Origin of the sequence: Providencia rustigianii, from assembly GCF_900637755.1 — a bacterium.
GTDB classification, from domain to species: domain Bacteria; phylum Pseudomonadota; class Gammaproteobacteria; order Enterobacterales; family Enterobacteriaceae; genus Providencia; species Providencia rustigianii.
Genome location: NZ_LR134396.1, coordinates 1 through 115,343 on the forward strand (window position 1 = coordinate 1; position 115,343 = coordinate 115,343).

General features: G+C 42.0%; 97 protein-coding genes, 3 tRNA genes, 3 rRNA genes and 3 pseudogenes (1 of these 106 running past the window's edge). 48 read left to right on the top strand and 58 right to left on the bottom strand.

Annotation, left to right across the window (positions count from 1 at the left end; genetic code table 11):
* From dnaA to EL244_RS00025, 5 genes are all read left to right on the top strand, one after another.
* Positions 1-1,398, top strand: a complete 1,398-nt coding sequence (gene dnaA, locus EL244_RS00005) for a chromosomal replication initiator protein DnaA (protein WP_006816150.1) — start codon at positions 1-3, stop codon at positions 1,396-1,398.
* 5 nt (positions 1,399-1,403) lie between these two features.
* A complete protein-coding gene (gene dnaN / locus EL244_RS00010; protein WP_006816149.1) occupies positions 1,404-2,504 on the top strand; it encodes a DNA polymerase III subunit beta in 1,101 nt (366 codons plus the stop codon).
* 9 nt (positions 2,505-2,513) lie between these two features.
* Entirely contained in the window at positions 2,514-3,608 is a 1,095-nt protein-coding gene (recF, locus tag EL244_RS00015; RefSeq protein WP_006816148.1) for a DNA replication/repair protein RecF, read from the top strand.
* A gap of 18 nt (positions 3,609-3,626) precedes the next feature.
* Entirely contained in the window at positions 3,627-6,041 is a 2,415-nt protein-coding gene (gene gyrB / locus EL244_RS00020) for a DNA topoisomerase (ATP-hydrolyzing) subunit B (protein ID WP_006816147.1), read from the top strand.
* Between the two features lie 252 nt (positions 6,042-6,293).
* Positions 6,294-9,281, top strand: a complete 2,988-nt coding sequence (locus tag EL244_RS00025; protein ID WP_126457845.1) for an autotransporter domain-containing protein — start codon at positions 6,294-6,296, stop codon at positions 9,279-9,281.
* A 70-nt stretch (positions 9,282-9,351) separates the two neighbouring features.
* Here the strand turns inward: EL244_RS00025 and EL244_RS00030 are convergent, their stop codons facing one another.
* The 3 genes from EL244_RS00030 to asd all read right to left on the bottom strand — a co-directional run bounded on the left by EL244_RS00030 (position 9,352) and on the right by asd (position 11,189).
* A complete protein-coding gene (locus EL244_RS00030) occupies positions 9,352-9,678 on the bottom strand; it encodes a type II toxin-antitoxin system RelE/ParE family toxin (RefSeq protein ID WP_126457849.1) in 327 nt (108 codons plus the stop codon).
* Positions 9,653-9,883, bottom strand: coding sequence for a ParD-like family protein (locus EL244_RS00035; protein ID WP_006816144.1), 231 nt, complete (start codon positions 9,881-9,883; stop codon positions 9,653-9,655). Before EL244_RS00035 ends, EL244_RS00030 begins: the two co-directional genes overlap by 26 nt.
* Positions 9,884-10,082: 199 nt before the next feature.
* Positions 10,083-11,189: an aspartate-semialdehyde dehydrogenase gene (gene asd, locus EL244_RS00040; protein WP_126457851.1), complete on the bottom strand. Its 1,107-nt coding sequence runs from the start codon at positions 11,187-11,189 to the stop codon at positions 10,083-10,085.
* Positions 11,190-11,513: 324 nt separating this feature from the next.
* Between asd and EL244_RS00045 the strand changes: the two genes are divergently transcribed.
* Together EL244_RS00045 and yidZ are read left to right on the top strand one after the other, a co-directional pair.
* Positions 11,514-12,698 (top strand): MdtL family multidrug efflux MFS transporter, encoded by a 1,185-nt coding sequence (locus EL244_RS00045; protein WP_126457854.1) that lies wholly within the window; start codon positions 11,514-11,516, stop codon positions 12,696-12,698.
* Positions 12,691-13,656, top strand: coding sequence for an HTH-type transcriptional regulator YidZ (yidZ, locus tag EL244_RS00050; RefSeq protein ID WP_126457857.1), 966 nt, complete (start codon positions 12,691-12,693; stop codon positions 13,654-13,656). The genes EL244_RS00045 and yidZ overlap by 8 nt, the downstream gene beginning before the upstream one ends.
* A gap of 73 nt (positions 13,657-13,729) precedes the next feature.
* Here the strand turns inward: yidZ and ykgO are convergent, their stop codons facing one another.
* Positions 13,730-13,855, bottom strand: a complete 126-nt coding sequence (gene ykgO / locus EL244_RS00055) for a type B 50S ribosomal protein L36 (RefSeq protein WP_006660624.1) — start codon at positions 13,853-13,855, stop codon at positions 13,730-13,732.
* Positions 13,856-14,027: 172 nt separating this feature from the next.
* On the opposite strand from ykgO, the gene nagK reads away from it, so the two are divergent.
* Entirely contained in the window at positions 14,028-14,939 is a 912-nt protein-coding gene (gene nagK / locus EL244_RS00060; RefSeq protein WP_126457860.1) for an N-acetylglucosamine kinase, read from the top strand.
* 15 nt (positions 14,940-14,954) lie between these two features.
* Entirely contained in the window at positions 14,955-15,518 is a 564-nt protein-coding gene (locus tag EL244_RS00065) for a rhomboid family intramembrane serine protease (protein ID WP_006816139.1), read from the top strand.
* Here the strand turns inward: EL244_RS00065 and EL244_RS00070 are convergent.
* Entirely contained in the window at positions 15,505-16,176 is a 672-nt protein-coding gene (locus EL244_RS00070) for a helix-turn-helix transcriptional regulator (protein WP_126457862.1), read from the bottom strand. The two genes, EL244_RS00065 and EL244_RS00070, sit on opposite strands and share 14 nt — an antisense overlap.
* Before the next feature lie 73 nt (positions 16,177-16,249).
* Here EL244_RS00070 and EL244_RS00075 point away from each other — a divergent pair.
* Positions 16,250-17,658, top strand: a pseudogene (locus EL244_RS00075) (MFS transporter).
* Positions 17,659-17,693: 35 nt separating this feature from the next.
* Here the strand turns inward: EL244_RS00075 and EL244_RS00080 are convergent.
* Positions 17,694-19,190 carry an MFS transporter gene (locus tag EL244_RS00080; RefSeq protein WP_126457865.1) on the bottom strand — a complete coding sequence of 499 codons (1,497 nt, stop codon included), beginning with the start codon at positions 19,188-19,190 and terminating at the stop codon, positions 17,694-17,696.
* Between the two features lie 93 nt (positions 19,191-19,283).
* On the opposite strand from EL244_RS00080, the gene EL244_RS00085 reads away from it, so the two are divergent.
* A complete protein-coding gene (locus EL244_RS00085; RefSeq protein ID WP_006816135.1) occupies positions 19,284-19,823 on the top strand; it encodes a TetR/AcrR family transcriptional regulator in 540 nt (179 codons plus the stop codon).
* A 52-nt stretch (positions 19,824-19,875) separates the two neighbouring features.
* Here EL244_RS00085 and EL244_RS00090 read toward each other — a convergent pair whose 3' ends face one another.
* Positions 19,876-20,529 (bottom strand): helix-turn-helix transcriptional regulator, encoded by a 654-nt coding sequence (locus tag EL244_RS00090; protein WP_006816134.1) that lies wholly within the window; start codon positions 20,527-20,529, stop codon positions 19,876-19,878.
* Positions 20,530-20,722: 193 nt separating this feature from the next.
* Between EL244_RS00090 and EL244_RS00095 the strand changes: the two genes are divergently transcribed.
* Genes EL244_RS00095 through EL244_RS00105 form a run of 3 tightly spaced genes read left to right on the top strand, consistent with a single transcriptional unit; the run spans position 20,723 to position 23,367 of the window.
* On the top strand, positions 20,723-21,100 hold the full coding sequence (locus tag EL244_RS00095; RefSeq protein WP_006816133.1) for a RidA family protein: 378 nt from the start codon (positions 20,723-20,725) through the stop codon (positions 21,098-21,100).
* Positions 21,101-21,115: 15 nt separating this feature from the next.
* Positions 21,116-22,369 (top strand): MFS transporter, encoded by a 1,254-nt coding sequence (locus EL244_RS00100; RefSeq protein ID WP_006816132.1) that lies wholly within the window; start codon positions 21,116-21,118, stop codon positions 22,367-22,369.
* A gap of 23 nt (positions 22,370-22,392) precedes the next feature.
* Positions 22,393-23,367 (top strand): sugar phosphate isomerase/epimerase family protein, encoded by a 975-nt coding sequence (locus EL244_RS00105; protein ID WP_112835799.1) that lies wholly within the window; start codon positions 22,393-22,395, stop codon positions 23,365-23,367.
* Between the two features lie 83 nt (positions 23,368-23,450).
* Here the strand turns inward: EL244_RS00105 and EL244_RS00110 are convergent, their stop codons facing one another.
* Entirely contained in the window at positions 23,451-24,527 is a 1,077-nt protein-coding gene (locus tag EL244_RS00110) for a nitrilase-related carbon-nitrogen hydrolase (RefSeq protein WP_112835800.1), read from the bottom strand.
* Between the two features lie 566 nt (positions 24,528-25,093).
* Between EL244_RS00110 and EL244_RS00115 the strand changes: the two genes are divergently transcribed.
* On the top strand, positions 25,094-26,386 hold the full coding sequence (locus tag EL244_RS00115; RefSeq protein WP_126457867.1) for an MFS transporter: 1,293 nt from the start codon (positions 25,094-25,096) through the stop codon (positions 26,384-26,386).
* A gap of 52 nt (positions 26,387-26,438) precedes the next feature.
* On the opposite strand, the gene EL244_RS00120 is transcribed toward EL244_RS00115, so the two are convergent.
* The 3 genes from EL244_RS00120 to EL244_RS00130 form a co-directional block, all read right to left on the bottom strand.
* A complete protein-coding gene (locus EL244_RS00120) occupies positions 26,439-27,086 on the bottom strand; it encodes a 3-keto-L-gulonate-6-phosphate decarboxylase UlaD (protein ID WP_006816128.1) in 648 nt (215 codons plus the stop codon).
* Positions 27,087-27,135: 49 nt separating this feature from the next.
* Complete coding sequence (locus EL244_RS00125) at positions 27,136-27,603, bottom strand: PTS sugar transporter subunit IIA (RefSeq protein ID WP_006816127.1); 468 nt, start codon at positions 27,601-27,603, stop codon at positions 27,136-27,138.
* 67 nt (positions 27,604-27,670) lie between these two features.
* Positions 27,671-29,446 (bottom strand): PTS ascorbate-specific subunit IIBC, encoded by a 1,776-nt coding sequence (locus EL244_RS00130; RefSeq protein WP_126457870.1) that lies wholly within the window; start codon positions 29,444-29,446, stop codon positions 27,671-27,673.
* A gap of 404 nt (positions 29,447-29,850) precedes the next feature.
* On the opposite strand from EL244_RS00130, the gene ulaR reads away from it, so the two are divergent.
* From ulaR to EL244_RS00155, 5 genes are all read left to right on the top strand, one after another.
* Positions 29,851-30,600, top strand: coding sequence for an HTH-type transcriptional regulator UlaR (gene ulaR, locus EL244_RS00135; RefSeq protein WP_006816125.1), 750 nt, complete (start codon positions 29,851-29,853; stop codon positions 30,598-30,600).
* A gap of 116 nt (positions 30,601-30,716) precedes the next feature.
* Positions 30,717-31,784 (top strand): L-ascorbate 6-phosphate lactonase, encoded by a 1,068-nt coding sequence (gene ulaG / locus EL244_RS00140; RefSeq protein ID WP_006816124.1) that lies wholly within the window; start codon positions 30,717-30,719, stop codon positions 31,782-31,784.
* 161 nt (positions 31,785-31,945) lie between these two features.
* Complete coding sequence (locus EL244_RS00145) at positions 31,946-32,632, top strand: hypothetical protein (RefSeq protein WP_126457872.1); 687 nt, start codon at positions 31,946-31,948, stop codon at positions 32,630-32,632.
* A 15-nt stretch (positions 32,633-32,647) separates the two neighbouring features.
* Positions 32,648-33,172, top strand: coding sequence for a sigma-70 family RNA polymerase sigma factor (locus EL244_RS00150; RefSeq protein WP_126457874.1), 525 nt, complete (start codon positions 32,648-32,650; stop codon positions 33,170-33,172).
* Positions 33,157-33,879, top strand: coding sequence for a hypothetical protein (locus tag EL244_RS00155; protein ID WP_039855839.1), 723 nt, complete (start codon positions 33,157-33,159; stop codon positions 33,877-33,879). The genes EL244_RS00150 and EL244_RS00155 overlap by 16 nt, the downstream gene beginning before the upstream one ends.
* A 57-nt stretch (positions 33,880-33,936) precedes the next feature.
* On the opposite strand, the gene EL244_RS00160 is transcribed toward EL244_RS00155, so the two are convergent.
* The 16 genes from EL244_RS00160 to asnC all read right to left on the bottom strand — a co-directional run bounded on the left by EL244_RS00160 (position 33,937) and on the right by asnC (position 50,459).
* Positions 33,937-35,232: an SLC13 family permease gene (locus EL244_RS00160; protein WP_126457877.1), complete on the bottom strand. Its 1,296-nt coding sequence runs from the start codon at positions 35,230-35,232 to the stop codon at positions 33,937-33,939.
* A gap of 253 nt (positions 35,233-35,485) precedes the next feature.
* The gene (gene glmS, locus EL244_RS00165; RefSeq protein WP_112835808.1) at positions 35,486-37,318 is read right to left on the bottom strand and encodes a glutamine--fructose-6-phosphate transaminase (isomerizing); all 1,833 of its coding nucleotides are present in this window, start codon (positions 37,316-37,318) and stop codon (positions 35,486-35,488) included.
* A 244-nt stretch (positions 37,319-37,562) separates the two neighbouring features.
* Entirely contained in the window at positions 37,563-38,933 is a 1,371-nt protein-coding gene (gene glmU, locus EL244_RS00170; protein ID WP_126457880.1) for a bifunctional UDP-N-acetylglucosamine diphosphorylase/glucosamine-1-phosphate N-acetyltransferase GlmU, read from the bottom strand.
* Between the two features lie 123 nt (positions 38,934-39,056).
* A complete protein-coding gene (locus EL244_RS00175; protein ID WP_006816117.1) occupies positions 39,057-39,482 on the bottom strand; it encodes a F0F1 ATP synthase subunit epsilon in 426 nt (141 codons plus the stop codon).
* Between the two features lie 21 nt (positions 39,483-39,503).
* Positions 39,504-40,886, bottom strand: a complete 1,383-nt coding sequence (gene atpD, locus EL244_RS00180) for a F0F1 ATP synthase subunit beta (RefSeq protein ID WP_006816116.1) — start codon at positions 40,884-40,886, stop codon at positions 39,504-39,506.
* Between the two features lie 34 nt (positions 40,887-40,920).
* Positions 40,921-41,784: a F0F1 ATP synthase subunit gamma gene (gene atpG, locus EL244_RS00185; protein WP_112835810.1), complete on the bottom strand. Its 864-nt coding sequence runs from the start codon at positions 41,782-41,784 to the stop codon at positions 40,921-40,923.
* A gap of 55 nt (positions 41,785-41,839) precedes the next feature.
* Entirely contained in the window at positions 41,840-43,381 is a 1,542-nt protein-coding gene (gene atpA, locus EL244_RS00190; protein ID WP_006816114.1) for a F0F1 ATP synthase subunit alpha, read from the bottom strand.
* Between the two features lie 14 nt (positions 43,382-43,395).
* The gene (atpH, locus tag EL244_RS00195; RefSeq protein WP_006816113.1) at positions 43,396-43,929 is read right to left on the bottom strand and encodes a F0F1 ATP synthase subunit delta; all 534 of its coding nucleotides are present in this window, start codon (positions 43,927-43,929) and stop codon (positions 43,396-43,398) included.
* A gap of 12 nt (positions 43,930-43,941) precedes the next feature.
* Entirely contained in the window at positions 43,942-44,412 is a 471-nt protein-coding gene (gene atpF, locus EL244_RS00200; RefSeq protein WP_006660651.1) for a F0F1 ATP synthase subunit B, read from the bottom strand.
* 58 nt (positions 44,413-44,470) lie between these two features.
* Positions 44,471-44,710: a F0F1 ATP synthase subunit C gene (atpE, locus tag EL244_RS00205; RefSeq protein ID WP_004393045.1), complete on the bottom strand. Its 240-nt coding sequence runs from the start codon at positions 44,708-44,710 to the stop codon at positions 44,471-44,473.
* 46 nt (positions 44,711-44,756) lie between these two features.
* On the bottom strand, positions 44,757-45,575 hold the full coding sequence (atpB, locus tag EL244_RS00210; protein ID WP_006816112.1) for a F0F1 ATP synthase subunit A: 819 nt from the start codon (positions 45,573-45,575) through the stop codon (positions 44,757-44,759).
* A 33-nt stretch (positions 45,576-45,608) separates the two neighbouring features.
* Positions 45,609-45,983: a F0F1 ATP synthase subunit I gene (atpI, locus tag EL244_RS00215; protein ID WP_006816111.1), complete on the bottom strand. Its 375-nt coding sequence runs from the start codon at positions 45,981-45,983 to the stop codon at positions 45,609-45,611.
* Positions 45,984-46,573: 590 nt separating this feature from the next.
* The gene (gene rsmG / locus EL244_RS00220; protein ID WP_126457883.1) at positions 46,574-47,197 is read right to left on the bottom strand and encodes a 16S rRNA (guanine(527)-N(7))-methyltransferase RsmG; all 624 of its coding nucleotides are present in this window, start codon (positions 47,195-47,197) and stop codon (positions 46,574-46,576) included.
* 1 nt (position 47,198) lies between these two features.
* On the bottom strand, positions 47,199-49,088 hold the full coding sequence (gene mnmG / locus EL244_RS00225) for a tRNA uridine-5-carboxymethylaminomethyl(34) synthesis enzyme MnmG (RefSeq protein WP_126457886.1): 1,890 nt from the start codon (positions 49,086-49,088) through the stop codon (positions 47,199-47,201).
* Between the two features lie 376 nt (positions 49,089-49,464).
* Positions 49,465-49,905: an FMN-binding protein MioC gene (gene mioC / locus EL244_RS00230; RefSeq protein ID WP_126457889.1), complete on the bottom strand. Its 441-nt coding sequence runs from the start codon at positions 49,903-49,905 to the stop codon at positions 49,465-49,467.
* 92 nt (positions 49,906-49,997) lie between these two features.
* Positions 49,998-50,459 carry a transcriptional regulator AsnC gene (gene asnC / locus EL244_RS00235; RefSeq protein WP_006816106.1) on the bottom strand — a complete coding sequence of 154 codons (462 nt, stop codon included), beginning with the start codon at positions 50,457-50,459 and terminating at the stop codon, positions 49,998-50,000.
* A gap of 160 nt (positions 50,460-50,619) precedes the next feature.
* Here asnC and asnA point away from each other — a divergent pair, with 160 nt between their 5' ends.
* Positions 50,620-51,612 (top strand): aspartate--ammonia ligase, encoded by a 993-nt coding sequence (asnA, locus tag EL244_RS00240; protein WP_126457892.1) that lies wholly within the window; start codon positions 50,620-50,622, stop codon positions 51,610-51,612.
* Here asnA and viaA read toward each other — a convergent pair whose 3' ends face one another.
* Positions 51,613-53,070, bottom strand: a complete 1,458-nt coding sequence (gene viaA / locus EL244_RS00245; RefSeq protein ID WP_006816103.1) for an ATPase RavA stimulator ViaA — start codon at positions 53,068-53,070, stop codon at positions 51,613-51,615.
* 2 nt (positions 53,071-53,072) lie between these two features.
* The gene (gene ravA / locus EL244_RS00250; protein WP_126457895.1) at positions 53,073-54,587 is read right to left on the bottom strand and encodes an ATPase RavA; all 1,515 of its coding nucleotides are present in this window, start codon (positions 54,585-54,587) and stop codon (positions 53,073-53,075) included.
* Between the two features lie 380 nt (positions 54,588-54,967).
* Between ravA and rbsD the strand changes: the two genes are divergently transcribed.
* From rbsD to rbsR, 6 genes are all read left to right on the top strand, one after another.
* Positions 54,968-55,387: a D-ribose pyranase gene (rbsD, locus tag EL244_RS00255; RefSeq protein ID WP_126457898.1), complete on the top strand. Its 420-nt coding sequence runs from the start codon at positions 54,968-54,970 to the stop codon at positions 55,385-55,387.
* A gap of 7 nt (positions 55,388-55,394) precedes the next feature.
* A complete protein-coding gene (gene rbsA / locus EL244_RS00260; protein WP_126457901.1) occupies positions 55,395-56,909 on the top strand; it encodes a ribose ABC transporter ATP-binding protein RbsA in 1,515 nt (504 codons plus the stop codon).
* Positions 56,906-57,868, top strand: coding sequence for a ribose ABC transporter permease (gene rbsC, locus EL244_RS00265; RefSeq protein WP_006816099.1), 963 nt, complete (start codon positions 56,906-56,908; stop codon positions 57,866-57,868). Before rbsA ends, rbsC begins: the two co-directional genes overlap by 4 nt.
* A 39-nt stretch (positions 57,869-57,907) precedes the next feature.
* Entirely contained in the window at positions 57,908-58,798 is an 891-nt protein-coding gene (rbsB, locus tag EL244_RS00270; protein WP_006816098.1) for a ribose ABC transporter substrate-binding protein RbsB, read from the top strand.
* Positions 58,799-58,901: 103 nt separating this feature from the next.
* Positions 58,902-59,825 (top strand): ribokinase, encoded by a 924-nt coding sequence (rbsK, locus tag EL244_RS00275; protein WP_006816097.1) that lies wholly within the window; start codon positions 58,902-58,904, stop codon positions 59,823-59,825.
* Between the two features lie 8 nt (positions 59,826-59,833).
* Positions 59,834-60,835 carry a ribose operon transcriptional repressor RbsR gene (gene rbsR / locus EL244_RS00280; protein WP_172597488.1) on the top strand — a complete coding sequence of 334 codons (1,002 nt, stop codon included), beginning with the start codon at positions 59,834-59,836 and terminating at the stop codon, positions 60,833-60,835.
* A 3-nt stretch (positions 60,836-60,838) separates the two neighbouring features.
* On the opposite strand, the gene mdtD is transcribed toward rbsR, so the two are convergent.
* Positions 60,839-62,227: a multidrug transporter subunit MdtD gene (gene mdtD, locus EL244_RS00285; protein ID WP_126457904.1), complete on the bottom strand. Its 1,389-nt coding sequence runs from the start codon at positions 62,225-62,227 to the stop codon at positions 60,839-60,841.
* Between the two features lie 45 nt (positions 62,228-62,272).
* Positions 62,273-62,974, bottom strand: a complete 702-nt coding sequence (locus tag EL244_RS00290) for a FadR/GntR family transcriptional regulator (RefSeq protein ID WP_006816094.1) — start codon at positions 62,972-62,974, stop codon at positions 62,273-62,275.
* A 532-nt stretch (positions 62,975-63,506) separates the two neighbouring features.
* On the opposite strand from EL244_RS00290, the gene EL244_RS00295 reads away from it, so the two are divergent.
* The 6 genes from EL244_RS00295 to EL244_RS00320 all read left to right on the top strand — a co-directional run bounded on the left by EL244_RS00295 (position 63,507) and on the right by EL244_RS00320 (position 69,580).
* Positions 63,507-65,047: ribosomal RNA gene (locus EL244_RS00295) — 16S ribosomal RNA — on the top strand.
* A gap of 65 nt (positions 65,048-65,112) precedes the next feature.
* Positions 65,113-65,189, top strand: a tRNA-Ile gene (locus tag EL244_RS00300).
* A gap of 130 nt (positions 65,190-65,319) precedes the next feature.
* A tRNA-Ala gene (locus EL244_RS00305) sits at positions 65,320-65,395 on the top strand.
* 313 nt (positions 65,396-65,708) lie between these two features.
* Positions 65,709-68,617, top strand: a 23S ribosomal RNA gene (locus EL244_RS00310).
* 134 nt (positions 68,618-68,751) lie between these two features.
* Positions 68,752-68,867: ribosomal RNA gene (rrf, locus tag EL244_RS00315) — 5S ribosomal RNA — on the top strand.
* Together the 16S, 23S and 5S rRNA genes with 2 tRNA genes alongside form the textbook arrangement of a ribosomal RNA operon.
* Before the next feature lie 287 nt (positions 68,868-69,154).
* Positions 69,155-69,580, top strand: coding sequence for a hypothetical protein (locus EL244_RS00320; RefSeq protein WP_126457907.1), 426 nt, complete (start codon positions 69,155-69,157; stop codon positions 69,578-69,580).
* A 151-nt stretch (positions 69,581-69,731) separates the two neighbouring features.
* Here EL244_RS00320 and EL244_RS00325 read toward each other — a convergent pair whose 3' ends face one another.
* The 7 genes from EL244_RS00325 to acs form a co-directional block, all read right to left on the bottom strand.
* Positions 69,732-71,087, bottom strand: a complete 1,356-nt coding sequence (locus EL244_RS00325) for a 3-deoxy-7-phosphoheptulonate synthase class II (RefSeq protein WP_126457910.1) — start codon at positions 71,085-71,087, stop codon at positions 69,732-69,734.
* Between the two features lie 230 nt (positions 71,088-71,317).
* A complete protein-coding gene (locus tag EL244_RS00330) occupies positions 71,318-71,725 on the bottom strand; it encodes a cupin domain-containing protein (protein WP_006814017.1) in 408 nt (135 codons plus the stop codon).
* 32 nt (positions 71,726-71,757) lie between these two features.
* Positions 71,758-72,285 carry a prephenate dehydratase domain-containing protein gene (locus tag EL244_RS00335; RefSeq protein WP_006814016.1) on the bottom strand — a complete coding sequence of 176 codons (528 nt, stop codon included), beginning with the start codon at positions 72,283-72,285 and terminating at the stop codon, positions 71,758-71,760.
* A 22-nt stretch (positions 72,286-72,307) separates the two neighbouring features.
* The gene (locus tag EL244_RS00340; RefSeq protein ID WP_126457913.1) at positions 72,308-73,006 is read right to left on the bottom strand and encodes an RraA family protein; all 699 of its coding nucleotides are present in this window, start codon (positions 73,004-73,006) and stop codon (positions 72,308-72,310) included.
* Positions 73,007-73,388: 382 nt separating this feature from the next.
* Entirely contained in the window at positions 73,389-75,038 is a 1,650-nt protein-coding gene (actP, locus tag EL244_RS00345) for a cation/acetate symporter ActP (RefSeq protein ID WP_006814014.1), read from the bottom strand.
* A complete protein-coding gene (locus tag EL244_RS00350; RefSeq protein ID WP_006814013.1) occupies positions 75,035-75,346 on the bottom strand; it encodes a DUF485 domain-containing protein in 312 nt (103 codons plus the stop codon). Before EL244_RS00350 ends, actP begins: the two co-directional genes overlap by 4 nt.
* Positions 75,347-75,519: 173 nt before the next feature.
* Entirely contained in the window at positions 75,520-77,475 is a 1,956-nt protein-coding gene (gene acs, locus EL244_RS00355) for an acetate--CoA ligase (protein ID WP_126457916.1), read from the bottom strand.
* 395 nt (positions 77,476-77,870) lie between these two features.
* Between acs and sodA the strand changes: the two genes are divergently transcribed.
* The 3 genes from sodA (at position 77,871) to EL244_RS00370 (ending at position 80,234) form a co-directional block, all read left to right on the top strand.
* Entirely contained in the window at positions 77,871-78,497 is a 627-nt protein-coding gene (gene sodA / locus EL244_RS00360; protein WP_006814011.1) for a superoxide dismutase [Mn], read from the top strand.
* Between the two features lie 144 nt (positions 78,498-78,641).
* Positions 78,642-79,322: a 6-hydroxyaminopurine reductase gene (gene yiiM, locus EL244_RS00365; protein ID WP_126457919.1), complete on the top strand. Its 681-nt coding sequence runs from the start codon at positions 78,642-78,644 to the stop codon at positions 79,320-79,322.
* Between the two features lie 6 nt (positions 79,323-79,328).
* Entirely contained in the window at positions 79,329-80,234 is a 906-nt protein-coding gene (locus EL244_RS00370) for a LysR substrate-binding domain-containing protein (protein ID WP_126457922.1), read from the top strand.
* A gap of 45 nt (positions 80,235-80,279) precedes the next feature.
* Here the strand turns inward: EL244_RS00370 and EL244_RS00375 are convergent, their stop codons facing one another.
* Entirely contained in the window at positions 80,280-81,155 is an 876-nt protein-coding gene (locus tag EL244_RS00375; RefSeq protein ID WP_115163796.1) for a pirin family protein, read from the bottom strand.
* A 265-nt stretch (positions 81,156-81,420) separates the two neighbouring features.
* Between EL244_RS00375 and EL244_RS00380 the strand changes: the two genes are divergently transcribed.
* Positions 81,421-82,098, top strand: coding sequence for a hydrolase (locus EL244_RS00380; RefSeq protein WP_006814007.1), 678 nt, complete (start codon positions 81,421-81,423; stop codon positions 82,096-82,098).
* 83 nt (positions 82,099-82,181) lie between these two features.
* On the opposite strand, the pseudogene EL244_RS00385 reads toward EL244_RS00380, so the two are convergent.
* A pseudogene (locus tag EL244_RS00385) lies at positions 82,182-83,188 on the bottom strand (T6SS immunity protein Tli4 family protein).
* Positions 83,189-83,291: 103 nt separating this feature from the next.
* Positions 83,292-84,950, bottom strand: coding sequence for an esterase/lipase family protein (locus EL244_RS00390; protein WP_126457925.1), 1,659 nt, complete (start codon positions 84,948-84,950; stop codon positions 83,292-83,294).
* Positions 84,951-85,234: 284 nt separating this feature from the next.
* On the opposite strand from EL244_RS00390, the gene EL244_RS00395 reads away from it, so the two are divergent.
* Complete coding sequence (locus tag EL244_RS00395; protein WP_006814004.1) at positions 85,235-85,777, top strand: toxin-antitoxin system YwqK family antitoxin; 543 nt, start codon at positions 85,235-85,237, stop codon at positions 85,775-85,777.
* Between the two features lie 55 nt (positions 85,778-85,832).
* Here the strand turns inward: EL244_RS00395 and trpS are convergent, their stop codons facing one another.
* From trpS to pilM, 11 genes are all read right to left on the bottom strand, one after another.
* On the bottom strand, positions 85,833-86,876 hold the full coding sequence (trpS, locus tag EL244_RS00400) for a tryptophan--tRNA ligase (RefSeq protein WP_126457928.1): 1,044 nt from the start codon (positions 86,874-86,876) through the stop codon (positions 85,833-85,835).
* Between the two features lie 82 nt (positions 86,877-86,958).
* A complete protein-coding gene (locus EL244_RS00405) occupies positions 86,959-87,645 on the bottom strand; it encodes a phosphoglycolate phosphatase (protein WP_006814002.1) in 687 nt (228 codons plus the stop codon).
* Positions 87,642-88,316: a ribulose-phosphate 3-epimerase gene (gene rpe / locus EL244_RS00410; RefSeq protein ID WP_126457931.1), complete on the bottom strand. Its 675-nt coding sequence runs from the start codon at positions 88,314-88,316 to the stop codon at positions 87,642-87,644. The genes EL244_RS00405 and rpe overlap by 4 nt, the downstream gene beginning before the upstream one ends.
* A gap of 36 nt (positions 88,317-88,352) precedes the next feature.
* Positions 88,353-89,183 (bottom strand): adenine-specific DNA-methyltransferase, encoded by an 831-nt coding sequence (dam, locus tag EL244_RS00415; protein WP_126457934.1) that lies wholly within the window; start codon positions 89,181-89,183, stop codon positions 88,353-88,355.
* 83 nt (positions 89,184-89,266) lie between these two features.
* A complete protein-coding gene (locus EL244_RS00420; RefSeq protein WP_115163798.1) occupies positions 89,267-90,181 on the bottom strand; it encodes an SPOR domain-containing protein in 915 nt (304 codons plus the stop codon).
* Positions 90,182-90,476: 295 nt separating this feature from the next.
* Entirely contained in the window at positions 90,477-91,565 is a 1,089-nt protein-coding gene (aroB, locus tag EL244_RS00425; RefSeq protein WP_112835823.1) for a 3-dehydroquinate synthase, read from the bottom strand.
* A 41-nt stretch (positions 91,566-91,606) separates the two neighbouring features.
* Positions 91,607-92,128 carry a shikimate kinase AroK gene (gene aroK / locus EL244_RS00430; RefSeq protein ID WP_006813997.1) on the bottom strand — a complete coding sequence of 174 codons (522 nt, stop codon included), beginning with the start codon at positions 92,126-92,128 and terminating at the stop codon, positions 91,607-91,609.
* Positions 92,129-92,634: 506 nt separating this feature from the next.
* Positions 92,635-93,675: a transporter gene (locus EL244_RS00435; RefSeq protein ID WP_126457937.1), complete on the bottom strand. Its 1,041-nt coding sequence runs from the start codon at positions 93,673-93,675 to the stop codon at positions 92,635-92,637.
* Positions 93,662-94,201: a hypothetical protein gene (locus tag EL244_RS00440; protein ID WP_126457940.1), complete on the bottom strand. Its 540-nt coding sequence runs from the start codon at positions 94,199-94,201 to the stop codon at positions 93,662-93,664. The genes EL244_RS00435 and EL244_RS00440 overlap by 14 nt, the downstream gene beginning before the upstream one ends.
* Positions 94,194-94,733: a PilN domain-containing protein gene (locus EL244_RS00445; protein WP_126457943.1), complete on the bottom strand. Its 540-nt coding sequence runs from the start codon at positions 94,731-94,733 to the stop codon at positions 94,194-94,196. The genes EL244_RS00440 and EL244_RS00445 overlap by 8 nt, the downstream gene beginning before the upstream one ends.
* 1 nt (position 94,734) lies before the next feature.
* Complete coding sequence (pilM, locus tag EL244_RS00450) at positions 94,735-95,562, bottom strand: pilus assembly protein PilM (RefSeq protein ID WP_126457946.1); 828 nt, start codon at positions 95,560-95,562, stop codon at positions 94,735-94,737.
* A 116-nt stretch (positions 95,563-95,678) separates the two neighbouring features.
* Between pilM and mrcA the strand changes: the two genes are divergently transcribed.
* Positions 95,679-98,216: a peptidoglycan glycosyltransferase/peptidoglycan DD-transpeptidase MrcA gene (gene mrcA / locus EL244_RS00455; protein ID WP_126457949.1), complete on the top strand. Its 2,538-nt coding sequence runs from the start codon at positions 95,679-95,681 to the stop codon at positions 98,214-98,216.
* A 98-nt stretch (positions 98,217-98,314) separates the two neighbouring features.
* Here the strand turns inward: mrcA and nudE are convergent, their stop codons facing one another.
* A complete protein-coding gene (gene nudE, locus EL244_RS00460) occupies positions 98,315-98,869 on the bottom strand; it encodes an ADP compounds hydrolase NudE (protein WP_126457952.1) in 555 nt (184 codons plus the stop codon).
* A gap of 299 nt (positions 98,870-99,168) precedes the next feature.
* Here nudE and EL244_RS00465 point away from each other — a divergent pair, with 299 nt between their 5' ends.
* The 4 genes from EL244_RS00465 (at position 99,169) to pckA (ending at position 104,470) form a co-directional block, all read left to right on the top strand.
* Positions 99,169-101,268 carry an IgaA/UmoB family intracellular growth attenuator gene (locus EL244_RS00465; RefSeq protein ID WP_112835827.1) on the top strand — a complete coding sequence of 700 codons (2,100 nt, stop codon included), beginning with the start codon at positions 99,169-99,171 and terminating at the stop codon, positions 101,266-101,268.
* A gap of 67 nt (positions 101,269-101,335) precedes the next feature.
* A complete protein-coding gene (gene hslR, locus EL244_RS00470; RefSeq protein WP_126457955.1) occupies positions 101,336-101,746 on the top strand; it encodes a ribosome-associated heat shock protein Hsp15 in 411 nt (136 codons plus the stop codon).
* A 28-nt stretch (positions 101,747-101,774) separates the two neighbouring features.
* Positions 101,775-102,647 carry an Hsp33 family molecular chaperone HslO gene (hslO, locus tag EL244_RS00475; protein ID WP_126457958.1) on the top strand — a complete coding sequence of 291 codons (873 nt, stop codon included), beginning with the start codon at positions 101,775-101,777 and terminating at the stop codon, positions 102,645-102,647.
* 203 nt (positions 102,648-102,850) lie between these two features.
* A complete protein-coding gene (pckA, locus tag EL244_RS00480; protein WP_126457961.1) occupies positions 102,851-104,470 on the top strand; it encodes a phosphoenolpyruvate carboxykinase (ATP) in 1,620 nt (539 codons plus the stop codon).
* Between the two features lie 90 nt (positions 104,471-104,560).
* On the opposite strand, the gene EL244_RS00485 is transcribed toward pckA, so the two are convergent.
* Positions 104,561-105,259 (bottom strand): pirin family protein, encoded by a 699-nt coding sequence (locus EL244_RS00485; RefSeq protein ID WP_126457964.1) that lies wholly within the window; start codon positions 105,257-105,259, stop codon positions 104,561-104,563.
* A gap of 449 nt (positions 105,260-105,708) precedes the next feature.
* Positions 105,709-106,911, bottom strand: coding sequence for a BaiN/RdsA family NAD(P)/FAD-dependent oxidoreductase (locus EL244_RS00490; RefSeq protein ID WP_126457967.1), 1,203 nt, complete (start codon positions 106,909-106,911; stop codon positions 105,709-105,711).
* Positions 106,912-107,287: 376 nt separating this feature from the next.
* Here EL244_RS00490 and pitA point away from each other — a divergent pair, with 376 nt between their 5' ends.
* The gene (gene pitA / locus EL244_RS00495) at positions 107,288-108,775 is read left to right on the top strand and encodes an inorganic phosphate transporter PitA (protein ID WP_006813984.1); all 1,488 of its coding nucleotides are present in this window, start codon (positions 107,288-107,290) and stop codon (positions 108,773-108,775) included.
* 127 nt (positions 108,776-108,902) lie between these two features.
* On the opposite strand, the gene uspB is transcribed toward pitA, so the two are convergent.
* A complete protein-coding gene (gene uspB / locus EL244_RS00500) occupies positions 108,903-109,238 on the bottom strand; it encodes a universal stress protein UspB (protein ID WP_039854671.1) in 336 nt (111 codons plus the stop codon).
* A gap of 416 nt (positions 109,239-109,654) precedes the next feature.
* On the opposite strand from uspB, the gene uspA reads away from it, so the two are divergent.
* A complete protein-coding gene (uspA, locus tag EL244_RS00505; RefSeq protein WP_006813982.1) occupies positions 109,655-110,089 on the top strand; it encodes a universal stress protein UspA in 435 nt (144 codons plus the stop codon).
* Positions 110,090-110,355: 266 nt separating this feature from the next.
* Complete coding sequence (gene gdhA / locus EL244_RS00510) at positions 110,356-111,690, top strand: NADP-specific glutamate dehydrogenase (RefSeq protein WP_006813981.1); 1,335 nt, start codon at positions 110,356-110,358, stop codon at positions 111,688-111,690.
* Positions 111,691-111,770: 80 nt separating this feature from the next.
* Here gdhA and rsmJ read toward each other — a convergent pair whose 3' ends face one another.
* Together rsmJ and prlC are read right to left on the bottom strand one after the other, a co-directional pair.
* Complete coding sequence (rsmJ, locus tag EL244_RS00515; RefSeq protein WP_126457970.1) at positions 111,771-112,541, bottom strand: 16S rRNA (guanine(1516)-N(2))-methyltransferase RsmJ; 771 nt, start codon at positions 112,539-112,541, stop codon at positions 111,771-111,773.
* A complete protein-coding gene (gene prlC, locus EL244_RS00520) occupies positions 112,534-114,576 on the bottom strand; it encodes an oligopeptidase A (protein ID WP_126457973.1) in 2,043 nt (680 codons plus the stop codon). The genes rsmJ and prlC overlap by 8 nt, the downstream gene beginning before the upstream one ends.
* A gap of 286 nt (positions 114,577-114,862) precedes the next feature.
* On the opposite strand from prlC, the gene EL244_RS17865 reads away from it, so the two are divergent.
* Positions 114,863-114,957, top strand: a tRNA-Sec gene (locus EL244_RS17865).
* Positions 114,958-115,131: 174 nt separating this feature from the next.
* Positions 115,132-115,343: pseudogene (locus EL244_RS00525) on the top strand (Arm DNA-binding domain-containing protein); its annotated part runs 13 nt beyond the window's last position; the annotation flags it as partial.

Genomic DNA, 115,343 nt, shown 5'->3' on the forward strand with positions numbered 1-115,343 from the left:
GTGTCACTTTCGCTTTGGCAGCAATGTCTTGCCCGATTGCAGGATGAACTACCTGCCACAGAATTCAGTATGTGGATACGACCTCTTCAAGCTGAATTAAACGACAATACACTGGCACTTTATGCCCCGAATCGTTTCGTCCTTGACTGGGTAAGAGATAAGTACATCAATAATATCAACGAATTATTGAATGACTTTTGCGGTTCAGATGCCCCTGCTCTACACTTTGAAGTAGGGAATAAACCGTTAACGGTTGCGCCAGTGAGTACTCAAACACGCGTTAGCAATAATAATGCAATGCCGTCGTTCACGATGCCATCAGCCCCCGTAAAGCCAAGTTGGGATAACTCAAACAAAGTACAACCCGATGTGGCTTATCGTTCAAATGTTAACCCTAAGCACACATTTGATAACTTTGTTGAGGGTAAATCAAACCAGCTAGCCCGTGCAGCCGCGAGGCAAGTCGCCGAAAACCCAGGCGGGGCTTATAATCCCCTGTTCCTTTATGGCGGGACTGGTTTAGGTAAAACTCACTTATTGCATGCGGTGGGTAATAGCATCATGCAGCACAAAGCTAACGCTCGTGTGGTGTATATGCATTCTGAACGATTTGTTCAAGATATGGTCAAAGCATTGCAGAATAATGCAATTGAAGAGTTTAAACGTTACTACCGTTCTGTTGATGCTTTACTTATCGATGATATTCAGTTTTTTGCTAACAAAGAGCGTTCACAAGAAGAGTTTTTTCATACATTCAACGCACTGCTGGAAGGCAATCAACAAATTATTTTGACTTCTGACCGCTATCCAAAAGAGATAAACGGGGTAGAAGATCGCTTGAAGTCGCGTTTCGGCTGGGGTTTAACGGTCGCGATAGAACCACCTGAATTGGAAACCCGTGTTGCCATTTTGATGAAAAAAGCAGATGAAAACGAGATTCAACTTCCGGGTGAAGTCGCGTTTTTTATCGCAAAACGCTTACGTTCCAATGTGCGTGAGTTAGAAGGTGCATTAAACCGTGTTATCGCTAATGCGAATTTTACGGGTCGTGCAATTACGATCGATTTTGTTCGAGAGGCGTTGCGTGACTTGCTAGCACTGCAAGAAAAACTGGTAACTATTGATAATATTCAGAAAACTGTTGCTGAGTACTATAAGATTAAAGTCGCTGATTTACTTTCTAAGCGTCGTTCCCGCTCTGTCGCTCGTCCGCGTCAGATGGCAATGGCGCTGGCGAAAGAGCTGACAAACCATAGTTTACCGGAAATCGGGGATGCTTTTGGCGGTCGTGACCACACTACGGTGTTGCACGCTTGTCGTAAAATTGAACAGTTACGAGAAGAAAGCCATGACATCAAAGAAGATTTTTCTAACTTAATCAGAACATTATCATCTTAATTGCTATGAAATTTATTATAGAACGCGAGCAGTTATTAAAACCGTTACAACAGGTTAGTGGTCCTTTAGGTGGACGTCCAACGCTACCCATTTTAGGTAATCTTTTACTTCAAGTAAAAGAGGGAGCCCTGCAACTGACAGGAACCGACCTAGAAATGGAAATGATGGCCAATGTTCCTCTCACCCGAGAGCATGAAGTTGGTGCAACGACGGTGCCTGCACGCAAGTTTTTTGATATTTGGCGTGGCTTACCTGAAGGTTCTGAAATTCAAGTCGAATTGAATGATGACAGACTGCTGGTCCGTTCCGGTCGCAGCCGTTTCTCATTATCCACATTACCCGCAGCCGACTTCCCAAACTTAGACGATTGGCAAAGTGAAGTAGAATTTTCACTTCCGCAATCCATCTTAAAACGTCTAATTGAAGCAACTCAGTTTTCAATGGCGCACCAAGATGTCCGTTACTACCTCAACGGCATGCTGTTTGAAACTGAAGGTCAATTACTAAGAACCGTTTCTACGGATGGTCACCGCCTTGCAGTGTGTTCTATGGATATTGGTCAGGAATTACCCTCCCATTCAGTGATCGTCCCGCGTAAGGGCGTCATCGAATTAATGCGCCTGTTAGATGGTGGCGATGCGCCATTACAGCTGCAAATTGGGAGTAACAATATTCGTGCGCATGTTGGCGATTTTATCTTTACGTCAAAATTAGTGGATGGTCGCTTCCCTGACTACCGCCGAGTATTGCCTAAAAATCCGGACAAAACATTAGAAGCCCGTTGTGATTTATTGAAACAGGCTTTTTCTCGCGCGGCGATTTTATCCAATGAAAAATTCCGTGGCGTCCGTTTATTCTTTAGTGAAAATCAATTACGCATTACGGCAAATAACCCTGAGCAAGAAGAAGCGGAAGAAATTGTTGATGTCAGCTACCAAGGTGGCGAGATGGAAATTGGCTTTAACGTCAGTTATATCCTCGACGTCCTAAATACGCTGAAAAGTGAAAATGTAACGCTCTTTTTAACCGATGCAGTTTCCAGTGTCCAAATTGAAGACTCGGCGAGTCGATCTGCGGTGTATGTTGTTATGCCAATGCGTTTGTAATTAGTCAGTATGATTCTTTCGCGTTTATTGATCCGCGATTTTCGTAATATTGAAGACGCCGATCTCTCCCTTGCAACGGGGTTCAATTTTCTTATTGGTCCTAATGGGAGTGGCAAAACCAGCATACTGGAAGCTATATACACTCTGGGTCATGGGCGAGCATTTCGCAGTATTCAAGCGAATAGAGTTATCCGCCATGACCAAGAACAATTTATTCTGCATGGTAAACTGGGACACTTAGATAGCGATCGCAAAGCGCTATCACTTGGTTTGAGTAAAAACCGCGAAGGTGATAGCAAAGTCAGAATCGATGGTACCGATGGGCATAAAATTGCGGAACTCGCAAAATTATTACCCATGCAGTTGATAACCCCAGAAGGGTTCACACTGCTAAATGGTGGTCCAAAATACCGACGAGCATTTATTGATTGGGGCTGCTTTCATAATGAAGCCTTATTCTTTTCTACTTGGTCGGACTTAAAACGTTTGTTAAAGCAGCGAAATGCGGCTTTACGACAAGTGACTCGTTATGAGCAAATCCGCCATTGGGATCAGCAACTCGCACCGATCTCAGAACAAATAAGCCAGTGGCGTGGCGAATATATTGCAGGTATAGCTGAAAACATTGAGCAAACCTGCCAACAGTTTTTACCCGAATTTTCACTTTCAGTATCTTTCCAGCGTGGTTGGGATAAAGAAATTGATTATTCAGAACAGTTAGAGCGGCAATTTGAGCGCGATAGAGCGCTAACCTATACGTCCTCTGGACCACATAAAGCTGATTTGCGTATTCGAGCTGATGGGATCCCCGTCGAAGATATGCTTTCACGTGGTCAGCTGAAATTGTTAATGTGCGCATTACGGTTAGCGCAGGGTGAGTATCTCACCCAACAGAGCGGGCAACGATGCCTGTATCTACTGGATGATTTTGCTTCAGAACTTGATTCTGGTCGCCGGCAGCTTTTAGCGACTCGTCTCAAGGCTACGCAAGCACAAGTGTTTGTAAGTGCTATTACACCGGCGCAAGTCAATGATATGATTGACGCCAACAGTAAGATGTTTAGTGTAGAGCAAGGCAAAATAGAAGTTCAACCTCAGGAATAGAAAGAGCAGGAAACGTTGATGTCGAATACATATGACTCCTCAAGTATCAAGGTATTAAAAGGACTGGATGCGGTGCGCAAGCGCCCGGGCATGTATATCGGTGATACCGACGATGGAACCGGTCTTCATCACATGGTCTTCGAGGTTGTGGACAACGCTATCGACGAAGCCTTAGCCGGTTTCTGTGACGACATCGTCATCACTATCCATGCCGATAACTCCGTCTCCGTACAGGATGATGGACGTGGTATTCCAACCGGTATCCACGAAGAAGAAGGTGTCTCCGCGGCAGAAGTTATCATGACAGTTCTGCACGCTGGCGGTAAATTTGACGACAACTCCTACAAAGTTTCCGGCGGTTTGCACGGTGTAGGTGTTTCTGTGGTTAACGCCTTATCTGAAAAACTTGAATTAGTGATCCGCCGTGATGGCAAAGTTCACGAGCAAATCTACAAACACGGCGAGCCGCAAGGTCCTCTGACTGTCGTTGGCGAAACAGACCAAACCGGAACTCGCGTCCGTTTCTGGCCAAGCATGGATACCTTCAAAGGTATCACTGAATTCGAATACGAAATTCTAGCGAAACGCCTACGTGAACTTTCATTCCTGAACTCTGGTGTTTCTATCCGCTTAATTGATAAGCGTGATGGCAAAGAAGATCACTTCCATTATGACGGTGGTATCAAGGCATTCGTTGAATACCTGAGCCGTAACAAAACCCCAATTCATCCATCGGTATTCTATTTCTCGACAGAGAAAGACGGTATCGGCGTAGAAGTTGCCATGCAATGGAACGATGGTTTCCAAGAGAATGTTTACTGCTTTACCAACAACATTCCTCAGCGTGATGGCGGTACTCACCTTGCTGGTTTCCGTGCAGCTATGACCCGTACTCTGAACAACTACATGGAAAAAGAAGGCTATCAGAAGAAAACTAAAGTCAGTGCTACCGGTGACGATGCCCGTGAAGGCTTGATTGCGGTTATTTCTGTGAAAGTTCCAGATCCTAAATTCTCATCCCAGACCAAAGAAAAACTGGTTTCTTCCGAAGTGAAAACTGCGGTAGAAACACTGATGAATGAGAAATTAGTTGAGTATTTATTGGAAAATCCAAGCGACGCAAAAATCGTCGTTGGTAAAATTATTGATGCAGCACGTGCCCGTGAAGCAGCGCGTAAAGCACGTGAAATGACTCGCCGTAAAGGTGCATTAGATTTAGCCGGTCTACCAGGTAAATTAGCAGATTGCCAAGAGCGTGACCCAGCATTATCTGAACTGTACTTAGTGGAAGGGGACTCTGCGGGCGGCTCGGCAAAACAAGGTCGTAACCGTAAGAACCAAGCCATTTTGCCACTGAAAGGTAAAATCCTGAACGTGGAAAAAGCGCGCTTCGATAAAATGCTCTCTTCACAAGAAGTGGCAACGCTGATCACCGCATTAGGTTGTGGTATCGGTCGCGATGAATATAACCCAGACAAACTGCGTTATCACAGCATTATCATTATGACGGATGCTGACGTCGATGGTTCGCACATCCGTACGTTACTGTTGACGTTCTTCTATCGCCAAATGCCTGAAATCGTTGAACGTGGTCATATCTATATTGCTCAGCCACCACTGTATAAAGTGAAGCGCGGAAAACAAGAACAATATATTAAAGACGATGAAGCGATGGACGATTATCTGATCTCTATCGCATTAGATGGCGCGGAGCTGCATTTAAGTGCCGACGCACCAGCGATGAAAGGTGAACAGCTAGAGAAGCTGGTTATTGAATATAATGCAGCTCACCGTATTATTCGCCGTCTTGAGCGTATCTACCCACCAGCGCTTCTCAATAGCTTAGTGTATCAATCGACATTAACTGAAGATGCTCTGAAAGATAAAGCACAAGTTGAAGAATGGGCGAGTACTCTGGTTAAACGCTTAGAAGAGAATGAACAAGCGGGCAGCTCTTACAGCTATATCATTCACGAAAATCGTGAACGTCAGCTGTTTGAACCAACCATTCGTATTCGTACCCATGGTGTAGATAGCGACTATAACCTCGATTTCGACTTTGTACATGGTAGCGAATATCGCCGTATCACCGAGTTAGGTGACATCATCGGTGGGTTAATTGAAGAAGGCGCCTATATTCAACGCGGTGAACGTCGCCAGAATATCGACAACTTTGAACAAGCGTTAGATTGGTTAAGCCGTGAATCTCGTCGTGGTTTAGCAGTGCAGCGTTATAAAGGTCTTGGTGAAATGAACCCAGAACAACTTTGGGAAACCACTATGAACCCGGATACTCGCCGTATGATGCGCGTAACCGTTAAAGATGCGATTGCAACTGACCAGTTATTCACAACTCTGATGGGGGATGCGGTAGAACCTCGTCGTGCCTTCATTGAAGAGAACGCACTGAAAGCAGCAAATATCGATATCTAATCAATCTGATTTTTAGATATTAAATAACCCTATATTTCGATATAGGGTTATTTTTTTGTTTAATTTTAAGTATCTATTTATTATTAATTACAATTAAAATTTCAATTAAATAAAATGACTAATTAAACTTAATTAACAGAATAAAGAATGAAAATAAAGTTTGTCTTATTTTACTTTTGATTTATAGAAAATTAAAATTACTGCATTAAGATGAAATAGGTTTTATCCTCTCTAAAAATCTATAGGTCTATAATGAACAGAATAACTCCCGCTGTATCACTCAGTCTATTTGCTTTATTTAACGCCCAAATTACCTTGGCAAACTCAGATTATATTGATGCCAGTAAATCTATCATTGATCAGCAAAATCAGCGATTTGACGAACTAAGAAATCAGGTAATTCCGCCGTATCCAACCCCACAGTCCCAAGCTGCACAATGGGATAAAGACGTTAGCCAGCAGGTAATGCAATTAACAGGAAAACGCAAAAAGAGTGCTGAAAAAGATAAACAAAGCACGCCAGAATATATTTTTAATATTTACCGAGAATACATATTTAATCAAAAAGGATTTAATTATAATGATTTTAAAAAAATTAAAGCCTATAACCGTTTAGAACATTTATTTCATTTAGCCACCTTTGCAAATGACCCAATTCAAAATAAAATTCGTTCAATAGATTTTATCCTCAAAGACTATTATTTACGTGGTCGCCCAAATCAAGTACTCGATCATAAAGGCGAATATCTCCCAAACTATGTCGGTATTACAGGTTCTTCTTACCCAAGTGGACATACTTGGAATGGATTTAAACAAGCCGCTATATTTGCCACGATTTATCCAGAAAAAGGCGCTCAATTCTTTGATAGAGCCATAGGCTATGGAGAAAGTCGGGTGATTGTCGGTGCGCATTTCCCAACCGATACCATAACCTCTCGCGCCGCCAATTATTATCTTCTCGCTCATTTACTGAAAGAAGATAAAACTGCCAATGTCATGATTAACTTAGCCAAAGAAGTGCGCCAAGATCTACAAAACCAATGCACCATCAGTAATAAAAAATGCAAACCACCGGTAGGCTCTCTCCCCTCTTTTAATGAAAACCTAGGTTATTACGCCAAGCAAAGTGAGCAGCCATCTCCGGCACTTCAAGTTGATCACGTTCCTGCTGACGCCGCGTATTTGCTACGCTCCCGCTTTGCCTATCTTAACAAATCCCAGTGGCAGCAAATTATTGCAGGCACAGCCTATCCCACAAACTCTTTAGCGGGCTGGGGAGTTAAACAAAATCAACCAGAAAGCCACTGGGGGCTGATTAACTTACCGAAAGCCTACAAAGGACCCACACATCTTGCTGAAGATTGGGTCGTCAATCAGCGGGTAACTCAAGACGATATTGCTAACGTCGGCATAGCCGATACTTGGAGCAATAATATTGAGGGCAAAGGGCGCTTAATTAAACAAGGGGAAGGGACCTTAACCTTAACAGGTACTAGCCGTTTTGCAGGGCTGGATATACAGCAAGGTCGTGTGATTTTAACGCAAGAAAACCACTTAACAGGCCCCATCAACATCAATGGTGGAGAGCTTAACGTCAAACATATTCTGCATGTGCCAGTCGACGTTACTAATGGCACATTACAGCTCAGTCACAGCATCAAAAATACGGTGACATTAAACCAAGGAGCCCGATTTATTGCTTCTGGCTCGGTTGATGACTTAGTGGTTAACAGTGGCGCTATCTTAATCCCTGGAGATAATACTAAAGACCCAACACGGCGTATAACAGTGAATAATACGGCCACCTTCCAACCCGGTAGTGAATTCCATGTGGATCTTCAAACAACAGACAAACAGGAATTTGATGCCCTGCAGTCTAGTGATACGGTGGTCATCAACGGCGGTAAGGTCAAAGTGTTCTTCGCTGAAAAATCACCGCCATTCAATGAACGTATACCGAATGAAGATGAAATTCAGGGTCGATTCCGCACCGAATATACAATTATTAGTGCTAAAAAAATCCAAGGGAAATTTGATGGTGTAGAACCAAACTACCTGTTCATCGGTACAACATTAGATTACGGTGAAGATCCTCGCTCGCCCACAACAAAACTGGTTACACTCAATGTCGGACGTAGCGACCTTGCATTCGATACATTTGCAAAAACGCCAAACCAAACTGCCGTTGCACACGCCCTTGAAAATCTCTCTCTTAGCAACACCCTGTATGAACGCTTAGTTCTCAGCAAAACCACCGTAGGGGTTAACGACCTTCTTCGCACACTATCACCACAAATTCATATCGATACTCTGGCTAGCCAGTTGAATAATCATCGCCAATATCACGGCGCGCTACTGCAACAAACTCGTATATCGGAAAATATCGTCAAAGAGCGTGGAGATAACCGCGGCAATATGTGGGTAAATATTCCCTACCATTGGGATAGAACCCAAAGCGATGGAAACGCTTCCGGTTTTACAAACAGCAATTATGGCGTGTTCTTAGGGGCTGATAAGCATTTCTTTAATGATGACTTTATCTTTGGAATAAGCACTGGTTTTACCAAAAATTCCGTATCAGGCGGTGTCGGTCATAGCCATAGCAACAATTATTATTTAGCGGCTTATGGCTCACTGCGATTAGCGCCAATAACCCTCCGTGCAGGGCTGGGGCACACATGGCACACCATCAAAACAGAGAGAACGGTCACCTCATCAGTCTATTCCGATCACAATACCGCTGATTATAAAGGCAAAACCAACCACCTGTTTATGGAAGCCGCTTACCCGTGGAAATCTTCCATCATCAATGCCGAACCGTTTGTTAACTTCGCTTTTACTAACGCTGAAAGTCACGGATTCCGTGAAAATGGGGAAAAAGCCTCACTGGTGACCGGTCGCCAATCCCTTGATACCACGACCACAACTCTGGGATTTCGTTTAGATAACCAATGGAAAGTGGGCAATACATCCTCAATCGATGTACACGGGGAACTCGGCTGGCAGCATCAATATGACAAGCGGGAGCGTGAAATGGCATTTCGATTCACCCACCGCAACCTGCTTGCACCACCGCTTAACTATTACGGCGTTAACGCACCACGGGATGGCATGGCAATCAAACTGGGGTCCAGCCTTCAGCTGACAGACAATACCAAACTGTCCATGGATTACAGCCAATTTACTGCCAAGGGGTATTTAGAAAATAATCTTGATGCCAAGCTGTTAGTGTCGTTTTAATCTATTTGATTAAGACAACGGCGTCTTAGCTTCTTCACTAAGACGCCGTTTATCTGAAAATATAACGTGTTTATAACATAATGAATTTCAAATCTGATTTAGATTGCTTCTTTTGATTACTATAGAAATTCTCATGAGAACCGATTCCTAGTAAATAAAGTTCTAATTTCCCTGCAATCCATGAATAGCCTAATAATACTAGCTGTGTATTTAGTTTAAATTTATGAACGCGAAGGTGAGAAAGATCCCCTTTTTTGAGCTCACCAATTAACGGATTTTCAATAATTTTATCAATCTCATTTTCTACTATGCACAACTCATTTTCTGACAATTTATCACATGATTTTCTAAAGCGGTTTGTTTGGAAAACCTCAACTACGTTTTGTTTTACGGACATATCGAGAAACCTTATTATTTTCGATTTCCGCCTGCGCCAATAACATTTCCTCAATGAAGCTATACGGCAAATCAGGGTTATCTTCAGCAATACGACCTATTTTAGCCCAATGCTCAATTTGCTTCGGAACACTACGACTTTTCGCTTCAGCATGGATCCTCGCATCCGCTACAAATTCATCATCAAGTCTGACTGAAATAGCCATATTTTCCTCTCATTATTAATTAAGTTAAGCGATGTTAACTTTTCACTCTTCTAGTTTTGAATACTGCAGCATTACATTGGATATAAATTCATCACTCACACACCCATAATGCGACAATTGATCGCATAACGCAACATAAAAACAAAAAAACCTGCACATCAAAAAATGTACAGGCTCAAAAATAATAACGCTATTTAAACTACAGCAGAATTCTCAACATACGGCGCAGAGGCTCCGCAGCCCCCCACAGTAACTGGTCACCCACAGTAAACGCTGACAGATACTCCGGTCCCATATTCAGTTTACGTAGACGACCCACTGGCGTATTCAGAGTGCCCGTCACTGCCGCAGGTGTTAGCTCACGCATCGTAATTTCACGGTCATTGGGTACTACTTTCACCCACTCATTATGGGATGCCAGTAATTGCTCGACGTCATTCAGTGGGATATCTTTTTTCAGTTTCAATGTGAATGCTTGGCTATGGCAACGCAATGCTCCCACACGAACACATAAGCCATCAACAGGAATAATATTGCTTCCTGTTGCGAGAATTTTGTTGGTTTCTGCCTGGCCTTTCCACTCTTCGCGACTTTGACCATTTTCAAGGGCTTTATCAATCCATGGGATCAAACTGCCTGCTAAAGGAACACCAAACGCATCTGTTGGCATTGAACCGCTGCGTGTAAAATCAGTGACTTTCTTTTCAATCTCTAAAATCGCGGAGGCTGGGTTTTGTAGCTCTTTCGCAACTTGAGCATGCAGAGATCCCATTTGTGACAGTAGCTCGCGCATATTTCTTGCACCCGCCCCTGATGCCGCTTGGTAAGTTGCGACGGACGCCCACTCAACCAAATCATTTGCGAATAAACCACCAAGAGACATCAGCATTAAACTCACCGTACAGTTACCGCCGACAAAGGTCTTAATGCCTTTATTTAAGCCGTCTTGGATATGCTGGTGGTTTACAGGGTCAAGAATGATAATCGCATCGTCTTTCATACGTAACGCAGAAGCCGCATCAATCCAGAAGCCTTTCCAGCCTGCTCCACGTAATTTTGGATAGACATCATTGGTGTAATCACCACCTTGGCAACTGATAATAATATCTAATGCGCTCAATGCATCGATATCAAACGCATCTTGCAATGTGCTGCGGTGGCCACCGAAAACAGGTGCTTCTTCACCTTGCTGGGAGGTAGTAAAAAAAACAGGATGAATAACGTTAAAATCCCCTTCTTCCACCATTCTTTGCATCAATACTGAGCCAACCATTCCACGCCAGCCGATAAACCCTACATTTTTCATTCTTTTCACCCTGTCTGTTTGCGTTCTTTACCCCAAAAATTTCCACATTCGACTCCATGAGTGAAGTTTCTATTGCATCATCACCATTAAAGAAGTCGAAACTGGAAATTTTTTGTGAGTATTAAACGTGACAAAATATGAACCAGTGTGCAAGTGAATTTCATCACTAATAGTAAGAAGATTAGTAATGACGCTAATAATACGAATAAATATATGATTTAGTGATTTCCATATTGGAAAATGCTATTTTCCAATTAATCCATACGCTATCTCATTTATCCCGATTAAAATTAGGGTGTTAATTCTCATAAAGCAGCTTATCTCATGACCAAATATGTCCTTTTTAGTTTCTGGATAGTTCTAATCTATCCTCTCGGCGTCGATCTCCATTTAACCGGTATTCCTTATATTGCTGCGGATCTGAACGCAACCGAAAGCCAGCTTCATGTAGCCTTTTCTATTTATCTCGCTGGAATGGCATCCACAATGCTGGTTGCAGGATGGTGTGCTGACCATATCGGCCGTAAACCTGTCGTATTAGTAGGCGCAACGGTATTTGCTATTTCCTCCATCATGGCGGGAAATTCCACATCGATTGATGTTTTCCTGATGGCGCGATTCCTACAAGGCATCGGTGCTGGCTTCTGTTATGTGGTGACTTTCGCGATTTTACGTGATGTTCTTAGTCCACAAAGACGAACAAAAGTATTGGCGGCAATGAATGGCGTGACCTGTATTGCACCGGTACTCGCTCCTGTGATTGGATTTGCGATTTTGCTCGCCTACCATTGGTCGATGATGTTTTACTTTATGGCAGCCTATGCGGTCATCAGTATTATTGTCTGCTTAGTGTCGATAAAAGAAACCAAACCTGTAGCTCGACAAGAAACCGATGAATCCACATCCCAACCAGAAACGCCTGAAAAAATCTTCAATCATTTCTTTGTCACTCGTTTAATTGTTTCGTGCTTTGGAATGGCAGTGATCCTGACTTATGTGAACGTCGCCCCGATTATTTTGATGGGCAATCTTGGCTTCACTACGGGGCAGTATTCTACCGCAATGACCGCATTGGCGATGGTGAGTATGGGAACCTCGTTCCTAATGCCGAAATTAATCTCACAGTTTAATAGCCAATCCCTGTTGAATACCGCGCTCGGCTTATTCTTGTTCAATGCTGTGATATTGTCCGTATACCTGTTTGCTTACCCAAATTTGGTGCTACTCTTTATTGTATTCGCTTTCTGTGGAATGGGTTTTTCGATGCAGTTCGGGATTATCATGAGCCAAGCATTATCCCCATTTGCCAGAAAAGCCGGCATTGCTAGCTCCATTCTCGCCATTTCTCAACTCAGCTTTGCCTCTTTGTATATTTGGGTGATGGGATCGATAGGCACCCCATCAATCAGTATGTTATTGATAATCTTGCTTGCCGCTGGGGTGATTGGCATGGCGTTACTGAGAATGCCAACGGCGCAAGCCAGCCAGAAGGTCGTTACATGTGAATAAACAATTGCATCGCTTAGATTTGAACTTACTGGTTATTCTGCAATATCTGATGGAAGAACGCAGTGTGAGTCTTGCCGCTAAGCGCCTTGCGATTACCCCATCCTCGGTGAGTAAATCATTGGCAAAACTACGCCAATGGTTTGATGACCCATTATTTATTCGTAGCCCGCAAGGGCTACTCCCTACCCCATTGATGCACCGCATTGAAAAATCATTACCTGAGTTTTTAAATTTATCCCACTATATTGCCGAGATCCGCGATACCGAAAAACCACGAGGCATGACGTTTCGGCTCATGATGGAAGCACCATTAAACCTCATTATGCTCCATGATTTATCCCTCAATATTCTCAACCAATATCCAGAGTCGGAAGTCATTGTACGGGATTGGGACTATAACTCGTTGGCGGCGCTGATTGCGGGGGATGCAGACATCGGATTAGTGGGGCGTGAAAGTTTTCATTTGTCAAAAGAGTCGATTAACCATTTACCGGATATTCTTAATTTCGAAGTATTATTTACCGATAGACCCCTCGCGTTTATTCGCAGTGACCATCCCATTTTGCAAGAGGAATGGACATTGGCGAATTATTTAAAATATCCCCATATTAGTACTGAATTTGGTAACCGCATTCCATGGGCATTGGATGATTTACTCGAAACCATGGGGCTTCATCGCCAAATTCATTTATCCTTCTCGACCTTTGAGCAATCACTGTTAATGGCTTCTCGCCCTGAACACAACCTTATCACCAGCTCTCCGGGTTATTGCCAACACTATGTTAATGATTTCAATCTTGATTTAGTCTGCCGTCCACTACCTGTAGATGATATTTTATATCAACAACTTGAAATTCCATTTTTAATGCTATGGCATAAGCGCAACTCCTATAATTCCAAAACCCTCTGGTTAAGAGAGCAAATCAAGAGCAGTATTCTTGAGTTTGTGAATACATAAAAAATGCCATGGCAAGGAGTATGAATTACCATGGCAAAAGCAAGGAACACTGAGATACAAAAATAACGGAGGACTACCCTTGAACAGCTTTAAAGCGGGGGTTGGTTTTGCAAATCACATAAATTCGACCGCGACGACGTACCACTTGGCAATCAGGGTGACGCTGTTTGGCGGTTTTTAATGAACTGAGTACTTTCATTGTAACTTCCTTTAAATGTAATGTTATAATATAACAATAAACTAATTAAATTCGTCTCGCAATCCTTTTATGGGAAACTTTTTGTATAATTAGAACATTGCACACTCTCAGTCATTATTTCTCAAATAGATAGGTATCTATTCGAGTCTTAGACCTATAAGAGGAAGATCTAATGTATTACGGCTTTGACATGGGCGGCACCAAAATTGAGCTAGCGGTATTCGACCACGATTTGAATCCTGTTTGGCAAAAACGTGTTCCAACCCCCAAAGATGACTATCAGGCATTATTGAATGTATTTAGTGAGTTAACAGCCGAAGCGGATGCCAAATTCAGTTGCCAAGGCAAAGTGGGCGTTGGTGTTCCCGGAATTGTGAACCACGCTGACGGAATTGTGTTTACTACCAATGTGCCCGCCGCAAAATATAAGCCCCTCGTCCACGATCTGGCTGAAACCTTAAATCGCCCCGTCAAAGTAGAAAATGATGCTAACTGTTTTGCCTTATCGGAAGCATGGGATCCTGATTTTAAGCGCTATCCAAGTGTGCTTGGTATTATTTTAGGTACTGGCGTCGGCGGTGGTTTCGTCATCAATGGCAAAGTGCTGTCCGGTAAAAACGGTATTGCAGGCGAAATTGGGCACATGAATATGAGTGTCAGAGCAGCAAAACTCTTGGGAGATACCGTTCCTGAAGTTCTTTGTGGCTGTGGGCAAACGGCTTGCTTTGAGACATATCTATCCGGCCCCGGATTTGAGCGTATTTATACCGCTTTTACGGGTGAAAAATGCCCTGCCATTGAAATTATCCAACGCTATCAGCAGGGTGATTTACACGCTAAACAACATGTTGAGCGCTATATGGCGGTGCTGGCAATGTTTATGGGACAAGTGATCACGGTGTTTGATCCTGATTTAGTTGTTTTTGGTGGCGGTTTATCACAATTTGATGATATCTATCGCTTATTACCTGAAATTCTACCGCAATACCTGTATGGGATCGCCAAATTACCCGCTATCGAAAAAGCTCGTTATGGGAATTCTGGTGGCGCACGAGGTGCAGCTTTCCTCAATTTAGTCGATTAACATCGGACATCAATAATGCAAACTTGGTTAAGCCCACGGATTAAATTACTGATAGCATTAGTGGGCTTACTGGTCATCATTCAAGTAGCCAATAGCCTCAGCGGTAATGCACTGGTAGGTTTTGGTATTATTCCAAGAACCCTAAATGGGTTAGTAGGCATTATTTTTGCTCCATTTATCCACGGAGATTGGGAACATTTACTTAGTAATCTCCCTCCGCTTCTAATCCTCAGCGCATTACTACTCCACGACTCTATCAAGGCTTACGCCCGAGCCTCTGCATTTATTATTCTGGTTGGGGGATTAATGGTGTGGATCATCGGAAGAAATGCCGTTCACATTGGTGCGAGCGGCTGGATTTTTGGGCTTTGGGGTTTGTTAATCGCCCAAGGTTTTCTACGCCGTAAACTGCTCGATATTATTATTGCTCTACTAGTTTTGTTCTATTTCGGCGCGATGGCGAGTGGTTTATTACCCGTCCATCAACGAATATCGACTGAATCCCATATTGCAGGTGCATTTTCTGGCATTCTGTACGCATGGTTAATTCATAAAAAATTTAGAATTAAAGCCTCTTAGCCGCTAAAGTCACTCGATAAACACAGCGCCCAGCACCATCCAAAAGATACTGTTCCCGCTCAATGTGAGCTTCCTCACCGATGACTTCACGAAATAGCGCTAGCTCAGAACGACAAAAGTTTTGGCATGCGGTTGCGGCAGCACAAATCGGGCAATGGTTTTCGATAAATAACCAGCTATCGCCATCTTGTTCAACTTTAGCCATATAGCCTTCTTCACTGCGAACTTCGGCTAACTCCGCCAAACGTTGTGCTAACGGTAAGTTTTTACAGCGCGCTAAATATTTAGTTCGGCTTTCTGCTTCACGCTGCTCGATCAGTTTCTCAAGCCCGTCATCACCAAAAATTGTTCTAACTGAATCAATCAACTGTAATGCCAGCTGAGCATGGGTATCTGGAAAGCGCTGATGCCCTAATTCGGTGAGAACCCAATTTTGCCGTGGGCGGCCAGCTCCTGATTGAGCGGCGCACTGCACCCCTTCCACCAGCCCCAACGAAGTCAGCTTCTGTACATGTTGACGAGCCGCTTCTCCGGTTAAATTTAGGTCATTTGCAATCACAGAGGTGGAGATTGGTCCTTTAGTTTTAATACAAAACAGGACTTTATCCACTGCCTGAGTAAGATTTAAATTATCAAAGTAATTACTTGCTTTATTCATAGTGTGATTTTATTATCCAAGACAATACTTGGATAATACCTTTTTACCTCTCTTTCGTCTAGCAGGCCTATATATGAGTGAACAACCCTCAACATTACCCCAAGGCACATGGGCCGACTTACTCAGTGGCACCAATGCATTACTTACCATAGCCCTGACCGGTGGCGTTGCATTACATGCTATCAATATTTATATCGTCACAACCATTTTACCCAGTGTGGTTAATGATATTGGCGGGCTCGAATATTACGCATGGAATACCACATTATTCGTTGCTACATCCATTATTGGCTCTGCATTATCAAGCAAAATATTAGACAGCTTCGGTCCCAAATTAGCTTACCTCAGTGCATTAACGCTTTTCTCACTTGGATCAATTTGGTGTGCCTCTTCGCCCTCCATGCTGATATTACTGGGAGGACGAGCACTGCAAGGATTCGGTGGCGGTATTTTATTCGCATTGAGTTATGCCCTAATCCGTATCGTATTCACGCCTAATTTATGGTCTCGTGCCATGGGTGTCGTTTCAGGAATGTGGGGTATTGCGACTCTTTGCGGCCCCGCAATTGGCGGAATTTTTGCACAAGGGGGTCATTGGCGCTGGTCGTTCTGGGCGCTACTGCCTGTCGCGATCATTCTGGCTCTCATTGTTATCAATCAGTTACCCGGGAAAAAAGCCCAGCAACCACAAACAGCTAAAATTCCATTCCTAGCCATTTCATTGTTGGTCATTTCAGTCCTCGTTATCTCCATTGGTAGTTTGTCAGACAGTTTACTGACTAATCTAGGGGGATTACTGGTCGGCATTGCACTGTTAATTACCATTGCCATGATCGATGGTAAACGCGGTAAACGCCTATTACCCACGGGGGCTTATTCGTTAAAAACACAGCTCGGGGTCATCTTCCTGACCATGTGTTTGTTAGTCGGCGGAATGACCACCGAAATTTATGTTCCTTACTTTTTACAGACCATTCACCAGTTTTCTCCATTAATTGCAGGCTATCTGACGGCGGTTATGGCTGCTGGCTGGACGATAGGGGCGCTACTGAGTGCCAATAAAACAGGCTCCATAGTCCTCCGTATTCTCAAAATTGGTCCGGTCATCATATTTGTCTCATTGGTTATTTTAGCGATACTCACACCAAACTTAGCATTAGTGAACTCAATACCTTTATTTGTTCTCTACTTATTGGCCATGACAGGGTCGGCTTAGGAATTGGTGTTTGTTGGCCACATTTGGTTCTACGGGTATTCAATGCTGCGCCAGAAGGGGAAGAGAACTTAGCTTCATCCTCAATTATTACCATTCAACTATATGCAACGGCACTGTCTGCTGCACTTGTCGGCGTGGTCGTCAATAACAGTGGTTTAATGAGTCCGGGTGGATTAGTTGGAGCGCAACAGGCTTCAGTCTGGTTATTTGCCCTATTTGCTATCAGCCCATTACTTGCCGCTATATTAATCCGCAAAGTGAAGTAAACGAAAAAGGGAGCCATTTGGCTCCCAATATTTATTTAGCTTGCGGCTATTTTCTTATTACGAAAGAAAAATGGCAGGATGATTAAGCTTAATGCTAAAACCACTGTCGTTGTCACCATCACCGATAAAAATGCATGGTCGAACGCGATATTAGCCTGACCGATCAGAATATTTGCGCTATCTGATGGTAATTTCTCTGCGACAATCAAAGCCTCATCGAGGCTATCATAGGCTTTATCAGCCACTGAGAATCCTTCAGGTAATGCGAGTTTAATGGTATACATCGCCGTCATTAATCCGCCCATAAAGGTTACGCCGAGAACACTACCTAATTCATAAGCCACTTCCTCAATTGAGGCCGCCATTCCGGCTTTATTATCAGGCGCATTCAACATGATAGTGGTTGATGCGGTGGTAAAAATCGCCCCGAGTCCAAAACCTATAAAAAATAAGAATGACAGTAATACGGCTCCGGTGGAAGTTTCAAACACCCAAGTCAGACCAACCACACCAATTAGCGTACAAGCAAAACCGAAAATCATCATCGATCTATCGCCAATTTTATGCAAATACATCCCCGCGAGTGGTGCAGCTAATACGGAAGCGAGTGGGATCGGAATGATGTACAACGCGGCTTCAAACGGGGTATATCCCAACACTAATTGCAAACGCTGGCTTAATAACAGCTCCACGCCCACAATCACCACTACGGATAAAATCGCCATGATAATTCCCGCACAAAATCGCGGATTAGCCATCAAGCGTAAATCCATCATTGGCATCTCAGCGGTAAGCTGACGGCGGACAAATATAATCAGAGAGACCACACCCACAGCTCCCGATATCACCATAGCCATCCAATCGATATTCAGTTTTCCCAGCTCTTTCAGTGAGTAAATTACACCTACCAATCCCACTAAAACCATTATTGAACCAATGAAATCAATTGGTTGATGGGATTGCCCTGCAATTTTAGGAATTAAACGCAGCGCAAATGGGATCACCAGTAAAACGACCGGAACATTGATGAGGAATACCGATCCCCACCAGAAATGGTTGAGTAATATGCCGCCAACCAGTGGGCCTATCGCTGCACCACCAGATGCGACGGCAGACCAAATACCGATGGCTAATGCCCGCTCTTTAGGATCTAAGAAAACTTGGCGAACGATTGCCAAAGTTGCAGGCATGCTGATTGCCGCCCCAACAGCCAAGAATCCTCGAGATAGAATTAAGCTGAATGCAGTTGGGGAGAATGCCGCACACAGGGACGCCAGTGCAAACAACGGCAATCCCAGTAAGAACATGCGCTTATGACCCACTTTATCACTCAACATTCCCGCCGCAGGTAATAACCCAGCAACAACCAGCGGATACGCATTCATAATCCAGAGTTTTTCAGACGAACTTGCACCCAAGTCATGAGTTAGCTTAGGTAGTGCGGTGTATAGCACCGTGACGTCGATGACGATAAGAAATAGAACACTCGACACTAATAGTAAGATAATCCAACGTTTATAATCTGCTATCATAAAATCTTCTCAATCTGTTTAGTCGATCACCGTGATAGATGATCGTGCTACAATATAATTCCATACGTGCGTATTGAAAAGAGGTTTTTCTAAATGGGACGTCAACGAAAAATCGATCGTGATAAAGTGCTAGAAGCCGCCGAAGAGATCGTTATCCATCAAGGTGCCACTGCACTGACTATCGATGCCGTCGCCAAAGCGATGGGAATTTCTAAAGGTGGAGTCCAATACTGCTTTGGCAATAAAGAGGCACTGATCGATGCGATGTTTGAGCGTTGGAGCCAGTCTTATGATGAGATTTTCAACCGAGCCGTTGAGCAGGATAATTCTCCAGAAGGTCTGGTTATTGCTCATGTAAAAGCCACTGCCGATCATGATAAAACCAGTATTGCCAAAGGTGCGGCATTAATGGCATCTTTGCTACAAACCCCTGAATATTTAGAAAGTACCCGAAAGTGGTATCGTGAACGGATTGAGAATTTAGATTTATCCACAGAAAGCGGTAAGCGAGCCCGAATGATGTTTTTAGCCGCCGAAGGCGCTTTTATACTGCGTTATTTTGGATTAATGGAAATTAATGACGAAGAATGGCAGTCAATCTTTATCGATATGATGACCGTATTTAAAAAGTAACTTTTTTCGCTTAGAGAGGCATATACGCCCATATGCCTCTTATTCATCATCTCTACTCTTGAGCGTTTATCTTGCGGATATGTTTATAGATCGTCGCCGAACTGATGCCTAACTCAACAGAAACTATTTTATGTGCCGCAGGGAATTCAAACATTCCACAGTCATGCAGCTCCTTAATGATTTCATAGTTCTTATTTTTGCTTGGGATATTTTTATTGGAATAAACCGTATTTTTGATCGGTTCAAGGTGGTCCATAATTAATTTGTTAATATCCTGAGAAAAATTTTCATTCTTTGAATTCTGGCTACTGCTCATTAAATCAACCATCGCATTCATTGGCATATCCAAGGCCCAGTTCATGCACACCATACCAATGGGTTGATTTTCTAAGTTAACAATCAATGTTGAGGAGGAACGGAAAGGTCGAATACTTTTAGTATTAAAATAGACATCCCACGACGAATGATTTTTTTTAAAGCCTGCCAATTTTTCCAATGCAATGTTTGTTACCGGTGCCCCTAGGGTTCTTCCGGTTAAATGTCCATTCGCTATGTGAATGACTGAGCTGTGTAAATCTTCAAAACTATGTAGAACAACTTCGCAATATGGCCCCAAAAACTCACCAAGGCACTCAATCATCGGAACATAAGACTGTAAAAGTTTACGATCTTGCTCCGTAAATACATGATTTATACTCGTTTCCATATTTGTTAGCCTGCTGCCAAAAATTTTATTAATCTTAGATAATTAAGTCAACTATTTCAATCCTAAAAACCAAAACACCTCACTGAGTAAACTATTTTTTTACTTAATCAAATATTAGACGCCTATCACGGTGTTGGATTTTTCCATGTGGTTAAATGCTGATCATCAAGTCGTGTCATTAAAGGAGTGAAAAATGATCATCTCAACCACCAATGCCCCAAAAGCTATCGGCCCTTATTCTCAAGCAAGACAAGTTGGCAACACGGTCTATATTTCTGGCTGCTGCCCTTTTCACCATGAAGATGGCTCGATTGTTGGAACGGATATTACTGAGCAAACACATCAAGTGATGAAAAATTTGCAGGCTATCGTTGAAGCCGCTGGATTGACAATGAATGACATTGTGAAAACCACCTGCTTTATCAGCGATATGAATAACTTTGTGACATTTAATGGGATCTACCAGTCTTATTTCTCTGAAGGCATCTACCCAGCTCGTTCATGTGTGGAAGTTTCTCGTCTACCAAAAGATGTGTTGATTGAAGTTGAGGCTGTCGTTGTAAAACAATAATAACAAGGCGGATGTATGAATAAGTGGATAAGACTTAGTTTTCTCATTCTTGGTGCTGGAACCATTTTCAAGTTATCCAGCATGAAAGATGTTTTCTATGTTCCTATGCAGCAAGATTGGGGACTAACTAATGCCCAAATTGGTTTTGGTTTTACTGTTTACACCATTGTCCAAACCATTGGTCTATTTTCATCGTTATATATTGCGGATAGATTTTCGAAAAAAATCCTTCTACCCGTGGGCTTAATTGGTGTTGGACTCTGTGGGGCATACTTATCCACTCTTCCTCCATTTACAGGTTATCTGATTGCGTTTGCCATCATGGCATTATTTGCAGATGTGATTTACTGGCCTGTACTACTTAAAGCCGTCCGTTTGCTGGGTGATAAAAAAGAGCAAGGGCGTCTGTTTGGTTTCCTAGAGGCAGGTCGTGGCGTTGTCGACGTCATTATTGCTTCCGGTGCACTCTATGTTTTCGTCCTGTTTGGTGAAGGTAAAGCCGGCATGCAAGCGGGATTAATGTTCTACACCATCGTGACGGTACTTATCGGTGTCATCACCTATTTCATCGTAACCGATGATGATAAAAAAGTGGTTGAAAACGCCTCAGAAGCTAACAAACAAGTTATTGAAGGGATAAAAAGTGTCATCAAATGTCCTAACTTGTGGTTAGCCTCGATGACTATCTTCTTTATCTATGCATCATACTGTGGATTGACTTACTTCATTCCATTCTTGAAAGATATCTATGCGCTACCAATTGCGTTGATTGGGGCTTACGGAATTATTAACCAATATGCACTGAAGATGGTTGGTGGTCCAATTGGTGGATTCTTATCCGATAAAGTTTTTAAATCACCGACTAAATTCTTACAGTTCACCTGTTTATTATCCGCGGTTGCAATGGGTCTGTTTATGCTACTGCCCCATGAAACAATGAACGTTTATTTAGGCATGGCGGCAACCTTAGGATTCGGGGCGATTATTTTCTGCCAACGCGCTATCTTCTTCGCACCAATGGAAGAAATTGGAACTAAACGTGAATATGCCGGATCGGCAATGGCATTCGCTTGTATTCTTGGCTATATGCCGGCCATGTTCGCCTACGCTATCTATGGTTCTTTCTTAGATAACTACCCAGGAATTACCGGTTATAACTTTGTTTTTAGCATGATGATCATGTTCAGTTTACTCGGTTTTGTGACAGCTAAAATCTTAACTAAACGCATCAAACAACGCGAAGCTGACACTGCCACAGCGAATGAATAGACTTGAAATCACAGGTGAAAAAAATGACTAATATTGAAGCCCAAAAAATTATTGAACGAATTGATTCAATGCCGCTGTATCTTCATGCTTATGCATTCCATTTAAACATGAGAAAAGAGCGAATTTTACCCGATGATTTATTAGAGATAGCGAAAAAGCTTTATTTAACTGGCGCTAAAATCCATGTTGAAGATGGCGAAACTCAAGCACTGAAAACTATGAGTGACGAGCAATTAGAGGCATTTGGACAAAAAGCCAAAGAGTATAATCTCGACCTTAAAATTGAAACTAGCTCATCCGCAGCTAGCGCTATTGATGAAGCGGTACATATTGCGTTGAAAACCGGGGCAAGTTCTATTCGCTTTTACCCTCGCTATGAAGGCAACCTGCAAGACGTACTTCAAAAGGTCAAAGGAGATATCCAATACATCAAAGATACTCACGAACATACCGGTTTAAAATTTGTCATCGAACAACATGAAGACTTGAAAAGTCATGAGCTAAATCAGTTAGTTGAAGAAGCGGATTTTCCTAACTTTTCCCTACTGTTTGATTTTGGCAACATGTTCAACGCCAATGAACTGCCATTAGATGCTTTCGATAAAATGAAAGATAATATTACTCAGGTTCATATGAAAGATGCGGTTCGTGTTCCTGAAGGCAAAGGTTTTGGTCATAAAGCCAGCCTGTCTGGTGAAGGTGAAGTCCCATTCAAAACATTGTTGAAAAAACTGATTTGTTTAGGTGACGAAAAGCCGCAAGTGGTCTCTTTTGGGTTAGAGGAAGAAGTGGATTATTACGCTCCTGCATTTCGTTTTGATGATGAAGGCGATAACCCGTGGATCCCATACCGCGGTGCAAGTGAAACCCCAATGCCAACTGAAGGGCTTGATGCCCGACTAGAAAAAGAGATGAATGACGCCATAAACCAACTCGCTTTTGTGCGAAATATTGCTGAAGAATTAAAACAAGAAGCGATCGCAGTTCTCAATAAATAGCGATATTTCCACTCAATAAAAAATCCGATTTCGTGATAAACGTTATCGGATTTTTTTATGTGAAAATAGATAGAATTTGTCAGCTATTTTTTATCGTAAACACTCGGTACAAATACGTTTCTTTCGATCATTTTCTCGATTTGTTTATTCAAAATGGTTTCGCGATAGTGTTTATGATTTCCTTGCGGCTCATGTAAATAGGTATTTTTCGGGTAGATTGGGTTTTCATAAATTAGCTGAGCACATTCGGTACGAATATCTTTCAACCAGTTACTCACCGAGGCATTAGAGCGGTGATAACGCATGGCTTCAATATCAATCACCCCATACACATAGGTTGAGCCGTTGGTATCTTCTTGTTTACCAACAATTTTACCCTTGTAATCCACAATCAATGAACGCCCACCACCGCAATCAATTGGCGCTTGCGTGGTTGGGAACATGTACATTGAACCGATGTTAGGTGCGACCACGTAGAAGTTATTCTCCAATGCTCGGGCACGGTTAGAAATTTCAAATAGATCATTTTCAGTGAAGGGTGTCGGTAGAGAAGCTCGATAGACAACTTCCGCTCCATTCAATGCTAGACCGCGCCCATTTTCGGGGAAGTTGCCTTCCATCGCCATCATGATCCCTAAACGACCAATTTCAGTGTCAACGACAGGCCAAAAAGATTGTAATGAGCGCCCATATTTTTTTATCCATTCATCGTAGAGATCATGGGGAGAAGCGGAGCGTTCACAAGGTAATAACGATGACATTTTGTGATGCTTAAGAATGATGTTTCCCTTTGGATCAATAACGAAACCAACGTTAAACATAATACCCGGCCAGTCTGGGTCACGGGTTTTTGCCTGAGCCATGATGAACACATTCTGTGATTTGGCCAGCTCCCCTAATCGGTCAGTTTCAGGCCCCGGAATATCAATAGCGCCATCATTTAAGAATTCTGCAATAGGTAAATCTAGCGCTTCATCATTAAAACCTTGTAAAGCCCCTTCAGGGAGAACTAATAATCGAACAGGAAGATCCAGCGACGATAACCATAACGCGCCATGGGATAGTTCCTCAAGATGGTCGATATTTTTCATAATATCGCTACGCGTTTTTATTCCCCAAGTGGTCGGAACTAAACCCACAACACCGTATGGCTTGATCATAATTATTCTCCGATTTTATTTTCGCATGGTCTGCATTGCATCATTCAAAAACTAAACTCATCGAATATTATGTATATGTTAATTTTATGTCAAACAAATATTAAATTAACCATATCGAATGATAAATCATGATATTCACCTGATTAATTCGCACTATTAAAATAATTATTTATATATTAACAAAATACCAACTGCTTTATTTTTAATAAATATCACCTTACGTTACAGTTAAAAATAAATCAATATTATCAATGCATTGATTATTTTATCCATATTTTAATTACTAATCTAAATTAATTAAGGAAATTATTTCTATTTTATAAATTAAATTAATAAGACATCAACTCTTAAATTTAATTAATGAAATAACCCGAAACAAAAGCTGCAAAGAATATCCATTAAATGCATTTATTGTACATTTCATTAACATTTCTATTGTGATTTAACCTAAAAAAGTAAAGTGTATTTGCGGCTTCCCAGATTTTAAAAAATAGATTTTCAGATTTAAAAAAATATAAGTACTTGCCATTAAAAATATCAGTCGAATTACGATTAGAGAGTGATTTATGACAATACAAACATCTGAAATTACATCTGTATCCTCCAAGCGTACTACCTTTAAAGTGATGTTAGTTTGCTGGTTAAGCATCCTATTTGAAGGTTATGACGTCGGTGTCATGGGGGCAGTTTTACCAACGCTATCTGAATATAAAGAGTGGAATTTAACACCAATAGAATTAGGCGCACTCAGTAGCTATACCTTAGTCGGTATGTTTTTTGGCGCATTTATTATCGGTACATTAAGTGAGTTATACGGTCGACGACGCATGTTGTTAATTTGTGTCACGCTATTTTCGACCACCATGCTAGCAACCGCTTTAGCGCCAACACCTTGGTTTTTTGGTCTGATGCGTTTTATTGGAGGGATTGGGCTAGGCGGTGTCATTCCCGTTGCCGCCGCACTAACCATTGAATATTCACCAACTGAAAAACGTTCATTTAACTATGCCATTATGTACTCAGGTTACTCACTCGGTATTCTATGTGCAGCATTAGTCGCCATTGCCATACTAAGCCAATTTGGTTGGCGGGGCGTGATGATTGTGGGGTCATTGCCTTTATTACTTATCTGGCCAATGGCTCGATTACTTCCTGAATCCATTGAATATCTCAATAACCGAGGACAACACGATAAAGCGAAAAAGCTCGCTGAAAAACTCGAAGTGGCTTATCAAGAACCCATAAAAAATGAAAAGCAATCATCACGGAGTTTAAAAGAAGTCGTCGCCATCATTTTTTCAAAAGACTATCTCCGTGCAACCTGCTGCTTTTGGGTTGCACTATTTTGTGGTGGATTCATTGTTTATGGTTTAAATACGTGGTTGCCGTCAATCATGCGCAAAGAAGGCTACGATCTCGGCTCGAGTTTAACCTTCTTAGTGGTATTTAGTTTATCGTCGGCATTAGGCGGATTATTCCTCGGAAAAGTTGCTGATAGATGTGGAGCCAGAGGTACGGTTGCCTTTTTCTTCATGCTCGGTGCACTTGGCATCGGTTTGATGGTCTTCAAGCAAAGTATCTATATGAACTATCTGCTGGTGGGTATTGCTGGCATCGGATGCATCTCCGCGCCGCTAATTTTAACTGGCTATGTCGCCCATTTCTATCCATCAAGTGTTAGAGCATCAGCGACGGGTTGGACGATGAGTATTTCTCGTATTGGTGCTATGTCAGGGCCGATGTTTGGTGCTTATATTGCGAGTTTAGGTGTTGCCAGCAGCTGGAACTTTGCGGCATTTTCTGCGGTTACGATTATTGGCGGCATTGCCGTGATGCTATTACCAAGTAAACGGCTCTAGAGAGTAAACCGATGATCCCCTCTCGATAACAGAGGGGATTTCTCGATGATTCTTATTTCCAGAAACGTGCTATTTGAGTACGCAGTGCCTCCGCCGTTGATTTACCTTTCTCACCAACCAATGCTCGCCCTGCGATAAATGCCTTCGCTTTAATACCTTCAAATAAATGAATATCTTCTGGAACGATGCCCCCGGTGATAGACAGTTCGAGTCCTAAATCTGAAAGCTGGCGCATTTTAGTCAAATCATCAGAAGCCCAGCCAATACCAGCCAGTTCTGCATCTCTAGAGCGGTGATAAATAGCTTGTTTTATCCCTAAATCTACCCATTTTTTAGCATCATCTAGCGTCCAATTACCATACAGTTCAATTTGAATTTCTCTATCAAATTCGTCGGCAATTTTTTTGCATGCTTCAATGGTCGCAATGTGTGCAGCGGCAGAAACTGTAATCCAATCAGCTCCAGCCTCAAATGCCATACGCGATAAAATTGCGCCGCCATCCGTGGTTTTCATATCGCAGACAATGATATGCGATGGATGATTCTTACGCAGTGTTGAGACGGCTTTCATTCCTTCTGCAAACGCTAAAATAGTACCAATTTCGATGATATCGACAAAAGATTCCACATTATTAGCAACATGAATTGCATCACTAAGATTAGTTTGGTCTAACGCGATTTGAATAAGAGGCTGAGTCATCTGATTATCCTAATTTTTTATTTATAAAATGGCGATACCGAATGGGCACTTACGCTAATGCAGCATCAATAACCTGATAAACATCTTCAGCACTCATGCAGCGACGAATTTTATCGAGATCGATACCGGTTTCACTCTCTTCATCATCAAGAACTTGAGTGACTTCCATTAGCCCTTCCATATGTTCATCTGACGAGCTTCCCGCTAACGTAATCAACACATCGACGGGCTCATCCTCCCCATCAAAGAAAATAGGATTTTTCAGTGTGACAAGGGCAAATGCCGTTTTTAATACCCCATTTTCAGGGCGAGCATGAGGTAACGCTAAATTAGGGGCAATACAAATATAAGGACCCAACTCTTTCACACTACGAATAATTTCATCATGGTAATCTGATAAAATCGCTCCAGACGCAATCAACATATCCGTACCAATTTTAATCGCATCCTGCCAGTTATCCGCTGAAGCTTGTAGCTGTATAGAATTATTATCTATCAGTGATTGTTTAAAACCCATGGCATTGTTCTCCTTGGTTCATAGATATCAAACTGAATGATATCTATGACTAATTTAGTTATTAATTTTATTTAGAACCGCTAAAGTTATTATGAATAATTGCCAGTAACTCATCACCGAATGAATGGGGATTGAGCATGTTCTGTACACCCAGTACGAATTTACCTTCTCCCGCATCCATTTCAGAAGAAAGGTGTTTTGATGACACTATAATGTCTGTATTAGCGAGTTTTGATTTGTAATCAGAAACAGCACATGAATCCATAACATGCGGGATCCCTTTACCTTCAAGATATTTAGCAATTTTCATCTTCATCATCATCGATGAGCCTTGCCCATTGCCACATACGGCAAGAATACTGACGGGTCTGATAGTGTTTACTTGTGGAGTATCTTGAGTAACAGAGGTGGTGTCGACGGTAGCGTCAGATTGCGTCGAAGATATAACTTCCATGGCAGCTTGTGCATCTTCTTCGGCACGTAATCTTTTTGATGCGAAATACATATAGACAAAAGATAAACCAATTATGACAAAGAAGAAGTATTTGGAGAATGAGAGTCCTTGCATCACAGGCGGGAAAACTAATGCCCAATCAGCCATTCCCATCCAACCACTAAAATCCGTTCCTTGTCGACTAAACAATGAAATTGCCCATGCAGACCCAAACACCTCAATAATTCCCATGACAAAACAGATTTTCATGACCGCTTTCCAACCACCAAAATGGTTGGCAAACACGCCAATAGTGGCGTTGGAGAAGAACATAGGAATAAAGCCAGGAATAATCATGATCGGGGAGCTAAATGCCAACATGGTCAGCACCGCAGCAAATTGCCCTAATGCCCCCCACATAAAGCCGAATACCATGGCGTTTGGCGAAAAGGCATAGATAGCGGCACAGTCAATGGCTAAAACAGCATTAGGAATAACCCGTTCAGAAATCCCTTTAAATGCTTCAGATAACTCAGCCACAAACATCCGCACCCCCGTCACAATGATTTGAATTGCCACGGCGAATTTCAAACCCGTTTCCAGAATGTAGATACTCCAATGTGTCTTTCCTGCCATTTCTTGCAAATTAGTCAGACCAAAAGAGAGCAAAATAATACCGAAAAATACGGTCATTACGATGGCAGTGGCAGCAATACTGTCATGAAAAATGTGTAGCCACTTCGGTAATTTTAAGTTATCAACACTGTCATTTTTATCACCGAGTTTATGCGCCACTTTGGTAGCAACCCATGAAGCGAATTGCTGCTGGTGACCGATAGAAAATCCAGCTCCACCAGTAACCGCCTCTGTAGGTTTAAACATAATATTGGATGAAATACCCCAATATAACGCCATCAATACCGCGGAATAGATAATGGTTTCCCACATGCTGGTACCCAGCACGAAATAGAATACAGCGATTAACCCCGCTTGCTGGAACATAATATGCCCAGTCAACATGATGGTTCGGATCCCCGTAATACGTCGAAAGAGAACCAATAATATATTGATCGCCAGGGCGATAAGAACGGTGTAACCCACCCACGAATAATTATCCCCCATGGTTTCCATGGTGGCCATCATTGAGGTATAGGGGTCAATAACTGAACCGGTAAGATGATGATATTCAGACATTTTTGCAATGACTGGTTTAAAGCTGGAAACGAGAGTATCGGCTCCAACCTGCACTAACATAAAGCCGACAATTGTTTTGATCGTTCCTTTCAGGATGGTTGTTCCATCTCTTTTTAGAAGCCAGTAGCCAATTAATGTCACCAATCCCAGTAATAAAGGGGCTTTCGTCATCACTTGGCTGTAAAAAATATAGAATGAGTTGTACAGAAAATCCATATTTTTACCCCTAAACCAAATTTAGTTTGAATTATTATCTAATTTAAAAATACATTACCCTGATCCCATACAAGCATTCTCACGCTATAATCAAACTGCTCATCAATTTAATCACTAAAATGCACACAGGAATCACAAGTAATCACCAAATGCTCACTTATGATTATTTTAATTGCTACTTTTTGACCAGTAAAAAACCATACTTTTGTTGTGCTGATCACAACAAATATAGTAAAAACGATATTTTACAATAAGTTATTTATTTTATTTAGCATGGGTAATTTTTAAGTTTAGCTAGTTGACAATTTTCATAATGATCATATAGAATCAAATCAAATCATTTTGAATCATAACTTGTCATCGCTAAATACTGAAAATGATTATACAGAAATAAGGCGCTAGACATGAATGAGACACAAAGACATTATGAAATTTTGTCTTTACTGAAAAAAAATCAAATCATTAACGTATCTTTTATTACTGACCATTTTAATATTTCCCCAGCAACAGCACGTCGAGATATCGCAAAACTCGATGAGCAAGGAAAACTAAAAAAAATACGTAATGGCGCAGAGCGCATTGAAGAAAAAAGAAATAAATGGTCACCATTGAATAGCACTGACCATTATGAAGAAAAATCACAGATTGCCGTCAAAGCTGCTGAGCTTTGTCAGCCGGGAGATAGCGTTGTCGTCAACTGTGGTTCAACCGCCTTTCTTCTTGGGCAACAACTGTGTGGCAAAGGTGTACAAATAGTGACTAACTATTTCCCGCTAGCCAGTTATTTAATTGAAGAAGAACATGAAGATGTGGTGCTCATTGGTGGGCAATATAATCGCACACAAGGTATTTTCTTGAACCCAGCGCTTAGTACATTAATGGGGTATGCCGGAAACTGGATGTTTACGTCAGGAAAAGGGCTCACGGAAACTGGGCTATACAAAACAGATATGCTGACTGCGGTCGCTGAACAACAAATGTTAGATCGCATAGATAAATTAGTTGTCGTCGTGGATAGCTCTAAAGTGGGAAACCGAACAGGTATGTTATTTTGCCCCACCAATAAAATTGACTATCTGATCACAGGTAAAAACGCCGACCCTAAAATTATCCAAGCCATCGAAGCACAAGGCACTCACGTCATTCTCGTATAATTAGATTTAATTATCTAATTCAATGAATTAACAAATTTATTCTGTATTTCGCCTTATTTCTATAAATAAGGCGCTAATCCCTTACATTTGAAATTCTGGATAGGAAAGGTGTTGCTATGAGTAAAGTAAATGAAATTACCCGTGAATCTTGGATTTTAAGCACGTTTCCAGAATGGGGAACTTGGCTCAATGAAGAGATCGAAAAAACCGTTGTAGAACCAAACACATTCTCAATGTGGTGGCTCGGATGTACTGGTATTTGGTTGAAAAGCGAAGGTAACACTAATATTTCTATCGATTTTTGGTGTGGTACAGGTAAAAAAACCCAGAAAAATCCATTAATGAATCAGCAACACCAAATGATGAGAATGGGGGGAGTTGAAGCATTACAGCCTAATTTGCGCACCTCAATTTTCCCATTGGATCCCTTTGCTATCAAGAATGTCGATGCGATTTTAGCCTCCCATGACCATGCTGATCACATTGATGTTAACGTGGCAGCTGCTGTTCTACAAAACTGTGGTGACCATGTGAAATTTATTGGTCCACAAGCCTGTGTAAACCTATGGACTGGTTGGGGCGTACCGGAAGATCGCTGCATTGTGGCCAAAGTGGGTGATGTCATTGAAGTGGGCGATATGAAAATCCGTGTTCTGGATTCTTTTGACCGAACTGCACTCGTGACGCTACCAAAAGGCGTTTCGTCTTATGATAAAGAGATTTTAGATGGTATGGATGAGCGCGCGGTGAACTACTTGATTGAAACCACAGGCGGTTCTGTTTATCACTCTGGAGATTCCCACTATTCAAACTATTATGCCGCACATGGCAATCGCTATAATATCGATGTGGCATTATTGTCATTCGGTGAAAATCCTCGCGGAGTCACCGATAAAATGACCTCTTCCGATATCTTACGCGCCGCAGAATCTTTAGACTGCACCACCGTGATTCCATTCCATCATGACATTTGGGCTAACTTCCAAAATGATCCTCGTGAAATTGAAGTCTTGTGGAACATGAAAAAAGAGCGCTTACAATATAAATTTGCCCCATTCTTCTGGCAAGTTGGCGGCAAATATACTTACCCAACCGATAAAGGACGCATGCATTATCAGCATTTCAGAGGCTTCCAAGATATCTTTAAAAATGAACCAGAACTACCGTATAAAGCCTTCTTGTAAGATTTTTCGCATCGTTTCATTGCGCTTTTTCGACCTGATAATCAACATTATCAGGTCTTTTTCTATCAAAAAATGCCCTAAAAAATATTTTCAATTCCCTGCATCCAAATTCATTTCCTTGTCGTCTCTCTTATTGATACCCATACAACAAGGAAATAATAATGAACATTCGCATCGCAGCCACTCTGTTAAGCCTGTTTGCCTTTTCAGCAACAGCCTCCGATATTTCAACTCAGCAAACCACACTAGGTCAGGTTTATACCAATAACCAAGGTATGACGCTCTATTACTTTGATAATGATAAACCTGATCAATCCGTTTGCTATGATGATTGCGCCAAACTCTGGCCACCATTATTAGTAAACGATGAAACGTCATCCCTGCCCGGTTTAAATAAAATCCAACGTAAAGATGGAAAAATGCAGTGGGCAATGAACCACCAACCTCTCTATTTGTGGAGTAAAGATCAAAAACCCGGTGATATTACCGGTGCAGGCGTTAAAAATATTTGGTCAATTGCTCGAGCAGACAACATACCCGTCAATGTATATAGCACCAATAACGGTAAGGTTTTAACCAATAAAGCGAAGATGTCGCTCTACACCTTCACTAAAGACAGTGATGGACTATCATCATGTAATGGTGATTGCGCGATTAAGTGGCCACCATTAGCGGCACAACAAGGTGATGTAGCCAGTGCTCCATTTAGCGTTGTCTCTCGCCAAGATGGTACCTATCAATGGGCTTACCAAGGCAAACCATTGTATACATGGATAAACGATAAGAAACCGGGCGATATCACAGGCGATAAAGTGGCAAATGCTTGGAACTTGGTTGTTTTGCCATAACGTTATGAGGTGAACGTGAGCGCAGAAAGCAATGAGCTAGAAACATTATTTTCGCAGATAAAACTGGGAGATCAGCACGCTTTTGAGCGATTTTATAGCCTAACAAATCGTAAGTTATATGGGCTGTTGGTCAATATCGTCGCCGATCGTGACATAGCGGCGGATCTCCTGCATGAAGGATATCTCAAGATCTGGTTCTCTGCATCGAGCCATTATGTGATATCGCCTTGGGCATGGTGCTGTCAGTTAATGCGTAATTTAGCGATAGATCATGTTAGAAAACAGGGGCGAATGCCGAAGTTTGAAGATATAGATCTCTCTTTAGAAATTGCTATTGATGATCCTGTTACTGAAGCTTCACAGAAGCTTGACCACTGTTTTCTCGCGCTCACCACTGAAAAACAGCAAGCCATAAAGCTTGCTTATATTCATGGTTATTCTCATGAAGAAATCGTGAAGCGCCTTGCTCATCCTCTTGGCACTATCAAATCATGGATACGACGAGGCTTAAAGGAGCTAAAACAATGCATAAGCGCCTAACACCGCTTCGTTATAGCAACCCAGCCATACGCGAACATTTGGTGAGCCAGTATGTGCTCGGCACATTATCAACCAACGCCAGAAAGCGCTTAGAATCCTTGATGGCTAGCGATACCTCTTGGACTGAATTAGTCACACAGTGGCATGCATACCTTTATAGGCTAGAACCAATGGCAGTAGATAAGCCACCAGCATGGGTATGGAAAGATATCAAATCGGTGATCAGTAAAAAAGAAAAAATACCGTTTTATCACCGTGTTTGGCGATACAAATGGTCACTCATCCCATGGGTGTGTTCTCTCTTTTTGTTCGTTTTTTCCAGCGTGATGTTACTGCAACCAACCCCTCAAGTTGCTACGCCGAGCTATATCGCCACCATGTCATCTCAAGAGAGAAATGACCATTTTGTACTGATGGCATACAAAGGGGATAAACCCGGAAAATCACGCCTTCAGTTGGAATGGAACAGCCAATATCCGTTACCGGAAGGTCATATGGGAAATGCGATGATTTGGGCTAAGAATAAGGTAACAGGAGAAATTTCACTACTGGGACGTTTTGATGAATTGCAGTCCACTCGCTTACTCACCCCAACTGAGTGGAAAATGATCAAAAATAGTAGCGAGCTTTTGATCACCGAAAATAGTGAACCAAACAGCACGCTCTTATTTAAAGGAGCATGTATTGAGTTACTAAGTTCCACTTAATACCGCCATACTTCATTGAAAAAGGTCAGCATTTTTTACAATGCCGACCTTTTTTCACTAAGGGATCACACCCAGTAATTTAAACCAAAAATAATCGAGGGGAACAAGTAAAACAAAGGTCAAAATAAACAGAATGAGGCATAGGCGGATCCCATCCATTAGCGGCACTCTTCCCATTCCCATTGCGACGATAATCGGTGAAGCTTGATAAGGCAGCAGCGGTGTTGAGTAGCCAATCACTTGGATCATTAAAACGGCAATTAACGGTAAGCCCGTCGCCGTAGAAAGCGATTCTGCTAATGGTGTATACAATGCAGGAACGCCGTTAGCTGTGACCACAAAGTTTAACCCGCTGGTTAACCCAACTAGGCTACCGAAATCCATAAATGGGCTATTCAGGTCTAATGGCAACATTTTCTGCAAGTAAGTGCCTACCACCATGCCTACATTTGAGTAACTAACCAACGTAGCAAGGCTTAAGATCCCCGCCACATAAATACAGGTGCGGATATTGACCGCTTTTACAAATTCATCGTTTGTGACGAAGCCCACTTTCGGCAATAAACAGAAACACGCAGCCACCAGCCCAACCCAAGCGGGCGATATTCCATGCGTGGTATCTGTAATCCAAAAAAGTAAGGTTATCGCCAATATAATACCGAGTTTTTTCTCATTACGGCTCATTGGCGGTAAGCTTTTCTGCTCACCAATAGGCTGTAATTTTGCTGGAAAAAGGAAGTAGATGCACAAAACCACCAGCGCCCCTTTTAGCAGCCCCAAAATCGGCATATGGAGAAATAAGTAATTTAGATAGGATAATTTGATGCCGTAAGTGGTTTCTATGGCACCAGCCATCACTAGATTGGGAACGTTTGCTGGTAAAACCGTGGCAGAAAGTTGGAAAGTGCCAAACCCCACCGCCAACGCTAAACCAATTCGCCCGCGGCTACCACTGACTAACCCCACTTTGTCCGCAATCGCCATCACGATCGGCATTAGTAGCGCAATTCGCCCCATATTTGACGGCATAATAAAGGCTAATCCATACGCCAGAATGACCACGCCAATAATCAATTTTAACCATGAACTGGTGAAACGCCCTGATATATGTTGGGCAATACGCTCTGCCAACCCAACTTTATTGATAGCAAATCCCAGAATAAACCCGCTAAGAACAAGCCAAAAGGCTTCTGAGGTGAATCCCGAAAACAAAATGTTGGTAGGTGCCAGATGTAAGCATGCAGCAGCTGCAAAAAACAGCAATGCGACTAAATACTCAGGCAATTTGCCTGTCGCCCAAAACCCTATTGTGATTGCGATGACAACTGCACTGAGCCATTCAAATTCTGCCATCTACTTCGCCCTATTATAATTTTTAGCGGTCAAATTTATTGCTTAATACTACACCAAACAATTTAAGGAGCACTAAAAATTGGTAGGGAATATATAAATACGTAATTAATTAAATATCGTCAGATTTTTATCAATTAACCTGATAGTTTTTGTGGCTTATTAGCCCTATTTTAGGTGGGAAAAGCAATAAAAAACCGATATAACTGATTAGGTTATATCGGCTATATTTTTAACTTTTTATATCAGCGTGCGATTACTCTACCGTCACTGATTTTGCCAAGTTACGCGGCTGATCGACGTCTGTACCTTTGATTAAAGCAACATGGTAAGACAGTAATTGCAGTGGCACCGTATAGAAAATTGGCGCGATTAACTCTTCCACATGTGGCAGAGAAATAATCTTCATGTTTTCACTTGCTACAAAGCCAGCATCTTGGTCAGCGAACACATACAGCAAACCGCCACGAGCACGAACTTCTTCAATGTTAGATTTTAATTTTTCTAACAGTTCGTTGTTCGGTGCGATGATAATCACTGGCATATCCGCATCAATCAGTGCTAATGGGCCGTGTTTTAACTCACCTGCCGCATAAGCTTCCGCATGGATATAAGAGATCTCTTTCAGTTTTAACGCACCCTCTACCGCGATCGGGAATTGTTCCCCGCGACCTAAGAATAGTGCGTGATTTTTATCAGAGAAATCCTCTGCTAAAGCTTCGATCACTTTATCCTGTGACAGCATGCTTTCGATGCGAGCAGGTAGAGCATGCAGGGCATGAGCAATACTTTCTTCCAGTTCAGGTTTAGCGCCTTTTAAACGTCCCATATATGCCACCAGCATTAATAGAACGGTTAATTGAGTGGTAAACGCTTTCGTCGAAGCAACGCCAATTTCAGCACCCGCTTTGGTCATCAGTGCAAATTCAGATTCGCGAACTAATGAAGAGCCGCCCACGTTACAAATTGCCAACGATGTTAAGTAACCTAACTCTTTAGACAGGCGTAAAGCCGCTAAAGTATCTGCCGTTTCCCCTGATTGGGAAATGGTGATCATCAAACTACCTTTACGGTGAGCCGGTTTACGGTAGCGATATTCAGACGCAATTTCCACGTCACAAGGGATACCGGCTAAAGATTCAAACCAGTAACGCGCAACCATTCCCGCGTTGAAGGATGTTCCACAAGCGACAATTTGGATATGGTCAACTTGAGACAAAATTTCACTGGCTTTAGGACCTAACTCACTGAGGTCGATACCGTTATCTTGGCTAAAACGCCCTTCAAGCGTATTTTTAATTGCCATCGGTTGTTCATAGATCTCTTTTTGCATGTAATGGCGGTAAGCGCCTTTATCACCTGCATCGTACTGAACACTCGATTCAATTTGCTCGCGCTCAACCGCGTCACCCTGCTTATCAAAAATACGCACAGTGCGACGAGTGACTTCAGCAATATCCCCTTCTTCAAGGTAGATAAAGCGGCGAGTCACTGGCAATAGTGCCAGTTGGTCGGAAGCTAAGAAATTTTCACCAACACCTAACCCGATAACTAATGGGCTACCAGAACGTGCTGCAACTAATAATTCAGGATTACGGCTATCCATAATAACGGTACCGTAAGCGCCGCGTAATTGAGGAATAACACGTTGAACAACATCCAGTAATTCACCACCTTTTTGTTGTTCATGATGAACAAGGTGAGCAATCACTTCAGTGTCAGTGTCTGAACTGAAAATATAGCCAAGCTGTTTTAGCTCTTCTTTCAGCTCTAAATAGTTTTCGATAATCCCGTTATGGACAACGGCAATATAGCCCGAGGTATGAGGGTGAGCATTACGCTCACTCGGAACACCGTGAGTCGCCCAACGAGTATGTGCAATCCCCGTTCCTCCAGATACTGGATTTTTTTCAGCTTCTTCCGCCAGCATTTGTACTTTACCGACTTCACGTAAGCGTTGAAGATGACCTTCATGGTCAACAACCGCCATACCCGCAGAGTCATAACCACGGTATTCTAAACGGCGAAGACCTTCTAATAGAATTTCCGCGATATCACGTTGTGCGACTGCACCAACAATTCCACACATATTAAGTTATTCCTAAATAAAGGGGATTTCCCCTCTTTGTGTCGCAACCTGATTGTTATACAGCTTTCACTGTTCCCCAGCCTTGTAGAAACGGGGATATTTTATTGTTCTATTTTGATATGTAGCTTTGTTGCTACTTTATATCAATATCTTTCTTTTTATATTAAAAACGACAGACTCACATTGCTAAATACTTATACTGCTTATCATAGGAGAGATAATCATATCTCTCCTCAATCTTTACTTATTTTTTCTTTACCGGACGCTGCCAGTTTTTAATGTGTGTTTGTTTTACGCGGCTTACTACCAACTCGCCCTCGTGAACATCTCGAGTGACCGTGGTACCAGCCCCGATGGTCGCACCATTCGCCACACATACTGGAGCGACTAACTGCGTATCGGACCCTACAAACACATCATTACCAATAACGGTTTTAAACTTATTCGCGCCATCGTAGTTACATGTAATGGTTCCAGCGCCAATATTTACATTGTCACCGATTTGAGCATCACCCAAATAACTTAAATGACCGGCTTTCGATCCTAAACCTAATGAGGCATTTTTCATTTCCACAAAGTTACCTACGTGGGATTTTGCCGCCAATTTAGCACCTGGACGTAAACGAGTGAAAGGACCAACCGTACATTCTGTCGATAATTCAGAATTTTCAATGACGGTATATGGGCTGATAACTGAGTTATCGCCAATCACACAGTCTTTCAACACGCAGCCTGTTTGGATGTGGACATTGTTACCCAATGTCACGTTACCTTCGATGATAACGTTAGTGTCAATCACCACATCACGACCATGAGTTAAGGTTCCACGAATATCAAAACGTGCAGGATCAATGAGCATCACTCCCGCCAGCAGTAACTTCTCAGCCTGTTCTTTTTGATAGATACGCTCTAACGCAGCAAGTTGCAGGCGGTTATTAACCCCTTCCATTTCACTGAGATGGCTTGGGTGAACAGTGGCAATCTTGTTACCTTCTTGATGTGCAAGAGCAATAATATCGGTAATATAGTATTCGCCTTGCGCATTGTTATTGTTCAATTGGGCTAACCAGCGGTTAAAATCTTTTCCGCTCGCGACCATAATGCCAGTATTGATTTCTTGGATTTTACGTTGTTCTTCAGACGCATCTTTTTGTTCGATGATCCCAACAACTTCACCATTTTCGCGGATAATACGACCATAACCCATTGGGTTATCTAAAATAACCGTCAGTAATCCAATACCGCCTTCAGGTTTGACTGCAATAAGACGCTGCAAAGTATCTTTGGATATTAAAGGAACGTCGCCATACAGCATGATGATGTCTTCATCATCTTGGAAATGAGGTGCAGCTTGCTGCATTGCATGGCCAGTACCCAATTGCTCAGCTTGCAGAACCCAGTTTAAGTTTTGTTCACCCAGTTTTTCTTTCAGTAAATCACCGCCATGTCCGTATACCAGATGAATATCCGATGCACCGATTGATTTCGCAGTATCAATCACATGCTGAACCATTGGTTTACCTGCCAGTAAATGCAGAACTTTCGGTAAGTCTGAATACATCCTAGTGCCTTTACCGGCAGCTAAAATCACGACACTTTTTCTTTGCACAGTCATATTTTCCTGAAACTCCAACTTTGGGGTGAAAGTAAACCTATTTCCTGCATAAATTACTACATATTTCGCACAAATAAAAAAGCCAGTTAGTCAAACTAACTGGCTTTTCTTATATTGCTATCATTACATTAGCTTTTTAGTTAACTCGATAACTCGAAGTTTCGCTATTGCTTTTGCAAGTTCTGCTGATGCCTGAGCATAATCAACATCGCCGTGTGCTTTGCGGATATGTTCTTCCGCTTTGCGTTTAGCTTCCACTGCACGAGCTTCGTCTAAATCTTTACCACGGATCGCTGTATCAGCAAGTACGATAACACCAGTTGGTTGAACTTCTAAGATACCGCCTGAGAGGTAAATTAGTTCTTCTTCACCAAACTGCTTGGTAATGCGTACCATGCCTGGTTTTATGGCAGTCAGCAGAGGGGTATGCTGTGGATAAATCCCCAGCTCACCTTCACTACCTGTCACCTGAACTTTCTGTACTCGGCCGTCAAACATCTGTTTTTCAGCACTAACAACGGTCAGGTGGAATGTCATTGCAGATACCATATCAACCCCTCGTCAGATGGATTAAAGCGTTTTCGCTTTTTCCACAGCTTCGTCAATGGTACCAACCATATAGAACGCTTGTTCTGGCAGGTGGTCGTAGTCACCGTTCAGGATACCGCTGAAGCCACGAATGGTGTCTTTCAGAGAAACGAACTTACCTGGTGAACCAGTAAAGACTTCAGCAACGAAGAATGGTTGAGACAGGAAGCGCTGGATCTTACGAGCACGAGCAACAACCAGTTTGTCTTCTTCAGACAATTCATCCATACCTAGGATTGCAATGATATCTTTCAGTTCTTGGTAACGTTGCAGAATTGACTGAACGCCACGAGCGACATCATAGTGCTCTTGACCAACGACGAGTGGGTCTAATTGACGGCTGGTGGAATCCAGAGGGTCAACCGCAGGGTAGATACCCAGAGATGCGATTTGACGGCTCAGAACTACGGTTGCGTCTAAGTGAGCAAATGTTGTTGCTGGTGATGGGTCAGTTAAGTCATCCGCAGGAACGTAAACCGCTTGAACAGACGTGATAGAACCGGTTTTGGTAGAAGTGATACGTTCTTGTAGAACACCCATCTCTTCTGCCAATGTTGGCTGATAACCTACCGCTGAAGGCATACGACCTAACAGTGCTGATACTTCAGTACCTGCCAGTGTATAACGATAAATGTTGTCAACGAACAGCAGTACGTCACGACCTTCGTCACGGAATTTTTCAGCCATAGTCAGACCAGTCAGCGCAACACGCAGACGGTTTCCTGGTGGCTCGTTCATCTGGCCATAAACCAGTGATACTTTATCCAGAACGTTAGAATCAGTCATTTCATGATAGAAGTCGTTACCTTCACGGGTACGCTCACCAACACCAGCGAATACTGAGTAACCTGAGTGCTCAATCGCGATGTTACGGATCAGTTCCATCATGTTTACTGTTTTACCAACACCCGCACCACCGAACAGACCAACTTTACCACCTTTCGCGAATGGACAGATTAAGTCCATTACTTTGATACCGGTTTCTAGCAGTTCTGTTGAGTTAGCTAATTCTTCATAGCTTGGCGCTGAACGGTGAATAGACCAGCGCTCTTCTTCGCCGATATCACCTTTCATATCAATAGGGTCACCCAGAACGTTCATGATACGTCCCAGAGTTGCTTTACCTACTGGTACTTCAATTGGGTGTTCTAAGTTTACAACTTCTAAACCACGGCTCAGACCATCTGATGTACCCATTGCGATACAACGGACAACACCACCGCCTAACTGCTGCTGAACTTCCAACACCAGTTTTTCTTTACCGTTAATAACCTCAAGAGCATCGTACACTTTTGGTACGCTATCTTGAGGGAACTCGACGTCCACAACGGCGCCGATTACCTGGATAATCTTTCCAGTAGCCATCTTGAATCCTCTACGTAATTCGTAAACCTAGCTGTTAAACCGCGGCTGCACCAGAAACAATTTCAGTCAGTTCCTGAGTAATGCTGGCCTGACGAGCTTTGTTGTAAACCAACTGCAACTCTTTGATCAGTTCTCCGCCGTTATCTGTAGCGGCTTTCATCGCTACCATTCGAGCGGCCTGCTCACTAGCTAGGTTTTCAACGACGCCCTGATAAACCTGCGACTCGATATAACGACGCAGTAGGGTATCCAGCAACGCCTTAGGATCGGGTTCATATAAATAATCCCAAGATTTCTTCTTCAGTGTTTCGTCATCGCTCGCTGGCAATGGCAGTAACTGAAGAATAGTTGGCTCTTGAGACATTGTATTGACGAACTTATTGTTCACCACATACAGTTTATCTAAACGCCCTTCATCATAGGCTTGTAGCATAGAGTTAACTGGACCAATCAAGTCTGAAAGGGTTGGGTTATCCCCCATTCCGGTTACTTGTGAAACGACATTGCCGCCCACAGTTCCGAAGAATGCTACCGCTTTAGAGCCGATTAAAGCCAAATCAACCTGAACGTTTTTTTCAGACCATACTTTCATGTCTGCAAGCAGTTTTTTGAACAAGTTAATGTTCAAACCACCACACAAACCACGGTCTGTTGAAACAACCAAATACCCGACGCGTTTTACTTCACGCTCTTCGAGATATGGGTGTTTATATTCCAGATTACCTAACGCAAGGTGACCAATCACACTGCGCATGGTTTCTGCATAAGGACGGCTGGACGCCATGCGTTCCTGCGTTTTACGCATTTTGGACGCCGCGACCATTTCCATCGCTTTAGTGATTTTCTGTGTGTTTTGCACACTTCCAATCTTAGAACGTATCTCTTTTGCGCCGGCCATTTCTGCTTCTCCTTATTAACCAGACGGCCCATAAAAATTCACGGGCCGAATAGTATTACCAGGACTGGGTGGCTTTGAATGATTCGAGCAGTTTATTCAACTTAGCTTCGATATCATCATTGTATTTACCAGCCAGGCCAATTTCGTTCATAAGGTCAGCATGCTCGCGCTGTGCAAATGAAACTAACGCTTCTTCAAATGCACAAATTTTAGCTAACTCAACATCGTCCAGATATCCACGTTCTGCAGCAAACAGAGACAGTGCCTGCTCTGCTACTGACATTGGTGCATACTGTTTCTGTTTCAGCAATTCAGTTACTTTCTGACCATGGCTCAACTGTTTACGAGTTGCGTCATCGAGGTCGGAAGCAAACTGAGCAAACGCTGCCAGTTCACGGTATTGAGCCAGTGCGGTACGGATACCACCAGACAGTTTCTTAATGATTTTAGTCTGAGCAGCACCACCAACACGAGATACTGAAATACCCGGGTTAACCGCTGGACGAATACCAGAGTTAAACAGGTTAGATTCCAGGAAGATCTGACCATCAGTAATCGAAATTACGTTTGTTGGTACGAATGCAGAAACGTCACCCGCTTGGGTTTCAATGATTGGCAGAGCAGTCAATGAACCGGTTTGACCTTTCACTTCACCTTTAGTGAATGCTTCTACGTAGTCAGCGTTAACACGAGCAGCACGCTCAAGTAAACGTGAATGCAGATAGAAAACATCACCTGGGTATGCTTCACGTCCTGGTGGACGACGCAGCAACAGTGAAATCTGACGGTATGCAACAGCCTGTTTAGACAGGTCATCATAAACAATCAGAGCATCTTCACCACGGTCACGGAAATATTCACCCATCGCACAACCAGAGTATGGTGCTAAGTATTGCAATGCAGCTGATTCAGATGCAGTAGCAACAACAACAATGGTATTTTCCAGAGCGCCGTGTTCTTCGAGTTTACGTACTACGTTAGAAATCGTAGATGCTTTCTGACCGATAGCAACGTAAACACATTTGATGCCAGAATCACGCTGGTTGATGATTGCATCGATCGCCAGAGCTGTTTTACCAGTTTGACGGTCACCGATGATAAGCTCACGCTGACCACGGCCGATTGGAATCATCGCATCGACTGATTTATAACCAGTCTGTACTGGTTGATCAACTGATTGACGTTCGATAACGCCCGGAGCAATAACTTCTACAGGAGAGAAGCCATCGTGCTCAACAGGACCTTTACCATCAATTGGTTGACCCAGAGTATTCACTACACGTCCTAGCAGACCACGGCCTACTGGAACTTCAAGAATACGACCTGTACATTTAACTTTCATGCCTTCTGCTAAGTCAGCATAAGGACCCATTACAACCGCACCAACAGAGTCACGCTCTAAGTTCAGTGCAATTGCGTAACGGTTGCCAGGCAGTGCGATCATCTCACCCTGCATGACTTCGGCTAAACCGTGAATACGAATGATACCGTCGTTAACGGATACAATCGTACCTTCATTGTGAGCTTCACTCACAACATCGAACTGAGCAATACGCTGTTTGATCAGTTCGCTGATTTCGGTGGAATTCAGTTGCATATGCTCCAGTCCCCTTAAGACTGCAAGACGTCAGTTAAACGCTCTAAGCGACCGCGGATACTCCCATCAATGACGAGGTCTCCAGCACGAATGATCACTCCAGCAATAACAGACTTGTCAATTTTGCAATTCAGCTTAACTTTGCGTGACAGACGTTTTTCCATCGCGGCAGAAATTTTAGCTGACTGCTGTTCACTCAGTTCGTTAGCAGAAAGAACATCAACTTCAACAGTTGATTCCAGTGCATCGCGCAATTGAATAAATTGAGCTAATACTTCTGGTAAAGTCGTCAAACGACCATTTTCAGCCATGACACGAATCAGATTTTGAACATGCTCGTCAATTTCATCCCCACAAACAGAGATAAACGTTTTAGCTAATGTTTCTGGTGCAATAGAACCAGAAAGCAGCTCACCAACCTGTTCATTGCGCGTCACCTCAGCGGTGAAGGCCAGCATATTCTGCCAGCTCGCAACAGCTTGGTTTTCCACAGCAAAGTCAAAAGCTGCTTTGGCGTAGGGGCGAGCTACAGTAGCAATTTCAGACATGCCCCTCCCTCCTTACAGTTCAGCGACTAGTTTATCAACGATGTCGCTGTTAGCAGCTTCATCCACGGAACGTTCGATGATCTTCTCGGCACCTGCGATAGCAAGCATCGCAACCTGTTTACGTAACTCTTCACGTGCACGTTTACGCTCAGCATCAATTTCAGCTTGCGCTTGTGCTACGATTTTTGCACGTTCTGCTTCAGCTTCTGCTTTAGCTTCATCAATCATTTGAGTGCGTTGTTTATTCGCTTGCTCGATGATGACTTGAGCTTCAGCTTTCGCTTTTTTCAGTCGGTCGGTTGCGTCGGTTTGCGCCAGTTCCAGGTTCTTTTTAGCACGTTCTGCGGAAGATAAACCGTCAGCAATTTCTTTCTGACGTTTTTCAATGGCCGCCATAATTGGTGGCCATACATACTTCATACAGAACAAAACAAACAGGACAAACGCGATAGCCTGGCCGAGGATTGTTGCATTCAGATTCACAGACAATACCTCTTATTTATTAGTGAGTTAATGTTCTTAATGTGTTCCGTAACGCTAATTAGGCAACAGCGAACATTACATACAAGCCCAGACCTACAGCAATCATCGGAATAGCATCTACCAGACCCATTACGATAAAGAACTGTGTACGCAGCAGAGGGATTAAATCTGGCTGACGAGCAGCGCCTTCTAAAAATTTACCACCTAGGATGCCGATACCGATCGCAGCACCGATCGCCGCTAAACCCATCATAATAGCGGCAGCCATGTACAGCAGATCCATATTCAGGTTTTCCATGACAGTCTCCAGTTTGTTTCAGTTAATACAATTATTGATAGTTAAATTAGTGCTCTTCAGAAGCCATCGACAGATAGACAACAGTCAGAACCATAAAAATAAAGGCTTGTAGCGTAATAATCAGTATGTGGAAGATAGCCCAAGGCAGGCTTAACAACCACTGTGACCACCACGGAAGCAGAGCCGCGATAAGAATAAAGATCAATTCACCTGCATACATGTTACCAAACAGTCGCAGACCGAGTGATACAGGTTTTGACAGCAGGCTAACCCCTTCAAGAATCAAGTTTACAGGGATAAAGATCGGATGATTGAAAGGCTGCATTGTGAGCTCTTTCGTGAATCCGCCAATTCCTTTCATCTTGATGCTGTAAAAGATTATTAGGATAAACACACCAACCGCCATAGATAAAGTCACACTCACGTCTGCTGTCGGTACTGCACGCAGAGCAGGTAACCCTAAATAATGTTCACTTATGTAAGGAAGGAAATCGATTGGGAGTAAATCCATCAGGTTCATTAAAAATACCCAGACGAACACTGTTAATGCCAGAGGGGCAATAACTTTGCTCTTCCCGTGATACATATCACGGACTGAGTTATCAACGAAACCAATGATCAGTTCTATTGCAGTCTGTAACTTACCGGGTACGCCACTAGTCGCATTGGCCGCAACTCTTCTAAATAGCCACAGGAACAGAGCCCCGAGAACTACAGAGAAAAAAAGCGAGTCAATGTTTAACGTCCAAAACGTTGGACTAGCGTGGGGATCGACCAACTCAAAGGTACGTAAGTCCAACTGAAGATTCCTCAGATGGTGACTTATATACTCATTTGTAGTCATCACTTCTCCTGATGCAGACATGATGCCTCTTACCCTTTTGTAGTTTAAAAATGCTTACCGTTTTACAACGGCTGGTGCAACAATCTGAACAATCAGCACCGCTAAATAGGTCAAACCCAGTGGTGTTAGTGACGCTTTAAACACACCAAAAGCAACAACTAAGACAGTTATAGTTGTAACAACCTTTAACCCTGCTCCTAATGCAAAGAACCAGGCAATGCGGACAGGTTCATCCTCTTCTTTTGCTTTTTGAAAGCGTGTTAGTAGCATAAATACGACATTGGGTAACCAGCATGCTAACCCGCCAGCAAGAGCAGAGGCTCCCCATTCTATACTATTTGCACAGAAAGCCCCACTGAGGATTACAAAAGTTATTAACTGAATAGACAGTTGCTTAATCGCATTACCGCCATAAAGAGAAACAGACATAACTTTGTGTACTCCCAGCTCTTCTCAGCCTAAGAAACGCTAAGTGTTGTATAAAACTGCCTTTGCTTAAATGTGTCAAGAGACAAAAACGAGCAAATTATACGGGCAGGCGAAATGAATTCAATCAGTAAGTAGCGAAAAGGTGAATAAATATTTAATTTTTTCGAGATAGCGCAGAATTAACACAGATGAAACTAATAATTTATTAACGATTGGTTGCTTAAAAATAACTTTATGTGATTAAGATCACAACAAATATTAATCTATTGATTAATAACCTCACTGTTTATCAGGTTAGAATTCTATTTTTCAGCAGTAAATCAAATAATTAAATTAGTTATTTTTTAAACTAAGAAATCGTGCAATAAATCAAACATTTCATTATTAACTATTTAAATTAGCTAAAACGATTTAGTTATAATATTAGTTTAAGAGTCTTTTATTTTTATATTTGATCGTTATTAGTTATCAAGATGTAAATATTAAGTAAATTCAAATCAATTAATATTAACGCTAATATAAAAATAGCCGTAACATTGTAAATGTACGGCTATCGCTCTAAAAGATAAAATAACTTTGTCGAGAATAAGTTATTTTTTTAATAACTTAACTAAGTGACGCTGCTCATTTAGTTCAGGAACTTTTAGTTCAATGATCGATTCAATTTCAAAGCCATCAGGTAAACCAGCCAGTTCTTCATCACGAACAACCCCTTTCAAAGCATAAAAACGCCCTTCTTCTGCCGGGAGATGATGACACCAACTCAACATGTCATTTAATGAAGCAAAGGCTCGACTAATGACACCATCAAATCCGTCTTTAACGGGATATTCCTCAACTCGAGCCTGAACAGGTTCAATATTATTTAAACCGAGTTCATGCTGAACCTGTTTTAAGAAGCGTATACGCTTCCCTAAGCTGTCCAACAACACAAAGTGGGAATCTGGTCGCACAATGGCTAACGGAACGCCAGGGAGCCCTGGACCGGTTCCTACGTCGATAAATTTATAACCCTTAAGATGATCGTTCACGACGATGCTATCCATGATGTGACGAACGAGCATTAATTCAGGGTCACGTACCGACGTTAAATTGTACGCTTTGTTCCACTTATTCAGTAAACCAACATAATCTACTAACTGCTGTTTTTGCTTTTCAGTCAGTATGATACCTGTTTTAGCTAATAGCTTGGTCAGTTTTGCAATTAAATCCATATTATGCGCTCCGACGTAACATGCCTTGTTTTTTCAACCAGACTAACAAGATGGAGATTGCCGCTGGTGTAATACCTGATATACGAGATGCTTGGCCAATTGAGGTCGGTTTATGGTCATTTAATTTAGCCATCACCTCGTTAGATAATCCTTTTACTTGTTTGTAATCCAAATCTACAGGTAGTAGCGTATTTTCATTACGCAGCTGGCGTTCGATCTCTTCTTGCTGACGGGCAATATAACCTTCGTATTTGACTTGGATCTCTACTTGATCAGCCGCTTGTGGATCTTCGACACCAGGTGCAAATAAGTTGAGTGAGGTCAGCATTTGATACGTCATTTCTGGGCGACGCAGTAAATCTTCACCGTTCGCTTCTTTGGATAACGGCACGCTGAGTATTTGGTCAATTTCTTCGTGGTTGTCTGATTTTGGGTGAACCCAAATATCTTTTAAGCGTTGACGCTCTTTTTCAATCATTTCAACTTTACGATTGAAGTGCTCCCAACGAACATCATCCACTAATCCAAGTTCACGACCTTTTTCAGTCAGACGTAAATCAGCGTTATCTTCACGTAGCATCAAGCGATATTCAGCACGAGAGGTAAACATGCGGTACGGTTCTTTGGTACCTAATGTACAAAGGTCATCTACAAGAACACCAACATAGGCTTGGTCACGACGTGGGAACCAACCTTCTAAATCAAATGCATGTTGTGCCGCATTCAGACCAGCAAGTAAGCCTTGAGCAGCAGCTTCCTCGTAACCAGTAGTCCCGTTAATTTGTCCCGCAAAGAACAGGCCTTCAATAAATTTACTTTCGAGTGTTTGTTTCAGATCCCTTGGGTCAAAGAAATCATATTCTATGGCATAACCAGGACGGACGATCCTCGCATTTTCCATTCCCTTCATGGAATGAACAATTTTCATTTGAACATCAAATGGTAAGCTGGTGGAGATCCCGTTTGGATAGATCTCATTGCTTGTTAGTCCTTCAGGTTCTAAGAAGATCTGGTGAGCATTTTTATCTGCAAACCGCATAACTTTGTCTTCAATTGAAGGACAGTAACGAGGACCGATCCCTTCAATGATCCCTGCATACATTGGGCTACGATCTAAGTTATTACGGATCACATCATGAGTTTGCTCATTGGTATAGGTGATATAGCAAGGCACTTGTTGTGGATGCTGCTCTTGTGAACCTAAAAATGAAAACACAGGCATTGGGTCATCACCTAGCTGTTGAGCTAGTTGGCTAAAATCGATAGTTCTTGCATCGATTCTCGGTGGCGTCCCTGTTTTTAAACGATTTACACGTAATGGTAATTCTCTTAAACGCTGAGAAAGAGAAATAGCGGGTGGATCACCAGCACGACCGCCGCTGTAGTTTTCTAAACCGATATGAATTTTTCCATCAAGGAAAGTCCCTACGGTTAATACCACAGATTTAGCTTTAAATTTCAATCCCATGCGAGTAACAGCACCGGTTACTCGATTATTTTCAACTATCAGATCTTCAACTGGTTGTTGAAAGATCATGAGGTTAGGTTGATTTTCTAATGCTGTTCTAACGGCTTGTCGGTATAGCACTCGGTCTGCTTGTGCGCGAGTTGCACGAACTGCAGGCCCTTTGCTTGCATTGAGTGTTCTAAATTGGATACCGGCTTTGTCTGTTGCAGTAGCCATTAAGCCACCGAGGGCATCAATTTCTCTTACCAGATGTCCCTTACCGATCCCACCGATGGCTGGGTTGCAAGACATCTGGCCCAATGTATCAATATTGTGAGTCAGTAATAGGGTTTGACGCCCCATACGTGCAGCTGCCATTGCTGCCTCAGTACCGGCATGACCACCACCAATTACGATGACGTCAAATTGCTCTGGATAAAACATGTGTGAACCTTAACGTTAGAAAATGCTAACTGTGCATTTGGGAAATGAATTCTACTCAAGTTTGCAGGAGAGACCAACCCTTGGCTTCCCACCCTTATAATATAAAGATCTTTTTTATTTAAAGATCTCTTTATTAGATCTACTATTAGGATCGTCTGTTTCTGTGGATAAGTGATTTTTCACGTTAAAGATCATTAAAGTGTAAAGGATCATATACTGTGAATGATCCGTGATCCTATTGCGTATAAGCTGGGATCAAAATGGGTACTTATGCACAGGGCAGCATCGCCCTAAAACTTATATTCTGGATAACTACCGGTTAATACCATGATCTTACCGTAGTTATCCACAGCTGACTGCTTGTGTTTTGCACAAATCAGAGTTCGTTTGCCCAAATTTTAACCCAAACACCAGCGGGATCTTCAGGAATTTCGTGTTGCTGAACATCAATTTCAAAACAATTGCCGATCCTTTTAGCGCCTTTATCTTGCAATAAAGTATCTAGAGTGTGGATCGCGCCACAGAAAGTATCATATTCAGAGCTGCCAATTCCTACTGCACCATATTTGATCTTACTAAGATCAGGCGATTTCGCTTGGATAGTTTCAGCGAGAGGTTGGATATTTTCAGGGAGATCACCAGCTCCATGCGTTGAGCTGACCACCAGCCATAACCCTTCAAGAGGTAGATCATCAAGTTCAGGGCCGTGTTGTACATCTGTTTCATAGCCGAGTTCTTCTAAAATCTCTGCCATATGTTCTGCAACATATTCGGCACTGCCCATTGTACTGCCACTAATTAAGGTTATTTTTGTCATGGTGATTCTCTTTCGCATACATTGGGCGCTATTGTACGCTGTGAATGAGCTGGGATCTACCTGTGGATAATGTGGTTATATAACTTTTTTTTCTAAGGCTTAATCGTTCGCATGATCGGGTTTTGCAAGGAGATCAGCGTTTCTGTGGATTGTATTTCATCGATGGTCTGTATTTTGTTGATAAGTACATCTTGTAGTGAATCAATCGATCGACACATGACCTTAATAAAGATGCTGTATTGCCCTGTTGTATAATAGACTTCAACGACTTCCTCTAGAGCATCTAATTTTTTTAATGCGGTATGATAATCTTTTGCACTTTTTAAAATGATCCCAATAAAGCAGCAGACATCAAAACCTAAACGCTTAGCACTGATATCAATTCGGGTACCATTAATGATCCCCGCCTGCTTCATTTTTTCAACCCGTACATGAATTGTGCCGGGGCTAACGGAGAATTTTTTAGCTAGTTCAGCGTAAGGAATACGCGCATTGGCCATTAATTCGTGAAGTATGTCACGATCGAGATTATCGATTTGATAATTTTCAGGCATAAATTAGTCTCCATTTTGATGAATATTCATTTTTATAACCCTATTTTTAATTAAAATAAACAATAAAGGCTTTTTTTTGTAGTGCATATTGAATTTATACCTCATTTTGTTGCTTAATCTATACATCGGCTAATACAGCAAACAAACTATGGGTAAATTTATGGACAAGTCATTCATCGAACATCAGCAACAAATTAGTTTTGTTAAATCTTATTTCTCACGTTTACTTGAAAAAGAGCTTGGCTTAATTGAAGTTCAAGGTCCGATCCTAAGTCGCTTAGGTGATGGTACTCAAGATAACTTATCAGGCTGCGAAAAAGCTGTTCAGGTAAAAGTGAAATCAATCCCAGATGCAACGTTTGAAGTTGTTCACTCTTTGGCTAAATGGAAACGTAAAACATTAGGTCGTTTTGGTTTTAGTAAAGGTCAAGGTTTGTACACTCATATGAAAGCGTTACGTCCGGACGAGGATCGCTTAACCCCAATCCATTCTGTTTATGTTGATCAGTGGGATTGGGAAAAAGTGATGGCAGATGAGGAGCGTAACCTTCCTTATCTGAAACAGACAGTGGGTAAAATCTACAAGGCAATAAAAGAAACAGAAGCTGCCGTAAGTAAAGAATTTGGTCTGGCACCGTTCCTGCCAGATCAAATTCACTTTATCCACAGTGAAGAGTTACTTCAGCGTTACCCTGGTCTCGATGCAAAAGGTCGCGAGCGCGCAATTGCTAAAGAATTTGGTGCAGTATTCTTAATTGGTATCGGTGGCAAATTATCTAGCGGTGAATCTCACGATGTACGTGCTCCAGATTATGATGACTGGACTACTGACAACGAAGATGGCTTCAAAGGTTTAAACGGTGACATCATTGTTTGGAACCCTATTTTACAAGATGCATTCGAAATCTCTTCAATGGGTATCCGTGTTAGCCCTGAGTGTTTAACTCGCCAGCTTGGGTTAACGGGTGATGAGAAACGTATGGAGCTTGAATGGCACAAAGCCCTTGTAAAAGGCGAAATGCCACAATCCATCGGTGGTGGTATTGGTCAGTCTCGTTTAGTGATGTTACTGCTACAACGTGAACATATTGGTCAAGTGCAGTGTGGCGTATGGTCACCTGAGATGGCTGAATCTGTTGAAGATATGCTGTAATTAGCGACTGAAGCGCCGTAATAGTCGGCTCTTTAACCCGGTATCAAAACGCCAGATATGGTCGAATATCTTCATGATCCCGGGTTTCCCATAGTTTGATACAGATACCGCATGGAAGCGGTATTTACCAACTTTCTGAAGGGACTTTATCTTTTGAACTAATTCATCTGGCAAACGCTGGGCGACAAAATCTGAAATCACTACCGCATCGGCGTCACTCCATTGTTTTGATTCTAATTTTACAGTTGTTTCCCGTAAACAAGACGCTAAATCTGTTCCCCCGCGAAAAGTTTGATGTAAAAAACGCATACATTGTTCAAGACCATCCGCAGATAATAAATCGTAGTGGACAATTTCGGTAGAAAACAGCATCACATGGCAAGAGCGGTTATCTGCAAGTGCAATTTTCATTAACGCGAGGCAAAATGCTTTTGCACAGCGTTCGTTTAGTCCACCCATCGAACCTGATGTATCAATACAGACCACGAATGGTCCTCTAGGTTGCTCTTCATGTTGATGATGAGTGACTGGACGTAAAACTTTTCTCTCTTGCCAGCTTTCACCTTGTAAGCGATAAGTGAGAAGCTGTTTTTCAAGAAGTTTTCGATAAAACTCAAATTCAATATCCTCAATACCCAACATAGCCAATTCGGCGGGCAAGAGCCTTAGAATATCATCGCTTTGATTTAAGCCATCGACTTGCTCTGGCACTGTTTCTGGGACTTTTTCCATGATGGTCATGGGCTCGAGAATTACATTGTCATCCAGAATAGATTTTGCGGATTGACTACGTCCTAGCAACTGGGCAATTTTTTCTAATTCAGGTTGCTGACGTAAAAATTCACTATAACGAGAAATCAGTGGCTCATTATAAGAGGCTGGATTATTCAATCCTTTGCTTAAGTCCCATAAACGTCCCGATGAGCGTTCATTTTCCCCTAGGATATCTTCCAAATTACCACTGAGAGCTAAGCGCCTTTGTAGTTCAGCAAGTAATTGCTCTTTTTCTTGTTCTAGTAACTCTTTATGTAAGGTGGTCACTTGTAAAATTAGGCTAACTCGCCAGCGCTGTACAATTAAAGATTGCCGTGCGCTGCGGTTTTCAATTTTGCCTTGTTGCAGCTGGTTTGCTTCTCGATAAAAAGGGGAATCTAATTGTTCCAGCTTTTCTATAATCGAAGGTAGTTGGGTAAAAAATGCGTCAGTAGATATCCCTAATGATTTTTGATACAGACCAAATTCTTCAGAGAGTTGTTGAGGAACTAATGCATCTTGCAGTTTCTGTTTAAGATCTTTTTTCCAACCCGATAAATCTTTTAACAGTGCTTTTTTTAAGCGAGGGTGTTTTTCAAAAAATACGGCCAACTGAGGAGTCGCGAGAAGAGAAATGATAATTTCTTCTATTAATTGGCTTTCATTAACAGAAAGCAACAATTCTAGGGTCGCTAAACTCATCATAATTAATTCGCCGTTTTTCCGATAATTTGATTACGTAACTGAGTTAATTTATCGGATAGTTTGATAAAGCTCTGTTCGACGTCCGCCAGCCAATGGGGTTCGATAAATAAGTTAGGCTGCTGTTTCTCAAATTGGTATTTAGATTCTTGGATAGCACTATGGATAGTGTCTAATTTATCGAGCCACTCTTTATTATTTACCGTGGGGCTCAGGGTGTTTTTATCTTGAAGATAAAGGGTTGATACTTGGTGACTGACATCTAATAATTGGATTTGGTTTAAATTATTCACCTCAGCGGCTAGTTCTTGAGCAAAACCAATCCCGTTGAGATGTGCAGACAATGTTGTACCTTTACTTAAGAAATTAACCAGTGATTTTTTATCGGTAGTAATAAAGGTCACTTTCATATTGTGCAGTTGTAATGGACGATGCAAAAATAAGGTGACGCGTCCTTCGCTGATATTTTCAGGTAGGACATAAGAAGCTTTTCGAGCAAACATTGCATTATTTTTATTTACTTTAAAGGCATCTTGGTTATTTTGATCTTGGGTGGATGACATCCATTGCTGGTAAACTTGCTCAATTTCTCTCGCAAATTTACGTTGCTGCCAACCATCTTCTTGTATCAACGATTTAATTAATTGCGGTAACAAATTCATTGATTGCATGTCATGCCATAAACAATCTTTAAGTAGCACGATGTCCAGTGGTGATACAGCACTGCGACCGTTAAAAAATGCGCTCGCTTGCAGTAGGGATACTGCTTTTTTCCAACGCCGATCAGAGACATAGAGATTTTTTTCGGTCGCATCAATCTGCTGGCGTAATTGGTAAATTAGCTCAAAACAGTGATCGGGCAGCGATATTTTTGGGATCTCTTTTTGCCACTCTTGGTATTCTTCATCGCTGATTTTTAAGTGATCGGGTACCAAATTATCTTCTTGCTGTGATTTTCCTGTGAGTAATGCGCGAAAATTTTGCTTTTCTTGAACTTTATCTAACCAAATTCGCAGCAGCATTCTATCAAATAATGCTTCAAGGCTATTATCTGCATCAGGAAGTTCATTGGATGCGGTGACCAATAGGCGCATGGGAATTGATTTTTCCTCATCTCCATTACGAAATTTGCGCTCATTAATTGCGGTCAATAGTGTATTTAAAATTGCTGGACCCGCTTTCCAGATTTCATCAAGAAAGACAACTTCAGCATCGGGCAAATAACCTTTGGTCAAACGCTCATAACGACCTTCATCTTTTAAGGCTTGAATGGATAGTGGACCAAAAATCTCTTCTGGCGTCGAAAATCTTGTCATTAGATATTCAAAGGCATTTGCTCGGCGAAAGGCAAATTTCATTCGTCTAGCAATTAAACTCTTTGCAATACCTGGAGGGCCCAAGAGAAAAACACTCTCTCCACTGAGCGTTGCGAGCAAACATAAACGAATAGCTTGCTGTCGTTCATATAAGCCACCTTCAAGGTAGTTGCTTAATTGGGCTATTCGTTCGGCTAATTGCATATGGAGTCCTTTTCTCTAAATTACGCATCAAGGGGTTAGAGGGTGATGGTTAATAACCAATCTATTGCTAGGTTATCTGTCCTTTTATTGATTGTGCAATCAGTTTTATTATTTTTCTTTGATGTTATTTGGCATAAAAGACAATAAATTTTTACTCATTGATAAGTTACTCGGAAAATCAATAAAAAAGATTCAGCTATAACTTATTCAATAAGTTACTTTTTTCTTACTTAAATAAAGCCAACGAAACGTTTCGATAATGATCACAAAACCGAGATAAGAATATTGAGTTGTGACTATTCTTTACTATTATTCTACGAGCGAAACGTTTCGCTCGTAGGGAACGAAACAAAATTAGAATTGAAAAACGGTGGTGATGAATGAAAAAAGGGATACTGCTCAACTCAAATATAGCCTCTGTGATTGCTAAATTAGGGCATACCGATCACATCACCCTTGCTGATGCCGGATTACCTATTCCTGCTAGTGCTGAGCGTATTGATCTCGCTGTGACACATGGCTTACCTGATTTTATGTCTGTTTTGCGAGTCACTACCCAAGAGATGCAGGTAGAAAAAGCTATTCTGGCTGAGGAAATTAGTAAGATTAACCCACAAATGGAAAGTGAAATTTTAGCTCACCTTCAGGAATTAGAAGTAGTACAAGGAAATCACATCGAAGTTGTCTATTGCAGCCATGAAAACTTTAAACAGATAACGCATGGCAGTAAAGCAGTGATCAGAACAGGGGAATGTTCACCATACGCTAATGTAATTCTTTGTTCTGGTGTGACCTTCTGAGGTGAGTATGCAACCTTTATTAGAACTTATCGGCATAGATAAAGCATTCCCTGGTGTAAAGGCGCTTTCTGGTGCCGCATTAAAAGTTTATCCGGGTAGAGTGATGGCGTTGGTAGGCGAAAATGGTGCAGGTAAATCCACCATGATGAAAGTGCTAACCGGTATTTACAGCAAAGATGCGGGCGCTATTCGCTATCTCGGTAAAGAGGTGGCATTCAATGGTCCTAAAAGCTCACAAGAAGCCGGTATTGGAATTATTCATCAGGAACTCAACCTGATTCCAGAATTAACCATCGCTGAAAATATTTTTCTGGGGCGCGAGTTTGTGAATAAATTCGGCAAAATTGACTGGAAAAAAATGTTCAGTGAGTCGGACAAATTGCTCAAACGCCTGAATCTCGATTATGACAGCCACCAAACTATTGCTGAATTGTCTATTGGCGAGCAGCAAATGGTGGAAATAGCAAAAGTCCTCAGCTTCCAATCTCAAGTCATCATCATGGATGAACCAACGGATGCATTAACCGATACCGAAACTGCATCTCTCTTTCGTGTCATTGAAGATTTAAAATCCGAAGGTTGTGGGATCGTTTATATCTCTCATCGTTTAAAAGAGATCTTTGAGATTTGTGATGATGTGACTGTATTTCGAGATGGGCAATTCATTGGGGAAAAACCGGTTAATGAATTGGAAGAAGAAAAACTGATTGAGATGATGGTTGGGCGTAAATTGGAAGATCAATATCCTCGCGTTCAAGTCCCTGTCGGTGATGTTCGTTTACAGATTGAAAATATTACAGGTCCCGGTGTGAGTAATGCCAGCTTTGCGCTTCGAAGTGGCGAAATATTAGGAATTTCTGGGTTAATGGGAGCTGGGCGCACTGAGCTAATGAAGATTATCTACGGCGCAGCACCAAAAAAATCGGGAAGCATTCTGTTAGAAGGCAAAACCATTACCTTAAAAACACCACAAGATGGTTTGAATAATGGCATTGTTTATATTTCTGAAGACCGTAAACGGGACGGATTAGTGCTTGGAATGTCAGTCAAAGAGAATATGTCATTAACGGCACTACGTTATTTTAGTCGTTTTGGTGGAAGCTTAAAACATACCGAAGAGCAAATGACCGTTGGAGATTTTATCCGCCTATTTAATATTAAAACTCCATCAATGGATCAAATCATTGGCCACTTATCCGGTGGTAATCAACAAAAAGTAGCGATTGCACGTGGTTTGATGACTAGACCAAAAGTATTGATCCTCGATGAACCCACTCGTGGTGTCGATGTTGGGGCAAAAAAAGAAATCTACCAATTAATCAATCAATTCAAAAAAGAAGGGCTGAGTATCATTCTAGTTTCTTCAGAAATGCCTGAAGTTATTGGAATGAGTGATCGCATTTTGGTTATGCATGAAGGCCATATTAGCGGCGAATTCTCTGCCAAAGAAGCTACGCAGGAAGCCTTAATGGCTGCCGCAGTCGGTAAAAATTACGGCTCAGTTCAGGAGTTAACAGCATGAGTTCAACAACCGCATCATCAAAACGCTGGTTCAGCAAAGCATGGTTAATGGAGCAAAAATCACTTATCGCTCTATTAGTCTTAATTGCGATTGTTTCTACCTTAAGTCCCAATTTTTTCACAGTAAATAACCTATTCAATATTCTTCAACAAACTTCGGTTAACGCCATTATGGCTGTGGGGATGACGTTGGTTATCCTGACTTCAGGAATAGATTTATCAGTGGGATCATTACTGGCATTAACGGGGGCTGTTGCTGCCTCAATGGTCAGTGCTGATGTGAATGCTTTGGTTGCAGTGGCTGGAGCGCTAGCGCTGGGAGCAGCAATCGGTGCTTGTACTGGTGTGATTGTGGCTAAAGGTAAGGTGCAAGCGTTTATCGCTACCTTAGTGATGATGCTGTTATTACGTGGTGTGACTCGTGTTTATACCGATGGAAGCCCAATCAATACCGGCTTTAGTGATAACGCTGATCTATTTGGCTGGTTTGGTATTGGTCGCCCATTTGGTATCCCAACCCCTGTTTGGTTAATGATTATTGTGTTTGCAGCAGCGTGGTATGTACTGCATCACACACGTTTAGGTCGTTATATTTATGCACTAGGTGGCAATGAATCAGCGACTCGCTTATCCGGCATCAATGTTGACCGTATTAAAATTGCGGTTTATGCCCTGTGTGGATTACTCGCGGCATTAGCCAGTGTGATTGAAGTTGCTCGCCTATCATCTGCCCAACCAATGGCAGGTAATGGTTATGAACTGGACGCGATTGCTGCCGTTGTTCTTGGTGGTACCAGCTTGGCTGGTGGTAAAGGGCGAATTGTTGGAACCTTGATTGGTGCATTGATTTTGGGTTTCTTAAATAATGGTTTGAACTTATTAGGTATCTCTTCGAACTACCAAATGATTGTGAAAGCAGTGGTTATTTTATTAGCAGTGCTTGTAGATAATAAAAAATAGTAACTCTTACCCCGACTCTATGATTACAGGAATAATGTTATGAAACTGAATAAACTAGCGACTCTGTTTACGGCATTTGCACTGAGTGCAACCGTTAGTGTTAATGCGATGGCGAAAGATAATATTGCTCTGGTTATTTCTACCCTGAACAACCCATTCTTTGTGACCATGAAGGACAGCGCTCAGAAAGAAGCGGATAAACTGGGCTATGAACTCATTGTTTTAGATTCCCAAGATAACCCGGCCAAAGAATTAGCAAACGTGCAAGATTTAACTGTGCGTGGCACTAAACTCATGTTAATCAACCCAACAGATTCTGATGCTGTGGGGAATGCCATTATTATGGCAAATAAAGCCAATATCCCAGTGATCACTTTAGACCGTGCTGCTAACAAAGGTAATGTTGTTAGCCATGTTGCTTCTGATAACCGTATGGGCGGAAAAATGGCAGCGGACTTTATTGCTAAGAAAACAGGCAATGATGCCAAAGTAATTCAACTTGAAGGGATTTCTGGAACCTCAGCGGCACGTGAACGTGGTGAAGGTTTCAATACTGGCGCAAAAGAACATAAATTCAATATATTGGCGAGCCAGCCAGCAGATTTTGATAGAACAAAAGGCTTAAATGTCATGCAGAACCTATTAACTGCACATCCCGCAGTTCAAGCGGTGTTTGCTCAAAATGACGAAATGGCATTAGGTGCGTTAAGAGCGCTGCAAACCTCAGGGCGTGATGATGTACTGGTTGTCGGTTTTGATGGTACTACAGATGGTATCAAAGCGGTTCAAGGTGGCAAACTAGGCGCCACAATTGCTCAACGTCCAGACCAAATTGGTATCGTTGGTGTACAGATCGCCGATAAAGTATTAAAAGGCGAAAAAGTGGAAGCAACGGTTCCTGTTGAATTAGAACTCGTAGTAAAACAATAATTCGTGATAAAAAAATAATCCGTAATAAAACAAGAAGATTGATAAACCGCCGTGAATGATAGCGGCGGTTTTCTCTATTGGGATATAAAAGGAAATAAATGAGATGGCAGCAGCTAAACTGGTTGTTCTAGGTAGTATCAACGTTGACCACATCTTGAATGTGCAGCAGTTTCCTCAACCGGGTGAAACAGTTAGGGGCGACCATTATCAAGTTGCTTTTGGCGGTAAAGGTGCAAACCAAGCCGTTGCGGCTGGACGTAGTGGCGCTGACATAACATTTATTGCCTGTGTAGGTGATGACGACATTGGTTCAAGCATCAAAAAACAATTGCAAAAAGATGCGATCAATATTGAATGTATCGATGTTGTCGAAAATGAAACTACCGGTGTAGCGCTGATTTATGTTAATCAGCAAGGCGAAAACATTATTGGCATCAATGCTGGTGCAAATGGTCAGCTCACAACGGAAAGATTATTTGCATATCAACAACAGATTACCGATGCGGATGCACTATTGATGCAGCTAGAATCACCGATTGAAACGGTACAGATGGCAGCAGAAATTGCACGCAAAAACCAGACTCAAGTGATCCTTAATCCTGCACCCGCTCAAGCATTGCCTGATTCATTACTCGCGTTGGTCGATGTGATCACCCCTAATGAAACCGAAGCGGAGTATTTAACCGGGATTGCTGTTAATGATGAGCAAGGCGCACAGAAAGCTGCTCAGGTGTTACATCAAAAAGGCATTCACAAAGTCATGATCACATTGGGGGCTAGAGGGGTTTGGTTTAGTCAAAAAGGCGAGCAAGGCAAAATAATTCCCTGCTTTAAAGTGAAAGCAGTGGACACGATTGCCGCAGGTGATACATTCAATGGCGCCTATGTTACCGCGTTGCTTGAAGGTAAGGCCGATGAAGATGCCATTGTATTTGCTCATGCAGCTGCGGCGATTGCTGTCACTCGTCCAGGTGCGCAACCTTCGGTTCCATGGCGTGATGAAATTGAACAGTTTCTAAAACAATAGGATTATTTGTGGCAACAATGAAAGATGTTGCACGCCTTGCAGGTGTGTCAACCTCCACCGTTTCTCACGTTATCAACCAAAATCGCTATGTTAGCGAGAGTATAACTTCACGGGTCAAAAGTGCGATTGAGCAACTCAACTATGCGCCATCAGCATTAGCGCGAAGTTTAAAAATGAATCGCACCAATACCATTGGCATGTTACTGACAACCAGTAATAACCCATTTTTTGCAGAAGTTGTGCGTGGGGTGGAACGTAGTTGCTATGAATTGGGTTACAGTTTGATTTTGTGTAATACAGAAGGTGATCTTCAGCGTATGGATCACAGCTTAGAAACTTTATTGCAAAAACGAGTCGATGGGTTACTCATCATGTGTACTGAAGTGCAGGGTCCATCAAAGAAGGTGTTCTCCCGTTATCCTTCTGTGCCAACGGTGATGATGGACTGGTCTCCTTTTGAATTGGATGGGGACGTTATTCAAGATAACTCATTCCTTGGTGGTGAAATTGCAACCCGTTATCTGATTGATGCAGGTTTTTCTCGTATTGCCTGTATAGCGGGACCTCAAGATAAATCCCCCGCACGAGCACGTTATCAAGGTTTCATTCAAGCTATGCAACATGCATCTCTAGAAGTTTATGATGAATATGTGATTTTTAGTGATTTTGAGTTTGCTGGTGGCTTTGAATCAATGAATAAATTGCTGGAATTGCCAAATCCACCGGAAGCTATTTTTGCTGGTAACGATGCGATGGCGGTTGGCGCTTATCAAGCTATTTTCCAAAAAGGAATGAAAGTCCCCGAAGATATCTCAATTATTGGCTATGATGATATCGATCTCTCTTCTTATATGATCCCACCATTAACGACCGTGCATCAGCCTAAAGATGAATTGGGGCAACAAGCGGTGAATAAATTAATCCACCGCATGGATAACCCTGATGCAGAGCCTTCAGTTTTAGTCCTGACACCAAAACTCATTGAGCGCCAATCCGTAAAAAAACGCTAATAACTATTTTTTGTCTTTAATTAAGTTATCACCATCAGTTTTGCTGAGCAGTAAAAAGACAAATGCAGAAATTAGAGTAATGGCACCAATCGCGATAAATGTGTAATGGAAGTTATCGACGACATTGCTTCCCGGTTGGTTATCAAAGAAACTTAAAATGGTTGCGCTCACGGCAATCCCAAAGCTGATTGATAGCTGCTGAGTTACTGCCAACATACTGTTTCCTGCACTGGCGTTGTTATCTGTTAAGTCTGCTAAGCAAATGGTATTCATTGCTGTAAATTGGGTCGACATAACCATACCCAAGATAAATAGTGGAATTACTAACAGGTAGATGGACATATCTGGTGATTGCAAAGAAAACTGCGATACCATTAATCCAATAATCAGAGTGACGGTAAATAGTGTTTTTCTATACCCAAATCGAGAGAGTATTTTTGTGACTGCTGATTTTGCAGTAATAGAGCCAATTGCCAGAGGTGCCATCATCATTCCTGCAACCACTGCTTCATAACCAAAACCAACTTGTAGCATTAATGGCATTAAAAATGGAATACTCCCAGTTCCTAGCCGAGTAGCAACATTACCAGTAATTCCTATCGAGAAGGTTCTTGTCCGAAATAGATTTAATGGAATAATGGCATGCTTAATTCTTCTTGCATGGAGTATATATATAAGAAGACAAAGAAAACCGCCCAAGACAATCGCGGTAGGTATATAGCTAGATAACGATTTATCACTAAATAAATCTAAGCTTACCGATAACATAACTAGCCCTAAACCAAATAGGATAAACCCGAAGGTATCAAACTTACGTTTTGGCATTTTAAAATCAGGCATATGCTTCAACGCATAAAAAACACCTAAAATACCAATAGGAATATTAATAATAAATATCCAATGCCATGTGGCATAGGTAACAAGAATCCCGCCGAGTAAAGGTCCTAAGATTGGACCCACCAATCCCGGAATAGTGACAAAATTTAAAATTGGCAATAGTTCACTGCGTGGATAAGCTCGTATTAATGCTAGACGAGCAACTGGCATCATCATGGCTCCGCCAATCCCTTGAATAACGCGTGAAATAACCAAAACAGTTAATGATGGTGAAAGCGCGCACAAAAAAGAACCGAGAGAAAATAAGGTTACAGCAATAATAAAAATGCGCCGAGTACCAAATCGGTCTGCAAACCACCCGCTAACAGGAATTAATAGAGCAACGGTTAAGGTATAGCTAACAACGGCGGACTGCATTGCTAAAGGAGAATGATTTAGGCTTTTGGCAATATCAGGCAGCGCCGTATTTAAAATAGTGGCATCGAGAGCTTGCATGAAAAAAGCCATTGCGGCAATCCACGGTAAGCCTGACATGTTTTTCGCTGTTTTAAACATCTGTTACCTATATTAATCGATAAAAGTATATTGAGCAGGACTGTCCTATAGATGTGTTTTATTGACCGTTGTTAATAACTTATAGCAGAGATCGAGTGCTTGGGTACTATCTCCGTTGATAATAGCATCCGCGAGTTGCTGATGAATATTAACTTCTATTGCACCATTCTCTGCGATCGTATCAAAATAAAGTTGATACACAGACCTAAACAAATTAGCAAAAGAAACTAAAAACGGATTACAGCAAGCGTGGTAAATAGTTAGATGAAAACGATAATCGACTTTTACCCATTGTTGTTTATCAAATGCTTGGGACAACGCTAACATTTCATTCGCCAATAACTGTAACGATTGTTTTTGTTCTTTTGTTGCGTTTAGTGCTGCTAGGTAACAAGCATGAGGCTCAATGGCAAGGCGTACGACTTGAAAGTGTTTTATTACTACTGACTGCTCTTCACTATTAATCCACCAACGTAGTAAATCCTGATCGAGAAAATTCCAATTTGATGAAGGCATAACGCGAGTTCCAATTCTAGGGCGCGCTAGAACCATTCCTTTTGCAGCTAAAATTTTAATGGCTTCCCTAATGGCTGTACGGCTAGCATTGAATTGTTGAGATAGTTCTAATTCACTAGGTAGAATTGAGTCAGATAAATAGGTTTCTTTTAATATTAGCTGTCCAAGATTCTGTGCAATGATAAAAGAAAGGTTCTTTTGTGATGCATTTTGCTGTTTACTCAATTCCATAATTCATCTCATACCGATATTAATGGTTAATATGTTACGTGAGTAAATGAATTATTGCTGCTGAAATAGTCAAATAACAGTCGTAATTTGGGGATATAAGTCATATTTGGCTAAAAAAAACGCGAACAAAATAAAAATGCAAAAAAAAACTTGCGAGATTTCGGCAGCTCCCTATAATGCGCATCCGTTGTCACGATAAACCGGTTCGAAGAAAACCTCGAAGCCCGCGTGATAACAGAGGTGAGAAAGAAAATAGTTGAAAATAATCACTTGACTTTCTAAATAAAAAACGTAGTATACAACACCTCGCGACAACGACCTAGACGTCGAAAATCGAAAGATTAAGTCGCACCGCTCTTTAACAATTTATCAGACAATCTGTGTGGGCACTCACAAGACACTATCAAAAAATATTTGATTTTAAAGTCTTGAAGAGTGACTAACACGTTAATTCATATATATGAACTAATAGGTAATATGTTTTCTTCGGAAAGCATACGACAGTAAACATTCTTTGAGCATCAGACACTTTTAATTGAAGAGTTTGATCATGGCTCAGATTGAACGCTGGCGGCAGGCCTAACACATGCAAGTCGAGCGGTAACAGGGGAAGCTTGCTTCTCGCTGACGAGCGGCGGACGGGTGAGTAATGTATGGGGATCTGCCCGATAGAGGGGGATAACTACTGGAAACGGTAGCTAATACCGCATAATCTCTAAGGAGCAAAGCAGGGGAACTTCGGTCCTTGCGCTATCGGATGAACCCATATGGGATTAGCTAGTTGGTGGGGTAATGGCTCACCAAGGCGACGATCCCTAGCTGGTCTGAGAGGATGATCAGCCACACTGGGACTGAGACACGGCCCAGACTCCTACGGGAGGCAGCAGTGGGGAATATTGCACAATGGGCGCAAGCCTGATGCAGCCATGCCGCGTGTATGAAGAAGGCCTTAGGGTTGTAAAGTACTTTCAGTTGGGAGGAAGGCGTTGATGCTAATATCATCAGCGATTGACGTTACCAACAGAAGAAGCACCGGCTAACTCCGTGCCAGCAGCCGCGGTAATACGGAGGGTGCAAGCGTTAATCGGAATTACTGGGCGTAAAGCGCACGCAGGCGGTTGATTAAGTTAGATGTGAAATCCCCGGGCTTAACCTGGGAATGGCATCTAAGACTGGTCAGCTAGAGTCTTGTAGAGGGGGGTAGAATTCCATGTGTAGCGGTGAAATGCGTAGAGATGTGGAGGAATACCGGTGGCGAAGGCGGCCCCCTGGACAAAGACTGACGCTCAGGTGCGAAAGCGTGGGGAGCAAACAGGATTAGATACCCTGGTAGTCCACGCTGTAAACGATGTCGATTTGGAGGTTGTTCCCTTGAGGAGTGGCTTCCGGAGCTAACGCGTTAAATCGACCGCCTGGGGAGTACGGCCGCAAGGTTAAAACTCAAATGAATTGACGGGGGCCCGCACAAGCGGTGGAGCATGTGGTTTAATTCGATGCAACGCGAAGAACCTTACCTACTCTTGACATCCAGAGAATTTAGCAGAGATGCTTTAGTGCCTTCGGGAACTCTGAGACAGGTGCTGCATGGCTGTCGTCAGCTCGTGTTGTGAAATGTTGGGTTAAGTCCCGCAACGAGCGCAACCCTTATCCTTTGTTGCCAGCACGTAATGGTGGGAACTCAAAGGAGACTGCCGGTGATAAACCGGAGGAAGGTGGGGATGACGTCAAGTCATCATGGCCCTTACGAGTAGGGCTACACACGTGCTACAATGGCGTATACAAAGAGAAGCGACCTCGCGAGAGCAAGCGGAACTCATAAAGTACGTCGTAGTCCGGATTGGAGTCTGCAACTCGACTCCATGAAGTCGGAATCGCTAGTAATCGTAGATCAGAATGCTACGGTGAATACGTTCCCGGGCCTTGTACACACCGCCCGTCACACCATGGGAGTGGGTTGCAAAAGAAGTAGGTAGCTTAACCTTCGGGAGGGCGCTTACCACTTTGTGATTCATGACTGGGGTGAAGTCGTAACAAGGTAACCGTAGGGGAACCTGCGGTTGGATCACCTCCTTACCATTGAAGTGTTTTTGTGAAGTGCTCACACAGATTGTCTGATGAAATAGAGTAACGGTATCGATAGGCTTGTAGCTCAGGTGGTTAGAGCGCACCCCTGATAAGGGTGAGGTCGGTGGTTCAAGTCCACTCAGGCCTACCAAATCGAATAAATACTGCGTTATAGATTAACTCGTTTACTCATGTAAACGTCGTCAATCTATGCCTGGTCTTGATTCGATTAACTCTGAATTTCTTGCGAAAAGAAAAATCGATACTGGAATTACCTTTATGGGGCTATAGCTCAGCTGGGAGAGCGCCTGCCTTGCACGCAGGAGGTCAGCGGTTCGATCCCGCTTAGCTCCACCATAAATTTTTCTGATTATTCAGAATAGATTAGTCAAATAGTCTATTGCGAATAATTATGCTCTTTAACAATCTGGAACAAGCTGAAAATTGAAAACAACGCACATTGTTTTGCTTAAACAATGTGAGAGTCTCTCAAAAAATCTCAACTTGAAGATGTTCTCTGAACATTCGAGTCGACGAGCGACATGAGTTCAAGGCAGACAGCGCACAGCAAGCGCAGCGTACTTAAGGTACGTGAGCATTGCGAGCACTGACTAACGCCGAAATCATGAAGCACAGTCACTCGTTGTAAGAAGACACCTTCGGGTTGTGAGGTTAAGCGACTAAGCGTACACGGTGGATGCCTAGGCAATCAGAGGCGATGAAGGACGTGCTAATCTGCGAAAAGCGTCGGTAAGGTGATATGAACCGTTATAACCGACGATATCCGAATGGGGAAACCCAGTGCAATCCGTTGCACTATCGTTTGATGAATACATAGTCAAACGAAGCGAACCGAGGGAACTGAAACATCTCAGTACCTCGAGGAAAAGAAATCAACCGAGATTCCCCTAGTAGCGGCGAGCGAACGGGGAACAGCCCAGAGTCTTAATCAGCATTAGCATCAGGAGAACGGTCTGGAAAGGCCGGCAGTATAGGGTGATAGCCCCGTATCCGAAGGTGTTAGTGTTGTGAACTCGACGAGTAGGGCGGGACACGTGTTATCCTGTCTGAATATGGGGGGACCATCCTCCAAGGCTAAATACTCCTGATTGACCGATAGTGAACCAGTACCGTGAGGGAAAGGCGAAAAGAACCCCGGCGAGGGGAGTGAAATAGAACCTGAAACCGTGTACGTACAAGCAGTGGGAGCCTTGATTTATCAGGGTGACTGCGTACCTTTTGTATAATGGGTCAGCGACTTATATTCTGTAGCAAGGTTAACCGTATAGGGGAGCCGTAGGGAAACCGAGTCTTAACTGGGCGAATGAGTTGCAGGGTATAGACCCGAAACCCGGTGATCTAGCCATGGGCAGGTTGAAGGTTGGGTAACACTAACTGGAGGACCGAACCGACTAATGTTGAAAAATTAGCGGATGACTTGTGGCTGGGGGTGAAAGGCCAATCAAACCGGGAGATAGCTGGTTCTCCCCGAAAGCTATTTAGGTAGCGCCTCGTGAACTCATCTTCGGGGGTAGAGCACTGTTTCGACTAGGGGGTCATCCCGACTTACCAACTCGATGCAAACTACGAATACCGAAGAATGTTATCACGGGAGACACACGGCGGGTGCTAACGTTCGTCGTGAAGAGGGAAACAACCCAGACCGCCAGCTAAGGTCCCAAAGTCATGGTTAAGTGGGAAACGAAGTGGGAAGGCTCAGACAGCCAGGATGTTGGCTTAGAAGCAGCCATCATTTAAAGAAAGCGTAATAGCTCACTGGTCGAGTCGGCCTGCGCGGAAGATGTAACGGGGCTAAACCATGCACCGAAGCTGCGGCAGCGATATGTAAATATTGTTGGGTAGGGGAGCGTTCTGTAAGCCTGCGAAGGTGTGCTGTGAGGCATGCTGGAGGTATCAGAAGTGCGAATGCTGACATAAGTAACGATAATGCGGGTGAAAAACCCGCACGCCGGAAGACCAAGGGTTCCTGTCCAACGTTAATCGGGGCAGGGTGAGTCGACCCCTAAGGCGAGGCAGAAATGCGTAGTCGATGGGCAACGGGTTAATATTCCCGTACTGGTGATAATTGCGATGGGGGGACGGAGAAGGCTAGGCTGGCCGGGCGACGGTTGTCCCGGTTTAAGGATGTAGGTGGGTGAATTAGGCAAATCCGGTTCACTATACACTGAGGTCTGATGACGAGTCACTACGGTGGCGAAGTAGCTCATGCCCCGCTTCCAGGAAAAGCCTCTAAGCTCTAGATTATCATTAATCGTACCCCAAACCGACACAGGTGGTCAGGTAGAGAATACTCAGGCGCTTGAGAGAACTCGGGTGAAGGAACTAGGCAAAATGGTGCCGTAACTTCGGGAGAAGGCACGCTGGCATTAGGTGAAGTCCCTTGCGGATGGAGCTGAAGCCAGTCGAAGATACCAGCTGGCTGCAACTGTTTATTAAAAACACAGCACTGTGCAAACACGAAAGTGGACGTATACGGTGTGACGCCTGCCCGGTGCTGGAAGGTTAATTGATGGGGTTATCCGTAAGGAGAAGCTCTTGATCGAAGCCCCAGTAAACGGCGGCCGTAACTATAACGGTCCTAAGGTAGCGAAATTCCTTGTCGGGTAAGTTCCGACCTGCACGAATGGCGTAATGATGGCCAGGCTGTCTCCACCCGAGACTCAGTGAAATTGAACTCGCTGTGAAGATGCAGTGTACCCGCGGCAAGACGGAAAGACCCCGTGAACCTTTACTATAGCTTGACACTGAACATTGAGCCTTGATGTGTAGGATAGGTGGGAGGCTTTGAAGTGTGGACGCCAGTCTGCATGGAGCCAACCTTGAAATACCACCCTTTAATGTTTGATGTTCTAACGTGGCCCCATTATCTGGGGTGCGGACAGTGTCTGGTGGGTAGTTTGACTGGGGCGGTCTCCTCCCAAAGAGTAACGGAGGAGCACGAAGGTTGGCTAAGCATGGTCGGACATCATGCGGTTAGTGCAAAGGCATAAGCCAGCTTGACTGCGAGAGTGACAGCTCGAGCAGGTACGAAAGTAGGTCTTAGTGATCCGGTGGTTCTGAATGGAAGGGCCATCGCTCAACGGATAAAAGGTACTCCGGGGATAACAGGCTGATACCGCCCAAGAGTTCATATCGACGGCGGTGTTTGGCACCTCGATGTCGGCTCATCACATCCTGGGGCTGAAGTAGGTCCCAAGGGTACGGCTGTTCGCCGTTTAAAGTGGTACGCGAGCTGGGTTTAGAACGTCGTGAGACAGTTCGGTCCCTATCTGCCGTGGGCGTTGGAAGATTGAAAGGGGCTGCTCCTAGTACGAGAGGACCGGAGTGGACGCACCACTGGTGTTCGGGTTGTCATGCCAATGGCATTGCCCGGTAGCTAAGTGCGGAAGAGATAACCGCTGAAAGCATCTAAGCGGGAAACTTGCCTTGAGATGAGTCTTCCCTGACCCTTTAAGGGTCCTAAAGGAACGTTTAAGACTAAGACGTTGATAGGTTGGGTGTGTAAGCGTAGCGATACGTTGAGCTAACCAATACTAATGAACCGTGAGGCTTAACCTGACAACACCGAAGGTGTTTTAGAGAGATAAAGTTGATTTTCAATAGCGAGTGAGAAGCCGAAAGGTGAGGGACACACAGCTTGTTCAGGATTGATATTCTGGTTACCAAAAGGTAACGGGAATAAACAGAATTTGTCTGGCGGCAATAGCGCGGTGGTCCCACCTGACCCCATGCCGAACTCAGAAGTGAAACGCCGTAGCGCCGATGGTAGTGTGGGGTCTCCCCATGTGAGAGTAGGGAACTGCCAGACATTAAATTAGCCGAGAAGCCACCCATTGGGTGGCTTTTTTGCGTTTAAAGATCACTGAAATAATTCTAATCATTATTTACCAGATATTGTTTTTAGCTCTATCCCTCACCTTATTATCATCACGTTTGTAGATAAAAACGCCATTAAATGTAAATGCGATAGATTAACATTGTTAAATTGATGTTTAATTATATTGGTAATACACTATTAAAAATGGTTATTTTTATCTAATCAAGTTATTGCGTAGCTAAAAGGATGGATTTATGTTCATCCAATAGGTGGATAAAATGAAAAGCAAGAATAGTGAAATATTTGAACAGATTATTTCTGTTAGTAAACAGCAAGAAAATGAATTTAATAATGGTCAGGATGGTGCTCTAATTCTTTCTTTATTAGTGATATTTTTAATTCCGCTCTCTTTGTTTGTTATGATGAAAAGTTATGTAGGAATGGATAATAGTCTTATCGCTACTATTGGGGTTGTTGCACTAAGTTTATTGATTGCTATCGTTTTATATAAATCGTTGAAAATCAATACTCGTTTTATTGAAAAACGCCCTATGTTAGAGAGACTTCTATCTCAATATAGTCCGAATGATAAAAATGAATTTGAGAAATTACAGAGTGAAAGCCAGCGTGAACCAAGCTTACTTTATAAACTCGTTGATGACTGGCTACAAACCGAAAAGATGTTGGCAGTTACGGTTAAATGAAGTGTTAACTTATTTTTATGATAAAAATCTCCCTATACGTACAGGGAGATTTTTGTATGAATTGTTTGTTGATATGCCTAAAGCATGCAGATTGTCGTTTTAGTCAATGTTATTACCAGTTTTGACCAAGAAAATAAGCTAACTCAAGTGACTACATCCTATTTAGTCTAGGGTCACACAGGGTCTGATACTTATAAGATATATCGTTGGTATTGATTTCTTGAAGTCCACCCGTACATTCAGTGACATCTTTTCCTGTCATTTCTAAGTGTAATCCACCAGGGTGTATTCCTGCATTTTTTAATACACTGATAAATTGCAAAACCTCATTTTTCATATCTGAAAAATGCCTTGTTTTATATCCGCTGTTTGTACCCTTTGTATTCCCATGCATTGGATCAATCATCCAAATTACAGGAGCACCGTGGTTTTTTACGGCGGCGATTAGGTTAGGTAATGAATCAAGAATATTATTAACCCCCATTCTGATAATCAATATTATTTTTCCTAACTCATTGTTAGGGTTTAATTTATCAATCAGTTCTATAAGGGTTTCTGAACTTATTTTTGGGCCACATTTAATACCAATAGGATTCTCTATGCCTCTTAAGTATTCAACGTGTGCTTGATCGATATCTCTCGTTCTTTCACCCACCCAGACCATATGAGCTGAGCAGTTATACCATTTTTGATCACTTGAATCCTGTCGTGTCATCGATTCTTCATACGGAAGTAGCAATGCTTCATGGCTGACATACATAGATTTTGAGGTGTTATCTTTGTTAGAAAGATAGCTAGAGGTCCGATAAAGCTCTTCTAAAAAATGTATATAGTGAGACTGTTCGGTTGACCCAGGATAAATTTTTATGTTGCAGCGATAAGAGTACTCGGGAGATTCAGATGAATTCACCGCTCTAATTAAATTCAACGTTGCAGATGAATGATAATATGCGTTCAACATTCTATGGGGGTCAGGTGTCCGGCTGGCATCAGTAAAGTCTAGCCCATTAATAATTTCACCTCGGTAGCTAGGCAGTTCTATCCCATCCTGCGTTTCAAATGGGTTACTACGGGGTTTCGCATATTGTCCTGCGATTCTGCCTATATTGATAATGGGTAGTTTAATTGATTGATGTATTAATCCTGCCATCTGACCAAAAGTATAAATCAGATCTTTAATTACTGTTGATTTACAACTATCAAAGGATTCTGCGCAATCACCTCCTTGTAATATAAAAGCCTTACCTTCTGTAGCGAGGGAAAGTGTTTTTTTAAAATGTCTAATTTCTGAAGCAAGTACGAGTGGCGGGTAGCTTTTTAGACGAGTTTGATAATATTGCAAAGCACACTGATCAGGATATTCTGGGTTCTGCTCAATGGGAAAATCTTTCCATGAAGATGGAGACCATGAATTTAACGAGTTTTTCTTAAAGAAAGGATAGCCTTCAGCGTTAGAAATATCGTCATGTTTTCCCGTAATGACGTCATAATCGAAAGAATGTAACATATCCACTCCTTAACTATGAAACTAGGCACATCTGGGTATTACTGGTGTTTCATAGTTACTATTTGAAATAGAGCATTAGGTCAAAAAAGACAATAACGGCCTATAAAAATGCTAAATGCATCTTTAATGGTTTAATTATCTCAATATATTTAAGGCAAGTAGTCGCCCAATATGGGCAATAATGCTGCTTTAAATTCTGGTGAAAACTAATCTTAAGGTATTAATATCTCCTAGGAACAGTCAGCTTTCTTCTGGGAAGTATTAAGGTAAGTTTCAATCGATCCATTTTGTCTTGCCAAATAGTCTTCTCTAATTGGCGTATACACATCGATAACTTCTGATGGCTCTAGTGCTTCAGCATCATGGGTAGCCCAAGAGGGAATGATAAAAGAGTCACCGGCATGTAAATACACGGTTCTTCCATCAACCGTTAAACGCAATGACCCTTTTAAGATAGTTGTTGCAGTCTCATGTTCATGCACATGCTCAGGAATGATTGCGTGTGGTTTAAACGTCCAAAATGCCATGGTAAAGCCGGTTCCATGGATAAACTTTGCTTGTATTTTACTTTCTTCACCTTCGCTACGGTTCAGATCCATATCGTAGGAGGTCATTTCATTCGATAAAAATAGACTCATGATGCACCCTTATTTTGGGATGAAAGATATGATTAGTTGATTTTTGTATGAATGGAGAATCCCATAGGCACGGGACCAAAATCATGCAAGATAGTTAAGTGATTACTTTCGGCAGCTTTAAGCGTTGTAATGCAGGCATCAACTGTGCCTTTTGCACACTGTAATGCGGACTCACTATTTGAATTAAATAAAATAGACTCTATGCTAGGATTTAAATGATGTATTTCAGAAATTAAATCTTTAGGTGCAGGATGTGAACCTACGGATTTAATTTTCTTAAACTCATTGAATCGACTAGCAAATAACATATTGTGTGTATCCATTACAAAGCAATCTGTTAATTTTAATAAATTTAAATTTTTAAAAACGATATTATGTAAATAAGGATAAACAATACAGCCAAGTAAAATACAGTCTGTATCTTTTTTTATTTTTTCTACTGCATCTTCTAAAGTTTCATGAAGTATGACATTTCCATGAAGTTTTTTTTGCTCTAACCAATAATGAGCAGCTTTTTCACAATTTGTATCTTTAGGTCCTAATGTATGGATGTTAAACATAATATTATTACCTCTCGCTAATTTATATTCTTCCTGTTTCGTTAATTAACTCTGGTAATCGCTGACCAGACTTTATTTTTGTCAACATGGTATTTTCAGTGCTACTAATTGAAATTGCTTCATTAATTACTTTGTCGATTAAATTAAATGGAATAACGACAGAGCCATTTTCATCGGAAATAATTAAATCTCCAGTATGTATAATGTTATCTTCGATTCTACAGCTAGTACCTGTTTCACTGACACAGTAAGCCCCCTGTGTATCAGACGGTATTATGTTACTTGCAATGACTGGGATATCTAGCTCTCTAAGCTCACTGATATCTCTTACTGCTCCTCCTAGGATGATGGCATTAAATCCCAACTTTTGAAAATAGGTACAGCTCATTCCTCCTGCTAGTGCTGCATGCTTGAGTAAATCTCCGGCACCAGCCACGTAGACTAATCCATCAGCAGAGTTCAGTTCAGGTACAAGAAATTGGCGTACTTGTTCCCAAGTTGAGGGTTGTTTATCTGTGATACTTTTCCCTTTTTTAACCAGTCTCCATTGAACGGTATAAGCCTGTCCTACTGTGTAATAATTAGTAATATTTAAAGATAATAACTGATGAGATAATACATCACCGGATTTAAGTCCATCTAATATATCTATAATGGTTGATGTGCTTATTTTAAGTGACTTTATTTTATCTATTATCTTTGAGTCTATTTTTTCCATCATGATTATTTATTTACCTTTAGTTGGAATAATTGGCAATTTAATTAATAGTTCTAATCCATAAAATTAGCAAGGTTAAAAATGTAATAATTTTTAGTAGAATTGTATTAATGGTTATTTTTTTATAAAAAATAAAATTATATTTATATAAAAACAAAGCGTTAGTTATCTAATAATTTTATTGTCATAATTTGTTTTTATTTGGCTATAAGTAAGTATTATTTTTTATATTGTGATTATATGGACTTAGTTTCAATTATTTATTGTTATTATGTTTATTATAAATAAAATAAATATTTTCCATTGTATTAAATTAAGTTATTGTTATTTTAGAAATAAAAAAACGACTCAAAGAGTCGTTTTTCAGAGAAATAAAAATATTGATTTAGTGGGATTTACCTTGCTCTATACCAAGACCAATCTGTGAGCGAATAAATTGCTCTTTAAATCGAGATCTCTCCATCTTACCTTGCTCTGAATTATCCGTAACAGAGAATAACCATGAAGCCACAAATGCGACAAGCATAGAGAAAATGGCTGGGTATTCGTACGGATAAATAGGTTTATCATGGTGTAAAATGGTTACCCAGATTGTAGGGCCTAAGATCATTAACACCACCGCAGTAATGAGCCCTAACCAGCCACCGGCAAGAGCACCACGCGTTGTTAGTTTGCTCCAATACATTGATAGCAGAATGATTGGGAAGTTACAGCTTGCAGCGATGGAGAACGCTAAGCCAACCATGAAGGCAATATTTTGCTTTTCAAATAAAATACCTAAACCGATAGCGACAAAGCCTAAGATAACGACGGTGATTTTGGAGACTCTCAGCTCATCTCGCTCATCTGCTTTCCCATTCTTCATTGCCATCGCATATAAGTCATGGGACACCGCTGAAGCCCCAGCTAAGGTTAATCCAGCAACAACCGCTAAAATAGTGGCGAAGGCTACGGCAGAAATAAAGCCAAGGAAGAAATTGCCACCTACCGCATCGGCAAGGTGAATCGCGGCCATATTGGTGCCACCAATTAATGCCCCTGCGGCATCTTTAAAGGCGGGGTTTGAACCCACCAGAACGATAGCACCAAATCCAATAATAAAGGTCAGTATGTAGAAATAACCGATAAATCCAGTTGCGTAGAATACGCTTTTACGTGCTTCTTTAGCATCACTTACCGTGAAGAATCGCATAATAATATGGGGCAGACCGGCAGTACCAAACATTAATGCTAACCCAAGAGATAGGGCGGATATGGGATCGGAAACTAAGCCTCCGGGACTCATAATCGCAATACCGTTTTTATGAACTGCCACTGCTTCTTTGAATAAAGTATTGAAATTAAATCCAACATGTTTCATGACCATAACCGCCATGAAAGTTGCTCCGGCTAGCAATAAGATTGCCTTGATGATTTGTACCCAAGTGGTTGCTAACATTCCGCCAAACAAAACATAAAGCACCATTAAGATACCGACAATCACCACCGCAACGTGGTAATTCAATCCGAAGAGTAATTCGATCAGTTTACCGGCACCAACCATTTGAGCAATGAGGTACAGTGCCACAACAACCAGTGAGCCGACTGCCGATAATATCCGGATTGGTCGTTGTTTCAATCGATACGAAGCCACATCCGCAAAAGTATAGCGTCCAAGATTTCGTAAGCGCTCTGCAATTAAGAAGAGAATAATCGGCCAGCCAATTAAGAACCCGATGGAGTAGATTAATCCATCGTACCCAGAGGTATAAACTAGCGCGGAGATCCCTAAAAATGATGCTGCTGACATAAAGTCCCCAGCAATCGCCATGCCATTTTGGAACCCGGTAATTTTACCTCCCGCAGTATAGTAATCAGAGCGAGAGCGTGTTCTTTTTGATGCCCAATAAGTGATATATAACGTAAAGCCAACAAACAGCAAGAACATGATGATGGCTTGGATATTGACGGGTTGGCGCTCGACATCGCCAGTTAGTGCCTCAGAAAAAGCCATCGATGAGGTAAAAAACAGAATAAGCGAGAGTAAGACTTTCATTTTTCTACCTCTTGTAAAATTTCCGCGGTTAAACGGTCATATTCCCCGTTTGCACGGATAACATATAAACCCGTTAGGATAAATGAAATAACGATGAGCCCAACCCCAACAGGGATACCTCTTGTGATATAGGAGCCTTCAGAAATGGGGGTTCCTAGCCAGCTAGGATCAAACGCGATAAGAAAAATAAAACCAACATACAGAACTAATGTTATTGCAGATAATAACCATGAAAAGCGACTACGTTTTCTCACCAGTTCTTGGAAGCGAGGGTTATCCTCTACCTTTTCGTAAGCAGTAGCATTCATCAGAGTTCTCCTCTGTTATTGTATAATTGGTATACTCTTTTTCCTCAAAGGGCAGATTTTAGGGCTACGTTTGGCTACCCACAGAATTAACTGGGTATTTTGGCGAACTCTATTTCTACTTATTGAATGATACTGAGTATTTATTAAAGGTCGCCTGTAGGCGACCTGTAGGGTTATGGCATACTCATTGACTGTTTTTCTTCTAGCAGTTTTTCGACAACACCTGGATCGGCCAGTGTGGAGGTATCTCCAAAGTTACTGGTGTCCCCTGATGCAATTTTTCGAAGGATGCGGCGCATTATTTTGCCGGAACGTGTTTTTGGTAAAGAATCTGTCCAATGTAAAACATCTGGGGTTGCAATTGGGCCAATTTCTTTACGAACCCAATTACGAACTTCGGTATACAGTTCTGGTGATGGCTCTTCACCGGATATCAACGTGACATAGGCATAAATTGCCTGACCTTTGATACTGTGAGGAATACCGACGACAGCGGCTTCTGCAACTTTTGGATGTGAAACGAGTGCTGACTCAATTTCTGCGGTACCTAAACGGTGGCCAGAAATATTCAGAACATCATCCACACGTCCGGTGATCCAGTAGTAACCGTCCTCATCACGGCGAGCACCATCACCACTAAAGTACATACCTTTAAAGGTAGAAAAATAGGTTTGTTCAAAGCGCTCATGGTCACCAAATAGTGTACGAGCTTGACCTGGCCATGAATCCACAATCACCAAGTTACCTTCTGTTGCGCCATCAAGAGGTTCGCCGAGGTTATCGACTAGTGCAGGACGAACACCAAAGAAAGGCAAGGTTGCAGACCCCGGTTTTAAGACAGTAGCTCCCGGCAGCGGGGTGATCATGAAGCCACCAGTTTCTGTTTGCCACCACGTATCAACCACAGGGCAGCGGCTATTTCCCATTTTCTTATAGAACCATTCCCATGCTTCTGGGTTGATAGGTTCACCAACGGATCCCAAAATACGCAGAGAATCTCGGCGAGTACCTTCAATGGCTTTATCACCTTCAGCCATTAATGCACGGATAGCTGTTGGGGCGGTATACAGGATATTGACTTGGTGTTTATCTACCACTTGAGCCATACGATTAACGGCAGGATAGTTTGGCACACCTTCAAACATCAGCGTTTTAGCACCATTGGACAGCGGCCCATACAGTAAATAACTGTGACCTGTTACCCAGCCAACATCTGCTGTACACCAATAGACCTCATTATCATGATAATCAAAGGTATATTTAAAGGTGAGGGTAGCATATACCAAGTAACCACCTGTGGTGTGGAGAACCCCTTTCGGTTTTCCTGTTGAGCCGGAGGTATACAGAATAAATAAAGGGTCTTCCGCATTAATTTCTTCAGGAGGGCAGTCTGCACTCATACCTTCGGTGAGCTCATGCCACCAAAGATCTCGGCCTTCTACCCAGCTTGGTGCATTACCCGTACGGCGGTAAACAATCACGTTAGAAACCGTCGTGACTTGCGGATTCATCAAGGCATCATCGACATTCTTTTTCAGCGGAATAGCGCGCCCTGCACGTAACCCCTCATCTGAAGTTATGATCAACTTAGCTTTACAGTCGATAACTCGACCAGAAACCGCTTCTGGAGAGAAGCCTGCAAAAATAACAGTGTGGATAGCTCCGATACGTGCGCAGGCTAACATTGCGACAGCAGCTTCCACCACCATTGGCATATAGATAGCAACAACGTCTCCTTTACGGATACCTTGTTTTTTCAGCACATTAGCAAACTGACACACATCGTGGTGCAGTTCACGGTAAGTGACATTTTTTGATGCAGAAGGGTCATCACCCTCCCAGATAATGGCAGTTTGGTCGCCTCGAGTAGCAAGGTGACGGTCTAAGCAATTGGCACTGAGGTTGAGGGTGCCATCTTCAAACCACTGGATATTGATATGCCCAGGATCGAAAGAGGTATTTTTAACGCGAGTGTAAGGTTTAATCCAATCAACGATTTTTCCTTTTTCGCCCCAGAATCCTTCGGGGTCTTGAATAGAGCGTCGGTACTCATCGTTATACTGTTGTTCGTTAATCAGGGCATTTTTTGCAATATCAGCAGGAACGGAATGTTTAGTTATTTGAGTCATATTATTATCTCCTTGCAGATGTTAATAATATGTCAAAAAACAGTTAACTGAAGTATCGATGCTTATTTTGTTTTTCTTTTGAGCGGAAGATCACGTATTAATAGTCATGGGATTTGCAGTATGATCATTTGATGCTAAATGCTTGTTTGGAATTAAACTCTACAAATATAACCATTATTGAAATTAAAGAAAAATAAAGGGTAATAATAATGGCATTAGTTACTGAATAAGCTAGTGATGACAGAGAATGAGAATAACCACATAATTTACATGGGTTTGATAATGATTTTCATTAACAACAAAATAACTATAATGGAGTGGTGTTTACAAAACGCAGTTACTGAAGTCCGATTCAGTCTGTGAGGTAGAAAGATAAGTCACTGGAGACTAACAATATGAGTTATACATTACCTGCTTTACCTTATGCTTATGATGCGCTGGAACCTCATTTTGATAAACAAACCATGGAAATCCATCATACTAAGCACCATCAAACCTACGTTAATAATACCAATACTGCACTCGAAAAATTACCTGAATTAGCAGGTTTGGATATTGATGTTTTAATTCAAAAATTAGATCAAATCCCTGCGGACCAACGTACTTTTGTTCGTAATAATGCGGGCGGTCACTCAAACCACAGCCTGTTCTGGAAAGGTCTAAAATTAAATACTGAGTTAAAAGGCGAATTGAAATCAGCGATTGAGCGTGATTTCGGTAGCGTTGATGCGTTTAAAGACCTATTTGAAAAAGCCGCTGCGACACGCTTCGGTTCCGGTTGGGCATGGTTAGTCTTAAAAGATGATGGCAAGCTGGCGGTTGTTTCTACGGCAAACCAAGATAACCCATTAATGGGTGAAGCTATTTCTGGCACATCGGGTTATCCAATCATTGGTTTAGATGTTTGGGAACACGCTTATTACCTGAAATTCCAAAACCGTCGTCCTGACTATATCAAAGCATTCTGGTCGGTTGTGAACTGGGATGAAGCAGCAAAACGCTTTGCAGACAAAACAAAATAAATTTTCTGTTTGTAACTGATTTACCTGTCAACGCGGTTCCGATGAGCCGCGTTTTTTATTTCGTCTGGTTGGACGATTATTGTTATCTGTATGCGCATTCTTTAGAATGAAAATTATTTCATACAGTTTCATAGAGAGCCTACCATGCAAATTTATCCTCAAGTTTTTATTGGATCAGTTCAAGAAACACAGCATTGTGGTGTTAGCGCCATTCATAAACGAGGCGTAGACGATGTGTTGATGTTAGGGTCTTTAGGAATTGAAGGGGATGAGCAAGCAGAAAAACGCTATCATGGTGGGCCCGATAGGGCGCTATGCCATTATCCTCAAGAACATTATGTGTTTTGGCTTCATCGCTATCCTGAGCTCGAAGACTTATTTGCTCCTTGTGCATTTGGTGAAAATTTATCAACTCTAGGTATGACCGAAGAAAGTGTATTTATCGGGGATATTTATAGCTGGGGTGATGCACGAATTCAAGTGACTCAACCTCGTTCTCCTTGCTACAAACTCAATGGATTAACTGGGATCGATAATTTTGCCCAAGTGATGCAGGATGAAGGGCGTTGTGGCTGGTTATATCGGGTGATTAAAGGGGGAAAAGTTGGCAGCAACATGCCAATGAAATTACTCAGCCGTAATAGCGATGTCTCTGTTCAGGAGGCAGTGATGATTGCATTTCACGCACCCTATGATGAAGAATTGTATCAACGCCTTCTCTCTGCTGCTGGGCTATCAGCCAGTTGGAGCCTCACCATGCAAAATCGGCTAGACAATCATAAGATTGAGGAATTTCATCATCGTTTATTTGGCAAGGGTCGCTAATCCACTATGCAATATGACCTGAACGATCTCTATTATTATGTGAAAGTTGTCGAATATGGCGGTTTTTCTCAAGCAGGATTAGCGCTAGGTATTCCAAAATCTAAGCTTAGCCGACGAATTGCAGATTTAGAACAGAAACTGAATGTTTCTTTAATTTACCGTTCGACTCGGCAATTTCATGTTACGGAGATCGGACAGGTTTTTTATCAGCAATGTAAAAATGTGGTGGATGAAGCGAATATCGCCCATGAGCTGATTTGCTCCGTTCAAACTCACCCTAAAGGCACCATAAAGCTGTCTTGCCCTGTGGCGTTATTGCAAGTGTACCTGCAAGATTTATTGATTGATTTTATGGTGAAATACCCTGACATCGATGTCCAGATCTTGGCCGTAAATCGTCCGGTTGATGTGATCAGTGAAGGGCTCGATCTGGCATTAAGGGTACGGTCTCTTCCCCTTGATGATTCTGGCCTGATGATGAAAGTATTGGGATATTCCCGCCGAGTACTTGTTGCTAGCCCATCATTATTTATTGAGAAAGGTGAGCCGACGGAGCCTGAGCAGTTGGTCAATTACCCAATGTTAGGGAATACAGAGTATTCCCAGCGTTATACTCTCACGCTTAAAAATAGTGATGACCTAAGTTTTACTCAGCATTTTACGCCTAAATTAGCAACGACCGATGTTTTGACCCTTTACCATGCAGCATTGAAAGGTGTTGGAATTGCCAGATTACCTCTTGGCGTTGTAGAAAAAGAGTTGCAAACAGGAGCGCTGGTGGAGGTGCTACCAGAATGGAAATTTCCAGAGGATATCATTCACGCGGTATACCCATCCCGTAAAGGATTACTGCCTTCAGTACAGCTATTACTCAGTTATTTAGCCGAAAATATTTCGCCAGCGGTGAAATAAAAAACGCCCTAATCGAGAGCAATTAGGGCGTCAAGTTACACCAAACTAATTTGTATTGGGAATTCGGCCAAATTTCCCACTATTAAAGTCATTGATTGCTTCATTGATCTCTTGAGTGGTGTTCATCACAAACGGACCATAACCCACGACTGGCTCATCAATAGCTTCACCACTGAGGAATAGAACTAAAGCATCATCAGTGGCTTCTAACACGATATTACTGTCGCTGCCATCAAGGATCATCAGCTCACCTTCAGTTAACGCAGTATGACCATCCACATATATTGAGCCTCTCAGCATCACTAAGCCAACATTGCGACCCACTTTAGTTTGGATACCGACGGTTTTTCCTTTATTCAGCCGTAAGTCCCAAACATCCAGAGAGGTAAATGTCCGTGCGGCACCTGAGTGGCCTAAATAGTCACCAGCGATCACTCGCAAGACACCCGCATCATTTGGCAGATCAATATTTGGGATGCTATCCCGTTGCAGTAATTGATAACCCGGTGCTGCCAATTTATCTTTTGCTGGTAGGTTAACCCACAATTGCACCATATCGAGGGTTCCACCATTCTTCATAAAGTCATCAGATTGATATTCCTGATGCAAAATTCCGGATGCTGCGGTCATCCATTGCACATCACCGGGACCAATCACGCCACCTTCACCGGTTGAATCGTGGTGAGCAACTTCGCCGTCATACACGATAGTTACAGTTTCAAACCCTTTATGTGGGTGCTCGCCAACACCGCGATTGGCCGCATCAGAGCTTGGAAAACTATGAGGTCCCGCCCTATCGAGTAACAAAAATGGGTTCAAATATTTTCCATGATTACTGTAAGAAAACATGGAACGAACAGGGAAGCCATCACCGACCCAATGGCTACGAGGGGATTGATAAATACCAATGATTTTTTTCATGGTTTGACTCCTAAATTCAGTTTCGATGAATGAATAATAGAAGAGTCTTGGAGAGGTGAGTAGAGGCAAAAATGGATTTCATTGTTGCAAAAATAGGACAATGAGTTAGGGGGCATTATCCTATTTATAGGACTGTGTTTATCAAAATCCAGACTACTCAGCTAAAAATCGATGTATTACTGTAAACAGCAAGAAAAAGAGCCTGTCAGTGTTCTATTTTCTAACCTAATAATGTTTACGACTTTATCGATTAAGAGGTTCTATTATGAGTAATCCAGCAAATTTCAATGGTCAGCGTCCTGTTATCAACCCAGATGATGCTGTTATGTTGTTGATAGACCATCAAAGTGGTTTATTCCAAACGGTCGGTGATATGCCAATGACTGAATTACGCGCTAGAGCTTCAGTTCTAGCGAAAATGGCATCGTTAGCGAATATTCCTGTTATTACGACCGCTTCAGTTCCTCAAGGTCCTAACGGTCCATTGATCCCTGAAATTCATCAAAATGCACCCCATGCGCAATATATTGCTCGTCGTGGTGAAATTAATGCGTGGGATAACCCTGAATTTGTTGCCGCAGTCAAAGCGACGGGTAAAAAGCAGTTGATTATTGCTGGAACGATTACCAGCGTATGTATGGCATTCCCTGCGATTAGTGCAGTAGCGGATGGTTATCAAGTTTTTGTCGTTATTGATGCATCTGGCACTTACAGCAAAATGGCGCAAGAGATTACATTAGCTCGCGTTGTTCAAGCTGGCGTTGTTCCAATGGATACTGCTGCTGTTGCCTCTGAATTACAAAAAACATGGAATCGTGAAGATGCCGCAGAATGGGCACAGGCTTACACTCAAATCTTCCCTGCTTATCAACTGCTAATTGAGAGCTACACCAAGGCTCAAGACGTTCTCAGCAATAATGAGCAATTAGATTCTAACCGTTAATTTCCTGATTTATTGCAGCCTTTATGTTAGGTAAAGGCTGCCTAATTATACATTCAGTATTTGGAAAATCGCTCTAGTGTGAATTAAAACGCATTCGGTTTATAACGCAGAGAACCAACAATCCGATCCCAAATTTCAACCATTTGAGCATCGCTGTACGAAGAGAATTTATTTCGATTATTCATACCTACATGTAGTAATGGCATCATTTCAGTTGATATTGCTTCATTAGCAAAAAGCCAAAAATCATAATAGGGTAAGTTGGATATCCTTTTATTCTCCATCTTAGAATAAACTTCCTGATTTCCTGCCATTAACCATTCTTGTATTGGAATGTTATTAATCGATAAATTTCCTTTTTTATTGTACGCATCCCTTGTTGGCTCATTGCCTCATTTATCTCTTTTTCTCTATTTAATAATGTATCATCAGATCCAACGTAACGATTATCAGATTCCAAGAACAATAAAAGCTCATCATTTTTATAGGAAAAAGCGATCTTTTGTTGATGCTTGTTAGTATCATCCAGAATAAAGCCATTCGGGATACAAACGCCTTTATCTGTAGGGATTTCATGATCTAACCGCCCACTTAACCGAGAAATAAGTGATTGCATAGCAGCCAATTGAGAATGTTTTGTATTCGTTTCAAACTCACTAAATCCAGAAATATCTATATATGATTTTTTTTCTTTTGCATACTTATCTGCTGATAAATCTAAAATTTCCGTCGTAATAATAAATGCAATAAGATTAGTATATACATGCGCCTCCAATATTCGATATGCATCATCAGCTCCGGGTTTATTCCTGTCAAAAATAACGCCCTTACCATCCGGTAATAAGATCACCTCTTTCAGGTATGGAGCATTCTTCATCTCATTTTCAGGGCGGTTAATCGCTTCTCGAAGCTCTTCTTCTCGTAGTTGAATTCGTTGTTTAAATGCAGGGGGGTAAATAAACTTACTCTCTATTTTAAAATCATCAATGTAAATTTGGTCATTCAATTTGTTATTAAATGACTCAGGAATATCGATAACATAACGTCCAATACACTGGGGTTTTGTTTTTTCAAATAAGGTATCAATCATCACGTTTTCCTTGTCTGTCAATTCAGGGAGTTGATAAGGTAATAAATACCAAGTCAGCCCTCCCACAATAAGCACAATACCTAATATTCCAACGAATAATGTCTTATTCCGCCGCACGAATATCCACCTCTTGTACTATTTTAATTATCGACTGCAACGTGAATTTAATGGCTTCACTGTACTTCTCAGGATTCAACCCACTGACTTTATAAGCATCTTGATGGTCAACATTTGTCGCTAACCATCCTTTAAGTAAAGGGTGTTTTTTTATTTCATGTAACGATTCAACGGGAACAGTTCCATCTCCAGCCGTATTTGATTGTGTTAATAAGTATTCACAATATTCCCCATTGGGGAGTTGAACTATCTGACGGTCATGTGTTGTATATTGGGGAATAAAAGATTGCCCTGTATATGGATTTTGATATTTTTTATTTTCTTTTACCCATGTTAAAAAACTATCTGATTTAACTTTTTTTCCATAAAAAACATAGGTATTCGGATGATATTTTCCTTGTTCCATCTTAATCATGAATGTTTTAACAGAACCTCTCATTAACTTAGCATAAGATTTTTCATTCTTTCGTATGGTTACTTGATCCTTATCCAAAATATCCGGCTCATAAAGTCGCCACCACACATCATTTCGTAAATAAATCTCTTCGAATGGATCAACTTTCGGGTAACTTTCTCCTTCTTCAAACTTGAGCCAATTTGAAGGGTATTTTGGTGAGGGTAATAGTTGTAAAGGAGCAGGTGCAAATGCCAACACCGACATGAGTTCCTCTGCATTCTTTCCTAAAACCAGACCTGCTGTACCTTCCTTTCCTGCCCCTGTTTTCATTCGACGATATGCCGCAGGCGAACCAATGTCAGGAATAACTCCGTGTACGATACCTAAAATTTTCTCTTTGGCACCTAAAACTTGAGAGGCATAACGGGCAATCAATCCTCCCATGGAGTGCGTGACAATAATGACTTTTTCTACTGCCAAACCATGCCCATGTTGATACTTGTAGGTTTTTATAACCTCATTAATATAGTCAACCAGTTGAGCCGCTGATATGGCATTATCAACCAGCCAGTTATATCCAAAAACATGGACTGGGAATAAAAAATGCTTGAAGTGACTCAGTTCTTTTTCCGTAAAATCAGACTCATAACTTTCATCATTTTTTTTACTTACTGCCTGTAATTGACTTAACACTCCATTAATATTTATCGTTTTATCTATTTGCTTCGCCAATACTGGATTGGTCATTCGCTTTATATCTCGTTGCCAATCATCGATCAATGTAGTTTGAAATACATCTAAAAACTCACCATAACTGAGATAAAGGGCTTCACCCCAATGGCGTTCTTTCCGACTCGGAAATAAATTACCATCATCTGAATAAACAGTGAGATTACTGGATTTAATCTTACCTTCACCATCAACCTTGGTCGTATCAACATTTAATAGTTCGCGTCTTTTTTTACCATTTAATCCGACGAACGGTAATGTATCCGCGCCTTTAATCCAATCAGCTCTCCAGATAGGTTGGTCATCCATATTATTTTTTAAATTCGTTCCCATAATCCCTGGGATAAAAATGACAGGTATAGCTTTAGTTGGCGGCACTATGCATTTAGCTTCGGCATTGAGCGATTTATGTTGACGTTGAATATCAACCCAACTGCATTTCCCATTTTCACTCCAATGAGGTCTGTGATACGAGACGTGTTGGTATTCACCTATTTCGGGGGAGTCTTTCTCTGACATAATATAAATCCTTTTAAACAAACTTAAGGCAAATAGATTAGCCTAATTTAATTTAAGTGTCTTCTAGTTAAATCCGCTTTTCATTGTTCTGCACAACTAAATCAGGACACTTTCTTAAGGAATTTTGTTCATACTCAACTGTATTGATTCTTCAATTAACTTTCTTGCCATTCAAAATAAGAAGATTCTGCTTCATTTCCTCAGAGACAACATGAACTATCGGGGCACTCAATATATTTTGTGCATCTTCAAGTCAGGAAGTGGCTTGAGTTAAAAGGATAGTGATGAAAATTATCAATATTGCGATTGTGTTCTCTGTGACCTTAGCGTTGTCCGGTTGCCTTTCTCAGCCTGCCTCTCAGGGTGATAACGGTGTCCCATTAGAGGAGTTTAAAGAGTTAGAAAACTTGAGAATGCCTGAGCTAAACATCCCCGAAGGCGCTCCTGATGGTGAGTATGTTGAGCGTTATCCGAATGGAAATATCCAATTTAAATCGTGGGTTAAAAATAACTGCCTAGATAAAAATATTTACACTTACTACGAGAATGGTAAGTTGAATATGCATATCCCAGTGAAGAATTGCAAGGTGGATGGGGTGATTAAGTCTTACCTCGAAAATGGTAATTTAGATACAGAGATGGGATACAGTAATGACCGCTTAAATGGCGATTATAAATCCTATTACGATACGCCAAAAAATAATCTACACATTAAAGCTAGCTTTGTGAATGGCTCTGTTGAGGGTGCGCTTGAAGAGCGAGATCAAAATGGGGAACTATCAAAATTAGGTTATGTGAAAGATGGCAAGCTGTATTCAGCAAATTAATCTAAAAAATAAAAAGCCAATCAAATGAATTGATTGGCTTTCCGGTGACGATAACTTACAGTTGTGGACGTTTTACAAAGCCGATCGCATCGTAAACTTTATCTAAAGTTTCTTGAGCGCGCGCTGCGGCCTTGGTTGCACCTTCATCCATGATCTGGTTTAGCAGCGCTTCATTGTTACGGAACTCATGATAGCGAGCTTGTAAGTTAGTCAGCATCTCAGAAACCGCTTCGGCAACAGCGCCTTTCAGGTGACCGTACATTTGACCTTCAAATTCAGCTTCCAGTGTTGCGACACTTTTGCCTGTTACGCCAGCTAGGATATCTAATAGGTTAGAAACCCCCGCTTTGTTTTCAACATCGTAGCAAATACGTGGCGGCTCTTCAGAGTCAGTCATTGCACGCTTGATTTTCTTCACAACGGATTTTGGATCTTCTAACAGCGCAATAACGTTATTGCGGTTGTCATCAGACTTCGACATCTTCTTGGTTGGCTCTTGTAGCGCCATCACGCGTGCGCCACCATCTTTAGGAATGAATGGTTCAGGTACAGTGAAGATCTCGCCGTAGATGGCATTGAAACGCTGTGCAATATCACGGCTCAGCTCAAGGTGCTGTTTTTGATCTATCCCAACAGGAACTTGGTTAGTTTGGTAAACCAGAATATCGGCAGCCATCAGGACTGGGTAGTCAAACAGACCCGCGTTGATGTTTTCTGAATGGCGTGCTGATTTGTCTTTAAACTGTGTCATACGGCTAAGTTCACCGAAATAGGTATAGCAGTTTAATGCCCAGCTCAGTTGTGCGTGTTGTGGTACATGGGACTGAACGAAAATGGTACTTTTCTTAGGATCAATACCGCAAGCTAAATAGAGCGCTAATGTATCGAGGGTTCTTTTACGCAGCTCAACCGGATCTTGGCGAACGGTGATGGCATGTTGGTCAACGATACAGTAAATGCAGTCGTAATCATCTTGCATCTTAACCCACTGACGTAACGCCCCCATATAGTTACCGATGGTTAATTCACCGGAAGGCTGTGCGCCGCTGAATACAATAGGTTTCTGGGTTGGTTTGGATTTCTCAGTGGGTGTACTCATTTTTTTGTCTGTCCTTTTAGTATTTTTATACCCTTTTAGATTTCGAGCTGTGAGTGAGTACAGCTCGAATTATTGGGGAGTTTTATTTCGATAAATCAATAACGGAGAGTAACTCAGAAAAATGAGTTAACACATAGTCTGGCTCAGTAATTGCGATTGACTCACCGTAGTTGTAACCGTAGGTTAACCCTACGCTTGGGCAGCCAGCACTGTGGGCTGCGATAATATCATTACGGGAATCACCGACAAAAAGCAATTCTTCTTTGCGTAATCCAAACTTGCCCATGGTTAAATACAACGGCGCTGGGTGCGGCTTGGTTTTTTTCACATCATCACCGCCAAGCACTAAAGAAAAGTAGCTATCAATACCTAGCTTTTCTAATAATGGCGCAACAAATGGCGTTGGTTTATTGGTAACAATTGCCATTGGCAGGTTATGTTTTGCCAAGGTATCGAGGGTCTCTTTAACTTCAGGGAATAGCTGACTGCCGGTATTAACCGTCGTCGCATAATGCTTATCAAAATTCTCACGCGCATTTTTATGCAATTCCGGAGTTAGTGTAACGCCCGCCCATTCCAATGCGCGTTTAACTAAAATATCAGCACCGTTACCAACCCAAATGGAGACACGTTCTTTACCTGCTGGTGGAAGATTCAACTCTTCTAGGGTTTTATCGATAGCGTCGGCTAAGCCACCTGCGCTATCAACTAGCGTGCCATCTAAATCAAAAGCAATTGCCTTAATACTTTCTAAAACTGCGTGTGTCATTGAGATACCTTTTGTAATTCTTTACGCATGGCATCGATAACCGCTTTGTAGTCAGGTTGACCAAAGATTGCGGAACCCGCAACAAAGGTATCTGCACCTGCTGCTGCAATCTCAGCAATATTGTCTACTTTAACGCCGCCATCGACTTCTAAACGAATATCATAACCACTTTCATCAATCATTTTACGAACTTGGCGCAATTTGTTCAGTGTTTGTGGGATAAAAGATTGACCGCCAAAACCAGGATTTACTGACATCAGCAAGATCATGTCGACTTTATCCATCACGTAATCGAGGTAGTTTAGGGGAGTTGCAGGGTTGAATACCAGACCCGCAGTACAGCCACTTTCTTTGATTAATTGCAATGTTCTATCAACGTGTTCGCTGGCTTCAGGATGGAAACTAATATGCGTTGCACCTGCTTTTGCAAAATCAGGAATAATGCGATCTACGGGTTTAACCATCAAATGCACATCAATAGGTGCGGTGATGCCGTATTTTCGTAGTGCTTCACAGATTGGAGCCCCGAAGGTTAAGTTCGGTACATAGTGGTTATCCATTACATCAAAATGCACAATATCTGCACCCGCAGCGAGGACTTTGGCAGTATCTTCGCCTAAACGAGCAAAGTCAGCAGATAAAATAGATGGGGCAATGAGAAAATCTTTCATAATTGTCTCCGATTATTCGTCGTTGTCTGACAGTACCTATAGAGTTTTCGATGTTCCCGCGTATAAAGCCAAGAGCTCATTGACTTTGGCACGGTTCAATATATTTCGACTAATAGTGCGACGTACTTTAACAATATGCAGCTGTGCTTGATGATACCACTCTCGAGTCAGTGGGGTCTCATGATTTGAAATCAGGACGGTGATTTCGCGTTCTGATGACAACTTATGTGCCAGTAATGCTAAGTTTTGCTGCTCTTTTGCGTTGAATGAATTGGTGTGATATGCCGTAAAATTAGCCGTTTCAGAAAGCGGCGCATAAGGCGGATCACAGTAAACAACGGAGCCTACTGGCGCATTGAGTAATGTCTCGCTGTAGCCTTGAGTCACGAAGATCGCATTTTGTGCTTTTTCAGCAAACCACAGTAATTCGTCTCGTGGAAAATACGGTTTTTTATAGCGCCCAAAAGGGACGTTAAATTCACCTCGTAAGTTATAGCGGCATAACCCGTTATAGCAATGGCGGTTGAGATACAGAAATAGGATGCTACGTTTTTCGGGATCTTTAGATTTGTTAAAGGTTTCCCGCATTAGATAATACTGTTCAGACGTATTATATTCAGGTGTGAATAGCCGCTGTGCTTCTTCAATAAAAGCATCAGGTCGATGTTTAACCGTGTTATAGAGGTTGATTAAGTCACTGTTAATATCGGCTAGCACATATGAATCATAGCTAGTGTTTAAAAACACTGACCCTGCACCTACGAAAGGTTCTACTAAGCAATTACCTTGTGGAAGATACTTCTTAATCTCTTCCACAAGTGGGTATTTACCCCCAGCCCATTTTAAAAAAGCGCGTTTCTTTTTCATGCCGTCTTATTATTACAATCGTTTAGAGTAACTCTGTCGGTACTCTTTCAGGACAACACATATGCGCCCGGGGAAAAACGTTGTTATTTTTGATCCTGTTTAACTTGTTTCATATTGCGAACCCACGGTTTTTTAGCTTGAACTGGCGCAGGTAATTTTGCAATTGCGCTTTTAGCTTCATTGACTGAGCTGTAGTTTCCGTGGATCAGAACATACCAAGTTTGCCCATTACGAATGGTTTTATAGACTTGATAGTTAGCGAGTTTATTCTCTTTAGCGAATGCCTCCAATGTATCTGAGCGGCTTGCACTGCTTAATTGCAGAGTATAGCTGCCGGATGCTGCTACCGAATTACCGCTTTGGTTACTGGCTGCAGGTTTAGTCACTGGTTTAGATTGAACAGGTTGTTTCTGCTCAACTGGCTTAGTCGCTTTTGGTTGAGTTTTTTCTGGAGAGACAGGTTTAACCGCAGGTTGCTGTTCTACCGGCTTAACTTGTGATGGTGTCAACGGAGTCACATTTTGCGCTGGCGCTGTTACTTCAGGTGGTAAGGTTTGGCCTTGATTGAGTGCATCCGCCACATCGCCAGGAATTTCAATACGTTCACCGAGACCATTAGTTTGAATTTGTGGCTCACTTTGGGTCGGGGTTGGATTGATTTGCTGACCGTTTAACTCTTGAGTTTGACCTGGTTGAGTTAGTGTTTGGCTATTAGAGTTAGTTAGTGATGATGAACCGGATAAATCGATATTACGTTCATTTGCACTATCTGATTGTAATTTCTCATGCTCTGTTGGTGCTTTTAACGCGGAACTGATAGCAATGATCAGTAACAACAACACTAAGACCCCAACACCAATCATGATGTGCTGGCGTGATAGTGTGATTTTTGGCTTAGCCGTGGCAGCGGGACGCGAGCGTCCTGTTGGTCTGTCTGATGTATCAGGCCTTAAATCATTTTGTGCTTTAGGCTGATTATCTGGTTTAAATTCGTCCATTTTCCTCTCCCGAAATGAGTTTGCCTGTAGTAGAGATAAAATGTCTCTTATCGTTACGACCTGTTCACGACCAAACAGTGTGTTACTGCTTACTTTTAAAGGATAGATTGTTTAGCAAATTCATTCCAATTTCAATGAGATTGCTATTATCTTAGCCACTTAATCAGTAATTCGTTTATAGGTGTTAGGCTGAGCCTATAATTTAACGACTTTAGTTGATATCTGCCAGTAACATTTCAAAACCCCTGAAAATAATCAGGAATAAATAATGCTTTTTACGTAAAGTCGCAAAACCTTAAGGCATGCAGGAGGTGATTGCAGCCACGACTGTCGGTGCATCCACATCAGAACGCATTTCGGCGTGTCCAATCGTGGTTGGGAGGATTAAATGTAATTTCCCGCCCATCACTTTTTTATCTCGCATCATGTGAGGTAAATAGTCATCTGGTTGCATTTTTTCAGGACCCGTGACGGGTAAGTCAGCGCGTTTTAGTAGAGCGATAACACGTTGGGTTTGCTCTGGTGTAAAGCGACCCATTAATTCTGCAGTTTTAGCTGCCATAACCATACCCGCAGCAACCGCTTCACCATGTAGCCAAACGCCATAGCCCATTTCAGCTTCAATGGCATGACCAAAGGTGTGCCCAAGATTGAGTAGCGCACGTAATCCACTCGTCTCTTTCTCATCAGCGGCAACGACTTGAGCTTTGAGCTCACAGCAACGGCGAATACAGTAGGCCATAGCTTGGTTATCGAGTGCCATTAAGGCTTCGATATTATTCTCTAACCAACTGAAAAATTCACCATCCAGAATTATGCCGTATTTGATAACTTCGGCGAGTCCTGAGGAAAGTTCTCTTTTGGGAAGGGTTTTTAAGCAGTCTAGGTCGACAATGACAGAAGCGGGTTGATAAAACGCCCCGATCATGTTTTTGCCTAGAGGATGGTTAACCGCAGTTTTTCCGCCGACAGAAGAATCTACTTGAGATAACAGGGTGGTTGGTACCTGGATAAAGCGTACCCCACGCTGATAACTGGCAGCGGCAAAACCGGTTAAATCACCGATCACTCCCCCACCAAGAGCAATGAGAGTTGTGTCGCGGTTATGGTGCTTTTCGAGTAATGCGGTAAAAACATCATTCATGATGAATAACGATTTGTATTGTTCACCATCAGGAAGGATGATCGAATCGACTTTCACTCCTGATGCTTCGAGAACATGTTGGATCTTATTCAAATAGAGTGGCGCGAGAGTTTCATTCGTCACTATCATTGCTCGTTGACCCGCAGTTAGTGGCCAAAATGCATCCTGTTGTTGGTACAATCCAGGCGCAATATTGATTGGATAGCTGCGTTCATCCAGAGTAACAGTGACTTTTTCCATCTTGCTTTTACCTTGAATTCATTACATCTGATTTAAAAGGATTAGTTCTTTTCTAACAGCTCAATGATTTGGTTAGCAACAACTTTAGCGCTTTGCTCATCTGTATGGATCGTAATATCTGCGATCTCTTCATACATAGGGTTGCGTTCATCGGCTAGTTTTTCTAAAACTTCGCGTACGGGTTCATCCACTTGTAATAGAGGACGTTTTTTATCACGTTGTGTGCGAGATAGTTGTTTCTCAATAGTGGTTTCGAGATACACAACGACACCACGAGCTGATAGGCGATTACGAGTCTCTTTAGATTTAACAGAGCCGCCACCAGTCGCTAGAACAATGCCTTGCTTCTCTGTAAGTTCGTTGATGATTTTCTCTTCACGATCGCGGAAGCCTTCTTCACCTTCGAGGTCGAATACCCAGCCTACATCTGCACCTGTGCGTTTTTCAATCTCGTGATCGGAGTCGAAAAACTCCATATTAAGCTGTTGAGCCAACTGACGACCAATAGTGCTTTTTCCGGCTCCCATTGGTCCAACCAGAAAGATATTGCGTTTCTCTGCCATGTTTTTTGGTATTACTACGATTATTCGTTAATGATCACCCGCCCCGCCAATCGAATTAGCGGCGGGACCTAAACTGAAACCTCATTAATTGATGATGTGAGATCAGATATGAAAATTATCTCAATACATCAACCTGAATTGCAACTACATAAATCTGGCACTCAGGAAACAAAGTGTCAGATTTGCAGTTACTGGTTTCTATATTTGAGCTGTCTACATTACATAATGCATTGATTAGCATGAGTTTTAACAGGCTATAAAACCCACAAAAAATGAGGGAAGCTGTTAATTCTAAAGCAAAAATATTGTTGCTATTTTATAAGCAGTTGACAGCTTGTTCTTTAATCTACCGATAGTTAGAACACTTAATGGATAACCTTGTATGCTAAAACGACCTCAGCGTCAAATTTATCCGGTAGGTTTATAGAATAAAAAATAATAATTTCATCGAACTTACGCATTTTAAACATTCAACTAATTGAATGTATGGATGTTATTTTTTTATGCTAAATATTGATAAGTTTTGGTGTAATAAAAACGATCAAAACGCGCCGATCAATATGTTGAAAGCTATTTGTAAATAAATTTCCTAATAAGGGTAGTTGAGATAGAAATGGAATACCAGCCTCCGTTTTTTCCTGTTTTTGTTGAAAAATGCCGCCAAGAATTAATGTGTCATTATTTTTTACCGTGACGGATGTAGCTATCTCTTGTTTATTAATGGATAGGTGGTGATTTTGGCTGGTAGTGATGGCGGTATCGGGAGAGTTATGGCTAATTTTCAATACCATTTCCACCTTGTTATCCCGTGAAATCGTTGGTGTGACTTCCATACCAAGCACCGCGTCCTTAAATTGTACATGGCTTTTTTTATCTGTATTTGTGACATAGGGAATTTCAGTACCTTGCTGAATACTGGCAGGTTTTTGGTGAGAGGCAACCAGCCTCGGGCTAGCAATAATCGACAATAAATTTTCTTTTTCTAGGGCACTAAGCTTCATTTCTAATAGCCCATCCCCCAATTTTAAAATGTTCAATGCCACTTTCCCTGGTTCGGCGTTATAGCGGTTATATCGGCTATGGTGAGGGTTGGTTGCCATCTCTCCCAGCATTCCCCACTCTAATCCCAAGGCCTGTAATGCCGTACGGGTGCTACTCACAATATGGGCGGTAATTTGCACTTGCTGCTGAGGAATATCCTTTTGTTTTAGCCATTCGGTGATTAAGGCCATCCGTGGTTTACTCTCGGTGATGATTAGGCTATTGGTTGTTGTATCGAAGCTTGCTTGCCCCTTTTCGGATAATAGTTTCATATCAGTTTGGATTATCTGCTGGTAAACCAATTGCGCATCCACCGAAACTAACGGAAATATTTTTTCACTTAATGGTTCTTCAACGGGAATAATTTTGGGCGTATGTTCTGCAAGTAATGGTATGCCTTCATCGGGCAGTAACGCTGTAAACGGGTCTCTTCCTCTCTCGGCATAGCTCATCATGCAGAACAATAGAGGGAAAATCCCAATATAAAAAATGTTATGGTGACTCATGATTTTCCTCCTTGAAAAACGATACTGACAGCGTAGCCACTAACGCATTATTTTTTTGTGTTAATGAAACTTCAGATAAGCGCCAGTGGTTTAGTGAGGGGTGAATAATAAGAGACTGGATTAAATGGATAAGATTGTTAAATTCGCCTTGTATTTCTAATTGATAGCGTGAGTTTTCAATATCAATTGGCTGTAGTTGATTCAATATCACCCTTGAACGTGAAACAGCGTGTTGTAAATAAACAATAAAAGAGTGGGGATCCGATGGCGAATCTGTGGATGATATGTCCCCTTGTATTTGTTGTTCTAGCTGGTGCAATGATGGGTTTTGAGTGAAAAACTCGTGATATTGAAGATTATCGTTGTGTAGCTGTACATTGGCATCATTAAGGCCATTTTGTTGTTGGTTCTGTACTTGCCAATAGCCGTAATAACTGACAATAGAACCTAGAATAAGTAATAAAATAATCAGGATAGACTGTTGCCAAAGTGGGCAATACCAGAATCGATGAAAACTGTTATTCATCGGTTCCTCCTTCAAAATTGGCACTAACATGTAATTGGTTGAGCGCTTTTATTCGTCGAAGTTTAATTAGCTGAACATGGTCAATGTGAGGGTTATCCATAAGTTGAGAAGAGAGTTGATGAATATCTTGAAAATAATAACTATGGGCTTTTAGCTCCAAGCGTTGCTCCCGTAGCTGGAAAGAAGAAAGCCAACTTTTTTCGGGTATTATGGATGTGAGCGAGGTTAATAAATTTAATAACGATTGGTTGTATTGAGCATCTAGATCAATTGTTTTTCGGCGATTCAATAGCTTTTCTAATTGCTGCTGTTTTTCATTAACTTGATGTTTTAGCTGCTGTAATTTTTGTTGTTGTTCTTGATGATGGACATGACGAATTTTGGATTGTGCTATACCAAGAGTTTGCAAGATAGTCCAGTACCCCCCTAAACTCACAAAGAGAACGGTCATCATAAAAGCGAATATAAGAAATAGTCGCTTCTGCTTAAGGATATTCTGCGTGCGCCACGGAAGAAAATTTACTTGGTACATTTCAAATATCCTTATGACGAAGTGCTAATCCGGCTGCAATCACAAAATCCCCTAGTTGGCGAGGAAGTTTGATGGGATAGTGATGAAAAGCTTGCAGTAAATCCCATTGCGGAGGTGAATCAGGTTGTGAATGGTCACTAATGTAATAGATGGGTAATTTTAAATATTCGAGGTCATTAGTTAATAATGGAATTATTTGGGTGATGTCGGTCAATTGATTATCTTGAATATGGTTATAATTTGCAGGTTGGCTGATAGGGCCAGACCATAACCATTCGCCACTCCGGTAATGGATTAGCCAACTTTCATCGGGAAGATGGGCTTGTTTAGCGAGATAGCGAAGTGCAATCGGTGCGATATCTACAGCTGAGAGTGAATAGCCACTCTCCTTGAGTAAATGTTGCCAAAATAGGATATCGGATTGGCGAGCCGCATTGAAATAGACTTGTTGATTGATGATGCGATAATCCACCGAAAGGTCTTCCGCTTGCATCGGAAACCGTTTTTCGATTTGAGTTTGTAAATACCAGCCTAATTCTGGTTGTTGCAAATTCATTTGATTGGGTAGGCTAACTTGCTGCTTTAATGTTCTCATTGAAGGTAGTGCAATGGAAACTGAACAATTTTTCGGTAATTTCTGACGCCATTGCTTTAAAATATTCAGTAAAATTACGCGTTGTTCCTCAAGGACTAAATGATTTATCTCAGTGGGTAATTTTTGCTGCCAGCATTCACATAATGACCAGTATTTTCGGTGTTTTTTAGCAGCAACAAGTTGAATGTGATGCTGAGAAAGTTCAATTCCAATGTTCCATTTTGGTGAGTACATACATAATGTCCTTATCATTAACAATTAAATTACGTTTTCTATTGCGCTGTATAAGCTTTATACTATGCGGCTGTGATATCTAAACCCGCCTGTCAGTTGAGTATGGGAATTCTTCGGTGAAGTTCGTAAAATATTTTTTGATTCTTGTGGTTTGTTGCATTTTTTTGGGAACCGCTTCGATTTATGGCATGTATAAATATGTCGAGGGCGAGTTACCTGATGTCGCAACAATGAAAGACATCCGTCTGCAAACCCCAATGCAGGTATTCAGTGCAGATAATGAACTGATCGCCCAATATGGTGAGAAACGCCGTATTCCATTGCCACTAACTGACATTCCACCGATGTTAGTGCATGCCTTTATTGCGACTGAAGATAGCCGCTTTTATGACCATCATGGTATTGACCCGATTGGTATTTTCCGAGCGGTTACCGTTATGGCATCATCGGGGCATGCTTCTCAAGGGGCGAGTACAATCACCCAGCAATTAGCGAGAAACTTCTATTTAAGTCCTGAAAAGACATTGATGCGTAAAGCAAAAGAAGCTTTCCTTGCCATTCGCATAGAGCAGCTTTTCACCAAAGACGAAATTATGGAGCTATACCTGAATAAAATTTATTTAGGTAACCGAGCTTATGGTGTGGGTGCCGCGGCTTATGTGTATTTTGGTAAAACAGTCAATGAGTTGACCTTAAGTGAAATGGCGATGATTGCGGGGTTACCAAAAGCGCCATCGACGTTTAACCCGCTGTATTCTTATGAACGTGCGATTAACCGACGTAACGTTGTACTGATGCGAATGTTGGAAGAGAAATACATTACGCGCGATCAGTACGAACAAGCGAAGAGTGAAAAAATTGAAGCGTCATACCATGCACCGAAGGTTGATTTTTCTGCCCCATATTTAGCCGAAATGGCGCGCCAAACTATGTATGAAAAATATGGTGAAGACGCATATACCGACGGTTATAAAGTTTACACAACGGTGGTGCGTAAAGATCAATTGGCTGCAACTGAAGCGGTTCGCAATAACTTGATTGATTACGATATTCGTCATGGCTATCGTGGTCCTGCTGAAGTGCTATGGGCAGCCAATGAAACGCCATGGACACAAGAGCAGATTGTTGAAAAACTGAAAAAATTACCTACGTATGGCCCATTGCTCCCAGCAGTTGTCGTTGCAGCAAGTAGTAGTGATGCAAAAGTGATGTTAGCCGATGGTTCAGATATTCAAATCTCTATGGCTGGTGTTCGCTGGGCACGTAAATTTATCTCTGATACCCAACAGGGTGGAACACCAACTGCGGTGAATAAAGTGGTGCAGGTTGGAGAACAAATTTGGGTTCGTCAGGTAAAAGATAGCTGGTGGTTAGCACAAGTTCCGGATGTTAATGCCGCATTTGTGGCACTGAATCCAAATGATGGGGCTGTGATAGCGTTAGTGGGCGGTTTTGATTTCAACATGAGTGAATTCAATCGCGTCACTCAATCTCTGCGCCAAGTGGGTTCGAACATTAAACCATTCTTGTACACCGCAGCGATGGATAAAGGCTTAACGCTAGCCTCATTATTGAATGATGTGCCGATTAGTCGCTGGGATGCAGGGGCTGGTTCAGATTGGCGTCCGAAAAATTCACCGCCACGGTATGATGGTCCCATTCGTTTACGCCAAGGTTTAGGGCAGTCGAAAAACGTGGTGATGGTGCGGGCTATGCGTGCAATGGGTGTGGATTACGCCGCAGATTATTTAACCCGTTTTGGTTTCCCAAAAGAAAATATTAACCGCACAGAAGCGTTGGCGTTAGGTGCTCCGTCGTTTACACCAATGCAGATGGTTCGTGGCTACGCGGTGATGGTTAATGGGGGATATTTAATAGACCCTTACTACATTTTAAAAATTGAAAATCATAATGATGAAGTGATTTTTGAGGCGGAACCAAAACTGGCCTGTCCGGAATGTACCGATATTCCAGTTATTTATGGGGATACGGAGCGTACTATTGCAATCAGGGATTCAGAAGATGATGCAACGGAAGAAGTGACACAATCTCACAGCAGCGTCGTTAATCAGGAACCAACAATGGACGTTCCAGCTGCGGCTGAGCAGGTTCGTTCAGAGGATAAATATGCGCCTCATGTGATTAGCACTCCGTTATCTTTCTTAATTCGTGATGCGATGGTTACCAATATTTATGGTGAGCCAGGTTGGTCTGGTACGGGTTGGCGAGCTGGACGAGATTTAGCTGGGCGACGGGATATTGGCGGTAAAACAGGAACAACCAATAGCTCGAAGGATGCGTGGTTCTCCGGATATGGGCCTGATGTGGTTGCATCTGCTTGGATTGGCTTTGATGATAACAAACGTACTCTAGGCCGAACGGCTGCGGGTGGTGGTGAAGCAGGGGCTAAGAGCGCGCAGCCGATTTGGGATGATTTTATGAAAGTCATTCTTGACGGTGTTCCCGTTAAAACCATGAAGCCACCAAAAGGTATTATTTCAGTTTCCATCGATACGCGAACAGGTAAATTGTCATCAGGTGGGCCGTCACGAAGTGAATACTTTATTGAAGGTACTGAGCCGAAAGAACGTGCGGTACAAGAAGTTGGAACGATGATTTCAACAGATGGCGGATCAAGCCAAGAACTATTCTAATCTCGTTATTGTGGTCTTTATTACACCCCATCGTTTCTTAACATGGGGTGTAATTATTTTAAAGCTACGTAAATGCCAGAGATGGATAATATTTTGTATTACCGCGCGTTATTTTTTAGATAACGCTCAACATAGAACAGCGCACTAATATTACGAGCTTCATTGAAATCAGGGTGATCGAGTAACTCCATCATTCGAGCTATCGGCCATTTAACTTGTTGTAATGGTTCGGGTTCATCGCCCTCTAGCTTTTCATTGAATAGGTCATTAGCAATGAGGATATTCATCTTACTAGAGAAATAAGATGGGGACATGGTGAGTTTTGCCAATGGAATAATTTGGCGGGCACCATAGCCAATTTCTTCTTTGAGTTCGCGCTGAGCAGCATCAAGAGGCTCTTCTCCAGGGTCAACAGCTCCTTTGGGGAAACCCAGCTCATAATTTTCAATACCAACGGCATATTCACGAATCAAGATTAGGTGGTCATCGATGATCGGAACAATGAGAACCGCTTCGCGTTTTGCTGGACGCATTCTTTCATAAACGCGTTTTTCACCGTTGCTGAATTCGAGATCAACAGATTGGATGCTGAATAATTTGGACTGTGCGATATCTTGAATATTCAGGATTTTTGGTTTTTTGAGTTCTGTCATAACGATTTCCGAACCAGATGATTGAATCTATGGATAAAAGCATTTTTGCGATGAGAAAGATGGCCTTTACCTTGTCCTTAACTATGACGCATATCAAAAAAAAATGATAGAGATTATAAGGCAGAGAAAATACTGCTAGTATAATTACCTAGAAAAAGAGTATCGCAGAATGAGTAAAAAATTATATTTACAAGGTATTGTAAAGTAGAACAAAACTGAAAATAGAATAGGAATTGGCTGATATAGGGATTCACATTGAATTGCTATGCTTGCTGGTAGACAGTTCCATTGGGATAAACATGCTAAACACTATCATTATACTGGCTCTGATTGTAGCTAGCCTAATTATAATGGTTCTCTTCCTATTCTTCAGGCGGGGACGGCGTTCTAGCGTCTATCAAATACCCTCGTTAGCCGCGCCTTCATTTAAAAAAATGATTGAGTCAGACTACCAAATCCTATCGCAGTATCTCAATCATAACGCTTCAAAAAATATTCACGTACCGTCACAACCTGCTTGGCAAATTAAACGAAATTCGATTGTTGCAACGATTTGCAATGCCGTCACTCGGTTTAATCTTCGGCAAGAACAAGGAAATAGCTGGCGCTATTTTATTGATACGGTTGAAGTGCAATTGCCTGAACAACTCGAACCCTTTTTGCAGCGGCAAAACGTGATGGAAATCATTGATACTGACCATCTACCGCTCATTGTGGCATTGAATAGCCACTCCCTGAAAGAGTTTAGTCATGAGTGGTCTGCGTCCTCTTCTGTGGAGTCTGTGTTACCAGAAGCCGCTATCCAAGAAGGCGAGCAAAACACGATTCAATTATTAAAAGTACGCAAAGAGAGTAAAGAAGAGCATCGGCTACACAATTCATCGGGATGGCTAGGAGCCATAGTGGTGAGTCTAAGCTTCTTTTTAGGCTACCTCACGATGATTTCTATCCCTGTTTTACAAGGATGGGGACTGACTTTTGCGATAATCGTCTTTTGTATTGGCGTATTTTTACTGTTTCGGTTACGAATTCTTCCCAAACCTTATCAAGATGTACAGTGCATTTATGGGCAACCCAAACGCTGGGAACTCTATGGTGAATTAGATAAAAAGTATTCATCGACAGTCTCTATTGGGGGGGTAGATCTTCACTATCCTTCTTATTGGACTCCCTATCTAAAATATGAATTAAATCAAGCAACTAACATTGACCTCTATTCTTCGGGGGAGGTAGTGAAATATGGCCGCTGTCTCTCCATTCATGAAGAAGAGCGTTATTACCCTTACAAGCGATTTAAAAAGAACATATTGATGTTCTCTAGTGCCTTACTTTTTTTGGTACTTACGATGACTTATCAACCCATTAGTTTGCCAATTAAACTCGGTATTGCATGGTTAGAGGGTACTCAAAAAGTTGTTGTTACAGACCCAATGGAATTGAGCATAAAAAAAATTAAGGTTGGGGATACGCTGTTAGCAAAAGGGGTGGGTATGTGTTATCGCCCCCCAAATTTGAATGATGAAAATCAGGCACTTTTTGTGCCTTTTGACTGCTCCGGAATGTATTGGAACAACATCAATTTGGTGACTGAGCCACAGTCTGAAACGGTAAATCATGCTATTGATTTACTTAATAGTGTTAAAAATCAGCTTCACCCTGATAAAGATGCCCCAGGAATTAACCCCAGATTACAACGAGAAATTATGAAGTCAGGGATGAATATTATCTTTGATTTTTCGGAAATAATATTAAAAACCAATGCATTATGTGGTGGATCAGAGAGTTGCGTTAAACTCAAAAATGCGTTATCGAACCTCGGTGGTAGTGCGGATGATTGGTCTACTCTAGTGAAAAAAGCATCATCAGGAAAATTAAGCGGGGCACACGTTTTATTACGTGCAGGAAGTGCTGAGGCCTTGGAAAAGTTAGTTGAAGACACCACATATGATTTCATCAGGAAAGAAATTGAAAAAGAAATTCGTAAACTCAATAGTCCCCCTCCGGGTGGCGTGTTGTTGATTAGCGATGAAAATCATCCATTAGTTGATTTGATTCCAATAAATTCCTTCAATGAAATGACGCAGTTACAGCGTTGGTATGAACTTCAACGCTTAGCGAGTATTTTGAATAACACACCGTTTGACGTGCAAGGTGTCGTGACGAATTTATCGGTTGATGCAAATGGAACGCTGTATATTTCGCTCCATGAGGCATTAAATGAAGATGCGTTACCGCTCTTTGTTTGTCGGGCTATGTTTATTCTTTTTCTGGCAATATGTGTTGTAATCAATGGTTCATTAATAATTATACGAGTTTTGAATAACAAAAGGCGTTTACGTAAAATCACTGAATATTACGATAAATGCTATGAGGTCGATAATCCTTCCGCGCCTAGATAGTATTATCCTTCCGATATAATGGAAGCCTCATTTTGGTTTTAATTCAAACTGATATTGAGGAGGCATCATGAAACAATCATCTGTAGAACCCGTTCGCCTCGATAAATGGTTATGGGTTGCACGTTTTTATAAAACACGTTCAACGGCCCGTGAGATGATAGATGGCGGGAAGGTTCACTATAATGGACAGAGAACTAAGCCCGGGAAAATTGTTGAGATAGGCGCCTTGATCAAACTACGACAAGGAAATGATGAGCGTATCATTGAAGTGCTTGAGATCAGCAATCAGCGTAAAGGCGCTCCGGAAGCTCAATTACTGTATTGTGAAACAGCTGAAAGCATCGAACAACGTGAAAAAATGGCGATAGCACGCAAAATGAATGCGTTAACTATGCCCCATCCAGACCGACGTCCTGATAAAAAAGAGCGTCGAACTCTGCTAAAATTTAAACAAACTAATTCCAATGAATCGTCTTAATAGACGGTCTGAGTAATAGAGAGAAATTATGGCTAAACAAGACCAACTTCATCGTTTTCTATTTGAACAGCATGCTGTGCGTGGGGAAATGATTACTGTCGATGAGACTTTTCATCATATTTTACAAAATCATGATTATCCAGAAGCGGTAAAAGGTCTGCTGGGTGAGTTACTGGTTGCGACCAGTTTACTGACTGCAACATTGAAATTTGATGGCGATATTACCGTTCAAATTCAAGGTGATGGCCCCGTAAAATTAGCGGTTATTAATGGTAATAACTTACAGCAAATGCGTGGTGTTGCACGCGTTGATGGTCCGGTAGTCGCGGGTAGCACCTTAAAACAGATGATCGGTAATGGTTTTATTGTCATCACTATCACGCCAAAACAAGGTGAGCGCTACCAAGGTATTGTGGCTATTGAAGGCAACAGTATTGAAGAAAGCATAGATGCTTATTTCCGTCAGTCTGAGCAACTCCCAACTCGCTTATTTATTCGTGTTGGTGAGCTAGATGGCAAAGGTATCGCGGGTGGTATGTTGCTGCAAGTCCTGCCAGCAGCGGAAAATTCTAGTCAGGAATTTTTTGATCATCTAGTACAACTGACAGCCACGATTAAAGGCAAAGAGCTTAGCGAGTTAGATATCCAAGAAGTGCTACATCGTTTATATCACGAAGAAGATGTGACGCTGTATGACCCTCAATCTGTTGAGTTTCGTTGCACATGTTCTCGGGAACGTTGTGAAGCTTCATTGATTACACTTTCCAATGAAGATGTTATGGAGATTTTACACAAAGATGGAAAAATTGATATGGAGTGTGAATTCTGTGGCACACACTACGTATTTATTGAATCCGATATTGAAGGGTTAAATAATGAGCGTAATCAGCAACTTCACTGATACGATTTAGCAACCTATTTATGTGACGAGGGTGCAATTCTGCACCCTTTTTTGACAAATTTAAAGGATTATAACGTGCTCTAAGTCTCATTATGAATTAAAAAAAATTATGCTTTTTCAATTCTTTGATAGCTATCGCTGTTAATTAGTCGTAAAGATTTATGATCGTCGGCAGAATAGCTATGTTTACCAGGAGCAATATAATGAGCGCTAAAAGCATTACCCTGAAGGATCTCGAAAAGTACGGCATTCATGACGTCGCAGAAGTTGTTTATAACCCTAGTTATGAACTGTTATTTCAGGAAGAAACCAAGCCAGGTCTAGAAGGTTATGAACGCGGTACAGTAACGACTTTAGGTGCTGTTGCTGTTGATACCGGTATTTTTACGGGTCGTTCTCCAAAAGATAAATATATCGTTCGCGATGATATAACTCGTGATACCGTTTGGTGGGCAGACCAAGGTAAAGGCAAAAACGATAACAAACCAATGAGCCAAGAGGTTTGGAGCAGCCTGAAGCACTTAGTGACCGAGCAGCTCTCTGGCAAACGTCTGTTTGTTGTCGATGCATTCTGTGGTGCTAACGCAGATACGCGTCTGAAAGTCCGTTTTATTACGGAAGTTGCATGGCAAGCTCACTTCGTTAAAAACATGTTCATTCGTCCTTCTGAAGAAGAATTAGTCGGTTTTGAGCCTGACTTTATCGTGATGAATGGCGCAAAATGCACTAACCCGAATTGGAAAGAGCAAGGTCTGAATTCAGAAAACTTTGTTGCATTCAACTTAACTGAGCGTATGCAGTTAATCGGTGGCTCATGGTACGGCGGCGAGATGAAGAAAGGGATGTTCTCTATGATGAACTACCTGCTGCCATTAAAAGGCATCGCATCAATGCACTGTTCCGCTAACGTAGGTGAAGATGGCGACGTTGCTATTTTCTTCGGCTTATCGGGTACAGGTAAGACAACACTGTCTACCGATCCAAAACGTAAGTTAATTGGTGATGATGAGCACGGTTGGGACGACGACGGTGTATTCAACTTTGAAGGCGGTTGCTACGCGAAAACAATCAACCTGTCTAAAGAAGCTGAGCCAGATATCTATGGTGCTATCAAGCGCGATGCATTACTGGAAAACGTCATGGTATTGGCGGATGGCTCTGTTGATTTCAATGATGGTTCAAAAACCGAAAATACGCGTGTTTCTTACCCAATTTATCACATCGAAAATATCGTTAAGCCTGTTTCTAAAGCGGGGCACGCGACTAAAGTTATCTTCCTGACGGCAGATGCATTCGGTGTGTTACCACCTGTTTCTCGCTTAACGCCAGAACAAACTCAGTATCACTTCTTGTCAGGTTTCACGGCGAAATTAGCAGGAACTGAACGTGGTGTGACTGAACCAACACCAACATTCTCTGCATGTTTCGGTGCTGCCTTCCTATCTCTACACCCAACGCAATATGCGGAAGTGTTAGTGAAGCGAATGGAAGCTGCTGGTGCGAAAGCTTATTTAGTTAACACAGGCTGGAACGGTACTGGTAAACGTATTTCTATCAAAGATACACGCGCAATTATTGACGCTATCTTAAGTGGAGATATTGAGAAAGCGGATATGATTAAGTTGCCAGTTTTTGATTTAGAAGTCCCAACTGCATTACCGGGTGTGGATACAAATATCCTTGACCCACGTAATACTTACGCGGACAAATCACAATGGGATGCGAAATCAAAAGATTTAGCTGACCGCTTTACGAAGAACTTCGATAAATACACAGATACTCCAGCGGGAGCTGCACTGGTTAAAGCCGGTCCAAAACTGTAATCGCATCGAAATTCAGTGATAAAAAAAGGCGCTACCGAGATAGCGCCTTTTTTGCCTTAAAAATAAGTGAGTACTTATTCACATCTGTATTTATTCCATTGCTGGCAAGTCAAATAACAGAATTTCACTATCATCATCAGCATGGATAGTCAGCTGACTTTCTTGCCAAACAGCTAAACCATCGCTGGTAGTTGCTTTTTGACCATTAACTTCAATGCTGCCTTTCACGACTTGTATCCAGACGACGCGTTTATCGGCAATCTCATAAGTATCGTGTTCTTTGGCCGACAATGCCCAGCGCCATAAGGTCATATCTTGGTGGACTTTTAGCGATCCTTCACGGGCATCTGGGGACAGTACAAGCTGCCTACCATTCTTAGAGTCAAAACGTTTTTGTTCATAGCGTGGCTCGATACCATTGGCATTTGGCATAATCCAAATCTGGTATAAACGCAGCGCTTTTTCATTATCCGGGTTGTATTCAGAGTGGCGAATACCAGTGCCCGCGCTCATGATTTGGAATTCTCCCGCAGGGATTTGTTCCATATTGCCCATGCTATCTTTATGTTCAACTGCGCCATCAAGGACATAAGTCAATATTTCCATATCCTTGTGTGGGTGAGTACCGAAACCTTGTCCAGCGGCAATATAGTCCTCATTGATGACCCTCAATGCAGAGAATCCCATAAATTTTTCATCGTAATAGCTAGCAAATGAAAAAGTATGCCAACTGTCGAGCCAGCCATGGTTGGCGTGTCCACGTTGGTTTGCTTGGCGTAAATAGATCATAGAGTCATCTCCTAAAAGCGTATATCCAACTTTCATTGGGCTTTTTCTAAACTTGTTGATGATAGTTTAGCCAAATTAACGCCAGAGAGAAGTAGGGGAAATTAATCATAGGATCCAAAAAATTTGAATAAGATTTCGGTCGCTAATAAGAAAATTTTGTATCAAGAAATAGAGATATATGACGAGGAGATAAAAAAATAGCCAGCATGTAAGCTGGCTAAAGTAAACACTGGAAGCAATGTGAGCAATGTCGTACCTCCAACAAGATGCTGACTAAGTTAAGCACCCTGCGGAAGATGTGATAATGATAATAGTTATCACTATCGTTTGTAAAGGGTTATTTTTAACCAATTTGATATTTATGAGAACCTAATTCTCAACTGTATGATTTGTATGTAATTAAATAATATCCATTATTTTTCAATGGATTAAATGAAGTTATCAAATAGTTAGCTATTTTGAGATGCTGGTAAACTTTCAGCACAAGCAGAGGCGGAACTCCATGCCCATTGGAAGTTATACCCACCAAGCCAGCCAGTGACATCCATCACTTCCCCTATAAAATACAGACCTGGAGCTTTAAGCGATTCCATGGTTTTAGAGGAAATTTCATGGGTATCGACTCCGCCTAAAGTCACTTCAGCAGTGCGATATCCTTCGGTTCCATTAGGTTGAACTTGCCAGTGATGGAGTAGGTTATCTAATGCCTCAATCTGCGGATGGTTGAGTTGTTTGAGTGGGCAATCGGGGAGTTGCTCTAGTTGTTGAAGAACATCGAGTAAGCGTTTCGGTAGCAATGTCGCTAAGGTATTTTTCAATGATTGATTTGGACGGTGTTGCTTTTCATTGGTCAGGAATTCCCTCACAGAAGTTTCTGGAAGTAAGTTAATACTCACATACTCCCCCGGTTGCCAGTAATTCGAAATCTGTAAAATGGCAGGGCCAGATAAGCCTCTATGGGTAAACAAAATATTTTCTTTAAATACTACGCCGCAGGCTGAGGTGACGGTAGCGGGGACGGAAACTCCTGACAGCACCTGTAGAGCCTCCAATAGGGGCTTATGAAGCGTGAAAGGTACCAAGGCGGCTCGGGTTGGCACGATAGTGTGCCCAAACTGCTCTGCGAGACGATAACCAAATGGCGTTGCTCCTAGCCCCGGCATAGAGAGCCCTCCGGTAGCTACAACAAGTGAGCGAGCACTTACTTGAGAGCCATTAACGGTGACGATATATTCATTATTTATTTTTTCTACGTGGGTAATTTCACTGCGTAGTTTGATGCTAATATTGGGTAAATTACATTCATTTTGCAGCATATCGACGATATCTTGCGCACTATTATCACAAAATAACTGTCCGAGTGTTTTTTCGTGATAAGGAATCTGATATTTGCTTACGAGAGAAATAAAATCCCATTGGGTATAACGTGCAAGGGCTGATTTACAAAAGTGAGGGTTAGTCGAAAGGTAGTTACTGTGATCGGCGTACATATTAGTGAAGTTACAGCGACCACCACCTGACATAAGAATTTTTCGACCTAATTTTTTGCCGTTATCCAGTACCAAGGTATTTAAACCACGCTTACCCGCGAGTGAAGCACAAAATAGTCCAGCGGCACCAGCCCCTAAAATAATAACGTCGATATTTCTCACGATTAAAATTCTCTATATACTTGATTTTTAATATATTTGATATTACTGATGGGGGTATTTTACGCTATTAGATCGCGGTTGTAATGCAATGGATTAGAGAAGAATTGATGAAAAGTATATCAGACGTATTATAATTAGGGAAAACTGCGAAAAAAGACTACTTTGCCTTCGATAATCTGAAATTATCCTAAAAAAGTTTCAAAAATTCAGAATAACTTTGATTTGGCTAATTTTATGATATTTAAGGAAAAATGTCTAACTGGTGTTTTTTTGATGGGTAGTTAAATCAAAAAAAGGTCAGATTTCGCTTCCACCGCTAGCGTTTGTCAATGATAATGCGCCGCGTTCATGTCCAACCTATAATGGCTTAACGTCTATGCTACATCTTTTTACAGGTTTAGAATTTTACACGGGTCTATTATTAGTTCTAGCACTGTTATTTGTGCTGGTCTATGAGGCTATAAATGGTTTCCATGATACCGCAAATGCGGTCGCGACGGTTATTTATACCCGAGCAATGCGAGCTCAGTTCGCAGTTGTCATGGCGGGAGTTTTTAACTTTTTCGGCGTCTTGCTGGGAGGGTTGAGCGTTGCGTACGCCATTGTTCACCTCTTACCAACAGACCTTCTACTCAATGTGAGCTCTGCTCACGGCCTTGCAATGGTCTTTTCATTGCTATTGGCTGCTATCATCTGGAACCTTGGAACCTGGTATCTCGGAATTCCTGCATCGAGTTCTCACACCCTGATCGGGGCAATCATTGGTGTTGGTTTAACCAACGCATTGGTGACTGATTCATCCGTGGTTGATGCATTAAACATACCGAAGATGATCAGTATTTTCATGTCGTTAATTCTTTCACCCGCTATCGGATTTGTGATTGCAGGGCTGATGATTTTTGTTTTGCGCCGTTATTGGAGCGGAACTAAAAAGCGTCGCCGAATTCACTTAACGCCAGCAGAACGTGAGAAAAATGATGGTAAGCGTAAGCCGCCATTCTGGACGCGTACTGCGTTGATCCTATCTGCAGTCGGTGTGAGTTTTTCTCACGGTGCGAACGATGGGCAGAAAGGTATCGGTCTTATCATGCTGGTTCTGATTGGTGTTGCACCAGCTGGCTTCGTCGTCAATATGAATTCTAACGGTTACGATATCGCAAGAACTCATGACGCTGTTGTCCATCTGCAACAATACTATGAGACACATAAACCAGCATTAAACCACGCGATTGAAAATACCCCAGCGTTAGCAGAAAACAAACCTGAAGAGGGTGAGTTTCACTGCGACAGTTCACGTACGCCAGTCATCTTAGATCAAGCTCAGAAAATGCTGAGCGGGATTCAAAGCTATGATGAGCTGACACCAGAACAACGTAACCAAGCTCGCCGCCTGCTAATGTGTATCTCTGATACTGCAAATGCAGTTGCCAAGTTGCCAGAAACTAGCGCGAAAGATGCTAGCTTACTGAAGAAACTAAGCAATGACCTGCTGTATACCGTTGAGTATGCACCGCTGTGGATCATCATTGCCGTCGCACTGGCATTGGCACTGGGAACGATGTTTGGTTGGCAGCGTGTAGCTGTGACTATCGGTGAGAAAATTGGTAAAAAAGGAATGACTTACGCTCAAGGGGTTTCTGCACAGGTGACTGCGGCAGTTTCTATCGGGGTAGCAAGTTATACGGGTATGCCAGTTTCAACGACTCAGGTTCTCTCCTCTGCGGTTGCAGGTACCATGGTAGTTGATGGTGGTGGTGTTCAGAGTAAAACTATCAAGAGCATCGCTCTAGCATGGTTACTAACGCTGCCAGTTTCAATTTGTCTATCAGGTGCTTTATATTGGATCGCACTGAAGATTATTTAATGGTCTTCCGTAGAGCTCGAAAATAACATTTGGGCTCTATGCAAAATAGAAACATTCTAGAATAGTGATGATCGGTTTCGGTCATCACTATTTTTTTATATTGAATGGGTTACACGATAAATTACAACTAATTGACTATCAGAAGGTAAATCAGGCTCACAACGACCAAAATACTCAATCGACTGATGAGCATAAATTGTTTACGGATCCGTTCACAACGAAAAATGACGTCGGGATCGTAGTGTTCAAGATACTGTTTGCTATTGATATAGCGAACTAAGCGAAGTTGTTTATTAAGTTGACCATGAGTGGTAAAAAAGCCATTACCATCAACGGATTGATAGAGTAAAGGATCGGAATCCCTCAATATAGACAATAAAACACGAATAGAAGAAAAATAGCGCATCATATTTAAAATGCACAGAATGCAGAGTGCCCAAAATAATGCAACCATACTGAACATAATCCCTCCTTAGAACGAACTGATCAAACCGCCGTTGTCACTAAAGGAAACAAAGCCAAAATATTGCACTTACTTGATTAATTTTTATTGTAGGATAGTTTTTTGCTTAAAAAAAGTGCAATTGACTCAAAATTTTCATTCTAGGGATGGATATTTATCGACTTTCAATTTAGGGATGGTTAATTACACTTAGATATATCACGGAAGCTCGAATTTTGGGTGGATGTATATTAAAATTGAATGAATGATGTTATTGTTTTATCAAATGTTATGTCTATTTATCGTTAAAAATTTAATCTGCTAGATGTGATCACAACGACACTTACTCATCACAATTTGCAGGTATAGTATATTCATAAGATATTGGTGAATGTCGTTAACCACCAGTTAAATCAGCATTTGGAAGGAGTTTACTTATGGCTTATAAACATATTCTTGTTGCGGTAGATTTGTCACCTGAAAGTAAAGTATTACTGGATAAGGCTGTTTCAATGGCTAAACCGTACGGAGCCAAAGTATCCATGATCCATGTTGATGTAAACTACTCGGATCTTTATACCGGTCTTATCGATGTGAATCTGGGTGACATGCAGCAACGTATCACTGATGAAACCCGTAACTCACTGAAAGATCTCTCTGCTGGTGCAGGTTATGAGATCCAAGAAACCCTCAGTGGTAGCGGCGATTTAGGTCAAGTGTTAGTGGATGCTATCAAAAAATACGATATGGATTTAGTTGTCTGTGGGCATCACCAAGATTTCTGGAGCAAGTTAATGTCCTCTGCTCGCCAGTTAATTAATACCGTTCATGTGGATATGCTGATTGTTCCATTGAATGACGAAGAAGAATAATCTGTAATCTCTAACTTGATAATTATTCACTAAAAACGCCTGCTTATGCAGGCGTTTTTTTTACGCCAAATTACTCGGTGAAAGGGAATGATTGGCAGGTCAAGCAATTTTTTTTGCAAATGAGTAAAAAAAAACCTTGAATTAAGAATACAAACTAATGATATATTCAATAGGCAAACACAAATCGACCTCACATTTCGCAAAAAAAAAGATAAGAAATAGTGAGGCTCCTCACAACAATATCCACATAAAAAAGGAAGTCAAAGATGGCTCAAACACTATCTTCGTTCTTGGAGTCTGTCCAAAAAAGAGACCCTTCACAACCTGAATTCCTACAAGCAGTGCGTGAAGTATTCACCTCCCTGTGGCCTTTTATCGAACAAAATGAAAAATATCGTGATCAAGCTTTGCTGGAACGCTTTGTTGAACCAGAAAGAGTGATCCAATTTCGCGTTTGTTGGGTTGATGACCACGGTAAAGTACAAGTAAACCGTGCATGGCGTGTCCAATTCAGTTCTGCCATTGGTCCGTTTAAAGGCGGAATGCGTTTCCATCCATCGGTTAACTTATCCATTCTGAAGTTTTTAGGCTTTGAACAAACCCTGAAAAATGCGCTGACAACCCTGCCTATGGGCGGCGGAAAAGGTGGCTCTGACTTCGACCCTAAAGGTAAAAGTCACGGTGAAGTTATGCGTTTCTGCCAAGCTCTGATGACTGAGCTTTATCGTCATTTAGGTGCAGATACTGATGTTCCCGCTGGTGATATCGGGGTTGGTGGACGTGAAGTTGGCTTTATGACAGGGATGATGAAAAAGCTGTCTAACAATACGGCGTGTGTATTTACCGGTAAAGGTTTGTCTTTCGGTGGTAGTTTAATTCGCCCAGAAGCAACCGGTTACGGGTTAGTTTACTTCACTGATGCCATGTTAAAACGTCACGGATTAGGCTTTGAAGGCATGCGTGTTGCTGTTTCAGGTTCAGGTAACGTTGCTCAATACACGATTGAAAAATGTCTGGAACTGGGTGCGAAAGTGGTTACTGCATCAGATTCTAGCGGTACAGTTGTCGATGAAGATGGCTTTACACTCGAAAAATTAGCGCGCTTAGAAGAGATCAAAAATAATTATGGTCGAGTTGAAGAGTACGCGAAAGAGTTTGGGCTGACTTACTTAGCGGGCAAACAGCCTTGGTGTGTACCTGTGGATATCGCACTACCATGTGCAACGCAGAATGAGCTGGATGTCGAAGCCGCTAAAGTATTGATCCAAAATGGCGTGAAAGCGGTTGCGGAAGGCGCGAACATGCCAACAACAATTCCTGCAACTGACCTATTCCTTGAAGCGGGTGTTCTGTTTGCACCAGGTAAAGCTGCTAATGCTGGTGGTGTGGCAACATCAGGTCTGGAAATGGCTCAAAACGCAGCGCGCTTAAGCTGGAAAGCTGAAAAAGTGGATACTCGTCTGCACCATATCATGTTGGATATTCACCACCATTGTGTTGAGTTTGGTGGCGAAGGTAAACAAACCAACTATGTACAAGGTGCGAACATCGCGGGCTTCGTCAAAGTCGCTGACGCTATGTTTGCACAAGGTGTTGTGTAATAGTTAACTGAAAACGTACGCGAAAGGGCGGTAGTACAAGTTTATTGCCAATTGTACAAAACGCCCTTCGCCGTTACGTTTTAATCACTGTTTTTAATGCATGGATAAATATCGAATCGATGGCTTTTAGTCGTAACCGCGGAAGGTGCTTTTTGTCCCGCTAGAGGTTCCGCATAATCAGGGCGTTTAACCACAACACGGCGTTTTGCCAACGCGATTGCAGGAGCGAGTAAAGAATCTGCATCATCATCGGCACCCACTAATGACTGAAATACCCGCATTTCCTTTTTCACTAACGCGCTTTTCTGCCGATGTGGATACATCGGATCGAGATAAATCACGTCTGGTGCATCTGTAATTTCTGCTAATGCATGGATACTCGACGCGTGGATCAGTGACATACGTGCTTGTAGCCATTGACCAATTTCAAGATCCTGATAGCCGCGTTGCAAGCCATCATCCAGCAGTGCCGCGACGACAGGATGACGTTCTAGCATGCGGACTTTACAGCCCAGCGCTGCCAGCACAAACGCATCGCGCCCTAAACCCGCTGTTGCATCAATCACATCCGGTAAATAGTCTTTTTTGATCCCAACCGCTTTGGCAACGGCTTCACCTCTACCGCCGCCAAATTTGCGACGATGTGCCATTGCCCCTGAAACAAAATCCACAAAAATGCCACCTAATTTAGGTTCATCCATTTTACGTAATTGTAGATTTTCAGGCGTTAAGACCAGCGCCATTAGTGCATCTGGAGTATGGACTAACTGCCATTTTTCAGCGAGTTGGGATAGGGCGCCAGCATCGGCACCCTCTTCACAGATTAATTGAATTACAATGTGATCAGCCATGAATGCCATAGCTCTTCAACATCGCATCCAATTCTGGTTTACGGCCACGGAAACGCTCGAACAGCGCCATTGGTTCTTCTGAACCGCCACGACTTAAAATATTATCGAGGAATGATTGACCCGTTTCACGGTTGAAAATACCTTCTTCGGAGAAACGTGAGAATGCATCAGCTGCCAAAACATCCGCCCATAAATAGCTGTAATAACCCGCAGCGTAGCCACCAGCAAAAATATGGCTAAATGCATGAGGGAATCGGCTCCATTCAGGGGATGGTACAACCGCAACTTTCTCTTTAATAGCGTACAGGGTTGGCATGACGCGTGCGCCTTTCGCTGGGTCATATTCTGCATGCAACGTGAAGTCAAACAGACCGAACTCTAGTTGGCGTAGGACAAACATTGCTGATTGGTAATTTTTTGCCGCTAGCATGCTGTTCAGCATCTCGGTTGGCAGTGGTTCGCCTGTTTCATAATGACCGGAGATAAATTCCAGCGCTTCAGGTTCCCAGCACCAGTTTTCCATAAATTGGCTTGGCAGCTCAACGGCATCCCATGGAACACCGTTAATGCCAGCAACATCAGCAACATCAATTTGGGTCAGCATATGGTGCAGACCATGGCCAAACTCATGGAACAGCGTAATGACTTCATCGTGAGTAAACAGTGCAGGCTTATCACCAAGAGGCTTGTTGAAGTTACAAGTCAAATAGGCGACAGGATTCTGTAGGATGCCATCTTTATGCACCATGCGGCCAACACAGTCATCCATCCACGCGCCACCACGTTTATTCTCACGGGCATATAAATCGAGGTAGAAGCTACCACGTAGTGTGTCGGTATCATCATATAATTCAAAGAAACGCACATCACCATGCCAAGTTTCAACATCATGACGTTCTTTGGCGGTTAAACCATAGATACGGTGAACCACTTCAAACAGCCCATTTAATACGCGCTGTTCCGGGAAATAAGGGCGTAGTTCTTCATCATTTAATGAGAATTTATGCTGTTTTTGTTTTTCGCTGTAGTAGGCGAGATCCCAAGATTCGAGGGTATCGACACCATAATGCTCTTTAGCAAAGGCGGTTAAATCTGCTAATTCGTCTTTACCTTGTTGATGCGCGCGATCGGCTAACCCATTCAGGAAGCTTAATACTTGCTCTGGGGATTCAGCCATTTTGGTAGCGAGAGATTTTTCTGCGAAGTTTTTAAAACCGAGTAATTGAGCCAGTTCATGGCGCAGTGCCATTAACTCTTCAATCAGTTCGCTGTTATCCCATTTACCTGCATTTGGCCCTTGGTCAGATGCACGGGTACTGTAGGCTTGGCTCATTTCGCGGCGCAATTCTGCGTTATCCGCGTAAGTCATCACAGGCAGGTAGCTTGGCATATCCAGTGTGAGTAAATACCCTTCTTCACCTTTGGACTCAGCCATGGCTTTGGCGGCTGCAATAGCACTTTCTGGCATTCCAGCTAGCTCGCTTTCATCTTTGATAAGCTTGCTCCAACCCATGGTCGCATCAAGCACGTTGTTACTGAACTTAGAGGCGATTTCTGACAAGCGTGCTACGATCTCGCCGTAACGTTGCTGTTTTTCAACGGGCAGGCCGATGCCGGATAATTCAAAATCACGCAGGGTATTTTCAATTGATTTTTGTTGTGCTTGGGTTAGCTTATTAAATTCATCGCCTTCTTTTAGGGATTTATAAGCTTGATACAGTGGCTCATGTTGCCCCATCCAAGTGCTGAACTCAGACAGTAAAGGAAGGCATTGTTCATAAGCTTCCCGCAGTTCTGGGCTATTTTTGACAGAATGCAGGTGACTAACGGGAGACCAAACGCGGGACAGTTTATCGCTCGCTTCTTCTAATGGTTGGCACAGGTTATCCCAAGTGTATTGGTCATTGGCAGCCAGTAGGTTTTCAACAGTTTGGCGATATTCGCCTAAAACGTGTTGTACGGCTGGAAAAATATGCGCAGGTTCAATGCTTGAAAAACGTGGTAGTGCAGAATCGGTCAATAATGAATTTGTCATAAAAAACATCCTTGATGCAGGCTTGCGCTCGAAGGCCAAGGCTTACTGTGCTGACAATAAAAGTAGGTGGAATGATTCGTTAAATAAATCAGTGCACCGTTATGAATATAAGCAAGTATATGGGGGCAGATATGCAAAGCTCAATATCACAATTGTGCTTTTTGTTATTGCGGTTTAACAAATTGTGGCACGGGTTATTGGTTTGTATCAAGAATTTGAATGGTTGTTCTTACAATACCTTGGAAAATAAATAATTCAGTTTATAATCGAACTCCTACCAAGTAGAGGAAGATCGTCGTCTCCGGTGAGGCGGCTGGATTTCAAATCCAGTTGGGGCTGCCAGCAGTCCCGGGCAGGTTCGACTCCTGTGATCTTCCGCCATCCATAGTTTAGTAAGGTCTACTAAAGTCTATTTTTCCCTTTAAAATCAATATAAATCATCATTTTTATATATGCAGAGGTCTAGTGACGTATACCTAAATATACGACTGTTTGTGTATAATTTTGTGAGTAGAATTTTCTATACACTTTTGGCTATACACAAATGGGGTATATATGAAGCTCACCGATATGGTAATCAAGAAAGCTAAACCTAGGGATAAGGCGTATTCTCTTGCTGATGGGAAAGGGCTTTCTCTGTTGATTGAGCATACAGGCTCCAAGGGCTGGCGCTTTCGTTATCGTTTTGAAGGCAAGGCAAAAATGCTTTCGTTTGGTACATATCCAGAGGTGACTTTATTAATGGCACGAGAAAAGCGTGAGGCTGC

What these genes read in the sequence shown, in the direction of transcription:
- uspB (WP_039854671.1), bottom strand. Translation starts at nt 109,238, where the DNA reads ATGTTCAGTATGGTTGCATTATTTTGGGCACTCTGCATTCTGTGCATT.
- EL244_RS00330 (WP_006814017.1), bottom strand. Translation starts at nt 71,725, where the DNA reads ATGAGTCTATTTTTATCGAATGAAATGACCTCCTACGATATGGATCTG.
- EL244_RS00445 (WP_126457943.1), bottom strand. Translation starts at nt 94,733, where the DNA reads ATGTACCAAGTAAATTTTCTTCCGTGGCGCACGCAGAATATCCTTAAG.
- EL244_RS00390 (WP_126457925.1), bottom strand. Translation starts at nt 84,950, where the DNA reads ATGTCAGAGAAAGACTCCCCCGAAATAGGTGAATACCAACACGTCTCG.
- EL244_RS00435 (WP_126457937.1), bottom strand. Translation starts at nt 93,675, where the DNA reads ATGAGTCACCATAACATTTTTTATATTGGGATTTTCCCTCTATTGTTC.
- EL244_RS00290 (WP_006816094.1), bottom strand. Translation starts at nt 62,974, where the DNA reads ATGGAATTGAGTAAACAGCAAAATGCATCACAAAAGAACCTTTCTTTT.
- EL244_RS00090 (WP_006816134.1), bottom strand. Translation starts at nt 20,529, where the DNA reads ATGGAAACGAGTATAAATCATGTATTTACGGAGCAAGATCGTAAACTT.
- EL244_RS00105 (WP_112835799.1), top strand. Translation starts at nt 22,393, where the DNA reads ATGACTAATATTGAAGCCCAAAAAATTATTGAACGAATTGATTCAATG.
- rbsD (WP_126457898.1), top strand. Translation starts at nt 54,968, where the DNA reads ATGAAAAAAGGGATACTGCTCAACTCAAATATAGCCTCTGTGATTGCT.
- rsmG (WP_126457883.1), bottom strand. Translation starts at nt 47,197, where the DNA reads ATGGATTTAATTGCAAAACTGACCAAGCTATTAGCTAAAACAGGTATC.
- EL244_RS00035 (WP_006816144.1), bottom strand. Translation starts at nt 9,883, where the DNA reads ATGGCTATTTCAGTCAGACTTGATGATGAATTTGTAGCGGATGCGAGG.
- EL244_RS00095 (WP_006816133.1), top strand. Translation starts at nt 20,723, where the DNA reads ATGATCATCTCAACCACCAATGCCCCAAAAGCTATCGGCCCTTATTCT.
- prlC (WP_126457973.1), bottom strand. Translation starts at nt 114,576, where the DNA reads ATGACAAATTCATTATTGACCGATTCTGCACTACCACGTTTTTCAAGC.
- EL244_RS00395 (WP_006814004.1), top strand. Translation starts at nt 85,235, where the DNA reads ATGAAAATTATCAATATTGCGATTGTGTTCTCTGTGACCTTAGCGTTG.
- dam (WP_126457934.1), bottom strand. Translation starts at nt 89,183, where the DNA reads ATGAAAAAGAAACGCGCTTTTTTAAAATGGGCTGGGGGTAAATACCCA.
- EL244_RS00340 (WP_126457913.1), bottom strand. Translation starts at nt 73,006, where the DNA reads ATGATGGAAAAAATAGACTCAAAGATAATAGATAAAATAAAGTCACTT.
- rbsA (WP_126457901.1), top strand. Translation starts at nt 55,395, where the DNA reads ATGCAACCTTTATTAGAACTTATCGGCATAGATAAAGCATTCCCTGGT.
- dnaN (WP_006816149.1), top strand. Translation starts at nt 1,404, where the DNA reads ATGAAATTTATTATAGAACGCGAGCAGTTATTAAAACCGTTACAACAG.
- sodA (WP_006814011.1), top strand. Translation starts at nt 77,871, where the DNA reads ATGAGTTATACATTACCTGCTTTACCTTATGCTTATGATGCGCTGGAA.
- hslO (WP_126457958.1), top strand. Translation starts at nt 101,775, where the DNA reads ATGGCTAAACAAGACCAACTTCATCGTTTTCTATTTGAACAGCATGCT.
- ykgO (WP_006660624.1), bottom strand. Translation starts at nt 13,855, where the DNA reads ATGAAAGTACTCAGTTCATTAAAAACCGCCAAACAGCGTCACCCTGAT.
- EL244_RS00380 (WP_006814007.1), top strand. Translation starts at nt 81,421, where the DNA reads ATGAGTAATCCAGCAAATTTCAATGGTCAGCGTCCTGTTATCAACCCA.
- recF (WP_006816148.1), top strand. Translation starts at nt 2,514, where the DNA reads ATGATTCTTTCGCGTTTATTGATCCGCGATTTTCGTAATATTGAAGAC.
- EL244_RS00420 (WP_115163798.1), bottom strand. Translation starts at nt 90,181, where the DNA reads ATGGACGAATTTAAACCAGATAATCAGCCTAAAGCACAAAATGATTTA.
- acs (WP_126457916.1), bottom strand. Translation starts at nt 77,475, where the DNA reads ATGACTCAAATAACTAAACATTCCGTTCCTGCTGATATTGCAAAAAAT.
- pilM (WP_126457946.1), bottom strand. Translation starts at nt 95,562, where the DNA reads ATGTACTCACCAAAATGGAACATTGGAATTGAACTTTCTCAGCATCAC.
- EL244_RS00370 (WP_126457922.1), top strand. Translation starts at nt 79,329, where the DNA reads ATGCAATATGACCTGAACGATCTCTATTATTATGTGAAAGTTGTCGAA.
- aroK (WP_006813997.1), bottom strand. Translation starts at nt 92,128, where the DNA reads ATGGCAGAGAAACGCAATATCTTTCTGGTTGGACCAATGGGAGCCGGA.
- ravA (WP_126457895.1), bottom strand. Translation starts at nt 54,587, where the DNA reads ATGCAATTAGCCGAACGAATAGCCCAATTAAGCAACTACCTTGAAGGT.
- EL244_RS00130 (WP_126457870.1), bottom strand. Translation starts at nt 29,446, where the DNA reads ATGGATTTTCTGTACAACTCATTCTATATTTTTTACAGCCAAGTGATG.
- atpH (WP_006816113.1), bottom strand. Translation starts at nt 43,929, where the DNA reads ATGTCTGAAATTGCTACTGTAGCTCGCCCCTACGCCAAAGCAGCTTTT.
- rpe (WP_126457931.1), bottom strand. Translation starts at nt 88,316, where the DNA reads ATGAAAGATTTTCTCATTGCCCCATCTATTTTATCTGCTGACTTTGCT.
- trpS (WP_126457928.1), bottom strand. Translation starts at nt 86,876, where the DNA reads ATGAGTACACCCACTGAGAAATCCAAACCAACCCAGAAACCTATTGTA.
- atpB (WP_006816112.1), bottom strand. Translation starts at nt 45,575, where the DNA reads ATGTCTGCATCAGGAGAAGTGATGACTACAAATGAGTATATAAGTCAC.
- asnC (WP_006816106.1), bottom strand. Translation starts at nt 50,459, where the DNA reads ATGCCTGAAAATTATCAAATCGATAATCTCGATCGTGACATACTTCAC.
- ulaG (WP_006816124.1), top strand. Translation starts at nt 30,717, where the DNA reads ATGAGTAAAGTAAATGAAATTACCCGTGAATCTTGGATTTTAAGCACG.
- EL244_RS00145 (WP_126457872.1), top strand. Translation starts at nt 31,946, where the DNA reads ATGAACATTCGCATCGCAGCCACTCTGTTAAGCCTGTTTGCCTTTTCA.
- rsmJ (WP_126457970.1), bottom strand. Translation starts at nt 112,541, where the DNA reads ATGGCTGATCACATTGTAATTCAATTAATCTGTGAAGAGGGTGCCGAT.
- ulaR (WP_006816125.1), top strand. Translation starts at nt 29,851, where the DNA reads ATGAATGAGACACAAAGACATTATGAAATTTTGTCTTTACTGAAAAAA.
- glmS (WP_112835808.1), bottom strand. Translation starts at nt 37,318, where the DNA reads ATGTGTGGAATTGTTGGTGCAGTCGCACAACGTGATATCGCGGAAATT.
- atpG (WP_112835810.1), bottom strand. Translation starts at nt 41,784, where the DNA reads ATGGCCGGCGCAAAAGAGATACGTTCTAAGATTGGAAGTGTGCAAAAC.
- yiiM (WP_126457919.1), top strand. Translation starts at nt 78,642, where the DNA reads ATGCAAATTTATCCTCAAGTTTTTATTGGATCAGTTCAAGAAACACAG.
- atpD (WP_006816116.1), bottom strand. Translation starts at nt 40,886, where the DNA reads ATGGCTACTGGAAAGATTATCCAGGTAATCGGCGCCGTTGTGGACGTC.
- EL244_RS00350 (WP_006814013.1), bottom strand. Translation starts at nt 75,346, where the DNA reads ATGAATGCTACTGCTTACGAAAAGGTAGAGGATAACCCTCGCTTCCAA.
- glmU (WP_126457880.1), bottom strand. Translation starts at nt 38,933, where the DNA reads ATGACTGTGCAAAGAAAAAGTGTCGTGATTTTAGCTGCCGGTAAAGGC.
- mdtD (WP_126457904.1), bottom strand. Translation starts at nt 62,227, where the DNA reads ATGTTTAAAACAGCGAAAAACATGTCAGGCTTACCGTGGATTGCCGCA.
- EL244_RS00405 (WP_006814002.1), bottom strand. Translation starts at nt 87,645, where the DNA reads ATGACACACGCAGTTTTAGAAAGTATTAAGGCAATTGCTTTTGATTTA.
- EL244_RS00160 (WP_126457877.1), bottom strand. Translation starts at nt 35,232, where the DNA reads ATGGCAGAATTTGAATGGCTCAGTGCAGTTGTCATCGCAATCACAATA.
- EL244_RS00045 (WP_126457854.1), top strand. Translation starts at nt 11,514, where the DNA reads ATGACCAAATATGTCCTTTTTAGTTTCTGGATAGTTCTAATCTATCCT.
- mnmG (WP_126457886.1), bottom strand. Translation starts at nt 49,088, where the DNA reads ATGTTTTATCCAGAGCAATTTGACGTCATCGTAATTGGTGGTGGTCAT.
- EL244_RS00120 (WP_006816128.1), bottom strand. Translation starts at nt 27,086, where the DNA reads ATGACTCAGCCTCTTATTCAAATCGCGTTAGACCAAACTAATCTTAGT.
- EL244_RS00100 (WP_006816132.1), top strand. Translation starts at nt 21,116, where the DNA reads ATGAATAAGTGGATAAGACTTAGTTTTCTCATTCTTGGTGCTGGAACC.
- gyrB (WP_006816147.1), top strand. Translation starts at nt 3,627, where the DNA reads ATGTCGAATACATATGACTCCTCAAGTATCAAGGTATTAAAAGGACTG.
- rbsK (WP_006816097.1), top strand. Translation starts at nt 58,902, where the DNA reads ATGGCAGCAGCTAAACTGGTTGTTCTAGGTAGTATCAACGTTGACCAC.
- uspA (WP_006813982.1), top strand. Translation starts at nt 109,655, where the DNA reads ATGGCTTATAAACATATTCTTGTTGCGGTAGATTTGTCACCTGAAAGT.
- viaA (WP_006816103.1), bottom strand. Translation starts at nt 53,070, where the DNA reads ATGATGAGTTTAGCGACCCTAGAATTGTTGCTTTCTGTTAATGAAAGC.
- EL244_RS00440 (WP_126457940.1), bottom strand. Translation starts at nt 94,201, where the DNA reads ATGAATAACAGTTTTCATCGATTCTGGTATTGCCCACTTTGGCAACAG.
- nagK (WP_126457860.1), top strand. Translation starts at nt 14,028, where the DNA reads ATGTATTACGGCTTTGACATGGGCGGCACCAAAATTGAGCTAGCGGTA.
- EL244_RS00175 (WP_006816117.1), bottom strand. Translation starts at nt 39,482, where the DNA reads ATGGTATCTGCAATGACATTCCACCTGACCGTTGTTAGTGCTGAAAAA.
- EL244_RS00485 (WP_126457964.1), bottom strand. Translation starts at nt 105,259, where the DNA reads ATGATCTATTTACGCCAAGCAAACCAACGTGGACACGCCAACCATGGC.
- atpA (WP_006816114.1), bottom strand. Translation starts at nt 43,381, where the DNA reads ATGCAACTGAATTCCACCGAAATCAGCGAACTGATCAAACAGCGTATT.
- asd (WP_126457851.1), bottom strand. Translation starts at nt 11,189, where the DNA reads ATGAAAAATGTAGGGTTTATCGGCTGGCGTGGAATGGTTGGCTCAGTA.
- hslR (WP_126457955.1), top strand. Translation starts at nt 101,336, where the DNA reads ATGAAACAATCATCTGTAGAACCCGTTCGCCTCGATAAATGGTTATGG.
- atpE (WP_004393045.1), bottom strand. Translation starts at nt 44,710, where the DNA reads ATGGAAAACCTGAATATGGATCTGCTGTACATGGCTGCCGCTATTATG.
- EL244_RS00325 (WP_126457910.1), bottom strand. Translation starts at nt 71,087, where the DNA reads ATGTTACATTCTTTCGATTATGACGTCATTACGGGAAAACATGACGAT.
- EL244_RS00465 (WP_112835827.1), top strand. Translation starts at nt 99,169, where the DNA reads ATGCTAAACACTATCATTATACTGGCTCTGATTGTAGCTAGCCTAATT.
- EL244_RS00155 (WP_039855839.1), top strand. Translation starts at nt 33,157, where the DNA reads ATGCATAAGCGCCTAACACCGCTTCGTTATAGCAACCCAGCCATACGC.
- EL244_RS00070 (WP_126457862.1), bottom strand. Translation starts at nt 16,176, where the DNA reads ATGAATAAAGCAAGTAATTACTTTGATAATTTAAATCTTACTCAGGCA.
- actP (WP_006814014.1), bottom strand. Translation starts at nt 75,038, where the DNA reads ATGAAAGTCTTACTCTCGCTTATTCTGTTTTTTACCTCATCGATGGCT.
- mioC (WP_126457889.1), bottom strand. Translation starts at nt 49,905, where the DNA reads ATGACAAAAATAACCTTAATTAGTGGCAGTACAATGGGCAGTGCCGAA.
- rbsB (WP_006816098.1), top strand. Translation starts at nt 57,908, where the DNA reads ATGAAACTGAATAAACTAGCGACTCTGTTTACGGCATTTGCACTGAGT.
- asnA (WP_126457892.1), top strand. Translation starts at nt 50,620, where the DNA reads ATGGACAAGTCATTCATCGAACATCAGCAACAAATTAGTTTTGTTAAA.
- EL244_RS00065 (WP_006816139.1), top strand. Translation starts at nt 14,955, where the DNA reads ATGCAAACTTGGTTAAGCCCACGGATTAAATTACTGATAGCATTAGTG.
- aroB (WP_112835823.1), bottom strand. Translation starts at nt 91,565, where the DNA reads ATGGAAAAAGTCACTGTTACTCTGGATGAACGCAGCTATCCAATCAAT.
- atpI (WP_006816111.1), bottom strand. Translation starts at nt 45,983, where the DNA reads ATGTCTGTTTCTCTTTATGGCGGTAATGCGATTAAGCAACTGTCTATT.
- rbsC (WP_006816099.1), top strand. Translation starts at nt 56,906, where the DNA reads ATGAGTTCAACAACCGCATCATCAAAACGCTGGTTCAGCAAAGCATGG.
- nudE (WP_126457952.1), bottom strand. Translation starts at nt 98,869, where the DNA reads ATGACAGAACTCAAAAAACCAAAAATCCTGAATATTCAAGATATCGCA.
- pckA (WP_126457961.1), top strand. Translation starts at nt 102,851, where the DNA reads ATGAGCGCTAAAAGCATTACCCTGAAGGATCTCGAAAAGTACGGCATT.
- EL244_RS00025 (WP_126457845.1), top strand. Translation starts at nt 6,294, where the DNA reads ATGAACAGAATAACTCCCGCTGTATCACTCAGTCTATTTGCTTTATTT.
- EL244_RS00080 (WP_126457865.1), bottom strand. Translation starts at nt 19,190, where the DNA reads ATGATAGCAGATTATAAACGTTGGATTATCTTACTATTAGTGTCGAGT.
- pitA (WP_006813984.1), top strand. Translation starts at nt 107,288, where the DNA reads ATGCTACATCTTTTTACAGGTTTAGAATTTTACACGGGTCTATTATTA.
- EL244_RS00085 (WP_006816135.1), top strand. Translation starts at nt 19,284, where the DNA reads ATGGGACGTCAACGAAAAATCGATCGTGATAAAGTGCTAGAAGCCGCC.
- EL244_RS00335 (WP_006814016.1), bottom strand. Translation starts at nt 72,285, where the DNA reads ATGTTTAACATCCATACATTAGGACCTAAAGATACAAATTGTGAAAAA.
- gdhA (WP_006813981.1), top strand. Translation starts at nt 110,356, where the DNA reads ATGGCTCAAACACTATCTTCGTTCTTGGAGTCTGTCCAAAAAAGAGAC.
- EL244_RS00125 (WP_006816127.1), bottom strand. Translation starts at nt 27,603, where the DNA reads ATGGGTTTTAAACAATCACTGATAGATAATAATTCTATACAGCTACAA.
- EL244_RS00110 (WP_112835800.1), bottom strand. Translation starts at nt 24,527, where the DNA reads ATGATCAAGCCATACGGTGTTGTGGGTTTAGTTCCGACCACTTGGGGA.
- EL244_RS00320 (WP_126457907.1), top strand. Translation starts at nt 69,155, where the DNA reads ATGAAAAGCAAGAATAGTGAAATATTTGAACAGATTATTTCTGTTAGT.
- EL244_RS00115 (WP_126457867.1), top strand. Translation starts at nt 25,094, where the DNA reads ATGACAATACAAACATCTGAAATTACATCTGTATCCTCCAAGCGTACT.
- EL244_RS00030 (WP_126457849.1), bottom strand. Translation starts at nt 9,678, where the DNA reads ATGTCCGTAAAACAAAACGTAGTTGAGGTTTTCCAAACAAACCGCTTT.
- EL244_RS00375 (WP_115163796.1), bottom strand. Translation starts at nt 81,155, where the DNA reads ATGAAAAAAATCATTGGTATTTATCAATCCCCTCGTAGCCATTGGGTC.